This is a genomic window from Vibrio sp. THAF190c (genome assembly GCF_009363355.1).
GTDB lineage: Bacteria > Pseudomonadota > Gammaproteobacteria > Enterobacterales > Vibrionaceae > Vibrio > Vibrio fortis_A.
In genome coordinates, this window is the sequence record NZ_CP045338.1 from 1,037,201 (window position 1) to 1,152,543 (window position 115,343).

Consider the following 115,343-nt stretch of genomic DNA (forward strand, 5'->3'; position numbering starts at 1 on the left):
GTTGATTATGCAACTTGTTTAATTTTGATTGTAGGCTATGTTTTCTGAAACAGGTCAAATAAAGAGCAATCGCATGAATCCACAGAGTATTTTTCTCATTGTTGCCGCCCTCGGTCTCACACCCATTGCCCTCTCTTACGGTTACGCGCCGACTGTATCTCTTGATTATCTTTTCGCTATCGATGCGACTCCGGTGAACGTCTCTCATGTCTTTAGGGCTGTGATGGGACTGTATTTGGCGTTGGTGCTGTTTTGGCTCTCTGGCGCAATGATCCAAAAGTATCGTCTTCCTGCTCTCTATAGCTTAGTGATTTTTATGCTGGGGCTAGCTGCGGGTCGTGTATTGAGTTTGGTGGTTGATGGCATACCACATTGGTTGTTGATTGTGTATTTGGTGCTAGAGGTTGGCTTTGGCGTGGTGGGAATAAAAATGATTAGAAACGAACAGTCTAAAATGGCTTAAGGAAGGAACGATGAAAAGGATACTTCACTTGTTGGTGTTGGTCGTTATGGGAAGCTGGTCTTTGTCCGCTTTCTCGGCTCAAGATAAACCGAATATCTTTGTTATCTTTACCGACGACATTGGGATTTCAAACCTAAGTGCGTATCACAACGGGGTGATGAGCAGTGAAACACCGAATATTGATAGCATTGCCGAGAAGGGCATGTTGCTCACAGACTATTACGCTCAACCTTCATGTACAGCGGGGCGTTCAGCTTTCCTAACTGGACAATTGCCTGTTCGAACGGGCATGCATACAGTGGGCTTGCCGGGTGGACCTGTTGGGCTGCACGCGGACACACCAACGCTGCCAGAAATTCTCAAAACCATGGGCTATGTGACAGGCCAGTTTGGTAAAAACCACTTAGGTGACCGAGATGAATTTTTACCGACTATGCACGGTTTTGATGAGTATTGGGGTTGGTTGTATCACTTGAATGCAATGGAATACACAGAAGATCCTGATTGGCCAAAAGATGGTTCATTGGATGCATTTGCACCACGTAATGTGATATACGCTAAGTCGGACGGTAAAGGCGGTCAAACCATTGAGGATGATGGCGCGCTGACTATCGAGCGTATGCGCACATTAGATGATGAAGTAAATAAACACGCGATCAACTTCATCGAAAGGGCGGTTGAGGCGGATAAGCCATTCTTCACTTGGTATTGTCCATCACGCGGTCACGTTTGGACGCATCTTTCACCTGAATACGAAGCTATGCTTGGCCAAAATGGTTGGGGGCTTCAAGAAGTGGTGATGAAAGATCTTGATGATCATGTCGGTGAAATGATGGCGAAAATGGAAGAGCTGGGTATTGCCGATAACACTATCATCATTTTCACTGCGGATAATGGCCCTGAAATCATGACATGGCCAGACGGTGGCATGACACCATATCACGGTGAGAAAGGTACCACGTGGGAAGGCGGTGTACGTGCACCTGCTCTTGTGAGCTGGCCAGGTAAGATTCCTGCTGGCAGTATCGGCAACGGCATCTTCGATGGTATGGACTGGTTACCAACGCTTGTTGCAGCAGCTGGTGGTCCGGCGGATCTGAAAGAGAAAATGCTCAAAGGTTACGATGGCTTTAAAGCGCACCTCGATGGCTATAACCAAGTCGATATGCTGACTGAAAAAGGTGAATCGAATCGTAAAGAGATTTACTACTATGAAAGAGACAAGCTGCAAGCGGTTCGAGTTGGGGATTGGAAGGCACACTTTGTGGTTCAAAACCATGGTTGGAGTGGCCCTAAAGAAGAACTGAATGCACCATTACTGTTTAACTTACGACGCGACCCTTATGAGCGAGCGGCGGAAGAGTCGGGTATGTACCTTAAATGGATGGGACAGAAAATGTGGGCATTTGGTCCTGCACAGGCAGCGGTACAACAACACCTAGCGACCTTCAAAGAGTGGCCGCCTAAAACACCGGAAACTCAACCTGAAAACACTGGTGGTGTAGGAAACTAACCGCCTCAAAATGCAAAAATCCCGCTCTCGATGAGCGGGATTTTTTTTATAGGAATGTGTCTTTCAGTTTCGTTACTTGAGAGTCGTTTTTCTCTCAATAAACTTAACGGGAACCATCAATTTAACCAAGCTTGTCTCTTGGTCTTGAATTTGGTTAACAACAATTTTCACTGACTCGCGCGCAAGGCGTCGGAAATCTTGCTTGAAGGTACTTAGCTGATAATTCAACCACTGTGTTTGCGGGATATCATCAAAGCCAATCACCTGTAGATCCTCAGGGATTCTTAGGTTGAATTCCAAACGAGCCACATCCATGACCGCCATTGCGAGGTTGTCCGTCGCACAGAAGATGGCTTCTGGTTTAGAAGGTTCTGAAAACAGAGTTCTGATCGTTTCTAAGGCATCAAGGTAGTCATAATCGGCTTCAATAACGCGCGCTTGTTTACCCGTTAAATCTTCAAACTCAGCGCAAAAACCTGATTCGCGCTCGTCATTGGTGTACGTTGGAACATTACCGGTTAGATAAACTGCAGATGTAACGCCACTGCTGTGAAACTGCTGTGCTGCAAGCTGCCCGGCTGCATAGTTGTCGCTCACAACATGGCTGCTCTTCGTGCCTTCAACCACACGAGCGTATTGAACAATAGGGATATCGAACTCTTCACACTCTTCATACAGAGATTTGTTGAAGGTTGCAGATGCGGCAATTACACCATCGACTCGATATTGGAAAATATTAGGGATCGAGTGGTTGTCATTTGCATCCACCTGCCACGGAATAAGTACTGCTGAGTAACCCTGTTTTTGCAGCTCTGTTGAGATGAGTTGCAGGGTTTTCATGTGGATAGGGTAATCTGCATCTGGGAAGACCAATCCAATCAATTTAGATTCGTTGGTAGTCAGGCTTCGTGCAAAAGCATTAGGACGATAGTTGAGGGCTTTAGCGGCTTCGAATACTTTTTGCTTGGTCTTTTCCGATACCGAACTGCCCGGCACAAATACACGAGAAACGGTAGATTGAGAAACGCCAGCCAGTTTAGCGACATCTTTTGAAGTTACGGTTGCTTTCGGTACCGAGGAGTGTTTTGGAGAGTTCATAGACCATGCATTTTAAGCCGAATTAATGGCGTGTAGAGTATCATAAGTAGGTACGTATTCAAAAAGTCAATTAAATCAAATTCTATGAAAAATAAGGCTTAAGAGATTATATTGGGTTATAAGCTGGGTATAACCCAAAAAGCTCTGCTGAGTTAATGAGATAACATCGCAGAGCTTTGTTTAGAGCTTAGAAGATTCTACTCATATTAGAAGTAGTAACGAATACCGGCAGCAAACTGGTCGTCGCTGTTTTCGTACTTCACGCCATTGTATGAGTCTTTGCCATTATCGAACTGATATTCAGTCCAAACTAAGAACTTGTTCTTCTTAAAGTGGTACTCAAGGCCAGGGATAATCAACTGACGCTCGTAACCATTGGCATTGTCGTCCGTGTCCGTTAAGTAGTTAACGTTAAAGGTTGGGCGTAGGCCATTCTCAAAGTGGTAGTAAGTAAAGAATTCAGCACCACGGTGGTCATAGAACTCTGCTTGGCTGGTGGTTTCCCAGTTTGAGCCTTGGCTGTATGTGAAGCCAACAAACAATCCGTTATTGGTGTAGTTCACACCCAATAATCCGATGCGTTGAGTATCGCCATTTTTGATGTTCTGAACACCCGCCTCAACATCGTCAAACTCATTCTGATGGTAGGCTAAACCAATGGTTAGGCCATCCATAACTGTGTATAGCGTTGAAGCACCCATACCGTTTTTCAGTGTTGCTGTTTTACCATCAGCTAGGCCAACATCTTCACGAGTGGTTTGGTAGGTGAAGCCATATTTCCAGTTGTCGTTGATGTTGTTACGGTAGGTGATGGAGTTTTCCGCACGACCAGTGCCTGAAGCAATCCCCCAGTCAGATAGGTTGTAGTAACCAGAACCACGCGAGCCAAATACACGACCCATATCGGTAAACCAAGCCACATCATAAAAGGTAGACCACTGCTTAGTACCCGCTGCGATCTTGCCGTATTTATCGTGCTCTACACCCGCGTATAGAAGTCGGTCATAAATGTTGTCGCCGTTGGCACCGGAGTTGTAACCCCACTCAGCGTGGCCAAAGCCAGTCCAATCATTGTCTAGTCCCATTTTACCTTTCAGGCCAAAACGAGAGCTACCGCTGTTCCATTCACCGTTATGGTCGCCACCTTTGTCGTGGTAACGAACGTCAAAACGGCCGTCTAGGGTCAAGCTGTCACCAGCTTCATTTGTAAATGTGTGGGCTGCAAAAGCAGAGCTAGAAGTAAGCGCAGCGAAGACCACTGCAGAAATAATCGACTTTTTCATTGTTGTTTTCACTTTATTCAGGCCGTCGAAAGCCACCGTGCTTTCAAGCCCGTTAAATGTAATGGTTCAGAGGGTGCACCCATCCGTGAGGCACAGGTTGGTTATTTTGAGTGGAACAGGTTGCCGAGGGCGAGAAGGAGCCCTCGGCAGTCATGTCGACCTAGTGTAGGTATGGACTAGATAGACAATAGGACAGGGTTACAGCGTTGGGTTTAGGATTGAAGAAGTGCGTTCGAACACATCTAGACCTTGCTGTTTTAGCCAGAAAGGAAGATCAATCAGTACCCAGTTTTCAGATAGCTTGTCGCCGTCACGGTAGTAAACGTCAACCACTTGCATGTCTGCGCGAACTTCGCCACCAGTCATACCTAGGAAGCCACCTGTTGGTGTGTTTGATAGGTTTGGCCAACCGAAGAAACAAGAGAAGTTACCTTCAGCGAAGCGACAAACGTGACCATTAAACTTCTTGTCTTTCAAGTTATTACGGAAAGGAAGTTGGTGTTGCTTCTGGTAACGTGGGATTGTGTAAGATGCACCGATACCACAAGGGCCGTACCAGATCATATCTTTAGACCAGCTCTTCTCTAGCACTTCTGGTGGGCAACCCATTGCGCCGCTGTCGTTAAGTGCAGATAGGTCATCAACCATCTTGTTCACTAGAGCAAGCGTAGCTACGCCTTCTTCTGGTGCTGCATCTTCAAACAGTAGGCCATCGTGGTTACGTGGGCCAGGGTATACAAAGTGCTTACCTGTTGATGGTGGTAGTGGGTAGCAACCCGCTTGGTCCATCATGCCTAATAGGTCTAGGAATAGGCCTGTCTTAGTGATTTTGCCGTCAACAACACAGTTAAATTCTGCGTAGCGAACGTTCATGATTTTGCCTGTAGGGCGCATGCCTAGGTATTCAGCGTCGAACAGACCCATGAAGTGACCCATGCTCATTACCCAAATTTCATCTGGGTTGATTTCGTTGTTACCACCGATGAAGATATCTTGACGACGCTGCATGCGAGTCATTGATTTCATCATCGGAGCCCAGAATACGTCAGCTGCAGCTTGAGCGCCTTCTTGCTCACGGAATGGGTAAACACCGCGCCACAAGTAGTCTTCAGAAGTGTGTGCTTTTAGTACTTCAGCAACGTTCTCGTGAGTTGCATTTTCCATCGCATCAAAATATTCGCGAACAATGCGTTTAGCTTCTTGATATTTAGACATAATTCATTCTCTTTATGTTGTCGAGTCAACATTCGGAACAGGACTCGATTTGGATTTTGTTACCGGCTGACTGCTCAGCCGGGTCAATGTTTATTTCTTGTCTTGAGAGACTTTCAACTAAAGGGGATTAAGCTTTTGCCGCTTCCGCTTTTTTGCTCTTGTCGAAGATGCCGCCTTTCAATGTTTCTGGTAGAGATAGCCACAGTAGACCGGCCACAATCCATACGATTGGTGAGCCCCACATTGCTGTTGCAAGGTCGCTGCGCTCTTGGATGAATACCAGTACCATTGGTGCCCACATGCCGATGATACGACCACCGTGGAATAGGGCTGCGCCGAAGCTACGTAGGTGAGCAGGGAACAGTTCTGAGAAGTAACCACCCCATACTGCTGAAGCTGATAGGCCGAAGTTGTAGATAAGACCCAGGATAGCCAACATGTTCAGACTGCCGATCATCACGTCGCTTGGAGCAACGAAGAATACTGATGCCATGATGCCCGCTAGGATGAAACCGAATGCGTTAACCTTACGGCCGTATTTGTCTGCAATCGCACCCCATACCCAAGCACCGAATAGAGAACCGAATGCTGAGATAGAGAAGATGATGCCGATGGTCGCGCCGTCGAATTGACGAACTTCTTTTAGGTACGTTGTCACGAAGCCAGAGAAGAACTGGTAACCGTAGAAGTTAAGACCTGCTAGCAATAGACAAGTGATGGTTAGCTTGCGGTAAGGCGCGCTAAGCATTTCGCCCCAAGAACCTTTCTTCGCTGGTGCATTTGTTGTTTCCGCTTTCGCTTGATCTTCTTCACCGTAAGCGATCACTTTTTTGTCGCTCGGAAGGATAAAGATCATCACTACCGCAGCTGCTAGAGGAGGAATACCACCTACCCACATTAGACTCTGCCATGGTGCGTCAATGCTAGAGATAAACGCTGCGTAGGCACCCATTGCCATAAGCGCAACCGAGAACATAGAAGATGCGAACGCCGTTAACTTACCGCGAACCGTTGGCGTGAATAGGCCGATCATTAGGCTTACCGCTACTGTGAAGTAACCACCCAAAGAAATACCGATGATGAAACGCATGGCTGCCCACATAGCGTAGTCAGTAAACATCATGTTGATGATCGTTGCGCCGCCGTTCAGTGCAGTGATGACAATAAGAGTCGATTTCTTACCAAAGTTTGATGCCACCCATGCGCAGCTTAGAGCACCAATAAGTGCACCAACCGACTGCCATGTATAGAACTGAGCCGTATCTGCTAAGTTAATGCCGTCATATGCATCAACGATGTATGGGCGTACGTAGTCAATAATTACAAAGTTATAACAATAGAAAAAGTAGCCTACTAGAATTGCAAGATAAGCAGCTACCCTTTGAATCATAGGAACTTCGCTCATGTGTTTTTTCGTAGTCATGACCGATAAACCTTTATTTTATATAGGGTGTTATGAGTTTTGATTACAGTGTAGTAGGTATTGGTGTTTACTACGCTGTCTTCGTTTCGGGAGAGATAATAGAGTTTTTGTGGTTATTAGATCCGTGATCAAAGTCAATTTTAAAATGAGTGCGTACCCATTTTGTGTATTTTGGTGATCTTGATCGCATTTGATCACCATTTTTGCCGTTTTGGGACTTTTTGAGCGTTTAATCGTCAATCTTAGTGACAATACTCACACTTATTGGGGGTTTTTGAGGGAAAATATCCAATTTTAAGTAATATTGGCAGCGAATGATTTGCGAAATACAATAAACGGAATCTCAAAATGGTTACGTACTCAAGTTTTGTGGTGATTGCTCTTTATGTGTTAACCACACTATTTATCAGCTACTTAGTGAACAAGCGCTATAGCGTAGGTGGCGACTTTTCCACAGGCGGAAAGCAATTTGGTTGGTTTACTGCAGGGGTATCTATTCTTGCGACCTACATCAGTGCGATGACATTCGTAGGCATGCCGGGCTGGGTTTATAGCTCAGGTATGGAAGCGATGAGTGTTCACTTAAATTATCCGGTCGTCATCTTTTTCGCTGTCGTTTTCTTTGTTCCCGTGTTCTACAAGCTTGGCCTGACTTCGATCTATGAATACCTAGAACACCGCTTTGGCGTTGTTGCTCGTACTATCAACTCGATTGTGTTTATTGTCGTGCAGTGTATTTCGGCGGGGGTGATTTTGTATGCCGTTGCTTTGATTGTGGTGCAAGTGCTACCGATTGGTATTTCTGAAGCGATTATTTACATCAGTTTGTTCACCGCGCTTTATACCTATGCGGGCGGTATTTCTACCGTAATATGGACTGACATGCTGCAGTCTGCAGTACTCATTATCGGCAGTATTGCGATTTTTGGTTTGCTTCTAATGAAAATTGAAGCGGGCGAGATGCCGTCACCAGAACAACTTAACATCATCAATCTAGATTTTGACTTGGGCGTTGATACTACTTTATGGGCGGGCTTGGTCGCAGTGAGCTTTCTGCACCTTAGCGTGTACGGCACTAACCAGTTGATTATTCAAAGAACGCTGGCGACAAAAGATGTGAAAACAGCACAGCGATCTATGCTGCTGTGTGGTTACGGGGCGTTTTTCATCTACCTATTTTTTGCGGTAATGGGCGTACTGCTGAGTGTCTTTTATCAAGACAATAGCTTTGAAAACAGCAATGAAGTGATTCTCGACTTTGTGTTTAACCATACCAACCCAATTATTGTCGGTCTGGTGATTGCTGCGTTATCGGCAGCGGCTATGTCGACTCTGGACTCGACCTACAACTCAATGGCAACTGTCGCAACGTTCGACTTTTACAAGCGCTTTTTTCGCAAACAAGCATCAGACGCTCACTACGAATCTGTAGCTAGAAAAATGAGTCTTGTTGCCGCAGCATCGGTTGTTGTGCCCGCCTTGCTGGCTGTTTCTAACGAGTCTGTGCTTAAAACCATCGCTAGCCTAACTTCAATCTTTGTTGGTATTCGTCTTGGCTCTTTCATTCTTGGGCTGTTTTTCAAGAAAGCGAATGAGAAAGGTGTGATTGCGGGCAGCCTAGGCAGTGTTGTTGTGGTTTTTGTGGCTAAGTACAGCGGTGTTTCTTGGCCTTGGTTTGCACTGATTGGCACCGTGGTTTTCTTAGTATTGGGCGTTATCGTGAGCCGTTTCTTTGGTGAAGTTACTCAACAACAAAATGAATTTATTGCTAAGCAAAAGCACTTGTTTGCCAAGCCGACGACAAGTCATTACGGCTTATTGGTATTTGCCGTAGTCACCGTCGCTGCTTGTACCGTTATTCCTGATTGGCTTTATGCCGTTCTTTCTTAATTGACCGATTTTTACTGGTAGTTCTATGTTATCGATCTTTGATATCTACAAAATTGGTGTCGGGCCTTCGAGCTCGCACACCAACGGCCCAATGATTGCGGGTTTTCATTTCACTCAGTTAGTTGCCGATAAAATCACAGAGGTGGTTCGTGTTCAGGTCGATCTTTATGGTTCACTGTCACTCACTGGAATCGGACACCACACCGACAGAGCAACTATTTTGGGATTGCTCGGCAACAAACCAGACACCATCAAAATCACTAGTGCTAATGAAGCGATGCGTCGAGCAATTGATAGTGGTGAGATGCAGTTAAGTGGAAGCCACACTATCGGTTTCAACTATAAAACTGACATGCTATTTCATGAGGACAATCTACCACTTCATGAGAACGGTATGATGATTACCGCCTTTGACCAAGATGGAAATACTATTGTTGAGGAAACCTATTACTCGATTGGCGGTGGCTTCATTGCAACCGCTGATGAACTCCAGAATGGCACTCAAACTAAGTCTGTTGAGGTGACGTACCCTTTTAGCAATGCTGAAGAGATGCTTGAGCAGGCAGAAAAAAATGGCATGAGCCTAGGCGGCATGATCCTGAAAAATGAGTCCGCCTACCAAGATGCGGATGCGATTGCAGAAAAGGCAGACCAGATTTGGCGCGTGATGTCGCGTTGTATGGAGCGCGGCTTTGAAACTGAAGGCATTCTTGATGGCGGTTTGAATGTTACTCGCCGTGCTCCAAACTTACTGAAGAAGTTGGAAGCGAATGCAGCGGTTGAGAACGATCCAATGGAAATTATGGACTGGATTAACTTGTTTGCCTTTGCCGTCAGTGAAGAGAATGCGGCTGGCGGTCAGGTAGTTACATCTCCAACCAATGGTGCTGCTGGCGTTATTCCGGCTGTGTTGATGTATTACCATCGCTTCATCAAAGAGTTGGATACCAAGCAACTGAAAGACTTCTTAGCAGTATCGGGCGCGATCGGTATTTTGTACAAAACCAACGCCTCCATTTCAGGTGCCGAAGTCGGGTGCCAAGGAGAAGTTGGCGTATCATCTTCTATGGCGGCTGCGGGTTTAACTGCACTTCGTGGTGGTAGTAATGAGCAGATTTGTATTGCGGCGGAAATCGCGATGGAGCATTCGCTGGGTATGACCTGTGACCCAATTGGTGGCTTAGTACAAGTGCCGTGTATTGAGCGAAATGCAATGGGTGCGATGAAGGCGATTAACGCATCACGCATGGCTTTGAAGCGTAATAGTAAATCTTTGATCTCGCTTGATAAGGTAATTGCGACAATGTACCAAACAGGTAAAGACATGAATAAGAAATATCGTGAAACGTCATTGGGCGGCTTGGCGCTAATTCATCTTGCACATCCATGTGAGTAGGAGCTAACTCGGCTCAAGCCTTTGCGAGTCTGATACTCTTATAAGAACGACAACAAAAAGCCCAGTCGCATTAGCGCTGACTGGGCTTTTTAATTTTGAAATCAACTAATCTTGCAGTGGCAGTTGGTAGCTGTTCTTTAGCTCTTTCACTGAGATGTTAGACTGAATTGCGCTGACGCCTTTTACTCGTCGAATAGAGCTGATTCGCTCAAAATACTCTTCCAGATCTCTTGCCAGCACCTGAATCATATAGTCGGCTCCGCCTGCAATGCAGTGACACATGGTGATCCAGTCTGTTACTGCGACAAACTCTTCAAAAGGCTCGGTGTTTTCAACCTCGTGATTACCTAATGTCACTAAGGTGAAACCTGCCACATGAAGGCCCAGTTTTTTGCGGTTTAGTTGTGCGGTATAGCCATCAATATAGCCCGTCTCTTCCATACGCTTCCAACGACGCCAGCAAGGTGTTTCACTCAGGTTTACCTTCTCGGCGAGCTTGCTGTTACTCATGCGCCCATCTTTTTGAATATGTCCAAGAATGGCAATATCCGTATCATCTAGCACTTCGTTGGTGGATTCTTTCACTTTCATAATAAATTTGGAAAAAGTCTGCTCAAATTTGATTTAATACTAACGCATATAGCAATTTAATTCCTACTCGAATCGGTAAACTCTTCTCCCACTAACGTTTATCAACTAGGAGAGAAAGAATGAGCGCTCAATTAATGCTGGCGTTCTTGTTGTTTTCAATATCGATTGGAATTACACCGGGAGCAGGAAACATTGCATTGCTTGGGATATCAAGCCGATATGGATTTGCGGCAACATTGCCTTTTGTCTCTGGTAACGCTTTTGGCATCATCATCATACTGGCGGGTTCAAGCGCTGGATTGGTGAGCTTGTTTACCCTTTACCCAGAGATATACACGGTAATGAAATACCTTGGGGCGGCTTATTTACTGTTTATGGCGTGGTCTATTGCCAACATGGAGATTGAGCAAGAAGATTCTGTGAATCGCTCAGGATTTATGTCTGGTGTTTTGATTCAAGTACTAAACCCGAAAGGGTGGATTGCTTCGCTGACCGTATTTTCTCAGTTCATCACCACACAAACAGATTACCTGATTCAAGTGGTGACGATTACCACCATCATGGTGGGGACCGGTGTATTGTGTATGTTGGTTTGGGCGTATTGTGGCACCATGCTGCAGCGTCTATTGCAATCACCAAAACAGATGGTGATGGTTAACCGTTGTTTGGGGGGAAGCTTAGCGATGGTAGTGGCATTTATGTTGTATCAGCCCGCTTAAGTTACTCTACGCAATAGCGAGTTTTGGAGGATTGGTTGAGATGCCAATCCTTTTTTTGTGCTTGTAGATTGTCAGTTTAATAAACCAGTTTTCAATGCCTTGTTAAATTTAACCTTCCACAGATAAATTCTTTCGAAATGATGACGGAATTCACTGTCGATCGTGAAAATATGCCAAGCCCTAACAAATGGTGGCTTGGACTGGAAAGTCACTATACTCAGACAAACAACCAAATTAACGACATCGAAACAGTACCCAAAGTATGAAAAATTTACGTGTTCTCTTTACCGCTCTTACTCTCATTATTCTTGTTGGATGCACCTCTACGTCGGCAGTTGGCAGCTCGAAAACAAAGGAGTATGCCAAATCCCATACGTTAGTTGGCCAAGCTTCTTGGTACGGAAATAAATTTCATGGGAAGCTCACTGCCAGTGGTGAAACCTATGATATGAATGCTTACACAGCGGCTCATAAAACTCTGCCGTTTGGAACAATCGTTAGGGTGACAAATACAAGCACCAACAAATCGGTCGACGTTAAAATTAACGACCGAGGCCCTTTTGTTAAAGGCCGAGTTATCGACCTCTCTTACAAGTCATTTGCACAAATCGGCAATGTAAAGAAGGGCACGGTACCTGTCAAAATTGAAATTGTAGATGACAGTAAAACCTTTAGGTACAAGCACTAATTTGGTCCAATTTCTTCTCGATTTATGACTGGAGAGGAAAGCTCATTACGCTATGGTTTGGCTCGCTTTCGATGTCTACGATTGACCAATCTAGTGATTGGTACAGAGCGGGCACGTTGGTGTAAACATAAAGGTGACTTTGATGGGCGTTAGAGACTTGCTTGATGCCGCGATTGATTAGCTCGCTTGCAATGCCTTGGCCGCGCCATTCAGGTAAAACAAGCAGAGCATTCAGCCAGATAACGTCAGAGTCACCATGGGGTTCTTTGAAATGCGAGTAAGCAAGGCCACCAATCACTTGATTCCCTCGGATAGCCACCAAAACTGGCGGAAGGTTGGCATCGTGTTTGTAGCTATCTATAAAGAGAAAATCAGACCACTCGTTTTGAAAGAGCTTTTCTAACTCCAACCAATGTTGACTGTTTTCAATACAGTTTCTAAATACGACCTTATTCATGTGCGGTTATGTCCTCCAATGACTAAGCAACTTCTCATTCTAATACCATCCTTATAGCACCCCGATTTATCCATAAATCAATAACCTGTGATTAATAGTAGCAATAAAACAGCGCTTAATAAAAAGGCAAGCAAGCGACTATAAAGTTCGCTTGCTTGCCTGAGAGGTTTCATTACTTAGTGAGTATATTGAACACTAAAGCGTGTTTTTATACACCTTGCCGTCTTTCATGATCAGTTTTTGTGTCTCTGTGTTAGCCACACATGCTACGCCTTCTAGTGGGTTACCGTCGATGATCAGTAGGTCAGCGTAAGCGCCTTCAACCACTTGACCAAGTTTGCCTTCTTGGTACGGGTGTTGGTATGTCGACATTTCGAATAGTCGACCACAGTTTGACGTCGCCATGCGAAGTGCAGTGATGGTATCGAATACTTGCTCAATCGCACCAAGCTCATTCAGTTGGGTCGCATGCACATTGGTTTCGCCCACACAGTCAGTACCAAACGCGATGTTTTGGATGTCGTATTTCTTAATCAGTTCTGCCGACTTGAACATGGCTTTACCCACGCGCTCTGTCTTGCGATATGTCTCCTCGTTTGGCAGTGGGATCTTACGCTCTGCAATCAATGAAGAGGTAAAGTAAGACGGGATTACCCAGATACCTTTCTCTTTGATGATCTCTGCTATCTCGTCATCCATGATAGTAGCGTGTTCGAAAGACATGACGCCCGCTTCTGCTGCTCGACGCATCGCATCAGAGGTGTGGATGTGCGCGGCAACATACGTACCGTAATCTGAAGCGGCTTGTACTGCGGCTTCCATTTCGTCGGAAGTAAATTGCAATGTATCTAGCGGGTCGAAGGTTGATGATGCACCGCCACCGGCCATGATCTTGATTTGTGATGCGCCCATAAATAGTTGTTCACGCACTGCTTTCAATACTTCTGAACGGCCATCGGCTACTCGCATCGCACCTAGCTTCATCATTGGCGAGTCTTCGTGTCCATTCGCTAAACGTTCTTGAGCTTGGTTTTGGCGGTAATCTGAGTGACCGCTGGTTTGTGAAATTGCCGCCATTGAAGGAAGAATACGTGGGCCAGTCGCGTAGCCGTTATCGATACTTTTCTTAAGGCCAAGCGTGTTACCTGCTACATCGCGAATAGTGGTAAAGCCACGCATCAGCATCTCTTCTGAAATCTTCGCTGAGCGAATTGCGACTTCTTCACGTGTCATAGTATCAATCACATTGAAAGGTGCAGATAGCGTGATATGAACGTGGGCGTCAATCAGGCCAGGCATTACCGTGCCACCTTGAGCATCAATAATTTCATCGGCTAACGTAGCGTCAACCTCGCCAATTTGGGTGATCAAGTTGTCTTCGATAAGAATTGATACATTCTCGATTAGGTTGTTATCAACACCGTTAAATACGTTCGCGTTAGTGATTAGCTTTTTCATAGTCTGCACCTTTGTGTTGTTTGAACTTTTAGAGCGTGAGCTCGTTTGATGCAGCCATGATAGGGAGGGACGGTAATCAATAATGGCCATTTGACGACAGTGATACATGTCGCTTCTTTTTAGTCTCTCATTCGATAAAAATAGGAACTCATCTACTTTTGATATAGCAGTCTGTAAATTATTGGGCGCGAATTATGCATTTGGTGAGGTGTCATGAAATGGTAAGTTTTGAAGAATCTCTGACGCTAGACTGTACACAAATCGAAGTTATCCAAGAAAGAAGAGAGAGTACAGAATGAGTAAAGTAGAAAAGGTTTACGGCTTTAATACACCACAGCGACTATTTGTTGGTTATACCTTGGCGGTGCTGGTGGATTTGGTGGTGCTCAACTTCTTTGACGAGTATTGGGAGTACGTGAACATTGAGTCATTTACTATTTCGTTCATCGCGGCGATTCTACTTCAGTTGTTGCTTAAACTATCGATTGGCTTAGAACATAAAATTGCCGATTACTTTAAGAATAAGCCGGGTACGGCACCAAAGGTTTACCGAGGTATCTCGACTTACATCATCCTTGTGGGTTCGAAGTTCGTGATGTTGGAAGCGATTAATATCTTGTTTGGCGACAAGGTGAGTTTCACTGGCCCACTCAATGGTGTAGTAGCGTTCTTTGCGGTGGTGTTTGTTATCTTGATTTCAGAGATTGTGGTATCGAAGATTTACTTCGCACTGGATGACAGCAACCAGAAGCAAGCCGAACATTCACAAGCTTCATAACAGATGACTTAAAGTAGAAAGAGCCAGCATAGATGCTGGCTCTTTTGGTATGTGTGATTCAAAAAACTTATTCAGATTCGTAAACAACATCCCCACGAAGAACCGTCATCAGGACTTTGGTTTTGGCGATCTGTCTTGCTGTCAGCGTGGTGATATCTTTATCGAGAATGGCAAAGTCTGCTGATTTACCCACTTCGATTGTGCCAGTGATGTCATCAATACCGAGGCTTTTGGCTGGATAAAGCGTATAGGCATCGATAGTTGTATAGATATCAGTGAGCCCTGTTTTACCCATGATCAAACTGTTTGAAATCCCGACGAGGGGATTAATGTCGTGCACATTCCAATCGCTACTTAGAGTAATGTTGGCTTCGGTTCTGAGAATGGCATTGAGGTTCATCATAGCCTTCGCTCGTCTTGCTCCTAAGAATGCAATCGCCCACTCATGGTCATGTTGTGCAACGTAATCTGAGCCCACTTGAAAATCGGCTGAGACGCCTAGTTGGCGAAAACGTGGAATGTCTTGTTGGTCGATCAGCTCAACATGAGTCAGGGTGTATGGTTTGTCTGAGCCCAGTTTACGCACATGCTCTACCGCATCAAGGGACTCGCGCACTGCACCATCGCCAATGGCATGGATATGTGCACTAAAGCCGATCTTATTTAGCGCCACAAGCCAATCTTTCATCTGCTCTGGTGGAATGTAGTTAATGCCATAAGGTGAATCGGTTAGATAGGTGTCCAGATAAGGGGCGAGTGTTTTCGCTGTACCATTAATTACGATGCCATCACTGTACATTTTGACTTGGTCGACCAAAAGCAATCGAGACTTATCGCTGGAATACATCTTCTCGAATACCTCAAGCTGAGAAGGCATCGCCATGTCAGGATAAACCCAAGGTCGAAGGGAAACTCGCGCTGTCAAATCTTGGTTTTGTTCAGCTTCTTGCCAAACCTCATACCAACCGCGTTTCCAATACATGCGCCCATCACCAATCGTGGTAATACCGTGGGCTGCGGCTTCTTCCAATCCTGCCATCAAACCTTCATAGCTCTGTTCAAACAGTTCGTTCTGGCTGTTCCAAGCGATCTCCATGACTTGGTCTCCGGCATTGTCGAGCAAGATGCCATTCAGCTTTCCTGTCTGTTCATCTTTGAGGTAATAACCACCTTGAGGGTTGGGCGACTGTTCGCTGATACGAGCGATTTTCAATGCTTTAGAGTTGACCCACATAGAGTGCGAAGTTTGCTCCATGATCACGACCGGGCGATCGGGGAAGATAGAGTCGATTATTTCGAGTGGAGTGTAATCAGATGGGTGGTTCATGATCGCATCGAGTGAAAAACCGTAGCCCATAAGCCAGCCTTTGGAGTCATCATCGGCGCACACTTCAAGATAAGGTATCTGCTCTTCTAGCGTTGCTTCTGAGTCGAGTTCACACACGCCACCCATTTCAGATGCAGCTTCAAATACATGATTGTGGTTATCGATGAAGCCCGGCATAACAAAAGCTTGCTCCAGGTCGATTTCAGGAGCGTTAGAGCCTGCAAAAGACAGAGCCTTGTCTCGATTACCTATAAAGGTGATGACGCCACCTTCAGTAACTAAGGTGTCTGATTCGTAATGTCCATAAATGATGGCATTGGAGAACACTTGTAGATCGCTGGCTTTGCTCGGGATGGAAACCAACAGAGCGGAAAGCAGTAGGCCGAAACGAGGAATAACCGATGAAGATAGGCTCATAATGATTCGCTTATTTAATCCATTTTTCTAATTATAGAAACACCCTGAATGGGATGAGCGAGATTCTACGTTTTATAAAATAAAATGTGTGACTTCAATGAGATAATTGTTAGTTAACTCACTGATTAAATAGGTGAACGCTGAACCTTTTTCTATTATTAACGTATTAGTTGCTTGTAGTTGATGCATTTAAAAAGGATTAAGAATGAAAAGATTTTTGTTGCTGATGTCGGTGGTGTTTTTGGGAGGCTGTTTGGGTATGCCTCAGTCGGTGAAACCGGTGAATGAATTCCAATTAGATAGTTATCTAGGTACATGGTACGAGGTTGCTCGTTTGGATCATTCGTTTGAAAGAGGACTGAGCAATATCAGCGCTCAATACTCATTGCGTGACGATGGTGGCGTGAAAGTGATTAATCGTGGCTACTCAATAGAGAAGGGCGAGTGGAAAGAAGCGGAAGGCAAAGCGTATTTTGTGGAAGGGAGTGACCAAGGTTATCTGAAAGTATCGTTTTTTGGTCCGTTTTACGGCTCTTATGTGGTATTTGAGTTAGATAAACAGGGTTACCAATATGCGTTTGTTTCTGGTCCTGATACGGATTACTTATGGTTGCTGTCTAGAACGCCACAAGTCGCCCCCGAGGTACTAGAGAAGTTTAAGCAGATGTCGAAAGAGCGTGGTTTTAATACCGATGAGCTGATTTACGTCACGCACGACGCGATTAACTAACACGTAACTTGATAGAAAAAGGAGAGCGCAAAGTCTACGCTCTCCTTTTTAGTTTACGATTTTTGCAGCTGTAACTGTCGAATACTCAATATTGATAGGAAGCTGAAGAATGCAGGGTCACTCCAGCCAAAGCCCACAAAGATGCCTGTAAAAGCAGCACACAAGGTGATGATGGCACCAAGCATGTTGGTCACAACCAAGGCTTGGATAAGTTTTTTAGCGCTTATTCCTGACTCAATATCACGTAGCAACCAGGTTATTGCTGCGATGCCACCAAGGAAGATACTGGTGTGTTGAGACAGAAAATAAGCGTACTTATCATTGATCTCCACACCGTACATTGGCCACATAACGGTCGGTAGGAAGAACAGGGCGATGGCAAACCCTGCGTAAATGATGCCGTGTAGGCTTAGAAACGTTTTATTGTTCATGTCGTATCTCTTCTTCTGTCTTTCAATATCTACAATTCATTGCAATAGCGAATCGCTTAATTAGCTGTTAACTGGACCTTTGTTAATGGTCGTTAACGGCTGGTTGACATCAAAAATCACGCCACGCACTTCCGCTACACCCATCTCTTTTAAACGAGCACTGTGCATGGCTAGATAGGCTTCGGCACTCAATTGGTCTTCGAACAAGTAGACCCCGCCACCAAGCTTTTCTGCTTCGTTCTCAGTCCAAATTTTCCAGATCATGCCTGGCTCATTGTTGATGGATTTTGCTAGGTCAACGAGGGCGTTTGACATCTCTTCACCAAATGGGCCATTAAATTCAAAATCGACTTGTAGTAGTTTCATGGTTATCTCTCCAAATAGTTATTAAACATTGCGTTGAGGCGAGCTGCCATTTCGCAAAAATCTTGAAGGCTTGATTGCCCGTTGAGATAGATATTACCTATAAAAATTCGACAAAAAAGTTCATAATATTGTCATTAACTGTCAGGATTTTAGACCAATGAGATTGAAGACAACCTTAGACCAATGGCAAACACTGTTCGAGATTGATCGTGCGGGGAGCATTCAAGCTGCGGCGTTACAACTGAACAAGAGCCATACCACTTTGATCTATGCATTGAGGAAACTGGAAGACCAGCTTGGCGTCTCTTTGGTTCGGGTCGAAGGTCGTAAAGCGGTGTTGTCAGAAGATGGCAAGGCGCTACTTCGCAGGGCGAGCAGTATGTTAGAGCAAGCCCGAGAGCTCGAATTGATTAGTGATCAGTTAGCCAAGGGAGTCGAGTCTGAAATCGTGGTGGCGGTGGATCATCTATGTTGTCTTGAACGTCTTTATGGGCCGATGGCTACCTTTGTGGCCGAGAACAACACCACCTCGATTCAGGTGATAGAGACATCGTTATCTAAAACGACAGAAATGGTCACCCAAGAGCTAGCCGATGTTGCCATCATCAATTTGCCCGTGACTAACTACCCAGCGGAAGCTTTTGGTTTCACGGTGATGGAGCCTGTAGTTACTAGCTCGCATCCTCTAGCTAAGGAAGAACCTCTATCACTCAATCAACTATCGTCGTTGCCACAAATTGTGGTGAGAGATTTAGGTTCATTAGAGAAACTGGCAGATAAAAAAGACGTGGGTTGGCTTAAATCAAGTCAGCGCATTACGGTCGATAATTTCGACCATGCCTTTGGCGCGGTTGAGCAAGGAGTAGGATACTGCAGGCTGCCTAAACACATTGTTGATAGTCGAGGAAGTGATAAGCTTACCGTGCTTAATGTCGAAAACGGTCGTGGTTATCACGTCCCACTGCATCTCACGCTGCCAAAAGGCGTAAAGACAGGCCCTGCGGCAAAACGCTTCTATGAACTACTGTTAGAGTCTGTCTCTCGTTAGCGCTGAACTTCAATCTCAACCTAGTGGTTCTGATTTCCATTCAAGAATAGTGCAACACATTCGCGAGTGTAGTTTAGCCTCTCTTGATCGGATTCTCCGCTGTCGTGCCCGAAGAACGACCAATAAGCCGATTTGCCATGAAACATAAGCAGCAACTGACGTGCAGCAATGATTGGCGAGCTAGAGGTCGACAGCGTTAGATCTCCAGTGTCGATTTTCGCCTGTAGATAATCGGCCAGTAGCTTGGTCGTCTTTTGAGGCCCTGTTTCCAGATAGATAGAGGCGATCTCTGGGTGGGTACTGGATTGACTGACGGCATTCTGAAAGGTTTGTCGTGATTGCTCATCTAACAGCAAATCTTGAAATTTCACACCAAACTTTACCAATTCATCTTCCAACGTGGCATTCATATCAAAAGCATCAGGGCTAAGTTCTCGCTCGGCGCATTTGGTTTGCATGCATGTTTCAAAAAGCACGTCTTTGTTCTTGAAATGAGAGTAAACAGTCTGCTTCGATACATTAGCGGCTTTGGCTATTTGATCCATATTGATCTTGTAGCCGTACTCAGAGAAAAGTTCACTTGCTGCAGTTAAAATTTGCGATCTCTTCTGTTCACTTTTAATGATTTTAGTCACGTCTGTCGTCTCGTTGGTTCGATATTAGCCAGTCTTTGGCGTGCAAAATACGGCGTCATTTGTCACAGGGTAAGCATTATGCTTTTTGTGAAACTTTTATCAATCAATAACGATGAAACCTATTTTTAACACAATCAAACTAGACAGTCTAGTTTGGTTTGGTTAGTCTAAAAATAGGACAACTACATACTGCACAGGAACAGTATTATGTATAAATTGATGAAGAGCAGCGCAGTCGCTGTCGCGCTTTCTACTCTTCTTGTAGGGTGCGGTGAAACAACGCAAGCACAGCCAGCTGCTGAGCCAACCATTCTTACAGTTGAAACACTCGTCTTGGCGCAGTCGGACGCTTACGCGGTGCAGCGTGAATATGTCGGCGTGGTAAGAGCGGGTCAGCAAGCCAATCTCGGCTTCGAATTGGCGGGCAAGGTTGAAGAGATCATGGTTGATGTTGGTGACAGAGTCACGAAAGGCCAGCCTCTGATTCGTTTAGATACTCAGTTACTAGAAACAGAACTTAGCCAACTCAAGGCACAAGCTGAAGAAGTCAAAGCTCAGTTGAACTTAGTGGCAGCGAACCTAAAGCGTCAGCGTTCATTGAAAGCAAAGGGCTTTAGTGCGGAGGCCGAAATTGACTCGCTAACCAGTGAGCAGCGCGTTCTTCAAGCTAACCTATTGCGTATTGATGCTTCATTGAAAGCCAACGATCTGCGACTGATTAAGTCGACAATTCTCGCCCCGTACTCTGGAACCATTGCGACCCGTTTTGTTTCTCTGGGTGATGTGGTGAATGTAGGTAATCCGACGCTGACGTTACTCGCTTCTGAGGGCAAAGAAGCTTTTATTGGCATTCCTGCGCACCAAATGCAGAAAGTGACGTCATTGTCACAACCTCATATTCGTGTCGGTGGTGAGTCTTATGATGTGAGTCTCCTTAACCCGGGTGCGATGGTAGATACTCAATCTCGAAGCGTTGGGCTGCGTTATCTTTTTCCTGAACAAGCCTCGGTGCTAGAAGGTCAATTGGCTTATCTTCAATTTGAAGAGAGCATTGATGATCAAGGTTTTTGGATTCCATTGACTGGTTTGATTGATGGTCTGCGCGGAGTGTGGAATGTGTTTGTGATTGGTGAGGATAACCAAGTAGAGCGACGCAGCGTACAAGTGTTGTTTGCCAATAACCAACAAGCTTACGTAACGGGTGCCATTAGTGAGGGTGAACAGGTTATCGCAAGTGGTCTTCATCGTTTGGTTCCGGGACAAACCGTGAGTCCTCTTCAACTGGCGTCTAAGTAGGTTGCCCATGAAGATCATCGAGACGATTTCCAATACGCGACTGCTTATCTTAATGACGGCGTTGCTGATGGTGAGCGGTATCTCCGCTTTCATGACTCTGCCGCGTGCAGAAGATCCTGTCATCATCAACCGCTACGCTAACATTACCACGAGCTTCCCAGGGGCGAGTGCAGAGAGAGTCGAAACCTTAGTGACAGAGGTTATTGAGAATAAACTGCGTGAGCTCAGTGAGGTGAAGCTAGTCAGCTCAACCTCTCGCCCTAGTGTGTCGATTGTGACACTTGAGCTGGACGATACCATCACAGAGCCTGAACCAGTTTGGTCACAAGCGCGAGACAAGCTGTCCGACGTTGAACCGCTTCTTCCTGCTGGTGCACAATCTCCGGATTTGGATAGTGACCACACCTATGCGTTTACCACTATTACCGCGTTAACCTGGACAGGAGCAGGAGAGCCGGATCGCTTAACTCTAGGGCGCTATGCCAAAGAGCTTGCCAAACGTTTGAGAACCTTGTCGGGTACTGAGTTCGTTGATGAATACGGTATGCCACAAGAAGAGATTCAAATTAACTTGCGTACTGCCGATGCCGCCGCGCTCGGTCGTTCAAGTGCCAATATTGCTGAATCTCTAGAAGGGGCTGACGCTAAGAACTCAGCTGGAGAGTTAGTGAGTTCGTACTCTCGTTTTGGGTTGGAGATTGAGTCCGAGCTAGACTCTATTGAACGCATCAAGCAAGTGCCAATTGCAACCGACGCCAATGGTCATATCGTTCGTCTTGAAGATATTGCATCCGTATCTCGAGGTGAAAAAACGCCACAAGACCAGATCGCGATTATCGATGGTGAGCCGGGGGTGATTGTTGCTGCGCGCATGCACCCAGACTTACGTGTCGATAATTGGACTTCACGCGCCAATGCCGTGATAGAAAGATTTGAGCAAGAGCTACCAAGTAACGTACATGTGAATGTGCTCTTTAGCCAACAAGGTTACACAGAGACACGTCTAAACGATCTCGGCGAAAGCTTGTTGATCGGTTTTGTTCTCATCTTAATTGTACTGTTTGTCACCCTTGGTGTTCGTGCTGCAATCTTGGTGGCAATTTCGCTGCCTTTAACGTCTTTGCTCACGCTTTCCATCATGAAAATGACCAGTGTACCTATCAACCAGATGTCAGTGACGGGCTTGATTGTGGCACTCGGGATTATGGTAGATAACGCAGTAGTGATGGTGGATACCATTCAAGCGTATCGACTTAAAGGTCAACATCGAGCTGAAGCGACCATGAATGCATTGAAGCATTTATGGGTGCCGTTATTGGGTTCAACGCTAACCACAGTATTGGCATTCGCTCCGATCATTCTGATGCCAGGTGCTTCTGGTGAGTTTGTGGGTGGCATTGCGATTACCGTATCCTTCTCACTGATTGGGTCGTATGTGATTTCTCATACCTTGATTGCTGGCTTAGCAACTCGACTGTTGCCTAAACAGCTAAGTGATGTCGATAAGCAAGGAGAGCATCACTGGTACATGACGGGGCTTCGTATTCCTGCGTTAACTCGCTGGTTCTCGTCATCGGTGCGTTTTGGTGTTACCCATCCCATCATCACTATTGCCTTAGTTCTTTTGGTGCCATTTACGGGCTACTGGAGTATGTCGCAACTGACCGAGCAGTTTTTCCCACCTTCGGATCGCGACATGTTCGAGATTCAGGTGTACATGCCGCCACAAGCGAGTGTTTATGCGACCAAGCAAACCTCTGAGCGAATCGATGAAATCATCCATCGCTACTCTGAGGTAGAGCGTATTGATTGGCTGGTGGGTGCGAACTTCCCATCGTTCTATTACAACCTTCAAGCAAGGCAAAACAACGCGCCTTACTTCTCTCAAGCAATGGTGAAAACCGGAGATTTTGTCCAAGCTAACGCGTTGATTCCTGAGTTGCAAAAGGTGTTAGATAAAGAGGTGCCTGAAGCTCAAATTCTGGTGCGAAAACTGAATCAAGGTCCTCCGTTTACGGCTCCCGTAGAACTGCGTGTATACGGTGAGAACCTAGATACATTGAAAGCGATTGGTGAAGATGTTCGTTTGATTCTGTCGGGCATTCCACATGTCACCCATACTCGCGAGACTTTACAACCGGGTACGCCAAAAGTGTGGCTCAAGGTGGATGAAGATACTGCCAAGTTAAATGGTATTTCATTGAATCAGTTTGCTGTGCTACTGCAAACAACACTTACAGGCCGTGAGAGTGGTTCGGTGATTGAGGGAAGCGAATCTGTGCCAATCCGTGTTCGCGTGGCTGATGATGCACGTGAAGATTTGACGCACCTAAGCAATATCCGTTTGCCAATTAACTCGGAAATCTATTCGACGGGGATTAATGTCTCAACTTTGGCAGAGCTCGAGCTAACAACCAGTCGCGGTGCCATTACTCGTCGTAACGGTCAGCGAGTGAATACGATTGAGGGCTACATTGAGGCGGGTATTTTGCCACAAACTGTGCTTAATGAGTTCCAAGAACGTCTAAAAAGCTACGAAATTCCATCGGGTTACACCATTGATTTTGGTGGTGAATCTGCCGAGCGTGATCACTCAGTGAATAGCTTGATCTCTAATGTAGCAGTCGTTGTTGTATTGATGGTGTTGGTGGTCGTGATGTCTTTCAACTCGTTCAGGTTAAGTACCATTATCTTAATGGTAGCAGCCCTGGCTGGTGGACTCGGTTTACTGTCGGTTTGGATATTCGGCTATCCGTTTGGTTTCACAGTGATCATTGCAATGCTCGGTATCGCAGGCCTTGCCATTAATGCTGCAATCGTGATTCTGACGGAGCTTAAGTTAGATGAAGACGCATCGTCAGGCAGTGTGGATGCAGTGGTTAACGCAGTCATGTCGTGTACTCGTCATATCAGCTCAACGACAATTACCACAGTCGGTGGCTTTATGCCGCTGATCATCGCTGGTGGTGGTTTCTGGCCTCCGTTTGCGGTTGCGATTGTTGGCGGTACAGTACTGACTACTTTGATTTCATTCTATTTCGTGCCAGTGGTGTTCCACCTAATGACACGCAAGAAGGGGCTACACACCTCAGCAGCGCTAGCGCACTAGTTTCCCTAAATAGTTTAGAAAGCCGAGTAAAGAAAAGGTGAGGCCAAAAGAGCCTCACCTTTTTATTTAACTCGAAACTGCAGTAGGTTTACTTAGTAATCTAACCAATCAACTGGTTACCAAATAACTGATTACCAAGCACCTAGGTACGACTTGTACGATTGGAGGCGGACCGTTGCTGCACCGATCACATCGATGAAGCCCCAAAATGGGTGTGGCTTTTCTGCAGAGATCCAAGCTGCGCCTGTCGCACCGATTGGAATGTTGTAGCCTTCTGGCTCGATGATCTCTAGAACCACAGTACGACCTAAACCGTTGCCGTTACGAACTACGTGCTGACCGACGCTTTGTGGGCCTTGGAATGGCGAAATACCTGCTTCACCAGTACCTGCATTAAAGCTGTGTACCTTAGCGCGGAAGACGTGGCCTGGGTACGCATCAACGTAGAACTCTGCAAAATCACCTTCTTGAACGTAACCATAGGTTTGGTCAGAGACGCGCATCTCTAAGAACTTCTTGCTGGTGTTGTAGAGGTGCATGTTACCCATCACTGAACCTTCAGCGATATTAACGATAGAGACCTGACCATCAAACTCTGCGGTGATGGTCTTCTTCTCTTGCGCCCAATTCACTTTCTGTAGATCAGCTTTCAGGGAGGCTAGCTGTGAATTCATCACACGAAGATCCGAGTTGTATTTCTCAACATCACGCGCGTTGAAGATCTCTGGAGAGGTATCAGCGCGAGAGATATCGCGGGTCATCTGCTTAATCTGTTCTTCTTTCTGAACAATTGCGGCTTCGATTTTCGCTTTATCCGCTGCCGAGTTGATGTCAACTAGGGTGTAAAGCACATCGCCTTTTTTCACATGCTGGTTGTGATCGACCAAGATCTCATCGATCTGTTGGCCAAACACAGGTGACATCACCGCGTGAGGCGCTTTTACTGTGGTTGAGTTAGTAAGATCAACTGGAGCCCAAAGGCGCGAAATAACCGCTAATACCGCCAGAATAAGCACACCGCCGATCGCTGCCCACGTGTAGTTCTTAATGGTTTTCTTTAGTGCGCCAGTCGCGAATAGGGACCATACAATCAGAATGTATGGGATCATCATCTCTTTCATTATGCTGCCTCTTTTTCTGTGCGAGTGGTGGGCTCACTATGAAGTGGGCTAGGTGGTGTTGGTGAGGTTGGGGTTATACCGCGACGAATCACATCACTGATTGATTGACCAATATGTTTCCAGTTCGCTAATGCGATGACTAATGCAATCACCCAGAAAGTTTTGCTGATGAACAGGCCGCAAAGCGATAAGGCGAAGACAATCTGCACGTGTGCACTTTTATGTTCTTTCGCTTTATGGACACCTAATTCATGCACCTGCCAAAGGCCATAGATGACAGCCAAAGTCACCGCGATGGTCACTGCAAAAAGGTAGCCAGAGAAGTACTCTGACTGAAAGAAGTTCATCATCATCTCGTTGGGATGGTTGTTAAACTGAGAGAAGTCGATGTCTTTTGAATGGATTGTGCCTAGTGGTGCAAGCGCCCAAGCTCCTGCAAGCATCAGCGCCATAAACAGGCAGAACTTCACTAAGACCATCACAATGGCCCAGATCTTTTGGAAAATAGTTTTTAGAATATTCATATCTCAACCTACTTTTATAAGGAGAGAGAAAGCGACTCGATAACTTCTGTCGACATCCATAAAGGTTAATTGAAGGTGTAAATCACTGGAAATACACGATTCCTTCAAAATAGAATTAGTTAGGATGTTGAAAGTCCAAGCAACAGATTCTCAGCATAGAGGACTATAAATTTCCCCTTTAACTCATGAATATTCAATAAAACCAATAAGAGTAATAATATATTTTACAAACGCAATGTTGTAATCAAGCCATATTAAATAGTACCTGACATAGTGTCTTGTGCTAAAAATACGTAATTGGCAATTGATTAAAATTCTGTAAGTGTTATCGAATAATTCATTCGTTGCCGCGATAATAAGAACAGAAATTACTCGAATCTACCTAGTATTACGATTTTACAATATCGTAATTTTGATAGGTTAATATCGGTAGTTTGAGAGGGATCGGTAAAATTGCGTCGCTTCAAACTTGTTGTCGAAAGTTCGATAGCTTGCTTAGCTTAGATCAAAGAAAACTCGGATAAGTACAGCTGATAGGATTTATAGAAAAAGAGACAAATTTTGATGATTTGTCTCTTTGAAGTGTTTATTTAAACGGATTCAGAGTAACGGGAGCCACGAAGAACTTTAAGTTCCAATCTGGTGAGTAAGGAATGTATTCTGATGGGTTGGTTGTTCCAACATTTGCATCTGGTTTCATGACGTAATATTGAAGCTCCACACCCCAACGTACTGGCATAGGGCCTACTTTGAACATATCAATGTAACCAAGGCCGACTGGTACTGTGAATCGGTCTGATCCATCTTTCTCCCAATCAATCTGAATATTGGGTGTCATACCAATGAGTGCCGTGTTGCTCACTCGGTAATTTAAGAAGTATTGGATATCGGCTTGGTTAGTTGACTCTGTAATACTGTCACTACCACCCACATCCCACCATTGTTGCGCAAGAACACCCACGTTCCAGCTATCTATGTTCATTGGTTGTCCGGTTTCTTTACCTAACCTCGCAACTAGAGCAGCCGGGCCGACTTGCCATTTGTCTTGTGTTAAACCATCTGTTCCGGTTGGTGCTATAACGGTTGGGCCGACGCCCCATATGAACCCATCGTCTCGGTTAGGGGCTGCAAGAGATAGGAATACGGTATCGCCCATTCCGTTAGTACGACCTTCAAAGAAATCACCATCTTCACGATCGCCAGGAGCACTGTAGTGGTTAGCGACTATGCGGTTCACCAAGTTCCACTCGCCATCCATGATAGGGACGGGCATAACCGGTTGGAAGCTTAAACGGTTCTGCATTTCATGGTGACCGTCTTCTTTTTCCAAGAAGGTGTAGTCATTTTGTGTAATGAGCATCCAAACATCAGATACAGGGTTAGCTGATTTTTTAGCGGCTTCTTGTACAGAGAGTTGCTCACCTTCAGCATTCGCATAATTAGATAATGCAAGGCTGCTCAGTAGTAATGCGGGAACTATTTTTTTCATTATTATTGGCTCTTAATATTATTTAACTGAAAGTAGGCACAAGTCTAATATTAAAAAATAATATGTATATAAGCCTATCATTAACACAGTGTCATAATATTTGAGACAATGTGGTTCTATTAAAGTCATTTATTTCTGATTAAGTTTACACCCTCATATTTAAAGTTATTTTCAATATAACTTTGTTTTATATCTCTAGAAATTTATGTCTACGGGCTTAATTTAAATCGATGAAATACATGAATTATCTTTCTGGGGGGCATTAAAAATTAGCTTTTAGGCAATATCTAATTCGCCATATCATCCTATCGAAATTACGATATTATATAGATATCGAACACCTTGAGAGCGTGAGCTATGAGCAACGACATCCCCAATTTTAACCTTTTAGCGGTTTTTTCTGCCGTGATGGAGCAAGGTAGCCTCAGTAAAGCTGCAGTTCAACTGGGTACCAATCAGTCCACAATCAGTACTTCATTGAGCCGCCTAAAGAAAGAGGTGGGACAAGAGTTATTCGTCCGCAAAGGCCGTGGTGTGGTACCGACGTCGTATGCTCAGATGTTGCACCAGCAGGTTAAAGCACCAATTGAACAGCTTAATGGTGTGTTTAGCTCTATGGTGGATTTTGATCCCCAAAGCTCTCATCGCAAGTTTTCACTTTCGAGCCCTGAACATTTGCAGTGGATGCTGCTCAATCACTTTGGTTCATTGCCTCATCCGAACCTTCAACTTGCCGTTCATGACCAAGACGATGATGACGAAAGCATTTACGAAGATCTTCTGACCAATAAGTATGATGCAATGATCGACATCGTGGTTCCTGATCATCCAAGTATCGAAAGCGTACCATTACTTGAAAGCGACTTTGTCGTGGTTTGTAGGGAGGGCCACCCGAGGATTCAAGGTGAGATTACGCAAGAACAGTTCCTACAAGAGAAACATGCGGTGCTAGAGCGAAGGCGTCGTAAGGCTAGAAGCCTTGAGCACTATACCTCGCTCGACTTGTCGCAAAGGGAAATTGTGTTTCGTGGAAGGTCGCTATTCAGCAGTATGTTGTTGGTGAGTCAGTCGGATTACGTTACAGCGCTGCCAACATCGCTGGCATTGCAATTTCAAACGCAACTAAAGTTACAGCTCTTTAAGCCACCTTTCGAGTATCAACCTATTTCTCATTATCTAATCTGGCTTAAGCGTCAAACAGCAGACCCAGCTCATCGCTGGTTTAGAGAGCAAGTTTTAGGGTCGTCTCACAAGCTTTCAGACATAACCAACGACAAACCTTTGGTCTTTTAGTCGTCTCTCCCAACTCCTTTTTGGTTGTCCTCGGCTGGTTAGCTAATCGCCAACCCTGTCTGTCTTTCACTCTGTTCTATGATTTGTTGCTGATAACAAAAAATTATTAGATTGATAGCTAATGATAATTTCACGTCTCTAGGTTTATTTCGTAATATTCACCTCAAGAAATGGCGAGTGCCAATGATTTTTTCTGCGAGTACGCAGAGCCCAATAAGGTGAAACTATGAAATTCCTACATACTATGATTCGCGTTGCTGACCTAGATAAGTCGATTGAGTTCTACACAAAAGTGTTGGGTATGAAAGAGCTAGAGCGTCACGAAAATCAGGAATATCGCTACACACTTGTGTTTGTTGGTTATGAGCAGGGCGGAACAACCATCGAGCTGACTTACAACTGGGATACCAACGAGTACGAGATGGGCAATGCCTTTGGTCACCTAGCACTAGGCGTTGAAGATATCTACTCTGCATGTGCTGACATTAAAGCTCTGGGTGGCAATGTTTCTCGCGAGCCGGGACCAGTTCTTGGTGGCACAACGCATATCGCGTTTGTTAAAGATCCTGATGGCTACGCTATCGAACTTATTCAGCTAGAAAAATAATAAGGGCAGAAAAATGAAAGACGCACTATTTCAACCAATTCAATTAGGTTCATTGACTCTAGCAAACCGTATTGTAATGCCTCCGATGACTCGCTCTCGTGCAACACAGCCGGGTAACATTGCGAACGAGATGATGGCTGAATACTACGCACAGCGTGCTTCTGCTGGTCTTATTATTGCTGAAGGCACTCAAATCTCTCCAATGGGCCAAGGCTACGCTTGGACTCCAGGTATTTATACTCAAGAGCAAATCGCTGGCTGGAAAAAGGTGACTGATGCAGTACACCAGAAAGGCGGTAAGATTTTCGCACAGCTATGGCACGTAGGCCGTGTAACGCATCCAGACAACATTGGTGGCGAACAACCAATTTCATCATCTGCACTGAAAGCGGAAAACGTGAAAGTGTTTATTGATAATGGTACCGACGAGCCGGGCTTTGTTGATGTGGTTGAACCGCGTGAAATGACCAAAGATGACATCAAAATGGTGGTTGAACAGTACCGCCAAGCAGCTCTGAATGCGATTGAAGCTGGTTTTGATGGTATTGAACTTCATGCAGCGAACGGTTACTTAGTGAACCAGTTTATTGATTCTGAAGCGAATAACCGTACAGATGAATACGGTGGCTCTATTGAAAACCGTCTGCGTTTCCTAGGTGAAGTGGTTGAAGCTATGGTTGATGCTATTGGCGCTGACCGTGTTGGTGTTCGCCTTGCGCCATTCACATCATTGAATGGTACGGTTGATGCGACTCCTGTAGAGACTTACACAGCGGCTGCTGCGTTACTTAACCTATACAAGATCGTTTACCTACACATTGCTGAAGTTGATTGGGACGATGCCCCAGAAACGCCAAAAACATTCAAAACAGCGGTACGTGAAGCGTATCAAGGTGTATTGATTTGGGCTGGTCGTTACAACAGTGAACGTGGTGAAGAAGCGGTGGCAGAAGGTACTGCGGATATGATTGGTTTCGGTCGTCCATTTGTTGCGAACCCTGATTTACCAGCGCGTATTCAAAATGGTTACCCATTGGCTGCGCACGATCCTAACACTCTGTTTGGTGGTGCGGAAAAAGGTCTGACGGATTATCCAGAATATACTGCCTAATTAATAAAGACGGTTTATACTGTTTTACTTTGTAAATTAGCAACCTTGCTTACGTGGGGTTGCTTTTTTTGTTCTGGCTCAGTTGATCATTAATCTGAGCAAGCTTTAGGGTTAGGAATAATGAAACTAAAAGCACTAGGTGGTGAAGCTTATCTATTAGGCGCAACGCTATTGGCAGCAGTTGGATGGATTGCGTCAAAGCTGGTGGTACTGGAGATGCCAGGGCCGCTATTCATCGGTGTGCGTTTTTTCATTGCTAGCCTGATTCTTCTGCCATTCTGTTTTCGTTTGATTCGTCAATTGAGTTGGTCTCAACTGTTGGGGATAGCGGGCGTTGGTTTGATTCTATCCGGCTCACTGCAGGTGTGGGTATATGCTGTCTCGATTACTGACAGTCTCTCTGAAGGGGCATTCATTACCAGCCTGGCAATGATCATTGCGCCGTTTGTTTCTTGGCTTATTTTCCGTGTGAAGCCAAATCGTGCGTTCTGGTTGTCGTTTCCTATCTCAATTATCGGTATGTTACTGCTCACGCTCACTAACGGTTGGGCGTTTGAAGAGAGCCAAATCTATTTTCTACTCGCTTCAATCATGCTGTCGCTGCATTTTGTCATGAACAAACGAGTAACGAACAATGTTAAGCCTATAGCTTCGATCTGTATTCAGCTGTTTATGGTGGGCATTAGCGGGATGGTATTTGCTGCAATGACAGGACAGCCTGAATTTGAGATTACCGGTTCGTTGATATTCTGGTTTACGGTGTCTGCAGTGGTTGCGACAGCGATTCGTTACTTGTTACAAACGGTAGGACAACACTCAGTGAATATGGAGGTTGCCGCGCTTATTATGATCCTTGAACCTGTATGGACATTGATCTTAAGCGTGACCATGCTTGGTGAGACGGTTGAACTGCAAAAGCTTGCCGGCGGAGCGGTGATTATTGGCGCACTGTTTTGCTATATTCGCCTGTCGAGAAAGGGCTAATCCTCAACCGCTTGGCATAATCCAAGCGGGGGTATCATGGCTACCAGTTAGATATCGGCAACCATCTTTTTCAGTAGCTGAAGCATCTGTTGTTGCTCGGACTCATCCAAAGCACCGAGTAGTTCCTTGTTCAAGCGCATTGGAATTGGGATTAGGGTTTCTTCAAGCGCTTTTCCCTTTTCAGTTAGATAGATTCTAAATGAGCGACGGCTTTCAGGGTCGGCTCTACGTTCAACCAGCTCTAGCTTTTCGAGTTTGTCTAGAGTTCGAGTCGTTGTTGAATTCTCCACCTTTGACTTGATAGCAATGTCTTTTTGCGTGACACCTTCTTCTTCCCACAAGCACATCAAAGTCGGCCATAAAGCAATGGTGAGCCCATGCTTTTTCAGTTCATGATCGAACTCTTTCGAGGCTTTATTGGCGATCACATTGATCATCCAACCAAAACTATTTTGTCTATCAAACGTCTCAGACATTATCGAATACCTATCTAGAATAGTGATACTACAACTATTGTCATCGTAACTAATACCGCTGCAATTAGCACGACAAAAGCTTTTCTATTCGAGGCAAAGTACAAAACATCGCTAGCGTTTCCGTGTATATCCGTTGAATCCATTGTTTTTCGCCCACTGATCATCGCCCAAACTAAAGGCTTTGAGCGAATTTTGTAGATGATGATAGCGAGCAGGTGTAGGGCTACAAACGCGACCAAAGCACGTGCTGCAATGATGTGAAGTGTGACCATTGCGTTGAAGACTTCATCGGTTAGCCATTGTCCAATTACGTTATCCAATAGGCCAGCAATGACAATCCCACTTAAACATTGAATCGTTAGAACTGCGATCATCGCGACAACCATCCATGCACCAAGTGGGTTATGGCCTTGCTTGGTTGATTCTTTGCCAGATAGATATCGAATGATCTTGGCTGGTGACGAGATAAATTGAGCGAAACGGCTGGTGTCGCTACCCACTATGCCCCAAATGATTCTCCAAATCAGAAGCGAGAATAGAGCAAGTCCCAGATAAACATGCGGACCTTGGCCATTAAAGCCAGATGCGGCGAGTCCAACGAAGAGTGCAGCTTGAAGCCAGTGGTATAGGCGAGTCGGTAAGTCCCAAATCTTCATAATGTGATTCCTGATGTAAGTAGGTTTGAATTTAATTTACACAGCAACAGTTGCAATTGCAACTGTTGCTGTGTAAATTAATCTTCATTGAGTCTATCAACCACCCTAAAATTCGCCCAGAATAGAGAATCGATTATGAAAAAATTTAACGTGAAACCATTATCTTTAGCTGCCCTTGTTACTTTTATCGCTCTGTCACCACTTTCAGTTTCTAACGCTGCCGCTGAGCAAACGGTGGATGCGGTACAAGCTCGTCAAGACGCTTTTCAATCGATTGAAAAGTTGAGTAAGTCGGCAAATTCCGGGCTTAGAAAGAACAATGTGGATTGGTCTTCGCTGCAACAGACCAGTCAGCAGTTAACGGTGCACGGTGAAACCTTGTTGGTGAGTTTTGATAAGGGTAGTGAAGGCGGAAAAGCCAAAGCAGATGTTTGGAAAAAGCCAGAAAAGTTTGAGCGTCTGATGTTAGAGATGAACGAAGGTTACCAAGAGCTGCTGCAAGCAAGCTTGGAGCAGAATAGCTCAGCGGCAAAAAGTGGTTTCAAGGCCTGCCACCGTAGCTATCGTTCTCGTTGGTAAAGGGCAAACGAGAACGCTAGCTGTACTAATCGACGCAATAGTTGGAGTACTGACGTGTTAAACAGTGAGTGATGTATTGATTAGCGGTGCACAGCAAATGTTCGTGCTGTGCACCGACGATAGATATGTCGTAGTTGCTGAAGAGCATCTACTGGAAAGCATCAGTCTTATTGCTTGATCGTTACTTTTGAAATGACGATATCTTCACATGGTACATCTTCATGTCCCCAGCGTGTCGTTGTTGGCGCGACACCGATCTTCTCTACAACATCCATACCTGCAATCACTTTACCAAACACTGCGTAGCCCCAACCTGCATTGGTCGTCGCTGTGTGATCAAGAAAATCATTGTCATCTAGGTTGATAAAGAACTGAGCTGTCGCTGAGTGTGGGGCATCAGTACGCGCCATTGCAATTGAACCCACGACATTTTTTAGACCGCGGTTTGCTTCGTTGACGATAGGTGCGCGCGTTGGTTTTTCAGTCATATCAATGGTGTGGCCGCCACCTTGGATCATAAAACCTTCGATCACTCGGTGAAAAGTTGTCCCCTCATAAAAGCCGTCTTCACAGTACTTCAGAAAGTTCTTAGAAGTCACTGGCGCTTTATCAAAGTTCAGTTCGATTTCGATATCACCAGAGTTTGTCGTCAAAATGATCATAGAGTTACTCGTTGTATTGCTAGATAAATAATGAGTGGAAGTATACGTGAACGTTGTTGAACAGCCAGTAACTATACTGGCTTTCGTACAACCGTTTTCGGCATTAGCGTCGATACTGCTTTAGGAACATCTGCACGCTAGAGTCAATAATGTGGTTTCGTTGTGCCGTATCTGGAGAAGGTGCGTGACCGATGATCTGCGGCCAGAACGCGAATGACTTAAGCAGGGCGATAAATTGAGTTGAGGCGAAATGAGGGTCAAGTTCAATTAAGCGTTCGTCTGCTAGCGCTGCTTTAATCCAAATGGTCAAGCCACTCTCAGCTTGAGAGTATTTCTCCATTGCTTGATAAGCGAGTTCTTTGTTGTGGAAGTACTCAGAAAACAACACACGAGAAAGATTAATAAAGCCCTCAGATTCAAGTAAATCGAGTTCTTGATTGGCAATTGCAGTCAGTTGCTCAGCCAGTGACAGCTCCTGCTGATATGGGAAGTGAGTTGCGGCTAACGTTTTGATCCAGATGCTATCGAGAATCTCATCTAACAACAGCTCTTTGCTGGCAAAGTGGTTGTAGACAGTGCGCTTCGATACTTCTGCTCTCGCCGAAATCTTATCCATGCTGGTGGACTTGTATCCATTTTCGGTGAACTCGGCAATAGCAGCTTCAACGATGGCTTCACGTTTCTTCTGGCTCAGTGTTTTTTTAACGGTCATTAGAAATACAACTCAATCTCAAATTAGCACGGTATTCTATTATTTTACACTAAGTAGTTTACTTTTAGTATCAAGGATTGTGCCGTAGCGCTTTGCTTGATTGGCTAGGTAGCATAGAATCGAAACAGGTTTCTTATTTTTAGTTGTTAGAGAGAAGAGAATTAGACATCAATGAGTAGTATTTTAGAGTGTATTCGTACTGTTGGACGAGGAGAAAGAGGTCGCAAACCTCTGACGTTTGAACAGGCCTATCGCATCATGGATGAGTATTTGAGTGGTCAAGTTGGAGACGACCAGATGGCGATGCTACTGATGCTAATTCGCGTACAAAATGAAACGAACGAAGAGATTGCTGGTTTTGTTAAAGCATTCCAATCTCGAGTTCCAGATTTGGGCGCAGACATTGATTGGCCTTGTTATGCCGGTAAACGCAACGATTCAAGCAGCGGTAAACCATGGAACTTGCTGGCTGCGAGAATTTTAGCGGATAGTGGCTATAAGATTTTAATGCACGGTTATATGGACAAACCGAGTGGCCGGACGCATGTAGAAACGCATCTTCAAGATGTGAATGTGCAGCGTGCTGACAATCCTGAGCACGCGAAAGAGATCTTAGAGAAAGAAGGTATTGCCTACCTTCCTTTGGCAAACTTTGCTCCTGAAGCTCAAACCATGATTGGTTGGAAACACCGTTACGGTTTACGCACGCCAATTAATACCGTGGTTCGTGCCCTTAACCCTGGTGGTGGCCGATTAGGTGTTCGTGGCAGCTTTCACCCAGGTTTCCCTCAATTACACGCGGAAGTTGAGCATGTAATCGGTAATAAATCGCACTCGGTGATCTCCTTTAAGGGGCAGAATGGTGAATCGGAATATAACCCGAAGGTAAGCCAAACCGTTTGGTTGAGTTCTCCTGAGAAGGTCGAGTCTTTTTATTGGAAGGGCAGCATGCATGAAGGGCTATCGCTACCTGAAAGTTGCGTGTTCGGCACACCAGAAGACGAAATGGAGATGATGGCTAACAGCGTGGTCGATACGATGACGGCGGTATTGTTTGCTGAGACTCACGATAAACCAGAAGCGTATAAACGTGCTTCTGAGCTGTGGGAAGCGTATTGTCGCCGTTAGCTTTGAATGTCGATAGCTATTGAAAGTCGACGAATTAAGGTCAGCAGTGCTGGCCTTTTTTATGTGCGATTACTTTACTCTCATCAAGCGGTGCGAAATGTCGCCCAACTGCAATTCAATGATTTGAGAGATTCCCATCTTATCGACACGTTCAAGCATGTTCTCGCTATATCCGCGTTTTTTCATCCATTCTAAAGGTTCTTTGAAACCATCTTCATTGATGACGAAAGACTGATCGGTAATCGCTTCTTCTACGATATGGATAACCCAGATGCGGGATTGAAAGTCTAAGACTTCGTTGAAGAATGATTTAATCGAAGTAAGGAGTTTGGAAGCCATAATGCGCCGAGGTTGAATGGTCGAAATAGTCAGATGTGTCTGTATCTCCGCCTAAGATACGAGAACTTGCCCTTTGTTTCAATTTCTACTCTTATTTCAACTTCAACTCTGGCAAAGCCAAGAAGCTGACTGCTGATCAAGATTCTACGAAACGGCTAAAGTCAATTTCATGCTCTTTTTGATATTTGACGAGTCTGATTTTTAGTTCGCGTTTGGCTGCGATTTCGATGGCAGCGTAGGACATTTTGGTGATCTCTTCACTGCAGTTAGACATCAATGGGCGCTCTTTTTCATTGAAGTAACCAATGAGGGTTTTATCGATACCGTCTTTGTCTGCATAGACAAAAGCATAGAGAGCTTGGTGATATTGCATACGTCTTTTATCGGCTAAAAACTGGTGTGCAAGCAAGATTACAGGATCTCGAATCACAAGAAAGTATCGAAAAGTAATGGCTTGTAAGGATATGGCTGACGTTTATTACAACTCGCTTTATGTGCCTCAGCCCTTATGCCACCTCACGTTTCTTATAAATTAGGTTTTGCCTATCAATAAAATTGTTGAAATCCATTTAGTAAAATCAAGATTTTAGACAACAATTAACATATAGGTACGACATAAGACGTGGCTAAGAGTTTTTAGGGAGAAAGCGATGAATTCGATTAAAGTGAAAGATTACATGACGCTACAGGTTGTGACGTTCACTCCTGATATGCCGTTAAGTCTCGCGCTAGACAAAGTTATGCGCAGTCACCATATGGGTGGTCCCGTGATTGATGAAAGTGAGAAAGTGATTGGCTTCCTTTCGGAACAGGATTTGTTAGAAAAGTTGGTGAAGGTGAGCTATTTCTGCCAAGACACACACACTGTTGGTGACTGTATGTATCGAGAGGTGCTTTCAGTATCTCCAGACCTTTCGATTATTGAGCTGGCAGACTTAATGAAAGTCGGCAAACCAAAAGCATACCCAGTTATCGATAATGACAGACTGGTTGGCATCATCACTCGTACTGACGTTTTGAGAGCGATTGGTAAAAACTTAGATGATTGCTTCCAACATCCTGTATAATTCATTGTTCGAAATGATTATGTTTACTGATTAATCTTAATTGACAAAAGGCGCACTAGCGCCTTTTGTTATTTGTAGAATTCTCACTGCTTTCATGCTTTCAACCACGGAGACGATTCATGTCAAATCAAACGGCCAAGTTTGTCGAAGGTTCAACAATGCGCCACATTTTAGTGATGTCTGGTGCGGGCTCTGTTGGTTTGATGGCTCTGTTTGTGGTCGATCTCCTGGATATGCTGTTTATCAGTATGTTGGGTCAGGTTGAATTGGCCGCAGCTGTTGGTTTTGCAGGTACACTGACGTTTTTCTCTACCTCTGTTTCGATTGGTACTTCGATTGCCATGGGCGCACTGGTCTCCAAAGCGATAGGTGCTAAAGATAGAGATCACGCGAAACAGCTTAGTGTCAGTATCATGATGACGGCGTTTGCGATCAGTTCACTCGTAACGGCGGCAATGTATATTCATATTCCCGAACTGTTGGATGCTATTGGTGCACAAGGGCTTGCCGCAGAAAGAGCACAAGCCTATTTGCAGATTCTACTTCCGAGTGGTCCATTCTTAGCTTTGGCAATGGCGGCGGGTGCTGGACTGAGAGCTGCCGGTGATGCGAAGCGCTCTATGTGGGCGACACTGTCGGGGGGGATCGTGAATGCGATTCTCGATCCGCTGTTTATATTTGGATTTGGTTGGAATATTGAAGGGGCAGCATTGGCCTCAGTCATTGCTCGTTTTACCGTGTTGTATTTCTCTCTTTATCCTCTCATTCGTAGCCACGACTTAGTAGCGAAGCCATCAATCGCTCATTGGCGTTTCAACCTTCGTCCTATTCTTGCCATTGCTTTGCCAGCCATAATCACCAACACCGCAACGCCAATTGGTAACGCAATTGTGACAACGGGTATCGCGCAATATGGCGAAGACTTTGTTGCAGGGTTTGCGGTAATTGGCCGTTTAACGCCAGTCTGTTTTGCCGTAATTTTTGCGCTGTCTGGTGCTGTTGGTCCTATCATTGGTCAGAACTTCGGTGCTGAGCGTATGGATAGAGTGAAGGAAACGCTCAACAATTCCCTGCTTGTTACAACCGCTTATACCATTGCCGTTTGCATCTTGCTTTACTTCCTACAAGACTTCGTTATTTCGATGTTCAGCCTACAAGGCGATGCCTCGATCATTGTTGCGGCATTCTGTAGCTACGTTGCGATCACCTTTACCTTTAATGGTGCTCTGTTTGTTGCGAATACATCGTTCAACAATTTGGGCAAACCTCTCTATTCAACGGCGTTAAACCTAGGTAAAGCGACGCTCGGAACTCTGCCTTTCGTTTACCTTGGCTCTCAATGGTATGGTGCTCTTGGCGTTTTGTATGGTCAAGCGTTAGGTAATGTGTTGTTTGGTATATTGGGTGTCCTCGTTTTGCGCTTCCATATTGCAGAACTGATGAAAGGCGCTGAAGTTGAGACCGAGCAAGAGGATGTCTCTATTGTGAGTTTGAATACTCAACCTTTCTGTTCACATGACGCGGTATTAATTGATGACGTCTCTGCTAACCGAAAAGAGCTGAGCGACGCAAAACCTTAAGCAGTTTCTTACTATTTCTTCTTGACCTTGGAGATGACTCCAAGGTTTATACTTCAGGTGTACTGGAGGGGACTTTAGCCTATCTCAACTAGGAACCCTTTCAGCAGTCGAGTATTAAGGAGAATTTATTATGTGTGCAAAACATGCCGCGTGCCGCTCAACCAAAGCGGATATTCAAAACAAACCCGTAGCTTCAAGCTGCGGCAGCCCTAAAATCACTAGCATTACTGCTGCTTCTACCAGCACATCTTCGTGCTGTGCAACAGCTGAGCCCTCTGCTGGCGGCGAGAGTTGTTGTGGTTCAGACAGTGGAGAAGAAGACCGGCTGTCCTCAGTTGTCGAACTAAAAAGCAAGCTCACTAAAAGCTGGCTCGTTTCAGGTATGGACTGCCCAGCTTGTGCACGAAAAGTAGAAAAAGCCGTTTCTTCTATTCCTGGTGTTATTGAAGCCAAGGTTCTGTTTGCGACGGAAAAACTGGTCGTGAAATACGATCAAGTTGAACTCACAGAAACCATTGAAACCGCCGTTCAAAAAACGGGCTTCAGTTTGAGTGAAGTTGGCGCTAAGAAAAAGCAAGAGCCAGCGACCTTCTGGCAATCATACATTCAGCCAAATCTTCAAATCATTGCGATTGCCGCAGCGATGTTATTCGCGACCCTAATTAAAGATTTCAGCCCTGTTTTAAGTGAACGATTGTTTATTGTCACCTGTTTACTTGGACTTTACCCAGTCGCAAAACAAGCGGTGAAACTGGCTCGTTCTGGTACTCCTTTTGCCATTGAAACCTTGATGAGTGTTGCTGCTTTAGGCGCCTTGTATTTGGGGGAAACAGTAGAAGCAGCCATGGTTTTATTGTTGTTCTTAATCGGTGAACGTTTAGAGGCGTTTGCTTCATCCCGTGCACGCAGTGGTGTACAAGCATTGATGGCGTTGGTGCCTGAAAATGCCATTCAAATTGTCGATGGCGAACGTGTTGAAGTTGCAGTGACGGAACTTAAACCTGGTGACGTTATTGAAGTCTCTCCTGGTGCTCGACTGCCAGCAGACGGTCAATTGATCACTTACGCCGCTAGCTTCGATGAGAGCGCACTCACTGGTGAATCTGTCCCTGTTGAACATGTAAAAGGCAACGCCATCATGGCGGGTGCGGTTGTGGTTGATAAGGTTGTTCGTATCACGATCACTTCTAAACAAGGTGAGAATGCGATAGACCGAATTCTTCATTTGATTGAAGAAGCAGAATCACGCAAAGCACCACTAGAACGATTCCTGGATAAATTTAGCCGTTGGTATACGCCGCTAATGATGTTTGTGGCATTGATGGTGATTGTGATTCCGCCGAGCTTGTTTGCTCAACCTTGGGAAACTTGGGTCTATCGTGGACTCGCGCTACTGTTGATTGCATGTCCATGTGCGTTGGTTATCTCAACACCCGCTGCGATTACGTCTGGGTTGGCTGCGGCGGCAAAACGTGGTGCCTTGATTAAAGGCGGTGCTGCACTAGAGCAGTTAGGTAAGGTTGAAACCATTGCGTTTGATAAAACCGGGACACTGACCGAGGGCAAACCACAAGTTACTGATGTGACACCGTTGCAAGGTTGGAACGAGCAACAGTTATTGCGTGTGGTTGGTGCGATTGAAGTTGGCTCAAGTCATCCATTAGCACTGTCTCTCGTTAATAAAGTTAAAGAGATGGGGATTGATACCCCTGAATCAGAGAACAAACGTGCTCTTATCGGTAGTGGCGTTGAAGGTGACGTCGACGGGCATACTTATCAGGTGCTTTCACCATCGAAAGTGACATTTGCTCTTGATTCTTCAGTACAAGAACAGGTTGCTTCGCTTGAAATGCAAGGCAAGACGGTGGTAGTGGCAATAGAGCTTCCTCAAACCGTCATTGGTTTGATTGCGTGGCAAGATACTTTGCGCAGTGACGCCAAAACTGCAGTAGAGCGTTTAAGCCAGTTGGGCGTAGAGTCGATTATGTTGACTGGCGATAACCCTCGCAGTGCCGAGGCAATCAGCTCTGTGGTTGGCATGCAGTACAAAGCAAGCCTATTGCCTGCGGATAAAGTGAGTTACGTTGAAGAGCTGACTCGCCGTTCTCATGTCGCTATGGTGGGTGATGGTATTAATGACGCGCCAGCAATGAAAACTGCCAACGTAGGTATTGCTATGGGAGGCGGCACCGATGTCGCTTTAGAAACCGCAGACTCGGCACTGACTCACAATCGTCTAACTGAACTGCCAGCTATGATTGAGCTGTCACAGGCAACCATGAGAAACATTCGTCAGAACGTCGCTTTGGCGTTGGGGTTAAAAGGTGTCTTCTTGGTGACGAGCCTATTTGGTATTACTGGCTTATGGGTAGCCGTGCTTGCCGATAGTGGTGCAACCGCACTTGTGACACTTAATGCTTTAAGACTACTAAGGTTTAAGTCAAAAGCTGATTAGCGCATCTAATTCGTTACAGGACGCCTCTAGTTTATTAAGCGCATGTTGTTTGATTTGCGTTTTATGAACTAGAGGCGTTTTTTTCGTCATTATTATGCAACGAAGCTGGTCGATTACGGTAAAAGTGTGATGCCAATCGGTTTTTCGTGAAACTTGAGTGTATGTTGCGTGGAGAGGTGTGACGATTGTCACTTCATTTTGTGAATAGCTTGGTTAGAGTAAACACGTACCCCACAAACTTATAATGCGCTTAGATAAGAGTGATGAACACTCAATAAGCCACAAGGAGCAAACTATGTCTCAAGCTGTTTTCCACTTAGGTATTACTGAAGCTGATCTTCAAGGTGCGACACTAGCGATCATCCCGGGTGATCCAGCACGTGTACAAAAAATCGCTGACGAAATGGAAAACCCAGTATTTCTAGCAAGCCACCGTGAGTACACGCTGTACCGCGCTGAGCTAGACGGTAAGCCTGTGGTTGTTTGTTCTACTGGTATTGGTGGTCCATCTACATCTATCGCTGTAGAAGAGCTAGCACAACTAGGTGTACGCACTTTCCTACGTGTGGGTACAACTGGTGCAATCCAACCTCACGTAAACGTGGGTGACATGATTGTAACAACGGGTTCTGTTCGTCTAGACGGTGCAAGCCTACACTTTGCTCCAATGGAGTTCCCAGCAGTAGCTGACTTCGAAATCGCAACAGCAATGAAAGCTGCAGTAGAAGAGTCTGGCGCAACGGTTCACACTGGTGTTACAGCATCAAGCGATACGTTCTACCCAGGTCAAGAGCGTTACGACACGTTCTCTGGTCGCGTTGTTAAGCGTTTCCAAGGTTCTATGCAAGAGTGGCAAGACATGGGCGTTCTTAACTTCGAAATGGAATCTGCAACACTGCTAACTATGTGTGCAAGTTCTGGCCTGAAAGCAGGTTGTGTAGCGGGTGTTATTATCAACCGTACACAGAAAGAGATCCCAGATCACGATACTCTAAAAGAGACAGAAGCACGCTCAATCAAAGTGGTTGTAGAAGCTGCGCGTAAAATGCTTTAATCGCGTCGATACTGCTTAATTCAGTTATCATCCAAGATAGCCTGATTTAAATCCTCAAAAGCTGCACTTACGAGTGCGGCTTTTTTGTATTTGTCGATCAGTGTTGGAGTGAAAATTATGACAAATAAAAAAGGCGCATTATGCACCTTTAATGTGTGAGAAGTGAGCTTTTGACAGCTTAGTCGCTTACTTGCTTAGTACTCTAGGTCTTCGTGACCGCCTGCCGCCGCAAACCAAGACGTTAGATGTGTCTTAAGGTCTTTCAACTCATCAGGGCCAATCAAAGCTAACCCTAAATCCTCTGCACGAGTGATGTCGTTATGGCGTAGTGGACGGAAGCTGACCAGCATAGCTCGCGCTTGAAGGCCACCTAGTAGGTCACGCAGCGATTCCAGCTTGTACAAAGTGTCATCACCATCGTCACGCATACCCTTGGTCTTACATTCGATAATGTGCAGTTTATTGTTTACTACTGAAGCTACATCCAGCTCATTACGTACTTCGCGCTCACCAAGTTGGCGATAAACCTGAACGTTCAACGAGCGGTCTTGAATGGTTGGCATGTCATCTTGAATCTGTTTCACCGTGCTATGCACCAGTGTTTCTAGCCACTCACCGTTCGAAAAACGACGCGCATCTTCATTAGCAAAGGTCAAAATACCGTCTTGGTAGGTCGCGATTTTTGCTTCAACGAGGTCGGTAAGCAGCATATTCAGCTCACGATAGCCTTGTTGCTTCTCTGAAAGCTCAACGTCCAGTTTCTGCTCTTTACGACATGTCGTTGCTAGGTAGTTTAGCGTTGCTAGACCTGGTCCTAATTCAAGGGCATTACTCGCCCAGCGTTCACCTAGCTCGTAGAGTTTCTGATCTAGCTGTGGTGGTAGCTCGAAATCATTAAATTCACCACGAGCACCAAACACGGTTAGGTAATCATCAATGGTGATGCGGTCTTGTACTTGTGCGTCTTCTTTGCCATTTGGGTATAACCAACACAGTTTGTCGCTGTTTGGTTCAACCACGAAAATCGGCCAATGGTAAGTGCGGAATACTTCGTAAACAGAAAGCAGGCGGTGTCTTAGGCCACAGCTTGCGTTCAGCTTGACTTCTTGACCACGTGCCTTGAGATCTTCGGCTAAGTTTTGAATCGATTCTTTGATAACAGAGGTGTTGACGATGGTAGGAATTTCAAAGAACTCACTGGTAATGTCGCGCTTTTGGAGTACAGAGTGAAGGCGCAGATACATGCCTTCTTGAGTCTTGTCACCGATAAAAACAATGTGAGAACTGACGGTTCGATTATCCAATAACGGAGTAATCAACCTAATGGGGTCTTGATCAATAATGCCAACGTGAACAGCCATATAAATTCCTTAATATTGGCTCGCTCAAAATGGGATCGTAACGGAAAGCAGCAAGCCATAATACTCATATAATGACAAAGCCTTAAAAAAACAAGGGTAACCTTTGATAAAAGTTACCCTTGTTCAGTCAGTTAACGATTTGGTGCGAGCAAAGTCTTACCTTTATTCGCTTTAAAGTGGACCTAAAGTTTGAATTGGTGCACCAAATCTCCTTGTTGGTTAGCAAGAATAGTAAGGTTCTCACTCGCTTGAGCGATTGACGACATCGCTTGATAACTAGCATCTGCAATGTGGTTGATATCTTCAATGTTGCGTGCAATGTCGCTCGATGTCTCACTTTGTTCTGCTGCCGCCTGAGAAATATGTGTACTCATGTGGCTGATCTCGAGGATAAGCGCTTGAATCTCTTCCATCGCACTATTGGCATTGGAAGCCTGCTCAACCGACATCTCCATATCATTCATACAGCTCTCAATCACGTTACCTGCTGTCTTAGAGCTCGACTGCAGGTTGCTGATCATAGTTTCAATTTCAGAGGTTGATTGCGTGGTCTTCTGAGCGAGAACGCGAACTTCATCTGCTACTACAGCGAAGCCACGGCCTTGCTCACCGGCACGTGCAGCTTCGATAGCGGCATTGAGTGCAAGTAGGTTGGTTTGTTCTGCGATACCACGAATTACATCTAGGATTGATCCAATCTGGCTACTCATCTGTTGAAGTTCACCCACAGCGACAACCGACTCATTGAGGCGAGTCTCTAGCTGATTGATGGTGCTGATGTTGGTGTTCATGATTTGACGACCGGATTCAGATGCTGACTCAACCTGTTGAACCATGGTTAATGAGCTCTGCGCGCTGTTCGCCACCTCTTGCACCGAATGTGACATCTCTGTCATTGCGGTTGCCACATTCGCGGTCTGTTCGCGCTGATTGCTGAGCTGATCTTGCGTTGTAGAAGAGGTCTTCTGGTTGATGCTTGCGGTTTCAGTTAGCTCATCAGATGCTTCATTTAACTTAACTAGAATATTATGCAGATTATCGGCAAGAGTGTTGATATGACGACTCACGCGACTAAATTCGTTGTCGTAACGAATGTCGATACGCTTAGTCATATCACCCTGTGTTAGCCCTTCAAGTGCATGCAAAATGCGAGTCAAAGGTTCGCGCACACTATGTGCAATGTGATAGCCAATCGCCGCTGCGAATACCGTCACTACAACACCAATCGCGATAGCTTTCATTAGGCCTTGGTCGTAGACTTCGCCTGCATCTGCCAGTGAACTATTAAGCTGTTCACCCGCAGTGACGTTGAACGAGTCCAGAACAGCCATTGCCTGGTCAACGTCTACCGCTAGGTTAGCGATGTTGATGTAGAGTGCCTTCTTCGCTTGTAGGTAGTTATTGTGTTTATCAAGTACACCGCCTTTCTGACCAACGTCTTTGGTGAACTTTTGTACCGACTCATCGAACGCGCCTTTTAGTTCAGGCAGTTGAGTCGTTAAACCACGGTATGCGTAGTTAAGGTGGGTTACCGCTTTTTTGTTTTTGTTTACTGCGCTTTGAACTAACTCTACATCTGAGCTTGCTAGAGCATCAGAGGTGATCACCTCTGCGTCTTTCAGCTTAATAAAGTAGCTTTTCGCCATTACCTTCACAGAGATGCTTTTCTGATCGGCAACATATTCTTTCATCCCAACGGTTAATTCTGAGTGTAGGCGTTGGAATTCGCGCGATGCTTTTTGTACTTGCTCTTGTGCTTCAAACATCGCGACGTAGTTGTTCATCGCTTCTTCAGCTTCAGAGAAATAGCGCTCTTCGAGTTGTTTTAGCTGTTCAACACGCTCTACAAGTACAGGATTTGTCGCGCTAGCTACTTCAAGCTCTTTAAGTACAGAAGAAAACGCTTGTTGTGATTGAGTAAATTCACTGCGCATTGCTGTCATGCGCTCTTGATTCTGTGTAGTGAGGTAATCTTTAAAGGATTTGTCTGCAGAGAGTAGCTGCACACTGGTTTGATTAGAGAGAGTAACAAGAGGCAGCGAAGATTTTGAGACGCTTTCGAAATTACTGTGTATCTGATTCATGCTGCTCATCATGATTGTAATCGTAATTGCAAACATGATGATGATCAGTGCGAAGCCCGCATACATGCGTTTTATCACTGAGCCTTTCATGGCCATTCTCCCTAAAAATAAATACAGACCGAAAATCCGGTCCAAAACAAAGTAACAAAAGTGTCAGCATTCTATTGAGTTCCAGTAACACATTTTATGACGCACCCGTCAAAAATAGCTGTCAGCAATAGGCGACATAACATTCTTTTGCGCTTGATAGGGTTTTCTTTGATTTGAACACTGTTTTTTATTATGCTTTAGCTCAGGTTGATTGAGGTTTCTAGTGGCTTGACGCATACTCAAAGCTCTTAGAAGTAAATGTTTTATTGGAGAAAAACATGGCTGAAGAAACCATTTTTAGCAAAATAATTAATAAAGAGATTCCAGCAGACCTTCTTTACCAGGACGATCTAGTTACCGCGTTTCGTGACATTAATCCTCGTGCGCCAAGTCATATCCTGATTATTCCAAATAAGCTGATCCCAACAGCGAATGACGTTGAATCGGAAGATGAAGCGATGATGGGGCGTCTATTTACGGTTGCTCGTAAACTGGCGAAAGAAGAGGGTATTGCAGAAGATGGTTACCGACTGATTGTGAATTGTAACTCTCACGGTGGCCAAGAAGTTTATCATATTCATATGCACCTTGTAGGTGGTCGCCCTCTTGGCCCACTATTAATGAGCTAATAAAAAATGACTTTCTATACCAACTTTCTGCAAGAACTGTAGTCCAAAGCGTTGGTTGGTATAGATAGGCAGGAGTTAATCTTTGAAACAGTACGTTAAGTTCGTTTCAGTCGCGATGATGTCGGCATTGACCGTTGGGTGTGCAAGCATGTCTGCGGGCAACTTGTTTAGTCACTACAGCGCTCAAAACGAGAGTGTGTATCAAGCCTTAAGAGCGGGTGACTACTCTGAAGCGCAGCAAGAATTGCCTGATTATGCCGCAGGCGACATTTTGGATAACCTTGAAAAAGGCCGCGTATATTTACTAGACCAACAATACGCAGAGAGTAAGTCTTGGTTCGAACAAGCAGATCAAGCAGTAAGAGTTCAGCAAGATAAAGCCGTGGTATCGGTGACGGACAGCGCGGCGAGCGTTGGTGCGTTAGCAGTTAATGACAATATTACCGAATATACCCCAGCCGATTATGAGCTAGGCTTTCTTCATCTTTATCTTGGGCTGAACTATCTCAAACAGAATGATCTAGAGGGCGCATTGGTTGAGATGCGTCGCGCTAACCAAGTTCAAGAGCAAGCGAAGAAGCAACGTGAAGCGGAACTGCAGCAAGCAGCAAATGATGCCCGCTCCCAAGGCCTTTCGGCTAACGTTGGTAGCATTCTCTCGAACTACCCGGATGCAGGTAAAAAGCTGCAATCAGTGCAAAACGCCTATTTGATGTTCTTGTCTGGTCTGCTTTATGAAGCGTCCAATGACCTCAACAGTGCGTATGTTGATTATCGACGTGCTTTGGCGGTTATGCCTGACAACCAACAGGTTATTGAACGCACTATGCTGGTGGCTCAGCGCCTAGGTATGCGTGAAGATTTGGCGAAGTTGAAGAAACGCTACCCGATGCCCGAGTCTCTTAAATCTGGCGAAGGGCGAGTGATCGTCTTAGATGAGCAGAGCGTTGTACAAGCAATGGACAGCTGGCGTCTAGATTTACCGGTTTATGACAGTCGTGATCAAGGCGCCATATATTCTCTAGCTCTGCCATACTATTCAAAGCAGCCAAATGAAAGATTTACGTCGATTCGCATCAACGGTACCTCGCTCAATGGCAGTTTGTTGACCGATGTAGACGCAATGGCACAGAACGATTTATCTGAGCGTCTGCCGGGTATTGTTATTCGCCAAGCATTGCGAGTGGTCGCGAAAGACCGAATTCGTAAAGAAGCGACCAAAGGCGATGATGTCGGTAACTTGTTGTTCAATGTTTGGAATACGCTGACTGAACAACCTGATACTCGCAGTTGGCAGTCGCTACCTGCTCAAGTGAAGAGCAGTACCTATGTGGCGGCTTCTGGCAACTACACGTTAGAAGCGGGTGGTAAGTCGTATCAGTTTGATGTGCGAGATGGGCAAACCACATTAGTTTGGGTTTCTCGCCAAGGGAATAACGCCACCATGTGGCACAAGCAGCTAGGGAGGCTGTAATGAAAAAGTGGTTAGTGAGCTTAGCGGCTGTTGCAGCCTTGGCCGGTTGTGCGGAGAACACAGCAGGTGTACGTGTTGATGGCCTAACGCAAAACGTATTTTTTGGTGACAAGGTACTGGGTAGTCGACTGTTAGTTGATGACGTTAGAACCGACCAAGTTGACGGTCATACCCGAGGACTTGTGCGTCTGACGAGCGATTACAAGGGTGACCAAAACATCCTGTATCGATTCTACTGGTACGACGATGCGGGTCTTGAAGTGAACTTGAAGCAAGGGCCTTGGAAGCAAGCCATCGTCCGCGGTTTCGAGACCATCACCTTGTCAGAGATTTCAGTGAACCCGAAAGCGACACAATTCCGCGTGCAGTTTCGGGAACAGTAATATTTATCGGTTAAGCTGAGCACGACTGTTACTGGTCAGCTAAGCCAACCAAATTTATGAGTGGGGCGTTGTTCTGCTCGGATATGTGAGGAAATAAAATGAAAAAGAGTGTCATTGCGCTATTAGGATTGGCTGTAATTCTAGGCGGTTGTTCAAACAAAGTAAGTTATGGTGATGCGCAAGCTGTAGAGACCACAACCATCGATTTCGGTTCTACGGACCTTCAAACGATTGCTGGCGAAATGGTTGATAGCATGATGGCTTCTGGTTCGGTTTCTTACATCACTCGTGATCAGCGTCCGATCGTGTTTGTAGAGCGCATTAAGAACAAAACCAGCGAGCACATCGATACTGAATCTATCACAGATACGATCAGTACCAAGATGTTGAACTCAGGTAAGTTCCGTTTCGTTGATATGGACCGCGTTGAATCAGTTCGTGAACAACTGAACTTTCAGAACAACGACGAGCTTGTTAACCAAAGCTCAGCAATTCAGTTCGGTAAGATGGTTGGCGCTCAATACATGCTTTACGGCAACCTATCAAGCATCGTTAAGAACGACGGTAGTGACCAAGACGTTTACTACAAAATGACAATGCGTTTAATGGATCTTGAGTCTGGTCTAATCGAATGGGCAGATGAAACAGAAATCCGTAAGCAAAAATCTAAGAGCCTACTGGGTCTGTAATCAAGCAGTAGCCATATAGAGTGTTGCATTATGCACGGCTCTTTAGGCTACACTTGGGCTGAGTGAGAATAAAAGACACTGGCGGTAACGTTGGTGTCTTTTTTATAGGGAGAACAGAGAGTATGGCGATTTTTTGCTGGGATGAAGCCAAAAAGCTGGATGCGAGCCTAGGCTCACTTGATGACTACTTCGATTTCCCTCCTGTGAAAGCACAAACGTTAACCGGTGGCCTTACCAACCGTTGTTGGAAGATAGAAACTGGCGAGGGGAGAGCTTTTGTCTGGCGACCCGCTACTTCCATTACTGAAGCCTTCGGAATTTCTCGTCATGAAGAGTATCAAGTGCTCTCGGCGATAGAGCAGCTTCATATTGCGCCACAAGCTATGACCATCAATAAGCAAGGTTTGTTAGTAGAGTGGGTTGAAGGGGATACCATTCATGATGACCTCTCACTTCAACAGCTAATGAGAACCTTGGTGTCTGTGCATTTGGTTAACACTTCGCGACTCCCTTTGCATCCCTTCTGTTTTACCGCTCGAGTTGACCATTATTGGTTGCGACTTGATAAAGAGCATAGAGGTGAGGAGTTTGAAGCTATTTATCAACAATGGCGCTCGGCACCTAACCTACCTCCAATCGAAAATTCGCTCTGTCACTTTGATCTCGGTGGCTACAACCTTGTACGTCAGCATGGTGAGATTAAGATTATTGATTGGGAGTATGCAGCATTAGCGGATCCTCGACTCGATTTAACATTGACGATTTCGGTCGCTAACGTACCGGTAGAAGAGGCCGTTAAACAATACTGCCAGTTTCGAGGTATCCATGATACTCAAGCATGGATAGACGGCGTCGAGGCTTGGCAACCGCGCAGCAAAATGATGGCGATGCTTTGGTATTTGCTGGCTCATCAGTTGTGGGGGGATGAACAATATATGGATGAAGCGCGGGCACTCAGTTGCACTTTATGTAGCTAGGATCACGTTTAGGATGGGAAAAATGCAAATTCAGGTATCTGTACTTTAAAACCTTATTTTTCATGTTAGATTTATCAAAACGTACCAGCATTTTACCAGGGAGGTACAATGATTATTTACCTACACGGCTTTGACTCAACAAGCCCGGGCAACCACGAAAAAATACTGCAGTTGCAATTCATTGACGATGACGTTCGTTTCATTAACTACAGTACTCTTCACCCGAAACACGACATGCAGCACTTGCTTAAAGAAGTGCATAAAGTGATTGAACAGTCTGATGACCCACACCCGATAATTTGTGGTGTTGGCTTAGGTGGATATTGGTCAGAACGTATTGGCTTCTTATGTGGTATCAAGCAGGTGATCTTTAACCCGAACTTGAGACCTGAAAAGAACATGGTCGGCAGAATTGATCGCCCAGAAGAATACGAAGATATTGCAACAAAGTGTGTCAGCCAGTATCGCATGAAGAACAAAGATCGCTGCTTAGTTGTACTGTCTCGTGAAGATGAAATTCACGACAACAGCAAAACAGCGGCTGAACTTGAAGACTATTATCAAATCATTTGGGATGAGAAAGAGAGTCACAAGTTCAAGAAGATTTCCCAGCATTTACAAGCGATGAAAGCCTTCAAGAACGCTTAATTTCTTATAAAATTTGATAGCAAGAAGCAGTGCTTTTCAGAGCACTGCTTTTTTTATATTCAACGCATTCTCAACGTGAATGAAAATGACGCAAACGTTAACTATTTTTTCTACGAAACCTCATGGAAGGTAAGGATTTTAGTTGCGGTCACGTTTTTGCTCTATATAATGTTCGGTAATAAAATATTTTGATAAATATCAAAAAAAATTGAGAGCGAGTCATAAACTTGCCCATTTTTTGCGCTTCACCTCTCAGGTAAGCCTTTTTTATCCACGTGAACTTACTAAAGCAGATGACTTTAGTCTTAGCCCCTCTAAAAACTCGGTGATAGGAAGTGAATCGAACTTCCCACTGCGATAACGCAGGTTACTGAGTAGAAAACAGAATTTATCGGTTGGAGTAATCGAGCCGAACCCCATTTATTTATTTTGTAGAGGATTGTCATCGTGACAAAAATTATCGTAGTAGGCGGTGGTGCTGGTGGTTTAGAACTAGCAACCAAGCTAGGGCGCACCCTAGGCCGCAAAAAACGCGCAACGATTACACTGGTTGACCGCAAAGCGAGCCACCTTTGGAAACCGTTACTGCATGAAGTAGCAACCGGCTCTTTGGACGAAGGTGTCGACGCATTGAGCTACCGTGCACATGCAAAGAATCACTACTTTGATTTCCAGATGGGTAGCCTGAACGACATCGATCGCGAACGTAAGGTTATCGCCCTAAGCGAACTTCGTGATGAAAATGGCGAACTATTGATGCCGAGCCGTGAGTTGGAATACGACATTCTAGTTATGGCGATTGGATCAACGTCGAACGATTTCAATACCCCTGGTGTTCGTGACAACTGTATCTTCCTAGATAGCCCAGAACAGGCGCACCGTTTCCGTACCGAGATGAACAATGAGTTCCTGAAGCTGCATGCTAAGAACGGCCAAGGTACGGTAGACATCGCTATTGTTGGTGCAGGTGCAACAGGCGTAGAGCTGTCTGCTGAACTGCACAATGCGGTTAAAGAGCTGCGTACTTACGGTTTTGGCGACCTAGATTCAAGCAAGCTAAACGTAAACCTAATCGAAGCGGGTGAGCGCATTCTTCCTGCACTTCCACCACGTATTTCAAGTGCGGCACACTCTGAGCTGACTAAGCTTGGTGTGAACGTTCGTACGATGACTATGGTGACGCAAGCTGACGCTGATGGTCTAACGACTAAAGAGGGTGAGAAGATCCCTGCTCAGATTATGGTTTGGGCCGCAGGTATCAAAGCGCCTGATTTCATTAAAGATATCGGTGGTTTAGAAACAAACCGTATCAACCAATTAGTAGTGAAAGATACACTGCAAACGACACGTGATGACGATATTTTCGTTATTGGTGACCTAGCACAATGTACGCAAGCGGATGGCTCTTTTGTACCACCACGTGCTCAAGCTGCACACCAAATGGCTAGCTGCGCATTCAGTAACATCATTGCTAAGCTAAATGGTCGTGAGCAGAAGGCTTATATCTACAAAGATAAGGGCTCTTTGGTTTCTCTTAGCCGTTTCTCAACGGTTGGTAGCTTGATGGGTAACCTAACCAAAGGTTCAATGATGGTTGAAGGTCGTATCGCTCGCGTGGTTTACATCTCGTTGTATCGTATGCACCAAATGGCGCTACATGGCGTGATTAAGACTTCACTGATGATGTTGGTAGGCCGTATTAACCGCGTACTGCGTCCAAACCTTAAGCTTCACTAATTAGATTAAAGTTAGTTATGACTAAAAAGAGCTCCCGAGGGAGCTCTTTTTTATGCTTCGTTCAAATTGCTGCGCGGTTATCGTTTAGGTTGCGCATCAATGCATTGGCCGTGTACGTCGGTCACACTTGGGTTCATCAAGTGCAAGTACAGCGGCATAATGTCGAGTGGTGTCTTCAGCTTGTTTGCATCTTCGCCTGGGTAAGCTTTTGCACGCATGCGCGTTTGAGTCGCACCTGGGTTAATCGCATTGACACGCAGTGCTGTACCCTCTACTTCATCGGCTAGGATCTGCATCATGCCTTCAGTCGCAAATTTAGAGATCGCGTAAGAGCCCCAGAAAGCACGGCCAGAGTGACCAACTGTTGAAGAGGTGAATACGATACGACCCGCTTCTGCTTTCTTAAGTACCGGTAGAAGAGCTTGAGTCATTAAGAATTCAGCTTTTACGTTAATCTGCATCACATCATCAAACGTGTCTTCTTCGATTTGATCGAATGGACTCAGAGTACCAAGCACACCTGCGTTGTGTAGTAGTCCGTCTAGGCGACCGAATTGAGATTCGATCGTTTCAGCCATGTCGATGTAGTTCTGCTTTGTTGCACCCTTAAGGTCCAACGGGATGATCGCAGGTTGTGGGTAGCCTGCTTTCTCGATTTCATCGTAAATAAACTCTAGGTTTTTTACGTTACGGCCGAGCAGAATCACTGTCGCACCGTGTTGAGCAAAACTCAATGCAGCTTGGCGGCCAATACCGGCTCCAGCGCCTGTAACCAAAATTACTTTATCTTTGAGGGCATCTGTAGAGATTGGGTAATCCACTGTGCTTATCCTTCTATTTTTATGTTCGTCATTCCATTGATGTTTAATCACACAGATAACCGCAGGAATGATTAGAAATTCTTGGTAATCGTGACAAGATGGTTACAATACACTAATTCGTACATTAGGGGATATGACATTGGACTTTTTGTTGGACTACGGCTTGTTTTTAGCCAAGATTGCGACTGTTGTAATCGCCATTATTGCAATTTTAGTGATTGCGAAATCGGTAGGCGGCAAATCAAGCGCGATAAAAGGTGAGCTGGAAATCACTAACCTATCTGATCACCACAAACAGACTATTGAGCAGCTAGAGCATCATTTACATGATGATGCGTTCATCAAGGCTCGTGATAAGGCTGAAAAGAAAGCGGAAAAAGAGAAAACTAAGTCACGCGGCAAAGAAGTCAAAAAAGCAGCGAAAGAGGGTGAGCTAGACAGCAAGCGCGAACCGCACCTGTTTGTTCTGGAATTCAACGGCAGTATTGATGCAAAAGAGGTCGCTTCTCTTCGTGAAGAGGTAACTGCGGTATTAGCGGTGGCTCGTGAAGGCGATGAAGTATTGCTTAAGCTTGAGTCTGGCGGCGGCATGGTACATGGCTATGGTTTAGCGTCTTCTCAGCTTGATCGCATTAAAGCGGCGGGTCTTCCTCTGACTATCTCTGTCGACAAAGTCGCAGCGAGTGGCGGTTACATGATGGCATGTATTGCCGATAAGATTGTTTCAGCGCCTTTCGCTATTGTTGGCTCAATCGGTGTTATTGCTCAGCTACCTAACTTCAATAAACTACTGAAAAAGTACGACATTGAGTTTGAACAGCTGACCGCTGGTGAGTACAAACGCACCTTGACGATGTTTGGTGAAAACAATGATAAAGCGCGCGAGAAGTTCAAGCAGGAGCTAGAAGAGACTCACGGTTTATTCAAAGACTTTATTCGCGATCACCGCCCAGACTTAGACCTAGAAAAAGTAGCGACTGGTGAACACTGGTTTGGTACTCAAGCTCACGCTCTAGGTTTAGTTGACGAGATTCGCACTTCTGATGACATCGTTGTGGATGCGTGCAAAGAGAAAACAGTTCTTGCGATTCACTATGTTCAGAAGAAGAAGCTATCAGACAAACTTGCTGGAGTAGCGGGTAAGTCGGCAGATAATATTTTGCTGAAGCTGATTGAGCGTGGTCAAAAGCCAATCGTATAACTATCTGTTACTGCAGAAAAAAACAAAAGCGCATTGGTTTCGGCCAGTGCGCTTTTTTGTTTAGATTACTTGTTTTCTACATGATGCGGTTTGAAACCAAGTTAGATCTTCGAGCCATAATCGTTACGCTTTGGACACGTCGCAAGGATTTCTCTATGCCCAGTGTCTTTTAGCTCTTCCAATATCACGTCAAAGCCCCATAAGCGATAGAGGTGCTTCATTACCTCGTCGTAGCCTTTATCAAGCGGAATACGGTCGTGAGGCAAGTATTGCAGAGTCATTGAACGGTCACCGCGCACATCCACGTTGAATACTTGAATGTTTGGTTCTAGGTTGCTCAAGTTGTATTGCGCTGCGAGTTTTTCACGAATCATGCGGTAGCCCATTTCATCATGAATCGCACTCACCTCAATCACACTTTTGCGGTCATCATCGAGTATCGAGAACAGCTTAAAGTCGCGAATGATCTTCGGCGACAGATATTGGCTGATAAAGCTTTCATCTTTGAAGTTATGCATAGCAAAGTGAACGGCCTCGAGCCAATCGCTGCCAGCCAGTTCAGGGAACCACTCCTTGTCTTCATCTGTAGGATTCTCACAGATTCGACGTATATCTTGGAACATCGCAAAGCCGAGTGCGTAAGGGTTAATCCCGCTGAAGTAAGGGCTGTTATAAGCCGGTTGTGCGACAACACTGGTGTGGCTATGCAGGAACTCCAGGATGAATTTGTCACTGACCAAGCCTTCATCGTAAAGATGGTTCAAAATCGTATAGTGCCAAAAAGTCGCCCAGCCTTCGTTCATCACTTGAGTCTGTTTTTGTGGGTAGAAATATTGGCTGATTTTGCGCACGATACGAACACATTCGCGTTGCCATGGCTCGAGCAGCGGCGCATTTTTCTCAATGAAGTAGAGAATGTTCTCTTGTGGTTCACTGGGGAAACGAACTTTCTGTTCTTCCTCTTTATCGCGGTTTTTCGGTACAGTACGCCACAGTTCATTCACTTGAGACTGCAGGTACGCCTCTCGTTCTTGTTGACGTGCTGTCTCTTCGGCGATGGAAATTTTCTCTGGTCGTTTATAGCGGTCTACACCGTAATTCATCAAGGCGTGGCACGAATCGAGTAGCTGTTCGACTTCAGAGACGCCGTACTTTTCTTCGCAATCCGCAATGTACTTTTTCGCGAACAGCAGATAGTCGATGATAGAGCTCGCATCGGTCCATGTTTGGAATAGGTAGTTGCCTTTAAAGAAAGAGTTATGCCCGTAACATGCGTGCGCCATTACCAACGCCTGCATCGTCACCGTGTTCTCTTCCATTAGGTAGGCAATACATGGATTTGAGTTAATCACGATTTCATAAGCAAGCCCCATCTGACCGTGCTTGTAGTTTTGCTCGGTTTGGATGAACTTTTTACCAAATGACCAGTGGTTGTAATTGATGGGCATGCCGATGCTTGAGTAGGCGTCCATCATCTGCTCAGAGGTAATAACCTCAATTTGATTAGGGTAGGTGTCGAGTCGGTAGTGCTCAGCCACACGTTTGATCTCGACATGATATTGTTCTAAGAGGTTAAACGTCCAATCAGGACCATCTGGCAGCATCTTGCCTCTGTTTTTATCCGCAGGGCTATCTTTCTCTGCAACGCTTGATTTTGCTGTCATGAAAAGCCTCCTTACGCTGTCTCTTTCTGGAACAGTTCTCTGAATACCGGGAAAATATCGTCCACGGTTTTTATGTTTTTCATGGCGAAGTTATCGAAGCCTGCTTCTAACTTCTCATACTCATGCCACAACGTTTGGTGTGAACGACGAGTGATTTCTATGTAGGAGTAGTACTGACAGGTTGGCAGTAGTTTGTTCACAAGCAGTTCTTTACAGCGCGGGGAGTCGTCTGCCCAGTTATCGCCATCGGATGCTTGTGCCGCGTATATGTTCCACTCGTTTGATGGATAACGCTCAGCAACAATCTCGTCCATTAACTTGAGAGCGCTGGATACGATCGTTCCGCCTGTCTCTTGTGAGTAGAAGAATTCATGTTCATCGACTTCTTTCGCTTGTGTATGGTGGCGAATGAACACAACGTCGACGTTCTCATAGGTACGGTTCAAGAACAGGTATAGCAACACATAGAAGCGTTTTGCGATGTCTTTTGTTGCTTGATCCATTGAACCTGACACATCCATTAAGCAGAACATAACTGCTTGGCTAGACGGGATAGGGCGCTTCTCGTAGTTCTTGTAGCGCAGGTCAAACGTGTCAATGAATGGCACGCTTTCGATTTTCTTTCTTAGTTCGGCGATCTCTTCTTTAAGTCGCGTCTCTTCGAAAGGCTGAGCGGGCTCTGTCATTTGAACTTTGTCGAGTTGCTCCATCAATGAGTTCAATTCACGGCGTTTGCCTGCTGTCATCGCTGTTCTTCTTGCTAGCGACTGTTGTAGTGAGCGAACCACAGCGATGTTCGATGGAATACCCGCGGTTTGATAACCAGATCGGTGGGTCTTCCACTCGGTGATTTTGTTGATCTGATTTTTTTCTAGATTAGGCAGCTCGAGATCTTCAAACAGAATATCTAAATATTCGTCTTTAGAGATCTGAAAGATAAACTCGTCTTGCCCTTCACCATCTGGACTCGCTTCGCCTTGTCCTGAACCTCCACCTTGCCCGCCACCTTTTGGGCGCTCAATTTTGTCGCCAGTGATGAATTGGTCGTTACCTGGATGAACGCGCTCGCGCACGCCTCCTTGCCCTTGGTGGAAGCTTGGCTCTTTGATGTCTTTATGTGGAATAGAGACATCCTCACCCGTCTCGGTGTTGGTGATTGAGCGACGGTTAACAGCATCTGCTACCGACTCTTTGATTTGCTCTTTATGGCGTCGAATGAAGCGCTGCCTGTTCACTGCGCTCTTATTCTTACCATTGAGCCTCCGATCAATAAATTGTGCCATAAGAACTCCCTCTCAAATTTACGTCGTGAACCTACTTCTTGTGAGTAGTGGAGCTGCCTGCGTTAGGCAGCTCTGCACGTTTTGGCTTATGAGGACTTACGAACTCTTAGGTACCATTCAGAGAGCAGTCTTACTTGTTTCTCGGTGTAGCCTTTTTCCATCATACGAGCGACGAAGTCATCGTGCTTCTTCTGGTCTTCAGAAGATGTTTTCGCATTGAAAGAGATAACCGGTAGTAACTCTTCGGTGTTCGAGAACATTTTCTTCTCAATCACAGTGCGTAACTTCTCATAACTGGTCCAAACTGGGTTCTTACCATTGTTGTTCGCTTTCGCACGAAGCACGAAGTTCACAATTTCATTACGGAAGTCTTTAGGGTTACTGATACCCGCGGTTTTCTCAATTTTTTCGAGTTCACCATTCAGTGAAGCTCGGTCGAATAGCTGACCTGTTTCAGGATCACGGTACTCTTGGTCTTGAATCCAGAAGTCAGCATAGGTGACATAGCGGTCAAAGATGTTTTGGCCGTACTCAGAGTATGACTCTAAGTATGCGGTTTGAATCTCTTTGCCAATGAACTCCACGTAGCGAGGTACTAGGTAGCCTTTCAAGAACTCTAGGTACTTCTCGGCGGTCTCTTGAGGGAACTGCTCTCGCTCGATTTGTTGCTCAATGACGTAGAAAAGGTGTACTGGGTTCGCCGCGACTTCGGTTTGGTCGAAGTTAAACACTCTTGAAAGAATCTTAAAGGCGAAACGAGTCGATAGACCTGACATACCTTCATCTACACCTGCGTAGTCACGGTACTCTTGGTAGCTCTTCGCTTTTGGATCGGTATCTTTAAGTGTCTCACCATCGTAAACGCGCATTTTTGAGAATAGCGATGAGTTTTCAGGCTCTTTCAGACGAGACAAGATGCTGAACTGAGAGAGTAGCTCGAGTGTGCTCGGTGAACATGGTGCTTTTGACAGTTCACTGTGCTCAAGCAGTTTCTGATAGATTTTCACTTCTTCAGATACGCGTAGACAGTAAGGGACTTTTACAATGTACACACGGTCTAGGAAAGCTTCGTTGTTTTTGTTGTTACGGAATGTCTGCCACTCAGATTCATTTGAGTGCGCGAGAATCATGCCGTCGAATGGCAGTGCTGAAAGGCCTTCAGTACCGTTGAAGTTACCTTCTTGGGTTGCGGTTAGTAGAGGGTGTAGCACTTTAATTGGTGCTTTAAACATCTCTACAAATTCCATCAGGCCTTGGTTTGCCTTACACAATGCGCCTGAATAGCTGTATGCATCAGGATCATCTTGAGAGAAGTGCTCGAGTTTACGGATATCAACTTTACCAACCAGTGATGAAATGTCTTGGTTATTTTCATCACCCGGTTCGGTTTTGGCGATAGCAACCTGATCGAGGATTGAAGGGCGTACTTTCACTACTTTGAAGCGAGAAATGTCTCCACCAAATTCATGCAGACGCTTGGCAGCCCACGGAGACATAATTGAGCGTAGGTAACGCTTTTCAATGCCATACTCTTGCTTAAGCACGTCGCCGTCTTCGTTGACGTCGAATAGACAGAATGGGTGGTCGTTAACAGGGCTTCGCTCGCCGTCAGCACAAAGCACGTAAATTGGCACTTTTTGCATCAGTGATTTTAGTTTCTCAGCCAGAGAGGATTTACCACCACCCACTGGGCCAAGAAGGTACAGAATTTGTTTGCGTTCTTCTAATCCTTGCGCAGCATGTTTTAGATAAGAAACAATCTGTTCGATAGCGTCTTCCATGCCGTAGAAGTCTTCAAATTCACGATAACGAGAGATCACTCGGTTAGAGAAAATTCGGCTGAGCTGAGGGTCTTGTGCGGTGTCGATGACTTCTGGTTCACCGATCGCAAGTAGCAGGCGCTCAGCAGCGTTGGCATAAGCACTTTTATCGTCTTTACACAGCCCAAGGAACTCTTGCAGAGTCAGCTCTTCTTCCTTGGCTGCTTCATAGCGTGATTGATAGTGGTCGAAAATACTCATAGTCACATTCCCCTTGTTAACCTGTCAAAACTGACGAGCGATTGAAAATTACGAACTCCCCACAACTTAAGCCTAGACCCGCTTATACAATTTTGCTTAACAATTATGCATTTATTTACATTTTTGTCTGAATTGTGATGTCCGCGAATGTTGCGAACTGCGGGTTTATGCTTAAACAAATTACTTTTTATACGAAGCCTTTTTAAACAGAGTTTTAAATTTTCAGTTTTTATTATTTGATAGATAAAAATGTGTAATATCGGGTATTGATTCTGTGTATGGTTGATTTTTAGGTATTTCGTACCATATAATGGCTTTGGTTTTTATTTAGACGATGTGAATAAGGTTTTAGCAGTGAAGAGTAATTGGGTAAAAGCGTTAGTGGTGGGTACCACTTTATTGGCGACTTCTGGGGTGCAAGCAAAGATATCTCAATGGTCTTTAGGTGTTGCAGCTTCTTACTCTCCAGCTGTGTATAAAGAAACCCCTTCAAATAGAGCTGTGATTCCAATGGTTGGTTATGAGGGAGAACACTTCTTTATGCGTGGCTTTAGTGCCGGTTATCGTCTATTCCCAGTTGGCACACCTCAAAATATTGTGTTTAGAGCGGTGTACGACCCAAGAACGCTTAAACCTAATGATTCCGATAATGTCGACATTCAAAAGCTTGATGAGCGTGAAGCATCGATATTAGGCGGCGTAAGTTATCAAGTCATTACATTGGTTGGCATGTTCGAAGCGACGATTGGTTCAGACATCGGTTTTAAACATAATGGTGTGTATGGAGAGGCGGCTTGGCGACTACCGATTCGACGCAAAGGTTGGGCGATTACCCCTTCGATTGGTTACGCTTACAACAGCGAACGTATTAACAATCATCTTTATGGTGTGAGCTCGGATGAAGCTAACAGAACAAACTTAGATGAATTTGATGCAGATTGGGACGGTCAATACTTTGTTGGGTTAGGTGGTTATATGCACATTACACCAAATATTCGCGTAACGGGTGGTGTCCGCTACACCAATCTAGAAGGCGATATAGAGAAGAGCCCAATTATCGAGAGTGGTGTCAATACTACGGCAAACGTCGGCATAGCTTACGTCTTCTAATTGTTGATTTTCTCTCTTTAAAATAATCGAACGAAAAAGGGTTGCTCACCAGCAACCCTTTATTATTTTTGTCTATCTACTATGCGTTGAAGATTTGAGATAGCTCTGTCGCACATAGGTGGTATTGGCGAGGGCAGTTGCGCCATGTCGTCAGCATGCGGCGGTACTTATCAAGCATCGGCATTTGGCTGTTGAAGTGGTGATCCGCTTTATCAAACTGCGGGTAAAGGCCTTCTGAGTCAGTCAGGAAGCGCACGTAATGTACGATCTGTGCTTCAGATGCAATGTCAAATCCTAGGAACTGTAAACGACGTTGGTCCACTTCTTTACGCTCATCATCTGCAAGCATCTTGTTCGATTCTTGCATCGCATGGTACATCTCCATGATGTCGATAATTTCGCGACACTCTGCTTCTGTTAGGCAACCAAACTCTTTGTTCAGTTCACGCATTTGTAGTTCGTAACCACGTTCTACAATCGTTTGGAGACGCTGGTATTTAGCTGAGTTCTCAGGATCCATTTGAGACATTAGGTAGTATTGATTTGATAGAATTAGACGCTGAGCATTGGTCATTTCCATGGGAGGAACCTCACTAAAAAACTAAATGTTGTAATTTGTTTGTTGAAGTAAGAGTAACAGCAATTCTACTTACCGAAACATGATCTCAACACGGATTTAATACGTTTTTTTGAAATGATCAACAGAAGTTGTAACGAAAAATGAGAGGAGATGAATAGAAACCGTGAATGAGTGGCGAGGTAGAGCGCCAAAAAAAAGCGCCTCATCAAATGAAGCGCTCCTAAAGAATTGGTGGATCAGTACTTAACGTTGGAGTGATACTCACTCAGTATTGATACGATCTCATCCATAGTCTCTTTGCTTGGTGGATTCACACCTTCTAGAGGGTACTCAATGCCTAGAGCTTCCCATTTGTGAGCACCAAGTTTGTGGTATGGCAGTAGCTCAACTTTTTCGATGTTGTCCATGTCTTTAATGAATTCACCTAACAGGCGAGCATCTTCAGGGTTGTCCGTGTAACCAGGCACTACAACATAACGAATCCAAGTTGTCTTACCAATTTTGTGTAAGTAGCGCGCGAAGTCTAGAGTACGTTTATTAGAGACACCGATGAAATCTTGGTGGATTTCATCACGCATATGCTTGAGATCCAGCATAACCAAATCTGCAGCGTCGAGAACTTCATCAACCACTTCGGTGTGTTTACGAATATAGCCATTAGTGTCTAGACAAGTATGGATACCTTCGGCTTTTGCTGCTAGGAAGAAGTCGCGTACAAACTCAGGTTGAAGCATGGCTTCGCCGCCTGAACATGTCACACCACCACCTGAGGCTTTCATAAAATGACGATACGATTTTGCTTCGTTGATGATCTCCTCAACGGTAACTTCTTTGCCGTCATGAGTGTCCCAAGTGTCACGGTTATGACAATACATACAGCGCATTAAACAGCCCTGTAGAAACACAATAAAGCGGATTCCTGGGCCGTCGACGGTACCACAAGATTCGAATGAGTGAATGCGACCAGTTGTAGACATGAGCTGCTCTCGTATTAGTATTTATGTTGGTTATTTTATTACAAAAACGGTACATAAAATAGGGTCAATCCCCTTTGGACGCCCAAAAATAAAGGCAATCAACACCGAAGTTAATTGCCTTTATCTCTATGTTTAGCAAATGAATACTTTCGTTACTTTTCGTCTAAAAGAACGCAAAGAAAGTCACACCACCTGTTGTATAAATTGACTCTTTAGCTTCTTCGTAATCCGGGGTTTTCATGGTCAATGAGAACGCAGCGCCTACATGTTGATTGTACCAAGCTACTCCAGCTACAGCAGTTGCTTGAATGTTCTCTAAAGTCACATCATAGATGGCTGGGTTTTCGCCATTTTCTAGCGCATATTTCTCGACACCAGAGCGGTCACCCTCAATCGTAATATCATTGAAGCGGTAGCGGCCTTCGATACCAGCATAAGTAAACCAGCCTCTGTTTGACGCACCAATCATGCCTGGGCGGAACGGATTTTCTGAGGTGATGGTTGCTGCACCAAAGTTACCACCGAGGTCAGTACCCCAGCGAAGCATAAAGCCTGTTGAAATGTCACTTCTAAAGTTACCAGCGTTGACTTCTGATACGTTAGATATTTCGAAATCGGTATTTGCTACAGAGCGAGAACGCATTAGGTTGAAATGGCTAAGGTAACCGACACTACCGACGAACTCATCATCGACCTGGAATTCCCAACCATTTGGTTCATCAGATTTGGTAATCGAGTGCACGAGTTTTTGCGCTTGTTCAGAAAGGGCGCTTTCACCAGTTGTACCCAAAGTCAGATTGAATCGTTGAGCCTGTTGTGGGTGAAGGCTGATGTAATTAAATTCCAAATGGAGAAAACCAGCATACGGACGATCATTGGCTAAAGGTTCAGTCACTTCAATATCGGATGGGGTATACATTTTATGACCGACGGTGATTTCCCATTTATCAAGTGAGCTAGCGCCCCAAGCTGAAAGGCTTAATGGTTTGGCCCAGCTGTAGGGAGTGATTCCTGATGATGTGTAGCTTAAAAACAAGCCGTTCGTATAGTCTTGGTCAACGCCAAAAATGCCGTCGTTATCGAGAGCGAAAGTAACGGTAGAACGCTCCGAGGCAACCGATGAAAAAGACAATAGAAGTAGAGGTAAAAAACGGACAAGCTTCATTAAAAAGTACTCTTTGGTAACGAACCAAAATAGTACCCCAAATTAGTGATTGGTGTGGAAAAAAAGTGAATGTAACAGAACATTTTTGCGCAACTTAACATTTCATTTTGTCGAGAGAACGCACGAAATATCTTTGCAGATATAAAAAAGCCCCGCACATTGGCGAGGCTAATATTTTTACTGTGTTAGTCAGCTATAAGATTATAGAGACTCAGTAAATGTACGTGCGATTACGTCAGCTTGTTGCTCTGCAGTTAGAGAGTTGAAGCGAACAGCGTAACCAGATACACGGATTGTTAGCTGAGGGTATTTCTCAGGGTGCTTAACTGCGTCTTCTAGAGTGTCACGGTTAAGAACGTTCACGTTAAGGTGTTGACCACCTTCGATGCCAGCTTCGTGGTGGAAGTAACCATCCATTAGGCCTGCAAGGTTCGCTTTCTGACCTTCAACGTCTTTACCAAGAGCGTTAGGTACGATAGAGAACGTGTAAGAGATACCATCTTGTGCATCAGCAAACGGTAGTTTACCTACAGACGTTAGTGACGCTACAGCACCTTTCTCATCACGACCGTGCATTGGGTTAGCACCAGGAGCGAAAGGAGCACCAGCACGACGACCGTCTGGAGTGTTACCAGTTTTCTTACCGTATACAACGTTAGACGTGATAGTAAGAACTGACTGTGTAGGGATAGAGTTACGGTAAGTCTTAAGCTTACGGATCTTGTTCATGAACGTAGAAACTAGTTCACAAGCGATATCATCTACACGAGAGTCGTTGTTACCGTATTTAGGGTAATCGCCTTCGATTTCGAAATCGATAGCAATGCCGTCTTCGTCACGGATTGGCTTAACTGTAGCAAACTTAATTGCAGATAGAGAGTCAGCCGCAACAGATAGACCAGCGATACCACAAGCCATAGTACGACGAACGTCACGGTCGTGAAGAGCCATTAGAGACGCTTCGTAGCTGTACTTGTCGTGCATGTAGTGGATGCTGTTTAGTGCAGTCACGTACTGCTTAGCTAGCCAGTCCATGAATGTGTCTAGGCGACCCATTACGTCATCGTAGTTAAGAACTTCGTCAGTGATCTTGTCAGCAACAGGACCTACTTGAAGTTTAAGCTTCTCATCTACACCACCGTTGATTGCGTAAAGCATTGTTTTCGCAAGGTTAGCACGAGCACCGAAGAACTGCATTTGCTTACCAACGATCATTGGAGATACACAACAAGCGATAGCGTAATCATCAGACTCTAGGTCAGGACGCATTAGGTCATCATTTTCGTACTGGATAGAAGAAGTATCGATAGATACCTTCGCACAGAAACGCTTAAAGCCGTCAGGTAGTTGCTCAGACCAAAGAACAGTGATGTTTGGCTCTGGAGAGGGACCCATTGTGTATAGAGAGTTTAGGAAACGGAAGTTAGTACGTGTAACTAGTGTACGACCGTCAATACCCATACCACCCATAGACTCAGTAGCCCAGATTGGGTCACCAGAGAATAGCTCATCGTACTCAGGAGTACGTAGGAAACGAACCATACGTAGCTTCATTACGAAGTGGTCGATCATTTCTTGAGCTTCAACTTCAGTGATCTTGCCTGCAGCGATATCACGCTCGATGAAGATGTCTAGGAAAGTCGAAGTACGACCTAGAGACATTGCAGCACCGTTTTGAGACTTAACAGCTGCTAGGTAGCCGAAGTAAGTCCACTGGATAGCTTCTTGAGCAGTTTGAGCTGGCTCAGAGATATCGAAGCCGTATTTAGCAGCCATCTCTTTGATTTGACCTAGAGCGCGGTGTTGCTCAGAGATCTCTTCGCGAAGTTGCATTGTTTCTGCAAGGTTTTCGCCGCTTTCGAATTGCTCTTGAAGAGAAGCAAATTGAGCTTGCTTGTCTTTCATTAGGAAGTCGATACCGTATAGAGCTACACGACGGTAGTCACCGATGATACGACCACGACCGTATGCATCTGGAAGACCAGTTAGAACACCAGACTTACGACATTTTAGGATGTCAGGCGTGTAGATATCGAAAACACCCGCGTTGTGTGTTTTACGGTATTCAGAGTAGATTTTTGAAACAGCTGGATCAAGAGTCTCACCGTATGCTTTACAAGAACCCTCAACCATGCGGATACCACCGTTAGGGATGATAGCACGCTTAAGTGGCTTCTCAGTTTGAAGACCAACGATTGTTTCTAGGTCTTTCTCAATGTAACCAGCATCGTGAGAAGTGATGGTAGAGATAACAGAAGTATCGAATTCTACAGGTGCTTTAGTTGCGTTTTCCTGTTTGATACCTTCCATTACCGAAGCCCAAAGCTTGTTAGTAGCCTCAGTACCTTCAGAAACTAGGAAAGATTCGTCGCCTTCATACGGCGCGTAGTTCTTTTGAATGAAATCACGAACGTTTACTTCATTTTGCCACTCACCTGCAGCAAAACCTTCCCAAGCTTTAGCAAATTGCTCTGCCATGACATACCTACCTTTTTAGTAGAAAAAACACGTACTTTAACGCTGTTGAGCCAGCGCCCCAGTATAGGGTAGTACACTCTTATTAATAACAATATGTATTATCACATCGGATTCATATGATTATATATATTGTCATTACTTTTTAAATGGTGTCTCACTTCGATGTATTCAAGACTACGCTAAAAAAATCCTGCAAACCTTAAACTAAATCAATAAATGCTAAAAAAAGTTGAGAAAAAAGGGGTGGTGACTTTCACCACCCAAACTTTTTTTGAATTTACTCTGTTTATTTGAGTCTAGCTGTGATGGCTAGATACGTTTGGTCAGAGTATTCAGACCAACTTACAGCCAAGCTTTAATGCCGTATTGGCCTTCAAGCATACCTACTGCAAGCATTGCAACAAGACAGATAACAAGTACACCTACTGGGATAACAATCTTGTCTACAAAAGATAGACGCTTAGGACGCTCTTTGTCACCGATCAGACCGTTGTTATCTAGAAGCATCGTTAGAGCCCAAGCTAGAACTGGGTTAACAACCGCAGAGCCGAAGATACAGATACCCGCTGCTTGTGAGTCTTTGCTGTCTTTAACCATCTGCATACCTGCTTCAAGTAGAGGAAGAGATACACCAACTAGAAGAGCAACACGCATCACTGGTGGCCATACCGCAACGTCCATTGGGAAGCCAAGAATCGCAACGATGATACATAGAGAGCCAAGTAGGATTGCACCGCCCGGGATAGGACGTTTAGCGATCGCTGCTGGGATCATGTAAGTACCCCAAGATGAAGTGATGTTACCGCCACCTACAGCTGTACCAACCATTTGACGCACAGAACACATAGTCATTGTGTCATCTACGTCCATCAGTACTTTTTCAGATTTTTTAGGGTAGTTCAGCTCTTGGAAGATACGGTGACCTAGGAAATCTGGTGACCACATTGCTACCGCAAGGATTGCAAATGGTAGAGATGCAATGAAGTGCTCCATGTTTGGAAGACCTAGCATCCAACCTTCTTCAGTAGAACCCCACCAGTAAACTGGGTTTAGGTTTGGAAGACCTGTTTCTGTTACGAATTTAATGTCGAAACCTGCACCAAGAACCAGTGCAATCGCTAGACCAGTGAAAGCACAAACAGGAATTGCTAGCCAACGCTTGTTCACTTTAGCAAGGAAAGCGTAAAGGCCAATGGTAACAGCAAGTACGATAAGGCCAATGTAACCCATGCTACCCGCAGCAACTGTGTCAGATTCTAGTCCAACAGCCCAAGCTTGGATCGAGTTGATCTGGCTCATCGTACCCGTTAGACCTAAGAAAATAAGCAAGCCACCGGCAGTACCTTCGGAAGTGAGGTTAACCAGTTTAGAGCCACCTTTGAGTAGACTCAGGATCAAACCAAACACACCGATAAGGATAGCCAATGCAAGAGGGTGAGCACCTGCAAGAGCGATGGTACCGATAAGTGGGATCATTGGGCCGTGGTTACCGGCAAGGTTTGCTTTCGGGTTGAAGAAACCAGAAGCAAGGATACAGAAGAGTAGTGCAGGAATAAGCATTTCTACACGAGCGACTTCGATAGCGAAGTCTTTACCTAGGTTCACGTGATCCCAAGCTTGCGTCAGACCTTCAGCCCAAGACATCATAACCGCAGAGTACATCGCGATGATGCCGATAGTACCAGCAAGCGCCGGAACAAGGTCTTCAAGTTCAAAACGGAAGTCACGACCAGGAAGGTTAAGGCCGAAGCGGCGAGGCTTCATGATTTGCAGCTCGTGATCTAGATAGTCGGAGCGGCTTTCGAATTCAGAAGCAGGGCGGTGTAGCTCTTGATAGCTCTTTTCTTCTACTTCAGAGTTCGCATTGTTGACAACGTCTGACATAGATTCCTCATATTTTTATTTGGTAGTAATTCTAAAAATGAATTCTATAAATGCGCAAAACTGCGTCATCTCTTTTGTTTATAACTCATTAACACAATGTTGCACGATTTTTGCGTGCCTTATGCCGCTAAGTTAAAAGAAACATTTGGCATTTTTATATGCCTTATTGTGTGTCGAGGAGTCTAACAAGCTTACCCTTTAGGGTGATTGATCTTGATCACTTTATGAGTTTATGTGAAAGAAAGCTACAAAATGACAATGCTCAATAAGTAATCTTTAAAAAAACGTGTAATTTGTTTTCACAACTTGACGTTTATCTCATCCCGTCACATTTCTATTAGAAAAACAAGTAAGCCTTTTAATGCTTGGCTTGTTTTTTGCTATATCATCCGTAGAGACTAAATTTTGGCGCGCTGTTGCCACAAACAGGACGGAAATAGATGAAAAAGACACAAATGTTGCCACTAGCGGCAATTATCTCAGGACTACTTGTTGGCTGTGGCGGCGGAGGCGGCGGTGGCGGTGGCGGTGGCGGTGCACCTGCAACCCCAAAATATACGTGGCAAATGCTTAGCTTAAATTCCATCGAAAGAAGTGCGGTAGCTAGTGGCTGTTCTATCATTGGTCAGGATGAGTCTGACGTAAATGGAACGAAGGTTATTGCGGCATATGAAGCTACCGCTAACTATAACATTCTATTCCATGACGAAAACGGTGCTATCACTGCGACGAATCAAGCAGACAGCGATGGTCGTTTCGTGATTGATAGTGGCGATGTTCCTGACGGAGGTTATGTATCTCTTGAAGAAATTGATGGTTCTATTCAAGGAACTCAAGATGTGTACATGTTTACTGTATCGAAAGCGCTACTTTCAGACATGACAGTAAATGTCCGTCAACACTCTTCTACTTACTCTTGCTATCAGGGCGAACAATCACAAAAAGTAAATGTTGATGCAAATGCAGCGGTAAAAGTTGACCAAGTCGATGTTAATACGAGCTATTATCAAAGTAGTTATATTGATAACTCTGTTAACGGCAACACAATCGCAAGTGGTATAAAAGTCAATTCAGATGTTCCAGCATCACATAACGTGTTAGTTACTTTGTTTGATACTCATAGCAGCGGTGAAAGTAGAGATCTGAGTCACTACGCTGTTATGGATGCTAGTTATGTCTATGATTCTTCTCAGGGTAGCGGTAGCCAAAGTGGCTTGCCAACGGATGAAAATATTGTCAAACCAGTATTTACTGCCACTGGATTGACGTTGAATAACGCAAGTAAAATCGATGTTGAAATAGATAATGAGATCCACACTTGGCAGCCCATCTACGAATCTGGACAGGTCTATGGTGTGATTGATGGTTCTTCTGTAATCGACAATTGGTCGTTTGACATTGAGGCAAGTACTGATGTGGCTTCTGGTAGCTGGAATGCAAAAATCTATGACTCTGTAGATTCCGCAGGGACGACTGTCGCTTTACCTACTTTGAACGCGTTGACTGCATCTATTACTAATACAGGGTGTACTGATTATTGTTTAAGTGCTGATGGCTATGTGGTATCAGATTATCAAATTCAGAGAACGCACTTAAGATCCTCGAATAATAACAATAGAAACTTCTATCAAACTATTTTTGCCGCGCCGAACAAAGGTCAGGTGTTGATGAATAGTACCGATGAAGTGCTAAACATCGACAACAACAATGACCGCTTAGAAGTGTCTTTGGCTCAGTTAGACACGGAAAGTGAGGCGCAGGTGAAGCAGTTCTTTGCACACAACATTGATCCTCAAGTCCTAATTTCATCCGCTATTCCAAATTACAATGATGTGAACGGTCTACTCTCGATGGCATCAGACGACAAGTTGAGAAGAATCGAGATCATGGGAAGTGAAGTTCAGTTTTATCAGCAAGGCGTAAACTAACGAGCAATAGCAATGTTCAAACAAATGAACTTCACATTTTGTTAACTAAAAAGCCCCGTTAATCGGGGCTTTTTTATAACTACTATTCATTGAATTGAGAGGAAAACGCTACCTAGTGCATAATAAGTCAGAGTGAAGTGCTATTTATTCCTAAATGATAGGTTGATAATTTGTTGCATGTTACTGCGTTGGGTGCTAGTTTGTATCGCATGAAAAGGTCGGAGTACCTTGCATTTACACAAACTTGGGAGAGAAAGCGCATGAAAGATGTACCAGCGCTGGATATAAAGGACTTACACAAAACGTTTGGTCAAAATGAAGTTTTAAAAGGAATTTCGCTTTCTGCACATAAAGGGGACGTGGTTTCAATCATCGGTTCCTCTGGCTCTGGCAAGAGTACCTTTCTTCGCTGTATCAACCTTCTAGAAACGCCAACTGCCGGTGAGATTTGGGTAAACGGAGAACTTATCCAAATGAAAAACAACCGCCTTGGTGAATCAGTTCCTGCCAATGAAAAACAAGTTCAGCGAATCCGTTCTCGCTTGGCGATGGTTTTTCAAGGCTTCAACCTATGGTCTCACCTAACTGTTCTTGAGAATGTTATTGAGGCACCTGTCCATGTACTGGGTGTTCCTAAAGCACAAGCGATTGAAAACGCAGAGATGCTTCTCAAAAAAGTGGGGCTGTACGAGCGTAAAGATTATTACCCTGGTCACCTTTCTGGTGGTCAACAACAGCGTGCCGCTATCGCGCGTGCATTGGCTGTTGACCCTGAAGTAATGCTGTTTGATGAACCAACATCGGCGCTTGACCCTGAACTTGTGGGTGAAGTACTGGGTGTTATGCGTGATTTGGCTGAGGAAGGTCGAACCATGCTGGTGGTAACGCACGAAATGGCGTTTGCACGTGATGTTTCTAATCATGTGATGTTCCTACACCAAGGTCTAGTGGAAGAGCAGGGCGATCCAGCTAAACTCTTTACTAACCCTGAGTCTGAACGTCTACAACAGTTTATTTCATCGATTTATTAACGTATTGCGAGTATCGCTATCAAGGTATGAGGCGGTGCTGTGTAATAAACACAACAACCAAACTATAAACACAACATTAAAAAATATCTAAATCACAGGAGTAGGGATATGAAAAAGTGGTTACTGGTAGCAGCACTTGCTGCAACTGCTGCAACTGGCGTAGCTCAAGCAAAAGAGTGGAAAACAGTTCGTTTTGGTATTGAAGGTGCTTACCCTCCATTTAGCTGGACAGAAGCTGACGGCTCTCTAAAAGGCTTCGATGTGGATATGGCAAATGCGCTTTGTACTGAGATGCAAGTGAAATGTAAGATCGTTGCTCAAGACTGGGATGGTATTATTCCTTCTCTACTAGCTCGTAAATATGATGCGATCATTGCGGCAATGTCTATCACTGAAGAGCGTAAGAAGAAGATCGACTTCACAGGTAAGTACGCACTTATTCCAAACAAATTCATCGCGAAAAAAGGCGCTGGTCTTAATTTTGACGACCTAAGCGGCCAAAAAATTGCGGTACAACGTGCAACGACGCACGACAAATACCTAACAGACAACTACGGTGAAACTGTAGACATCGTTCGTTACGGTTCTTTCGACGAAGCTTACCTTGACCTAGCAAACGGCCGTGTTGCAGCGGTACTAGGTGATGCATCAGCACTTGAAGAAGGTGTTCTAAACAAAGCGGGCGGTGAAGCGTACGAGTTTGTTGGTCCATCTCTAACAGATCCAAAATGGTTCGGTGAAGGCTTTGGTATCGCGGTACGTAAGCAAGACAAAGATCTAACTAAGAAACTAGACGAAGCGATCATCTCGCTACGTGAAAAGGGTATCTACCAAGATATCGCGGCTAAATACTTCAACTACGACGTATACGGTCAGTAATATCCTGAGAAGACTCTAGGGAGAGAGCACATCTCTCCCTATCTCTCCCAACTTTTTCGCTGTTCTGTTGGAATTCATTATGTTTGATTTACAAGGGTATGAAGCTTCGATACTTAATGGAGCTGTACTCACAATTCAAGTTGCGTTGCTTTCGCTATTTCTAGCTATGGTGCTAGGGATGTTAGGCGCATTAGCAAAATTAGCACCTTATCGATGGGCAAGAGCCATTGCCACACTTTACACCACCATTATTCGCGGCATTCCAGACCTCGTATTGATGATGTTGATCTTCTTTGGTGGACAGATCCTTTTAAACAACAGTTTGTATTCCATCAATGAGTGGCTTAACGAGTGGTTCACTTCAAGCGATCCGAACCATGAATGGACTTCATACCTACCTGACTATATCGATGTTAGCCCATTTGTAGCGGGTGTATTGACCATTGGATTCATTTTCGGTGCGTACATGGCAGAAACGTTCCGTGGTGCGATCATGGCCGTTGACGCGGGTGAAATGGAAGCTGCAAAAGCTTACGGTATGAGTCCTGTGAAGGCATTTCACCGTATATTGCTTCCCCAAATGATTCGCCATGCATTGCCTGGTTTTGGTAACAACTGGCTAGTACTGCTTAAAACGACCGCTTTGGTCTCGATTATCGGCCTAGAAGATATGGTGCGAGTCAGCGCGCTAGCGGCAGGTTCAACTAAGATGCCATTTACTTTCTACATGGCAGTTGCACTGATTTTCTTATTCTTTACGAGTGTTTCAACCGGCCTGTTAAAGCTCGTTGAACGTAAATTTAGTATTCACGCGAGGTAACTATGGACTTTTCATTGATTGTTGAAAGTTTTCCAATTTACCTGAGTGGTCTTTGGACAACGGCGTGGATGGTAACAGTAGCTCTAATTATCGGTCTTTTTGTGGCTATCCCATTGGCGATAGCACGTAACAGCCATAACATGCTGATTAATGGTCCTGCGTGGTCATTTATCTACTTTTTCCGTGGCACACCACTACTGGTTCAGCTTTACCTGATTTACTACGGTATGGATCAATTTTTCCCAGTAAAAGATACGCTGTGGGAAAACGCATGGTTTTGTGCTTTGATAGCATTTATCTTAAACACCTCGGCTTACACAGCAGAGATCATTCGTGGTGCGATTAACGGCCTACCAAAAGGTGAAGTTGAAGCCGCGAAAGCATACGGCATGAGTACACCGAAGACATACCGTCGCATCATTCTACCAAGTGCTCTACGTCGTGCGCTGCCGGCTTACAGTAACGAAGTTATCTTCATGCTTCACGGTTCAGCTGTTGCAGGTATCGTAACGATTATGGACTTAACCGGCGCAGCGCGTTTGGTTAACTCACGTTACTACGCGCCATTTGAGTCGTTTTTGACAGCCGGCCTGTTCTACATGGCGCTAACGTTTCTCATCATCGCGATATTTAAGTATGCTGAGACACGATTCTTGGCTTACCTAAGACCACTTAGTTAATGAAACGGCGCTTTTTAGCGCCGTTTTTTATTCCAACCTTCGCTCGTCTTCCGGTTCATACCAATCACAGTAAGTAAGTGTTCAGAAATAGCGCAGAAAAAAGGCTTGAGAACAAGGCTGCATTTTTTGATAAGTAGTTATTCTACAATCAAAAATTCTAACGCAGTTATCGAGCATTTTAGCAAGCTAGGGTGAGTAGTTATTTACTACGATTGGTATAAATTACGACTTATCTAAAATCGTTAACTTGGTTCAGATCTCACATTGGTATTGAGTGTATAAATTGATTTAGAAAGAATGATAGATACACTCAGTTCAATTTTATTAGAGTGTCGTACAGTAATGAAAAAAAGCACACTATTTTTATGCATGGCAATGCCTTCATTGTTACTCACCGCTTGTGGTGGAGGTAGCGGTTCTGATGGTTCAACTCAGCCAAAAACGGCAGTACAGAAAGCACTTGAGAGCGGCGACGCTTCTTTGGTTTCCGACCCTAGTGAGTTTATCGCTGCAAGCGAATCTTTAGTTTCTGACCTTAATCGTCAATACAATCAGATCAAGAATCACCTAATGCAAGGGGAGGGGGGAGAAACCCTTAATCAGTTGTTCTGGGACCCTACTCATGACACTGCCATTATCTCTCCTACTTATGGTTTTAACGACACCATCCTTAAAACCAACAAAGCAATGAATGACAATTACGCCGACCAAGAGCTGGTTATCGGCGTTGCTGGTTACACGTCTTCGCAAACTCGCTATGCAGCACTCGCGAGTAATCCATTCCGTACTCAGCAACGCTTTCCTGATTCGGTCAATGAGCAGATGGAGACATGGCTGAAAAACCTGCTTAGTTGGACGGTAGGATCGGGTAAGCCAACAAAGATCGTAATGGCTCAGTTGGATCAGTCTTACTACTTTCCCGATGATGGCGCGACGCGCAATTGGATCGAAAAAAATATCAACTCGGAAGTGTCGATCAATGATGACGACGCTTGTGATGCTGGAAAACTAAAGGCGTGTCTTGAGGATAGGCCTGATCTCTTGATTATTTCCCAGAAGCTGAATGACGGTGACAACTTAAGCGATGTAGTCGAAGGCTTAAACTACGCATTTGAACATCAGATCCCTGTGTTGTATTTGCATTTAGACGGTGGAATGACGGAGCTTGGTCGTGCTCTGTTTGCCGAAATGCGCATTCAATATGTGGGTGACAATTATTGGCGTAAATTAGGCTTATCAGATTGGGACCCAAAGCAACTCGTTGACCAGATCCTAGACTCTATTGTCGCGGAACAAGCCCTATTAAAACGTCTGAAAGACGATAGTTTTAATGTCGACCTGAAGCTATGTGATGACAAGTCCTGTTCTGACGAATCTTTGATGGATTCTGAGTTTTACCAAGCGGCGAATACCATCCGTACTCACTTGAACAACCTAGATAAACAGAAAGTCGATCTGTTTGCTAACGATGATTATCAATATGAAAAATTGATACTGCTGCTAGCTGATAGCTATCGACAAGGTGTTACTTATCCAATGGACAAGAATAACACTGAGCGAATTGATTTTCTCAGGTCCTATTTCAGTGATTACGCACAGTATCAAAGTCGAACCCTGAATGCTGGTCAGCCAAGCTTGGGTAACTTCAGCACCAAAACCTTTGAAGATGTTCCGTTGATTACCAAAACGGTGACGCTAGAATCAAAACGCAATTTCCGCTCGGCGGGTTTGTATGCGCTACCGGGTCAGACAATCAAAGTGACACGTGTCGATAGTAACGATGTGAGCACTTCCATTGCATTTAACTCACTTCGTAGTGGTGCAACTCATGAGTTTTCAAAAGACGGCGGCTATGCGAGGCCTAAGTTCCTAACATCGGTTACTTATCCTGTGGAACCTGGAGAAACCATTACTCTGACCTCTGCATACGGCGGAACATTGCAGGTTCATTTTGACAAAAATGATATCAACGTTGACTTGAAGTTCGAGAATGTTGCTCAGCATCCGGTGTGGAGAAGCGAAGAAGACAATGAACGCTTTGTTGCGGAACTCGAAGAGGCGAAATTTGATTGGGCAGAGCTGATTACTCCAGGTTTTGAGGTGCATTCAAAGTTAGACAAGATGCAAACATCAATTGGTTCAAGTGACTGGAATCAGCCACATGATATGGCGTTGGCGACTGAGCGATACATGCACAACTTCCCACACGCGTTAGCTGGTTTTAGAGGCCCTGGGATTGATGAAATAGCGGAAGTTCATGGTTATGGAGACAGCAAAGGTTGGCAAGTAGAGACGATAGATATCGTTAAGCATATGAACGCCGACCAAGCGACGTGTGGCTATGGTTGCTCAGGAAACCCTTACGATGCTTATTGGGCTTTCCATCCACTTGGTCATGGTGACCTGCATGAATTAGGACATGGTTTAGAAAAAGGTCGATTCCGTTTTGGCGGCTGGGATGGACATGCCACGACAAACTATTACTCGTACTATAGTAAGTCTCGATACTATCAAGATACAGGCAAAGTATCCGACTGTCAGAGTCTAGACTTTAAAGGGCAATATGAGTTGCTTCAACAGAGTCGAACGCAACCTGATCCAAATGCGTTTATGGCGCAGCAAAACCAAACCAGTTGGAGTTGGGGCGCGCGTGTTTTCATTCAAATGATGATGCTGGCACAAGAGCAGGGCGTATTGGACTACGGCTGGCATATGCTAGGTCGACTTCACTTGATTGAACGTGAGTTTAACCGCCTTAAGTCGAGTGATGAACTATGGAATGCGAATAAGCAAAACATCGGCTTTGATAGCTACTCTCGCGATGAAGCAAACCAGATCTCTAATGATGATTGGTTGTTGATCGCACTAAGCTACGTTAATGAACGTGATATGAGAAGCTACTTAGATATGTGGGGCTTTAGTTTTAGCGATAAAGCGAAACAACAAGTAGTCACTCTGAGCCTAGCGCCAATGCCGTTGACTTACTTTGCAAGTTCGAGCAAAGGATATTGTGTTGATGAGTTTGCTAAGACGCCAATCAGTGTGGATGGAGTATCTGCTTGGCCTCTGAATTGAATTTTCAGCTCTAGTCGAAACCAATACAAATAAAAAAGAGGCCTTATCACGAGGCCTCTTTGGTTTCAGTTCGCTATAAAGCTAAACCATAGGGTCGAAGTTCTCATTTAGAAGAGCATCTGTATAAATAACTACTTCCTTGTCTCCTTTAGTAAAGCTATAAGCAGTGATAACTTCTGTTCCATCAAGACCTAGTTTGTCTCGCATTTCTTCTTCAAGAGTTACAGTACCTGACGACATAAAGCTAAATCCCTGAAAATCTTGTATGTCTATTTCCTCAATACCTAAAGCAAAAAACTCAGCTACATGGTTGGTTCCAGAGGCGATCTCGAAATCTGGTGATGAGTCGATATAAGTATCGCTATCCCCGTTTTTCGATCTGTTTCCATCCAGATCAAAGTTCTGATTAAAGGTTTTGCCCAACGATAGGGTAACTTTATCGCTGACATCATCACTACCAATCACCGCTTCGAAACCGTTGATTGATTCGCCTTTGGACATGTCTATATCAACTGGGCCTTGATTATCTGCCTTTAAGACATCAAACCCTTTGCCACCATGGATGACAGAGTCAGCCGCATCATAGACAACAGTGTCGTTGCCTTTACCTGCTTTGATGACATCACTGCCTTCGCCGCCGTCTAGAACATCATCACCTTTACCGCCTTTCAGCACATCATCACCAGAACCACCATTTAAGTGATCGTCGCCATGACCACCGTTAAGTGTGTCGTCTCCGCTACCGCCAAGGACAATATCATCCCCTTTGCCGCCACGGAGCATGTCATCGCCGCTGCCACCGATGACGCTATCATCGCCCTTACCGCCTTGGATGAGGTCGTTGTCAGCACCGCCATCCAGCCAGTCGTCGCCTTTACCGCCGCGTAGGGTCTCTTTATCAGCTTCTAGACCGACAGTGGTTACAACGTCATCGAAGTCACTATCGCCACTATTTGGATTGTCATTGAAATGCTGATTACCTTCACCTGGGTTTCCGCTGTATTGATTTGGGGCGTCATCTAATGAATCAAACACAACAGACAATAAGTTATTGCCGGCAACAACGGTTATATTTGCGTTGGTATCAGAGGTAGTGTTGACTGAAGAGTTGCTCTCAAGATCTGCGATATTGAAATTTAGCTCACTGTCATTGGTTACGCCCTTATCTCCACCATCGGGAATAATGAAGAAGCCAAGGGTTTCTATACAGTGACCGATGGATAGGTCAAAGCTAGGCTTGCCGTCTTCGGCATTGTCCAAGGCGTCATGCACATTACCCCATACGACATCAATTGATACCTCACCTTTGTCATCTATGGTGTAGTAGCCATAAGAGTTATTAAAGCCGGCTTCTGAGCTCTCTAGGGTAATCGACAAGGTGCCTGAAAAGTTAGACAGAGAGTATGTCCCGTTGTCATTCAGGGTAGGGGTGCTGTTACTGTTGTGACCGCCAAGGATGACATCATTCCCGTGCCCACCGACTAGGTAATCAGTACCTTCTCCAGAGAGTTCAAGCGAGTCAACAGAGGTCACATAGAAGTCACTAGAATCGTCGGCGACTTGGTTGCCGTTTTTGTCAAACACTTCACCAATTGCGGTAAATTGCAGTTCGTCAAAGGCTTTGAAGCCGGTATCAATGGGTGAAATAATCAAGTAGCCGTTATTATTGGATGTACTAGAAGTTACACCATCATCTTGAACTAAATCGTTAGCGGTAAAATCTCCTTCTGCAACCAACAACCCTTCGCGATAAGCCGCCCAATGGCCGGTTTCGTGAATGCCGCTACCACCTTCATTGAGATAGAGGTTAGATATTCCGACTTTAGCGGCCATGGTGTGCTCGTCTAAAGATACGGAGAGCATTTCAGAACCGATAACATCGCCGTTATCATCATAAGAGAGGCCGATTTGAGCATTAACACCACTTTCGGGCACGCCAGTTACTCCATACCCAGTTCCCCCCGCTTTGACATTACCGCCCGTGGTGACAGATACAATCGCAGGTTCTCCATCAGGCCCGTAACCTGAGAGATTGTCCGTTGAGCTCAGAGTTACTGAATTGTCTTCTTCGTCGCTGTAGGTATTGTCGAAGTCGAGGAAGAATGCACTTTGGTCTTCATCGTAATAGAGTGGGTTAAAGCTATCACCAATAATGATGTCGTCGCCTTTGCCACCACGAATCAAATCATCACCAGCCTCTGAGTGTTGATCCCAGTTACCATCGGTATCTCTTGGTGTACCATCACCAACTAGGAAGTCATTGGCTTCGTATTGATACAACTCGACGTTGGCAATCAAAGCACCGTAGGTATCCTCGGTTTGCTCATTGTCAATGGCTCTAAACGATAGCGTGTGTTCACCGGCTTCTAAGTCTAGATTGAGTTTGGCGTCGTACCATTTATGATCGAGGCCTGTACCGTCGTTTTGATATTCTGCGACCACTTCGCCATCAATCAGAACTTGGAATGGACTGGTATTGGTTTCCTCACCTCGGTGACGGTTGGCATAATCGAAAGTGAGTTGGAAAGTGCCGCCACGGCCAAGTGCGTCAGGAGAAACGGTAAAGCTGGTGGAAGCGGTGGTGTTGGTTTGGTCACTGCCGATACCGGCATGATTGTGTGAATCAAGTTCCAGTACGTTACTAGGTGTTGATTCCCCTTCGCTATCACCGTCATCAGTTGGATGTTCGCCTGTAGGAGCCCCCCCGACACGCACAAATTGGATTTCCATCAAGCCTTCTGGAGAATCGTCGACACCGTTATTATCGTTGTCAGCTTCCCAACCTTCTATGGTAGCGTAAGTCCCCCAGCTACCATCTAAACCGGGTCCCCCAGCTTTAGCGTCAGTCTCTGTGACATTGAATGTACCATTAGTAATCAGGTTTTCACCGAAGGTGTGTCCGCCGCGGTCACCGTAGATGGCGTCATTGTTACCACCGCCTTCTACGTAGTCATTGCCTGCCCCAGCAATGATGACATCATCAACGCAATCTATGATCCCTACATCTTTAGTTCTCATTGCTTCCGGCAGACTGAGTTCACCGGCCTCATCTTTGGCATTTATGGAGTGGTTCCAAGATTCAACCACATCATTGCCGTCTCCGGCATAGACGACATCAGAGCCTCGACCTGAGGCAATAAAGTCGTCACCACCAAAGCCAGCGACGATGTCATTACCTTTACCTGCACGTATGGCGTCTAAACCATCGCTACCTAAAATTATGGGCTCTTGAACATCATTTTGTGATTGGTCTCGGTTAGGGACCGCTACCTTGTTGGTATTTGTTTCTTCTGCAGACGTCCCTGTCACATTGTTCGTTAATTGAATAGCCATTGCTATTGTCCTCTAATATATCGTGTAGATATAAGAGGCAGCACAGCCATCTCATAAAGAGATCTGTTGCTTTCCGTCCCCACCTCGCAGTAGGTTTGGCTTTATCTTCTTTCTTGGGTTTAAATTTCTCTCATTGCTTTATAGGCACTCACTGATAATGGGTTGAGCAGGTACTCAAGAGGTGTTTGCTGTTCCAAAAGGATCATCACCTCGGCGGGCATGCCCGGGTACAACGAGATACTTTCTAACGCTTTTAACTCGGCCTTGTTTAATGAGACACGAGCTAAATAGGCGGAAGAACCGGTCGCTTGATCGCTAATGCGGTCAGCGGAAATATGAATGAGTTTGCCATTGATTGGTGGCGTTTTTCGAAAACTGTAGGCAGTGAGCCTGACTTGGGTGTCTAACCCAACTCGCAGCGCTTCGATGTCCTCAGGTTTTACCAAAGCTTCGACGATAAGTTCATCTTCCTGAGGGACAAGCTCCATCAGCGTTTCGCCGGGTGGTACAATGGCATTCTCAGAGACGATATTAAGCCCAACCACCACGCCGCTTTGTGGGGCGACAATCTCGACGCGAGTTAAGACGTCTTGCGCATTTACCATGGCTTCACGAGTTTCATTGAGTTTACGTTCTAAGTCTTGGATCTCTTCGCCCAAGGTTTTCGCGTAAGTGTAATCAGCATTTATCAACTCAAGTTTTGCTTCGGCGATTGTGCGCTTTGAATGCCCAATTTTTGCTTTTAAATCGGCAACATCGCCTTGCAGTTGTGATCGTTCTCGTTGCAGATCAAGCAAACGCGATTTGGAGGTGTTACCCGAAAGCAGTAGCTTTTGATGCATCTGCACTTGTTCTTCTAAATACTTCAGGCTGCGAGTACCGGCATAATAACGCTGTTGAAAACCTTGCAGGTCGAGCTTTGATTGTTCAACTTTCTGTTCTAAGACTTCCGATTCGCCGGATTTTAAGGACTGTCTTTTTGCGAATAAGTTGTTTTGCGTTTTGAGTAAGCTGGCGACATTTGGGTCAGAACCGAGCGAGAGCAAGCGCATGTCGAATTGGATTTCAGGGTGATTGGCAAGCTCGGATTGCAGACGATTAAGGCGTGCTAAGTCGCTTTGCCATTGTGCGCGTAGTCTTAATAAAGAAGCTTGAGCCTTAGTTGGGCTCAACGTGATAAGCGGTTGACCCTTGATGACCAAGTCACCATCTGAAACGTGAACCTGCTGAACGATTCCCCCTTCTAAATGTTGTATCGGCTTACGTTTTGATTCAACAATAATGACTCCAGGGGCAATGGCTGCTGATGAGAGTGGAGCGAGATAAGCCCATGCGCCAAAGCCGCCTAAACTGACGATGAGAACTGTCCAAATGAAGAGCTGCGTTTTTAGTGTGGAGAACATGACTTTTCTCCCGTCGTCAAAATGAAGGCCCTTATTATTATAATTGAGATTAGCCATTAGAAACCTCCTTAGAGGCGACATTAAATAGTGAGCGAATAACCTTATCTGCTTGACCTGCTCGTGTAATCTGTCCGTTTTTGATTTCAACAACCCAATCCACATGACGTAGTAGGCTTGGATTATGAGTCACCATCACAACCGACATGGTTTGTTTTTTTGCTAACTCTAGCAATGAGATGAGGTACTCTTCGCCCTCTTGGTCTAGGTAGGAGTCGGGCTCGTCCAGTACGAGCAGTTTGGGTGATAGCACAATGGATCTTGCTAATGCCAGTTTCTGTGCCTGGCCGCCTGAGAGTTGGTGACCAAAGCTGCCGATCGGTGTTTCGTAACCATTGGGGAGGGCAGTAATGGCATCATGAATCCCAGCTCTAATCGCCGCTCGTACAATTTGACTGTCTGTTACATGGTCGTCAAATCGGGCGATATTTTGTTTTACTGTCCCGTTTAAGAATTGAATGTGCTGCGGTAGGTAACCGACGGTATGTTTAAACTGAGTGGAATTCCAGTGTTCTACGTTTAGCCCATCGAGGGTAACGCCCCCTTTGGTTGGCAAAACCATTTTAGTTATCATTTTACACAAGGTTGATTTGCCTGAACCGCTTGGGCCGATAAGAGCGACTCTGTTGCCTTGTTCTAACGTGAACTTAATGTTTTGCAAGGTTGGAGATGTGCTTTGTTCAGTGGCAAACCAAGTGACGTTATTAATTTTAAGGTCGCCTTTTATCTCTTCGAGCTCAGTGCGTTCTTGCTGCTTCTTATGGGAAACAAACTCCTTTTTAAGCCTTTGGTTTGCATCCAACCCTGTTCTCCAAGCTTGAATCCCACCTGATAGCATTTCAATGGGTTGGAGTGCTCTAGCCATAAGAATTGACCCGGCAATCATCCCCCCTGCGGACATCGCATTCTGGATCACTAAACTCGCACCCACGGCCATAATCACGAGCTGCAATACCATTCTTAAGTAACGGGAAAAAGCGCTGAGCGAACAGGTTGATTGGTCTAAGTTATGTCTAGCCCAAGCTTTTTCTGCGACAACGTCTTGATAGGCGCTAGCCAAGCCTTGTTGTTGGTGTTGACTGAAAATAGTGTCGTGCTTTTGAAAACACTCATCATTCTTTCTTTGTGTTGCTAGCTGACTTAAATAGGTGGCATTGAAATGTTTCGACTTAATCCAGTGTGAGACTAGAGTTGTCAGCAAGATGAATATAACAGCGGCCATACCGACAAAGCCGATACTCGGGTGAATTGCAAACATTATGATGAGAAAGATAGGTGTGAAGGGGAGATCAAACATAACAAAGTACGAGGGTGAAGCTAGCAAGCTCTTTACTTCGTTAATGTCGTTGAACAGGTTCTTCTCTTTCATGGTAGGAGATAGAGTGCACTGTTCGAATAATTGTTTTGAGGCGAAGAACTCAAACTGCACCGCTTTTTTTTGGGCGTACTTGGCTCTTGAGGCATCAAGCAGAGCTTGAGTCGTGAGAAGGAAAACGGCAATGCCGGCAAGAAGTAATAGTGTGTCTAAACTTTGGCTGGAAAGTACTCGGTCAAAGACCTGTAAACTGAAGAGAGGAACAACAAGCATCAGCACGCTGATTGCGCCGCTGACAATCGTCATCGGTAACAAGTTTTTTAAACTTATAGGGTTGATGCTACTCCAAGGCTTCACATCCATTTTCAACGCTCCTTGTTTATGGTTAGTCGCGATTACAACGGTTGTGCCAATAAACGAGGTTGATTTAGATGTTTTTAATTATCACCCAAGTAAAGTACAAAAATCCGCATAAGCCAAATAAAACTTATGCGGATTTATAGGATTATCTTACTTAAATGTTGACCAAATAGGCGCGTGATCAGACGGCTTTTCGATACCACGCAGTTCGTAATCGATACCTGCTTCAGTACACTTCTCAGCAAGTTTCGGGGTTGCTAGAACCACATCAATTCGCAGGCCGCGGTTGTCTACAAAACCTTTTGAGCGGTAATCAAACCACGAATATTGGTCAGTCACATCAGGGTGAAGCTGGCGGAAAGTATCAACAAATCCCCAATCTAATAATGTTTTCAACCATTGACGCTCTTCTGGTTGGAATGAACATTTACCTGTTTTTAGCCAACGTTTAGCGTTTGGCTCACCGATACCAATATCTGCATCAATTGGGCTGATGTTGATATCACCCATAACAACAATCTGTTCGTCATTGCTGTGGTGATCGTTTAGGTAAGTCATTAGGTCTTTGTAGAACTGGCGTTTGTATGGGAACTTAGTCTCGTGATTAATGTTGTCCCCTTGTGGGAAGTAACCATTAAGTACGGTTGTCTTTTCGCCATTCTCATCTTCAAACGTCGCCATGATCATACGTTTTTGATGTTCTTCATTGTCTGTTGGGAAACCCTTCTGTACAGAGATAGGCTCTTGCTTACACAGCATCGCAACACCGTAGTGTGCTTTTTGGCCGTGGAAGTAAACCTTATAGCCCATAGCTTCAACGTCAGCGAGAGGAAATGCTTCGTCATGAACTTTGATCTCTTGTAGGCCAATAACATCAGGTTGGTGCTTATCGATAACCGCTTGTAGTTGATGAAGGCGGGCTCTTAGGCCATTGATGTTGAAGCTAATTACTTTCATTTATTTTTATACCTCTCGTAAACCTTTACCTATAGTGCAGCAAAGACTATTTGATTTGGTGAGTTTCATAGTTAATCGTATTTAACCATGCTTAATAATGTATGTCGCCATTTGTAGAGACAAAATGGCGACATAAAATGACGTGACGACTTACGTTTACGTTGAATCTATTGAGTCTTGAGTAAATCTAAAAAGAACGCGTATTCCAGCGCGTCTTCTTTCAATCGTTTAAATCGCCCTGATGCACCACCGTGACCTGCTTCCATGTCGGTTTTGAACACAAGTACGTTGTTGTCTGTTTTCATCTCGCGCAGCTTCGCTACCCATTTCATAGGTTCAAAGTACTGTACTTGTGAGTCATGCAAGCCTGTCGTCACCAGCATATTCGGGTAGTTCTGAGCCTTCACGTTGTCGTATGGCGAGTAACTCAACATGTAATCGTAGTAGGTTTTATTGTTAGGGTTTCCCCATTCGTCGTACTCGTTGGTCGTTAGAGGAATCGACTCATCAAGCATGGTCGTTACTACATCAACAAATGGAACATGAGCGCCGATGCCTCGATACAACTCCGGCGCTTGGTTGATGATTGCTCCCATCAACAGGCCGCCAGCCGAACCGCCTACTGCGAACACTTTATCTTTCGCGCCATAACCTTCTTCAACTAGGCCTTTGGTGACATCGATGAAGTCATTGAACGTGTTTTGTTTAGTCAGTTTTTTACCATCTTCATACCACGGGCGTCCCAACATCTCTGAACCACGAATATGTGCGATGGCATAAACGAAGCCTCGATCAAGCAGGCTGAGGCGAACTGAACTGAAGGTCGGTTCTATGGTTGAGCCATAAGAACCATAGCCGTATTGGTAAATTGGGTTAGTGCCGTCTTTCTTGAATAGATCTTTGCGATAAACCAAAGAGACAGGTACTTGCTTACCATCGCGAGCCGTTATCATGATTCGCTCTGATTGGTAATTATCTGCGTCGAAATCACCTAATACCGGCGTTTGTTTCATGATTTCGGCCTCACCTGTATTGAGGTCGAAATCATAGTAAGTGCCTGGAGTCGTTAGGCTGCTGTAATAGATTCGAACTTTTGAGTTATCTAACTCATAGTTACTTGTTAGGTACGCAGCAAAAGCGGTGTCGTTGAACTCAAGTGGAAACTCTTTCCCTGTAGAGAGTTGACGAACCTTCACTGTAGACAATCCATTTGAACGCTGTTCGTAAACCAGATGATCATTAAACAGCTCAAAATCGACAAGCTGTACGTTGTCGTCAGCTGGAATGACATCAACCCATTTTGAACGGTCATGTATGCCTTCGGACGTGGCTTTCATCAAGCGGAAGTTGACCGCTTGGTAGTTGGTGTAGATGTAATACCAATCCTCTAGCTTGGCAATGCTGTACTCAATGCCAGTTTCTCTTGGGTAGAAAGCTTCGGCTTTTGCATTTGGATTGTTGGCATCAATAATTGAAACACCACTGGTTTCAGTACTGGAGTGCCAAATGTATACCTGATCGCCATCTTTACTTTTACTGATGCTGGTGTAGTAAGCGCTGTCTTCTTCTTCGTAGATCAGCTCATCGCTTGTTTGAGGTGTACCCAATACGTGGCGGTAAACTTGATAACCAAGTAGAGTTTGTGGATCTTTCTTGATGTAGTAGAAGGCTTGGTTGTCGTTTTGCCACGCAATAGCGCTCGAAGCCCCTTCAATTTCATCGTTTAGGTACTCACCTGTCGTGAGGTCTTTAACCTTAATGGTGTAAATACGACGGCTCAGTGTATCTTCGCCATAGGCCAGCATATTTTCGTTCGGGCTGACTGATAGGCCACCAATGCTGAAGAATTCATGCTCTTTGGCGAGTTCGTTAACGTCTAAGATGACTTGTTTGTCTATTCCTAAAAAGTGTTTTTCGCGTAAATGAACTGGGTATTCGTTGTTACCTGTGACTTTATTTGAGTAGTAATAGCTACCTTTACGAACCGGTACCGAATTGTCGTCTTTCGCGATTCGGCTTTTGATCTCTTCAAATAATTGTTCTTGAGATGCTTCTGTGTGTTTCAGCACAGTCTCGGCATACTGGTTCTCTTGCTCGAGGTGCTGCAAGATCTCTGGGTCTTGGCGTTCGTCATCACGCATCCAATAGTAATCATCAATTCGTGTGTCACCATGAGTCGTCATTGAATGAGGGACTTTCTTAGCAACGGGAGCTTGGGTTTGGTGAGCGACGAGTTGCGATGGAGAGTGGTGGTTCATGGTTGTTATTCCTTGATTGCTGCATCCGGCGACAAGCACCGCCGATACGGCTAATGTGGTTAAAGCGAAACGCATCTGTATATCCTTTTTGTGCACCTGACTCGTTGTAATGCCAGTATCCATTTCTAATCGGGGTTATCGGTAAGATGTTGTTCTTTCGATAATAATATTTTGCAATTGGATTCTTGATATACACTTTGAACGTAAGTGTCTGTTATTGTTTTTAAAAAATCAAAGTAATGTTTGATTAAATTGATGGAAGACATCAGGCGAGGGTAAACGGGTAACAAAAAAGGGACACGCCTTTCGGCATGTCCCTCTATTTGTGAGGCAAAATTTGCGTTTTACTTTAGATAGCCAATGGCATTTCGTTTGAGTGATCAGGCTTACGATTAACCCAACGCAAACCAAGCATGGCGATAAGTGACATGGTAATCATCAAGACGCCAAGTGGTAGTTGATCTTGAGCCGGGAAGAACGATGCCAATAGCGTTGCAATACCGGCACCTAGGTTCTGCATACCACCTAAGATCGCGCCACCCGTACCAGCGTGGTATGGGAATGGCGAAAGTGCTCCCGTTGTTGCTGCCGGGAATAAGATACCCGCGCCCAAGAAGTAAATGGTTGCACCGCCAATTAAGGTTAATGCGGTTGTTTGACCAAAAAGACCTGGGATAAGCACCACAGCTGAGCCAACCAAGATCGATACTAAGCCAACATTCAACGCGCGGCGTTCAGAACGACGTTGCGCGATGTAACTTGATAGGCCTGCACCCACTAGGTAACCTGGAATCGGCAATACAAATAGCAAACTCACGGTGGTTGCAGGCAAGCCAAGTACACCGCCAAGTAATACACCAGCTGCTGCCTCGAACACTGCTACGCCCGCAAATGTTGCCACCAGTACTAGTAAGAAACCTTGGAAGCGTTTGTCAGACAGAACGAATTTGTAGCTGTTGACTACCGATTCATGTTTGCGTCGCTCTTTTGGCAATGTCTCCATCATGCTCGTCATCATGGTGATCACCACAGCGATACCAAACAGCGCTAAAAACAAGTAGCTAGAACGCCAGCCGAAAGCTTCCGTTAGGTAACCACCGAGTACAGGTGCCATCAATGGGGAGAAAATTACACACATGCTGATTAAGCTGTTCGCACGGTGCAACTCAGCGCCCTCAAAACAGTCGCGAGTCAATGTACGAGACATCGCACCTCCACAACCAATGCCCAGTCCTTGAATAAAGCTACCCGCCAAGAACCATTCGTATTCATGAGCGAATAAGGCTACCAAGGTACCTAGGATGTAGATGACTAAGCCAGCAACGATGATAGGCTTACGACCGAGGCGATCTGAAAGCGGACCGTAAACAAATTGCGACAAACCATAAGGGATCAGGTAACACGCCATCACTGCTTGAAGTGAAGACGCAGAAACCAAGAACTCACCTGCCATATGACCAATAGAAGGCACGTACATCGTTTGAGTCATTTGACCTACGGCTGTCAGAATAGCGATTAAAAAGGTAAGTTTCGCTAATGGAAACGAGGCGGACATTTGCGTATCTCTCCAAAAATTAAAAACGTAAAAAGCCTTAGCGCTCCATGAAGGAGAACCAACTGAATAAAGTATTTAGGGAATCTAGGCGCGAGATATTAGAGTTTGACTGCCGAATTAGCAATCAAAAAATGTGAACTTGATCAAGATAAAAATCTATAATATAGATTAGAAAATATAATCCGAAACTGCTGGGTTTTAGGATGTGAAATATGGAAGTGGGCTTCATTAAACTATCTCTTTGACAAAGCAAGACTCTTATTAATAGTGTGAGTTCAATCATTTATCTAAGTGATGAACATCGTTAGTTGAGTGCTCTAAATTCAATTAATTGACTAAGCATGACAAGACAAAAGCGACTGGAAATCAGTATTTAAAAATGGAAAGATACGATTTATTAACATTTATATAAACTTTCGTTTTATATGTGACCGATTTGTGCTGTAATTGTCGGCTAAGCTATTCGTCTAACAGACATAAGTAGAATTGCATTTTTGCTATCGGTATGTTTTTAGGTCCACGGAAGTCTTTTGGCTTAAATAAGGATATTCAATGCGCTCACTTTCAGTACAGTGGAAAATCACCCTCTTGGCAGGGTGTTGTTTACTTATCACTTCACTCTCTCTTATTGGTTTCTCGATCTACAACGCTTCAAGCAATCAGCAGGTGATCAAGTCTCAAAGTTCAGATTCTGTTATTAACAAAACAGAGCAGTTATTGGCATCGGTTTCGCAGTTAAATGCACAGGAAACCCAACGCTATGTAGATGAAGCCATCTATCGAGCTGAAATGCTAGCCGCGAGTGCTAAATTCCTAAAGACTAATGCTGAAGAGAACTTCACGCCAAGCGAAGAGCTACGCACTGCATTAGATGAGATGATTCGTCGTTCAGTCTTAGACTTTGACTCAATCCTTGGTGCTTACTTGGTATTTCGCCCTGAAATGCTTGATGGTGAAGACGGAAACTATGTAGATGCAGATTACGTAGGTTCTAACGAAGTGGGGCGTTTTGCACCCTATTGGAAAGTGGCAGACAATGGAGAGAACGTGCTGTCAAATGTTCTTTCCGAGCAGATTCTCAACGACAACTCAAACAGCGAACGCTTCTATTGTCCGCTATCGAGTGGTCAAACATGTATTAGTACACCTAAGGTTGTGACTAGCGGTGGCCAGTCGCTGTTAACTTCGTCGATTTCTGTACCAATTCTGATTGATGATACGCCAATTGGCTTTTTAGGTATCGATCTTCGACTTGACGCTCTAACTCATATTGTTGCTGAGTCAGATGCAGAGTTGTTTGATGGCAATGGTGCTATCTATGTCGTGAGCTTAGATGGCTCTGTGATTGCCGCAGATGACACGTCAATTCCTACTGGCTCTCAGTTCGCAAGTAAGCATACAAGCAATGACCAACTCACTGATTTTATGTTTGGTGGCGAGACGATGACACAGTGGAGCGAAAACGGTGAGTGGTTACTTGCTTTTGCACCAGTTGTTGCAGCGAATCAAACTTGGGGTGTGTTGTTAGAGATCCCTCGCGACAGTGTCGTGGCGGATGCAAATCTGCTTGATGCGATTATTAGTGACAAGCTAAGTGAAGGCATTAAAACTGAACTCATTGCTGGTGGTCTGTTCATTGTTATTGGCTTAGCGATCATTGCGTTTGCTTCACTTTCTATTGTGAAGCCGATTCGTCAAGTGGTTGAAAGGTTAGACGATATCGCATCTGGTGAAGGTGATTTAACCCAAAGGCTTGATGTTAAGTCACAAGACGAAGTTGGGCAGTTAGCACAAGGCTTTAACCGATTCCTAGATAAGCTACAGCCAACGATCAAAGAAGTGATTGCGACGTCGGAGCAAGTCGCGAATACCACAAGCGCTGCGAAGGCTTCGGCTTCTAGCACCCGCCAAAGCAGTGAATCGCAGTTTAAAGAAGTCGATTTAGTGGCAACAGCAGCAGAAGAGATGACGCAGACTGCAAGTCTAGTTGTTCAGAATGCGGAGGTCGCGGTAGGTGCGGCAAGTGAGGCTAACTCTTCTGCTAAGCAAGGGCAGCAGGTGATTGAGCTGTCAGCTGGAGAAATGAGGAAGCTGGTGGAGCGTATGTCGAGCGCAGTACCTATTGTTGAAGAGCTTGCCAAGAACAACGCTAACATCACTGATATTTTGGGAGTGATTGAAGGTATCTCAGAACAAACAAACTTGTTGGCTCTAAACGCGGCGATTGAAGCGGCTCGTGCCGGTGAACAGGGTAGAGGCTTTGCCGTGGTTGCGGATGAAGTTCGTAATCTCGCAAGTCGCACTCAAGCGTCTGTCGGCGAAATTCGTCAAGTTATTGATAAGGTTCAAGCTGGAACGCAGGATGTCGTTGAAGCGATTCAAGAGGGTAACATCCTAGCGAATGATACGGCTCTACACGTTCAGAATGCGGTTGAGGACTTAGGCTCAATCTTTACTTCGATTGAGGCCATTAGCGATATGAATAACCAGATTGTAAGAGCAGCAGAAGAGCAACAATCGGTTTCTGGCGAAGTGAACCAAAGCGTGGTGAATATTCGTGATCTAAGCGCACAAATTCTTGAACAGGCTTCGAAATCAGAAGAGCAAGGGAATCAGATTGATACCTTATCTCAGCAGCAACAAGCACTAGTGAATCAATTCAAGGTTTAAGCTTTTATCGCTTTAGAACAACAAAGGGACACGTATTTGCGTGTCCCTTTTCTTTTGTTATGAGTTCTTCAAACTACTCTTCGATAAACCAATAGCCTTTATTTACTAGGTCTGTAATAAGAGCAATAGCTGATGGGCTGAATGTTTGCTCTGGAGAGATGATGGATTCATTGCACATTGACGTTAATAGTGCACTATCACCTTCTTCAACTTTAATTACTTCACCATTGATATACGCCACATTAGTCTCTGTCTCATGGTAAAGCGCTTTAAGTCCTGAAACTTTGTAAATCTCACCTTGTGCTGCAAGATGATTAGATACCTCTTCCGCTTTCCACAATGGCTCTGGCGCCACAATATCAAGCTGGTGGCGTGACTGGCTCAGTAGGCATCCCATAAAGTCACTTACTGTATTCGGTTGCTCTAGCGCTGAATGTAGCATTTTTGTCAGGCTTGCAAGGTCTGACTGACGTATCTGACCGAAGTTGTTTTGCGTTTTGAACTCAGGATCATGAAGATGTGTATCACCCATATCATGCGCAAGCACGAAGTCAGCAAAATTACTGATAAGCTCTTGCTCTTTGGGTGAGCGGTAACCAATTGAGTAACTCATTGAAGGCTCCAAAGTGGTACCTTCGTGAGGGAAGCCCGGTGGGATGTAGAGAATGTCACCCGGCTCTAATACTTGGTCGATGATAGGATTAAAGCCTTCAATTTGGCGAAGTGCAGATGCTTGAATGCTCTCTTTATATTGTCCTTTATCTTTAGCGCCCACTTTCCACTGACGCTTACCGTGACCTTGAACGATAAAAACATCATATTGATCAATGTGAGGACCAACGCCACCATGCTCAGCCGAGTAGCAGATCATTAGATCGTCAAACAACCAGTTTGGCAGCTGTTTAAATGACTCCGCCAGTTGAGCCGCACCCTGATGCCAATGGTTTGCTGCTTGAACGATAAGCTGCCAGTGGCTTTGTGGGAGTTGACCAAACTTATCTTCGCTAAATGGACCGTGTTCCGCTGACCACTTATTATCTTGGTTAGAGATAAAGCGTGAGTCGACTTCTTCTTCCATTGATAACCCTGCCAGCTCTTCTGGGCTGATTGGGTCAACGAAATCTTTGAAACCGCCTTTGATGATGGTTGGTTGTTTATGCCAGTATTGTTCAACAAACTCGGCCATAGAGAAGTTAAGTTGGTACATGTGTATCCTGTAATATTCGTTCTAAGTGCTAGGTTCTAATTTAGCTTGAAGGTCTTTTTCGACGATCTTGATCGCCTCTAAAGCAACCTTAGGGTCGATCTCGTTGCTTTCAAAAAGGTAGATAAGATCGACAGCTAGTTTGATCTCATCTGGTGCGCTATCAAGTGGTGATGGGGCTTGTTCAGTGCTCATCTCTATTTGGAACCTCTAAATCTATTTGCCTGTGTATTTTCTTCATTGACTCTTCGCAACGCTCTAGCCGTTCACTTGCTAGTTGCCAGGCTTTTTCTGCCTGCTCTTTTTGATAGGCAGGGCACGTATCAAGTACAGCCTTTTTTTGCTGAACAAGAGCGGTTAAACGTCGCTGCCAATCTTGGTGTTGAGCAAGGTCATTATAGAGTTGATTGGTGGAATGTGGTTTATGCAGGTTACGATCGTCACGTAGGTCGTAGTTTGCGAGTTCCCTTTGGAGAGCGGCAACTTGGTTAGTTAACTTTTCAGTTAGGTGAGCCGCTCTTGCTGCCGTTAATTGGTTTTTGGCTTGTTCTGAGAGAATTCGTTGATAGTTGGATTGTGTTTCTAATGCGTAAGGCATCAGTACCTTGGCTCTAGATTTAAAGAGGGTACTATCGAATAGCGGTTGATGGTATGTGCCACGAGCGCTATCTACTTGTTTACAATGCCCGATCAACGTGTCGAGAATTTTGCCGAGTTGCTTAAAGTGAGACATTCTACATCTAAACTTTTTACAGGTTTACAAACCAAGCTTCATAAGCCAGTTTGATAGCGAGCACACTCACTACGGTAACAAATACCGGGCGGATAAACTTGGCGCCAAAGTGTATAGCAGAGTGAGCACCAACAAACGCGCCAACCATCAAACAAACGCCCATCGTCAATCCGAGAACCCAATCGATATGACCTAGAATTGCAAAAGTAACCAGGGAGGTGAAGTTACTGGTGAAATTCATTGCTTTCGATAAACCAGACGCGAGCAAAATGTTCAAGCGATATAGCGCCATTGAACTCACTGTCCAAAATGCACCAGTTCCAGGGCCGGCAACACCATCATAGAAACCTAGAGTAAAACCCTGAGCAATCTGTTTCTTCTTGAGAACAGGGCAGGGCTTGGGAGATACATTCTGATTGGCATTCGGCGTTTTATGGAAAATCGTATAAATCGCGGCTGCTAATATTACTAGCGGCAAGACTTTTTCTAACCACTGGGTACTGATGGCGTCAACCACTAATGTACCTACAGTTGCGCCAATTAAAGTTGCAATAAATGCGTTGATCCAACATTGAGGCTTGAACAGTTTCTTCTTGTAGTAAGTAAAAGCCGCTGTTGACGATGCAAAGGTTGCAGCGAGCTTATTGGTCCCTAGCGCAATGTGCGGTGGTAACCCCAAAGACAGCAGAGCAGGCACCGTGAGCATACCGCCGCCGCCGGCAACGGCATCGATAAAACCGGCAGCAAAGGCAACCAGTGCAAGTATGACCAACATGGTTGGTTCAATCATTTCCATAGATAGCTATTATTCTCGTTATACGCTGTATCAGCAGCGTTGCTTTTCAATTTGCTGGGAGCAAACTGAAGCAAAATTTAGCAGGAGCGCGCAACAACCCTACTCGTTAGTATTTTATCGTACGTTTAAAAGGCGGTAGGGAGTCTAATAAGGACTTGCCATAGCGCTTTGTGACTATGCGTCGATCAAGGATCGTGACTTTACCAGAATCTCGTTCTTTACGCAGCAGTCGGCCGACAGATTGGATCAGTTTTTTACTCGCCTCAGGTACGGTAATTTGCATAAAAGGATTACCGCCTTTGGACTCAATGTATTCTGAGTGAGCTTGCTCTACCGGTGAGGTTGGAACACCAAATGGAATTTTGGTGATGATTAGGTTTTCTAACAGTTCACCGGGCAAATCAAGGCCTTCAGAAAAGCTACCTGTACCGAAAAGCACACTGGTTTTTCCTTTTTCCACCAGGGCTTTATGTTTTTTTAGAATTTCTGAGCGGGAAGTATCACCTTGTACTTGTAAGGCCCAGCCTTTTTTAACGAAATCTGTAGATAAACCTTCAGCAACCTGATTCATTTGCCAGTACGAAGAGAATAAAACGAGGTTAGCTTTGTTGTCTTCAATTACGTTAGGCAAAATTTCGATAAGATATTCTGTAAACTGCGGATCCTGAGGTTCGTACTTCATTGCGGGTACGACTAGCTCTGCTTGATTTTGATAATCAAACGGCGAGGCTAACGCTAGAAATTGCACTCCATCCTCAGGCTTTTGACTGATACCTGCTTGATGACAGAAAAAGCTGAATGAGTTTAGCGCCCGCATGGTAGCTGAAACTAATACTGCACCGACACAGCGGCTCCAGATCTGTTGGTCTAGCTGCCAACCGACCTCTAAAGGCGAAACATTAACAATGAAATCGTCTTCATTCTCTTTATTTAGCTCTAACCAACGTGCCAATGGCGCACCTTTATCGCGTTTAGGCTCTGCCATTAAGCGCCAGACTTGTGCGAGGTTTTCCGTTCTCTGTATATAGAAACCGATTTCTGCTAGCGCGGGTTCTGCAAGTTTGGCTGAGAGCTCGCCATCTTTTACTCTTTCTGCAATAAGGTCAGCAATCTTTGCCACGGCTTGGCTGGCTTTCTGACTCAACTGCTTTAGATCTTTTGATTCACTTTCAAGCCATTCTGGAAGGTCACCGTGTTCAAAGCGATATAAGCCGTCTTCAAATTGGGTAGCATCGAAGCGCTTACTCAGTTGAGAAAGGGTTGGAATAAGCTGCTGAACAGAATCTTGCAGCTCATTTCTGAACCGATAGACTCGTTTCTCTTCTGCTAGGCCTGAAAGCTTGCTGATTGATTGATTTAAGCGCTCTAACCATGACGCCGCACCTTTTAAGCTTGCAGCTGCGGAAGAGTGGTCTCGTGCTACATGAGGCAGATGGTGTGCTTCGTCGAACACATAAATGCTATTTTCTGGCTCAGGTAGAATGACGCCACCACCTAGGTCTGCGTCTGCCATCACTAAGCTGTGGTTAGCGATAATGACATCTGCTTTGTCGAGTTCAGAGCGTGCTTTTTGGAACGGACAATCTCGGTGTGCGGGCATACTGTTGTTACAACTGTGTTTGTCACTCACGATCATCTGCCAAATCATATCGTCAATCGGCTTAGGCCATGAGTCGCGGTCTCCATCCCATTTACCCTGAGCCAGGCTTCGATACATGGTTTCCAGCTGCTCAATGTCTTTCTTCTTTGGCTTTGATTCAAACATAGCCATCTGACCGCCGTCAGCACCACATGCCACAGCCAGTTTTTCGGCACAGCAATACCTTTGTCGTCCTTTAGCCAATATAAAGGAAAACTCTCTATCGGTAAGTCGTCTATATAGAGGGAGGTCTTTATTGACCAGTTGTTCTTGTAGAGCAACGGTAGCTGTAGAGATCACAATTTTTCGATTGTTTAAAACAGCCACAGGTATGGTTGCCATTAAATAAGAGAGGGATTTTCCGATTCCGGTACCCGCTTCAGCCACAATCATGCGATTACTTTTATGGTATTGGCCACAAAGTGTCTTTGCTATTTCAGCAACAAGGTAGTTTTGTGCACGTCTAGGTACAAAGTTTTCCAACTGTGATTGAAGGTTTTGATAACTGGTGCGAATAGAGTTTTGAATTTTAGTGGTTAGCATACTGTGACCCAAGTAACGAAGCCGCGATAGTAGCACATTTCACTAGCCTGTTCATTTTCGACGAAATAGGTTGCTTTTGAATCAAAGGTAGATCTTGTTCACAAAAAAAAACTGAACCTTCATGAAGTTAGCGATTTTATTTATTGTGCGAAATATAAATATCAAAAAAAATACCACTTTAAGTGTTTAGTTCTGGTGTTTGCTCTTTTGGTATGCTTTTTTTAGTGTTTTTGTCTGTGTTGGTTGTTTTTAGGTCTATTATATTTTTGCTCAAACTGCTCGAGAAGTGTCTCGTAAAATGATGAAAAAAATTGTAAGTGATTGAATTTGTTTGATTTGTGTTTTTTTTAGGTTTGTTTTTAGTTTATTTGACACGCAGGATAATCTTTTGCAATCTAGACCTCGAAATTTAGTGACGGTGATTAACCAACAAAGAGTGGTAATGACCATCACAAAAAATAAAAAGGGAACCGGGCAAGGATCTCCCATTCTTAGAAAAGGCAGTGGATTTATTATGAAAAAGACTCTATTAGCTCTAGTAGTAGCAGCAGCTTCTACTTCTGCATTCGCAAACGTTGATACTCAAAACTCTAAGCCAGAGTTCGAATTCGACCCAATGCACAAAGACCAGTTCTCAGTTTCTGGTGCTATCGGTGTAGGTGGTTACTACGATACTAAGAGCAAAGCTCTATACGATGACTGGGCAACAGCTGTAACAGTTGCAACTATCTACCAAAACAACCGTCTACGTGGTTACCTAGAAATCGATCTAGAGATGAACTACAGCACTGACGAGTCTAAGCAACCAATCCAATCTGGTCCAGCTACTGACGTAGATAAAGCATGGCTAGGTTACGAGACTGATTTCGGTCTTGTATCTTTCGGTTGGGAAAACGATACTGCTCTTGATAAAGTTGATGGCGCTGGTGACACAACTTACGAGTTTGGTTCTTCTGCAGGCGACACTTCTGACGCATTCAACGTAATCAAGTTTGAAGGTAAAGCTTCTGCATTTGCATACGGTGTTTCTACTTTCGAAACTGACGATGACCGTGAAAAAGCTGAAACTGGTTACAACGGCTACTTCGGTGTTGAGCAAGAAACTTTCAACGTATACGCTGGTTACGAAACTCGTGAAAACGGTAAAGAAGACGAAGAAATCGTTTCTCTATCTGGTAACGTAAATCTAGGTGCTGCAACTCTAGGTGCGAACTTCTGGGTTAACGATCTAGAAACTTCTACAAACACTGGTAAAACAGAAACTGGTTACTACCTATCTGGTTCTTACCCAGTAACTGAGCAACTAACTCTAGCTGCTGGTTACAACGCTGTTTCTACTGATTCACAAGTTGCTGGTACTGCTGACGTAGACATGTCTCGCGTAAACATCGCTGCTATGTACACTCTTAACGACCGTGTAGACATGGGTATCGATATCCTACAAGACGTAGACACTGGCGATTCTTCTAAAGACGAAGAGACTTACGTATTCGCTGCTGCATTCTACAGCTTCTAATCATTGCTTAATTAGCAATACTTAGAAATGATAAAAGCCAGTCTTATGACTGGCTTTTTTACGTCTGTGCGCAGTGAATCGTTGTAAATTTATATAAAAATAGCCGTAATGTGCGGCTGTTTTTTCTTTTTGGTTAATGGATAACCTAGATGACTATTACTCTAAACCTCTTTCCACTCTCCAGGTTGTAAATCACCTAAGGTCATTCCACCCATCGAGTAACGAATCAGGCGAAGAGTAGGGAAGCCGATGTTAGCCGTCATGCGACGTACCTGACGATTTCGACCTTCGATGATCGTAATAGCAAGCCATGTAGTCGGAATCGCTGCGCGAAATCGCACTGGCGGATTACGCTCCCAAACGCTCGGTTCGGGCATAATTTCAACTTTGGCCGGTAGCGTCATACCATCTTTGAGCTCTACACCCTTTCTCAATTTATCTAAATCGTTCTCTGTTGGAGCTCCTTCGACTTGTACCCAATAGGTTTTTGGCGATTTAGAGTTAGGTTGAGTCAGTTTAGCTTGGTAGATACCATCATTAGTTAGCACCATCAATCCTTCGCTATCGCGATCCAAACGACCAGCTGCATACACATCTTTCACAGGTATAAAGTCTGCTAAGGTTTTGCGACCTTCACCATCCGTAAACTGACTCAGCGTATCGAATGGTTTATTGAATAGAATCACTTTTCGCTCTTCAAGAGCGACTTTTGGTTTATCCGTGTTTGGTTTACGTTTATAGCGCTGCTTACTAGATGAATTACTCTTGCTTGTAGCAGAAGAACGGCGCTCATTCCCTTTGTTATTCGAACGCGATGTGGTTTTGCTGCCTTGTTTAAATTGGCCGCCTTTTCGAGAGGAGCCATTAGAGCGCGAAGTGCTACGAGAGCGAGTAGACATGTTAACTACCTTGCAAAAATGTAAACGAAGTGTGCTGAAAAGTTTTCACTGAAACGGAATTGAGCTATCATTTGCGCGCCTAAAAGACACAAAATAGAACAAGTTAATGGACTATAAAGCCCAATTTGTTTAATTATACCAACGTGTTTTATTATAACAACGCACTCACGGATTTGGTTCATGCCGTCATAAAACGGTATGAAAAATAAGATAGAGTACGACTATCGAGTAGACCTTCGTTGCTCTCAAGCACTGTCTACTGGTCAATTTAAACATTCTCACAATGAGTGAGCTTGTCAGAACTATAGGGAAATTTCATGCCTACTGAAAAACCAACCATCATCTATACCATTACAGACGAAGCACCAGCACTAGCGACATACTCTCTACTGCCTATCATTCAGTCATTCACTGCTTCTTCTGGTATCAACGTTGATACTCGTGATATCTCACTTGCAGGGCGTATTATTGCTAACTTCCCTGACTACTTAACTGAAGAGCAACGTATTGGTGATGCACTTGCTGAACTTGGCGAGTTGGCAAAAACACCGGAAGCAAACATCATTAAGCTTCCAAACATTTCAGCGTCTATCCCACAACTTCAAGCAACTATCAAAGAGCTTCAAGCAAAAGGCTACGCACTTCCTAACTACCCAGAAGAAGCAAGCACAGACGAAGAGAAAGCGATCAAAGCAACTTACGATAAGATTAAAGGTAGTGCTGTAAACCCTGTATTACGTGAAGGTAACTCTGACCGTCGTGCACCGCTTTCTGTAAAAAATTACGCGAAGAAAAACCCACACTCAATGGGTGCATGGGCTGCAGACTCTAAGTCTCATGTCGCGAGTATGGACGGCAAAGACTTCTTCGGTAGCGAAAAATCGACCACTATCGACGGCGCAACAGAAGTAAGCATTGAGTTTGTTGGTCAGGATGGCGCTAAGAAGACACTGAAGCCAGCTTTTGCTTTGCAAGACAAAGAGATCATCGATACTTCAGTGATGAACAAGGCTGCGCTTGTTGCGTTCTTTGAAAAAGAGATTGCTTCAGCAAAAGAGCAGGGTGTACTGCTTTCTCTGCACATGAAAGCAACAATGATGAAGGTTTCTGATCCAGTGATCTTTGGCCATGCGGTTAAGGTTTACTACAAAGATGTATTCGCGAAATACGGTCAACTATTTGAAGAGTTGGGCGTTGACGTGAACAACGGTATTGGTGACGTATACGCTAAGATCGCATCACTGCCACAAGAGCAGAAAGAAGCTATCGAAGCTGACCTACAAGCGGTATACGAGACTCAACCACCTCTAGCTATGGTTGATTCAGATCGTGGTATCACAAACCTACACGTACCAAGTGACATCATTGTTGATGCGTCAATGCCAGCGATGCTACGTTCTTCTGGTCAAATGTGGGGGCCAGATGGTAAGCAGAAAGATACTAAAGCGATGATCCCAGATCGTAGCTACGCAAGCATCTACCAAGCTGTTATCGATTTCTGTAAAGAGAATGGTGCATTTGATCCAACAACAATGGGTAGCGTGCCAAACGTTGGCCTAATGGCTCAAAAAGCAGAAGAGTACGGTTCTCATGATAAGACGTTCATCCTAGATGCTGCTGGTACAGTTCAAGTTGTTGATGCAAATGGTGCTGTACTTCTTGAGCAAGCTGTTGAAGAAGGCGACATCTTCCGCATGTGTCAAGTTAAAGACGCACCAATTCAAGATTGGGTTAAGCTTGCAGTAACACGTGCTCGTGCATCAGCGACTCCAGCAGTATTCTGGCTAGACGAATCTCGTGCACACGATGCAGAGCTGATTAAGAAAGTCAATGCTTACCTACCTGAGCATGATACAGATGGTCTGGAACTGAAGATTCTTTCTCCACTTGAAGCGACTAAGTTCTCTCTAGTTCGTATCAAAGAAGGTCTAGATACAATCTCAGTAACGGGTAACGTTCTACGTGATTACCTAACGGATTTATTCCCAATTCTAGAGCTTGGTACATCGGCGAAAATGCTGTCTATCGTTCCACTAATGAACGGTGGTGGTCTGTTTGAAACTGGTGCTGGCGGTTCTGCTCCTAAGCACGTTCAACAGGTAGAAAAAGAGAACCACCTACGTTGGGACTCTCTAGGTGAATTCCTCGCACTTGCGGCTTCACTTGAGCACCTAAGCACAGTAACAGGTAATGCTAAAGCTCAAGTTTTAGCTGATGCATTAGATAAAGCGACAGGTGAGTTCCTAGACATGAACAAGTCACCATCTCGTAAAGTTGGTGAGCTAGATAACCGTGGTAGCCACTACTACCTTGCAGCATACTGGGCAAAAGCTCTAGCAGAGCAAACGACTGATGCTGAACTAGCGCAAGAGTTTGCAAGTGTAGCGGCTAAGCTATCTGAAAGTGAAGAAGCGATCGTTGGTGAATTAAACAGTGCACAAGGTGTTAAAGGCGAACTAGGTGGTTACTACCTATTTGATGATGCACTGACTTCAGCTCTAATGCGTCCAAGCGCAACACTAAATGCAGTGATTAATGCATAGTTATTATTTAGAGTAATCTAAATCTTGTTTTAAAACGCTCCGTCAGGAGCGTTTTTTATTGCACATACAAAAACGCCCTGTTTTAAACAGGGCGTTTTAGATAAGAGCAGTAAATGAATAGCGACTACTTCGTTTGGCTAGTTTCTACCGGTACTACGGAGCTTGCGTGTGAGCCTTTCGGGCCGCTTTCAACTTCGTAATCGACTTGTTGCCCCGCCTTGAGTGTACGGTAACCCTCCATCTGTATCGTTGAATAGTGAGCGAAAATGTCACCTTCTTCACCTTCTGGACAAATGAAACCAAACCCTTTGGCATTGTTAAACCATTTTACTGTACCTGTAGCCATGCTATACATCCCTCATGCATTTTGTTACTGATGTTGTTTATATCAACTTTAAAAAGTGTCATTGATACGATTCTGAAACGACGAAAATTATCGTCATTGTTCTGAACTTCTACATTGCTGACATGAAATATCGCTGCCTTGCGTAATTATTCCGTGTTGTTAAATTTTAATGTAAAAAAACCTTTTAGCTCCAATGTAGCTAATGATTGAGCACAGTCAATAGCAAATTGGTAGAAAATTGATCATTTTTAATAACAAATCACACCTGAGAATCTGAACTATTTATTAACTTATTTGTAACTTAAGGGCGCAAATATTTGTTTTGCGTATGTTTATGCTGCCTTTTTAATCAATCACATATGTTAATCGACGCAATAGGCATCTTTTATTTGCAGCAAGGTAAATGGTGGATTAGGCTCAATGTATAGGTTTGATTTTTGGTCTCGTTTTCTAACACCGTTTCTTAGTACACCCTAAACGGTGAATGTGGTAGATTTAAGTATCGCACATGTCCGATTTCCAAAAATAACCTTAGCAAAGCTAACATGAGTAGAAACTTTGAATGGGCGGCTCCAGGCTCTGATTTACTGGAGAAAGAAAAAACGAAAGTTAAGCCACCGGCAATGTATAACGTCGTACTTAATAACGATGACTACACGCCAATGGACTTTGTAATCGAGATCCTAGAGCGATTCTTCTCACTAGATATCGAGAAAGCAACGGAAATTATGCTCAAGGTTCATTATGAAGGTAAAGCTATCTGTGGGACTTACAGCGCAGAGATAGCGGAAACAAAAGTAGCGCAAGTGACGATGTATTCAAAGGAAAATGAGCATCCGCTACTATGTACAATGGAGCAAGCTTAAAGACTTGTTCGAACAACACTGTTGTTCCCTTAGGAGGTACTTATGCTGAATAAAGAATTAGAATCAAGCTTGAACGGCGCTTTTGCTCGAGCGCGAGAAAAGCGACATGAGTTTATGACTGTCGAGCACCTCCTACTTGCATTATTAGAAAATGATGCGGCTAAGGAAGCGTTATTGGCATGCCAAGCCGACCTTGACGCCTTGCGTAACGAACTCGATGTTTTCATCGATCAAACCACTCCTCTTATCCCAGAAAGCGACGAAACGCGAGAAACTCAACCAACACTTAGTTTCCAACGCGTACTGCAACGTGCTGTTTTCCATGTTCAATCATCGGGTCGTAGCGAAGTAACCGGTGCCAACGTTCTGGTTGCTATCTTTAGCGAGCAAGAGTCTCACGCAGCTTACCTGTTGAAGAAGAACGATATCAGTCGCTTAGATATTGTTAACTTTATTTCTCACGGTATCACCAAAGCAAGCAATGAAGGCGATAGTGCTTCATCGTCTGACTCGTTTGGTGCTGAAAACGCAGAAGAGGCGAGTTCAGAAGACAGACTTGAAAATTTTGCAACCAACCTTAATGAAGTGGCGAAGAAAGGTAACATCGATCCACTGATTGGTCGTGATAAAGAGCTAGAACGCACAATCCAAGTCCTATGCCGCCGTCGTAAAAATAACCCTCTACTTGTTGGTGAAGCTGGCGTAGGTAAAACCGCGATTGCTGAAGGTCTTGCGTGGAGAATTGTAGAAGGCCAGGTGCCGGAAGTGATTCAAAGCAGCGTTATCTACTCATTGGATATTGGTTCTCTACTTGCGGGTACTAAATACCGTGGTGACTTTGAGAAGCGTTTTAAAGCGATTCTGAAACAGCTAGAGAAAGAAGAAGACGCAATCCTATTCATCGATGAGATCCACACCATTATCGGTGCAGGTGCAGCATCGGGCGGTCAAGTAGATGCAGCAAACTTAATTAAACCTCTACTGAGTAGCGGTAAGTTACGTTGCATTGGTTCAACGACTTATCAAGAGTACAGTAGTATTTTTGAGAAAGAGCGTGCATTGTCTCGCCGCTTCCAAAAAATTGATATTGTTGAACCATCACTTGATGACACAACTAAGATCCTTATTGGTCTTAAGCCTAAGTACGAAGCGCATCATGAAGTTCGCTACACCAATAAAGCCCTTCGAGCTGCAGTAGAGTTATCGGCTAAGTACATTAATGAGCGTCACCTACCTGATAAGGCGATTGACGTTATTGATGAAGCGGGTGCTCGCAGTCGTCTAGCTCCCGCAAGCCGTCGTAAGAAAACGGTTAGTGTTGCTGATATTGAGTCTATGGTCGCTAAGATGGCTCGTATCCCTGAGAAGTCAGTCTCTTCTTCGGACAAAGACATTCTGCAAAACCTAGACGACCGTATGAAAATGTTGGTGTTTGGCCAAGATACAGCAATCGATGCATTGAGTGAGGCGATTAAGCTTACACGTGCAGGTCTAGGTGCAGATAACAAACCAGTAGGTTCATTCCTGTTCGCTGGCCCAACAGGCGTAGGTAAAACGGAAGTGACAGTACAACTATCGAAACTGATGGGTATTGAGCTACTGCGTTTTGATATGTCTGAATACGGTGAGCGTCACTCGGTGAGCCGTTTGATTGGTGCGCCTCCTGGTTATGTTGGTTACGATCAAGGCGGTCTATTAACAGATGCAGTCATTAAAAACCCACACTCTGTTGTACTGCTAGACGAGATCGAGAAAGCGCATCCTGATATCTTTAACTTACTACTGCAGGTAATGGATAACGGTACTCTAACGGATAACAACGGACGTAAAGCGGATTTCCGTAACGTGATCCTAGTGATGACAACTAACGCGGGTGTGGCTGAAACAGAGAAGAAATCGATCGGCTTGATCCAGCAAGATCACGCGCCAGATGCGATGGGTGCTATCAAGAAAGTGTTCACTCCAGAGTTCCGCAACCGTCTTGATAATATCATCTGGTTTAACAGCTTAGATCCGACTGTGATTAGCCAAGTGGTTGATAAGTTCATTGTGGAGCTACAAGTTCAACTAGATGCTCGTGGCGTATCTCTGGAAGTGTCAGAAGATGCTCGTCATTGGTTAGCTGAAAAAGGCTATGACAAAGCGATGGGCGCTCGTCCAATGGGTCGTGTGATTCAAGAGCAGCTCAAGAAGCCTCTGGCAAACGAACTGCTGTTTGGTAGTTTAGTTGACGGTGGTACTGTGAAAGTAACGCTGAAGAAAGATGAGCTTCAATTTAGCTACGTTGGTGCGAAAGAAGAAGTGATGCACTAGTCATTCTCTTTTATAAACATCAATCTAAAACGTACGGCTTCGGTCGTGCGTTTTTTTATGTTTTGAAGATACGAGATACGAGATACGAGATACGAGATACGAGATACGAGATACGAGATACGAGATACGAAGAGAGACGGAGAAAGATAGATAAAAGCGGTTAAGGCAAAGCGCCAAATGTCAGGCAATAAAAAACGGAGCACTAGGCTCCGCTTCTTATCGTATTCACTAATGAGACATTAACGAGCACGGAAGACGATGCGGCCTTTAGAAAGGTCGTATGGAGTCATCTCAACAGTTACTTTGTCACCAGTAAGAATACGGATGTAGTTCTTACGCATTTTACCAGAGATGTGTGCTGTCACTACGTGACCGTTTTCAAGCTCAACACGGAACATTGTGTTTGGTAGAGTATCAAGGACAGTGCCTTGCATCTCGATTACGTCTTCTTTAGCCATCTAATCCTCTTTCGACATTTGGCGGTTTTCAACGGCGATGATTGTGCCGTCAAAATCAAATTATGTAAAGTTGTGGCGTATTCTACCCTTGCCACACTTGATTTACTAGCCTTTGATGACGTTGAAATCGCACTTTATAGTTCATAGCGGGGCATTCGTCGATTTGATAACCCAAATACAGCCACTGTTTTTGGAGTTGTTGAGCATGTTGAATTTGAAACAAAACTCCCAGTGTACCTAGCGATAAATCGATGTCAGGGTCGAAAAAGGTATAAAACGCACTGGTGCTTTGACTCATCACATCAGTGACGGCAATCGCCACCAATTTTTCATCTTGGTAGATGTGTAAATATTGAGTATTTAGCCAATCGTTTTTAGAAAACTGCAAAAATTCATCTTTCTTCGGTGGATACATAGTTCCCGAGCGATGACGAGCCGTAATATAACGGCTATACAGTTCAAACCACGCCTCATCCATTTGCGGTTGCATGACCCACTTAAATGACTTGGCTTTATTTAGAAGACGCTTCTGGCTTTTCGAAAGCTGTATCTCTGGAATGGATAACCTCAATGCGTGACACGAAGAACAATTATCGCAATGAGGTTTGTATATGGTTGCGCCACTGCGACGGAAACCGTTGGCCAATAGAACTTCATAGTTATCAGGTGTGTGCATGTGTTCGTCGAGAGTAACAGCCACACGCTCTTGCCGCTCTGGTAGGTAGCTACAACTATGATTATCGGTTAATCCGATTCTGATCTGATGTAAGCCTGAACTCATTCCGAATAATCCTCGAGCCATTGTGGTTGAAAGCACTCTGCTGCAATAGAACGCTCTTTTAATAATGACAGAGATTCTAGAAAAGTCTCTCTTTCGATCTCCATTGCACCGAGCGACTCCAAATGAGGGTTCATTACTTGGCAATCAATCAGTTGTCCGCCATATTGTGAGAAGTGACGGCAAAAATACCATAGGGCGATCTTCGAGGCGTTGGTCTGAGTACTAAACATCGACTCACCACAAAAAAGCTCACCACGAAGGATGCCATACAAACCTCCGACCAACTCGTCTTCGTTCCATACTTCAACGGAGTGACAATGTCCCATTTTCGCTAGTTCGATGTAAGAGCGCTGCATATCTTGGTTTAACCATGTCTCTTCAGCGGGGCGTAATGATGAGCAAAGGCCAATCACTGTGTCGGTCGCTTGGTTGATGCTTACACGGTAGTTGTGTTTACGCTGAAATTTTTTGAGACTTTTAGCTGGTTGAAATGTCTTAGGATTAAATACGGCTCGCGGAGCTGGGCTCCACCAAAGGATAGGTTCGCCAGGCCCGTACCATGGAAAAATGCCATGACTATATGCATTGAGAATACGCGCAGGAGAAAGATCGCCACCAAAAGCCAGTAATCCGTTTGGATCATCAAGCGCTTCAAATGGTGAAGGGAATTCTATACTAGTAGTATCCAACTCTGTTAAGTATATAGTCATTGCTATCGCTTATAGATTTACATAGACCAAAGGTCGTTAGGAGTGTTGTCATGAAGAAATTGCTTTGGATTTTACTGTTTTTGCCTCTTATAGCAAATGCAGCCTATAACAGGAATCAAGCTCGACCGGTCAATGAGGTTGTGTATGGTGAGATTGATACCGTGCGTTATATCACTCAACAGGAGATTGTGGAGTCAAAAGCCAATGGTTGGGAAACCCTACTTGGCGCGGCTATTGGTGGTTTGATTGGTAATCAGTTTGGTGGCGGTACGGGTAAAGAAGTCGCGACAGCCGTTGGTGCAGTGGCGGGCGCAGGTATCGCAAGAAACAGAGCCAATACTCAATATCGAGTCGAGTACAAGCTTGTCGAGTTATTGGTAAAAACCGACGACAATAAGCTGATCAATATCATTCAAGATGTCGACAGCTCGATGCTTTTCTCTCGCGGTGATGACGTAAGAATTCTGTACTTCTCAGACGGTGTTCGCGTTGATCTAGCGTACTAGTTTGAAGTTACACTTGGTTTGGTGACTGATTGAGGTTTTTCTGGTCGATTTGCTCTGGAGTTCATCGAAAAAGTTCGTTAGTCTGCAATTACGAAGAATTATTCATCGCCTGAAAATAAATCGAAGACGGTCAGTCAGGTGATACAAGGATTAAATAGATTTAATGGAAAGCCTTACGTTACAACCAATACAAAAAGTGAGTGGGGAAGTTAACCTACCTGGCTCAAAAAGTGTTTCTAACCGAGCGTTGCTACTTGCAGCACTTTCGAGTGGCAAAACACGCCTAACTAACCTTCTGGATAGTGACGATATTCGTCATATGCTGAATGCTTTAACTAAGCTAGGTGTTAGTTACCAACTGTCAGATGACAAAACGGTTTGTGAAGTTGAAGGTCTTGGTGGTGCATTTGCAAGCCAAGAAGCGTTAGAACTGTTTCTTGGTAACGCCGGCACTGCGATGCGTCCACTTGCCGCAGCACTGTGTTTAGGTTCTGGTGAGTACGTATTAACAGGTGAGCCGCGCATGAAAGAGCGCCCAATTGGCCACTTAGTCACGGCACTTCGAGAAGCTGGCGCTGACGTTGAATATCTAGAAAACGAAAACTACCCGCCATTAAAAATCAAAGGCACGGGCTTGAAGAGCGGTACCGTATCAATTGACGGTTCGATCTCTAGCCAATTCCTAACAGCTTTTCTAATGGCTGCACCTTTAGCTGAAGGTGAAATCACCATCAAGATCGAAGGTGAGCTGGTATCTAAGCCTTACATCGACATTACCCTGCATATCATGAAACAGTTCGGTGTTGATGTGATTAACAACGACTATCAAGAGTTCGTTATCCCAACTGGCCAGCAATACGTTGCGCCGGGAGATTTCCTTGTAGAAGGTGATGCCTCATCAGCATCTTACTTCCTAGCAGCAGCTGCGATTAAAGGCGGTGAGATCAAGGTAACGGGTATTGGTAAAAACAGTATCCAAGGTGATATTCAGTTTGCAGACGCACTCGAAAAAATGGGTGCTGAGATTGAGTGGGGCGACGATTACGTTATCTCCCGTGTTGGTCAGTTGAAAGGTATTGATATGGATTACAACCATATCCCTGATGCCGCGATGACGATTGCAACGACAGCCCTGTTTGCTGAAGGCACAACGGCGATTCGCAATGTATACAACTGGCGCGTAAAGGAGACCGATCGTCTTGCTGCAATGGCGACAGAACTACGTAAAGTAGGTGCAGAAGTGGAAGAGGGTGAGGACTACATCATTGTTCAGCCTGTTTCTGAGCTTAAACATGCGGCAATCGATACGTACGACGATCACCGCATGGCAATGTGTTTCTCTTTGGTTGCGCTGAGCGATACTCCAGTGACGATTAACGATCCTGGTTGTACGTCGAAGACTTTCCCAGACTACTTTGACAAGCTGAAAATGCTTAGCCAGTAGTACATTGGAAATCAAAAAAGCTTGCTCAAGGGCAAGCTTTTTATTTGGTAGTGTGGCTCTGTCTATGTCGATCTAATTGAAGCCACTTTTGTTAGAGCTCTATTTTTCTATTGGAGCGCTATTGTTGTAGTGTGAACTCTTTAGACAGGTGGTGCGCTAGGTACTTGAACATGTTGAACACTGCGGTGGTATTTTCGGTTGGTAGGCCATTGCTGTCTAAGAAGTATTCGCCTTTGAATACCAATACATCATCTTTCTCTGTAACGCTATCTGCGCGCATTCCCTCTATATAGTCAGCGTGAGATTGAATGACTTGGTTTGCGATAAGCAGAAGGTCGAACTCTGTGATTACTTGTTTACTCATTGAGATTCTCTCATAACGATGGATAGATGGAGTTTAGAGCGACAGAGTAGAAATTCAATGACCTGACCCCAAGTCGAATAGGAGTTTTCGATTTTATGTTCGATATTTTGTGATTTATGACAAAAATAATTGAACAGGGCTCGCCATTGAAACATAGACGAGATTAGTATGACCCCGTTTATATAAGAAGCTTGAAAAACAGGCGTTTTGAAGTACGGTTTGATTGTACTTTAGTCTCAAATCCTATTGTGCCCCTTTTCTCAACTGAGTCGCTGAATTGTCGAGCGATCAGATCCAATTTTGAAAAAAGCGGTTGATCTTCTTTTAATCTCGCACAATAGTAAAAAAAGAAGCAATGAATTTAGAATATCATGCGTAAAAGCCCACAGTTGATTTGTTGGTGCTGAAGCATCGTGATTAAGGACGTTAGTGTCAATATGGGTAAATCGCTCGTTATAGTGGAGTCGCCAGCCAAGGCAAAAACTATCAATAAATATCTTGGCAAAGACTTTGTCGTTAAGTCGAGTGTAGGTCACGTGCGTGACTTACCAACGGCGGGACAAAGCACAGGCAAGAAGGCGGCTGCTGTTTCAACAAAGGGTATGAGCCCAGAAGAGAAAGCTCGTATCAAGAAAGAAAAAGATCGCAAAGCACTCATCAAGAAGATGGGTATCAACCCATATAAAGATTGGGAAGCGAACTATCAGGTTCTGCCAGGCAAAGAAAAAGTCGTGGCTGAACTCCAAAAGCTAGCTGAGAATGCTGACCATGTATATCTCGCAACCGATTTGGACCGCGAGGGAGAAGCTATCGCATGGCACCTTCGTGAGATCATCGGTGGCGATGAAGCGAGATATAAACGAGTAGTATTTAACGAGATCACCAAGAACGCGATTCAGCAAGCGTTCGAAACTCCGGGTGAGCTCAATATTGATGGCGTGAACGCTCAACAAGCGCGTCGATTCATGGACCGTGTTGTAGGTTTCATGGTTTCGCCACTACTTTGGAAAAAAGTAGCACGTGGTCTTTCTGCAGGCCGTGTACAGTCGGTAGCCGTTAAGCTGTTGGTAGAGCGTGAGCGTGAGATCAATGCGTTCATTCCAGAAGAGTTCTGGGATATCCATGCTGATACGCAAACAGGCGACAAAACCGATTTCCGTCTTCAGGTCGCTCAAAAAGCAGGTGTTGCTTTCAAGCCTGAGAACGAAGAACAGACAAAAGCTGCGCTGAGTATTCTAGAAAAAGCAGAATACGAAGTGTGCAAGCGTGAAGACCGCCCAACTAAGAGCAAACCTTCAGCACCTTATATTACGTCGACGCTACAACAAGCCGCGAGTACTCGCTTGGGTTATGGCGTTAAGAAGACGATGATGTTGGCTCAGCGACTCTATGAAGCGGGTTACATCACGTATATGCGTACTGACTCGACGAACTTGAGCTCAGAAGCTGTAGATATGGCGCGTGAGTACATTAACTCTGAGTTTGGCGATAAGTATTTACCAGCTAAACCACTTGTTTACGGCAGCAAAGAGGGCGCACAAGAGGCGCACGAAGCGATCCGTCCATCAAGTGTTGATGTTAAGTCTGAAGACCTAAAAGGCGTCGATGCTGATGCTCACAAACTGTACTCATTGATCTGGAATCAATTCGTCGCGTGTCAAATGACTCCGGCACAATACGATTCAACAACAATCAGTGTAAAAGCAGACGAGTACACTCTGAAAGCTAAAGGGCGTATCCTTAAGTTTGATGGTTGGACTCGTGTACAACGCCCTATGGGTAAGAACGATGACACTATCCTGCCATCAGTTGAGCTAGGCGATAAGCTTAAACTTGTGACGCTTGATCCTAAGCAGCACTTTACTAAGCCACCTGCACGTTACACTGAAGCAGCTTTGGTTAAAGAGCTTGAAAAACGTGGTATCGGTCGTCCATCGACTTACGCATCAATCATCTCAACGATCCAAGATCGTGGTTACGTGAAGGTTGAGCAGCGTCGTTTTTACGCTGAAAAGATGGGTGAGATTGTTACTGACCGTCTCGACCAGAGCTTTAACGACCTGATGAACTATGACTTTACTGCTCGTATGGAGCAGAAGTTAGACCAAATTGCGGAGGGTGAAGCGAACTGGAAAGGCGTTCTAGACAACTTCTTTACAGACTTCACCGGTGATCTCGAAAAAGCAGACCTTGACGAAGCTGCGGGCGGCATGAAGCCAAACCACATCGTAGAGACTGATATTGAGTGTCCGACGTGTGGTCGCAACATGGGTATCCGTACTGCTTCTACTGGTGTATTCCTTGGCTGTTCAGGTTATGCATTGCCACCAAAAGAGCGTTGTAAGACAACGATTAACCTTGGCGATGAAGAAGGCATTATCAATGTTCTTGAGGAAGACGTTGAAACTGCTGCACTGCGGGCTAAGAAGCGTTGCCCTATCTGTGAAACAGCGATGGACGCTTACCTGATCGATGACAAGCGTAAGATGCACGTTTGTGGTAACAACCCGAACTGTGATGGTTACGTTGTAGAGCACGGCGAGTTCAAAGTTAAAGGCTACGATGGTCCTGTTGTTGAATGCGACAAGTGTGGTTCAGATATGGTTCTGAAAAACGGTCGCTTCGGTAAATACATGGACTGTACCAACGACGATTGTAAGAACACACGTAAGATTCTGAAAAACGGTGAGGTTGCGCCACCGAAAGAAGACCCTGTTCACTTCCCTGAGCTTCCATGTGAAAACTCAGATGCGTACTTTGTACTGCGTGACGGTGCTTCTGGTCTATTTATGGCGGCAAGCAACTTCCCTAAATCACGTGAAACGCGTGCACCATTAGTGGAAGAGCTGGTTCGCTTTAAAGATCGAATCTCGCCGAAATTCCAATACCTGACGACAGCTCCTGTTGCTGACCCAGACGGTAAGCCGACAGTGGTTCGCTTTAGTCGTAAGACCAAAGAGAACTACGTACGAACCGAGGTCGACGGCAAACCTTCTGGTTGGACAGCGCTGTTTATTGACGGAAAATGGGAAGTCACAGATAAGCGCAAAAAGCCAAAAGAAAAATAGTGAGTAAAAAAGCAGCCTAGTTTGGCTGCTTTTTTTTGTGTTGAATATGAGTTTTTATGCAACACAATGCAATAGTTGTCTCAAGGCTGAAAAATAATTCTTTTGACGTATGAAATAATTTAGAAAAGAAAGTATGATTTCTTTGCGAGCGTTAACATTAATGTAACTAAATTAAAATATTGTAATTAGCAGATCAGTATTTTGATGTAGAAGGCATGTGTTTTCATTGTTAATGTAATGTTTCTGAAAGTCTGTGTAATGTGAGCTGCTTTGAGACTTAGAAAAGCAATCGTTTCACATACCACAGAATGGCATATTAAAAATTGAAATCGACTGAAAAGTCGATAACGTATATAAAACCAAGTGCAAAGCATAGTGCACATATAACAACGTTTGGCTTAGTATTTTGTCACTGAATATGAATGGATATGTACTAAGTGCCTAAAATAAGAGTTGGTGCTTACCCCCATAGGCTTACCCCTAAACTAAGTACCAACATCGACAAGCTATAAATATATGGAGAATAAAATGGCTGGTGTATTGGGAATGATTCTTGCTGGCGGTGAAGGCTCTCGTTTAAGACCTTTAACTGAATCTCGCAGCAAACCCTCGGTTCCATTCGGCGGAAGCTACCGCTTAATTGATTTTGCTTTAAACAATTTCGTAAATGCAGATCTAATGAAGATCTACGTTTTGACACAGTTTAAGTCGCAGTCACTATTCCACCACATGAAAAAAGGTTGGAATATCAGTGGGATAACAGATAGATTCATCGACCCAATTCCTGCGCAGATGCGTACGGGTAAGCGTTGGTATGAAGGTACGGCGGATGCGATTTATCAAAACCTTCGCTTCATGCAACTAGAAGAACCAGATCAAGTTTGTATCTTTGGTTCTGACCACATCTACAAAATGGACATTAAGCAAATGCTTGATTTCCATAAAGAGAAGAAAGCGGCGCTGACGGTTTCTGCTCTACGTATGCCTTTGGCTGAAGCATCAGAGTTCGGCGTTATCGAAGTTGATGCGGAAGGGCGTATGATCGGCTTTGAAGAGAAGCCTGCAAATCCTAAGTCAATCCCTGGCGACCCTGATTCGGCACTCGTTTCAATGGGTAACTATGTATTTGAAGCGAACGAACTGTTTGCTGAACTGGTAGAAGATGCAGATCGCGAAGGCTCATCTCATGACTTTGGCAAAGACATTATTCCAAACATGTTCCCACGTGGTGACGTGTTTGTTTATGACTTCAGCACAAACCGTATTACTGGTGAGAAAGAGGAAGTTTACTGGCGCGATGTGGGTACGATTGACGCTTACTGGCAGGCACACATGGACTTGCTAGAAAAAGATGCGCCATTCTCTCTATACAACCGTAAATGGCCTCTTCACACTTACTACCCGCCACTACCGCCGGCAACCTTTACAGATTCTGCAAACGGGCGAGTACAGATCATCGATAGCTTAGTATGTAACGGTAGTTACGTACGCGGCTCTCGAATCGAGAAGTGTGTACTTGGTTTCCGCAGTAATATTGCATCTGCTTGTGATATCAGCGAAAGTATCTTACTTGGTGACGTTAAAGTAGGTGAGGGCTGTGTTCTTCGCCGTGTTATCGTCGATAAAGATGCAGATATCGCACCGGGCACGCAAATCGGCGTGAATCTGAAAGAAGATAAAAAGCACTACCATGTTTCAGAAGATGGTGTTGTAGTAATCCCTAAAGGAGCACGAGTTGGTTACTAAGACTCTCTCGGTACTTTTTGTAGCGTCTGAAGTTGAAGGTTTAATTAAAAGTGGTGGCTTGGCTGATGTAGCCAAGGCACTGCCTAAAGCGTTACAAACACTCGAACAGGACGTTCGAGTGACCATCCCCGCATATAGCAAAATCCCGAATATCGAATCAGCTGAAGTTATCCTATCGACTGAGCTCGATCACTGGCCTCATACGGCTTATCAAGTTAAAAAGTTAAGCGTTGAAGGCGTTCATGTCTTTGGTATTGAATGTCCACAATACTTTGATCGCCCAGAGATGTACGCTGAGAACAACCAAGCTTACGCTGACAATGGTGAAAGGTTCGCGTTTTTTAGCGCAGCTTGTTTAGACATGTTGCCAAAGCTTGGTTTCCAGCCTGATATTGTGCATGCCAACGATTGGCACACTGGCTTTGTTCCATACCTGTTGAAGTCTCGCTATCAAGAGCACGATTTCTTCAAAGAGATGCGCAGTGTTATTTCGATACACAATGCCGTCTTTAAGGGCGTGTTCTCTTATGATGAACTGCAGAACTTACCAGAAATGCACGGTCGATATGTGCCTGAAGCTGCAGTAAGCGACACCCATGTCACCATGCTAAAGGCTGGTGTGATGTGTGCGGATAAGATCAATGCCGTTAGCCCGACGTACGCTGAAGAGCTAAAAACAGAGCTTGGAAGCCACGGTATGGCGCGAGAGTTCCAACAACGCTCTGATGACCTGTTTGGTATTCTAAACGGCTGTGATTACGGTTCATGGAACCCAGAGACGGATGTCTATCTACCGCGAAAATACAAAGCAACGAAGCACAGTATGGCTCGAGGTAAATCCGCTTGTAAGCAAAAGCTGCAGCAAGAAGTTGGTTTACCTGAGTCTGATTGCGCCGTGTATGGCATGGTATGCCGCCTGACTAACCAGAAGGGTGTTCACTATTTAATACCGATCATTGAAGAGTTCCTCAAGAATGAACTGCAAATCGTGATTGTGGGTACAGGTGACCCCGTATTAGCAAGCCAGCTTAAAGAGCTTTCCGCGCTGCATTCAGAGAAGTTTTCGTTTATTGAAGCTTACAACAACGAGTTGGCTCACTTGGTTGAAGCCGGTTCAGACTTCTTCTTAATGCCATCTGAATTTGAGCCTTGTGGCTTGAATCAGATTTATAGTATGGCTTATGGCACTCTACCTATCGTTCGCTCAGTAGGCGGTTTAAAAGACAGCGTTAATCATTACGATGACAACCCTGAACTGGCCACAGGCTTTGCTTTTAGCGAGCCAACCTCTCAGGCTTTACTCTCGGTATTGCATCGTTCTCTACTGCTTTATGCACAAAAACCTGCAGAAGTTCGCCGCGTTCAGCTCTATGCAATGCAACAGAATTTTAGCTGGGAAGATGCTGCTAAATCCTATTTAGAGATGTATCACACCGTGTTGTAACTTGTGTATTTGAAAAGTAAGGTGTTCCATTGTGAACACCTTTTTTTGTTTTTAAAGTGTCACTGTTAGCGTCTAAGTTAACTGTTGAGCTACCGTTAGTTTCATATAACGCTTTGGGAGTAATTGTGGTTGAGCTATTCAGAACGCTGATAAGATGATTGACACTACTATCACTTAATCGGTTTAATAGCGTGCTATCATTACCAAGCATCTAGCAATGGTGCTCAAGCAAATAAGTAGAATTAAAGCGAAAGGTATGTCTGAGAGTTTATTATTCCATAAAACATTCAATCACCCGACCAGTGATGAGTGGGTCGTTTTCGTCCACGGTGCTGGTGGGAGTTCGTCCATTTGGTTTAAGCAGATCAAAGCTTATAAACAGCACTTTAATTTGCTACTGATTGACTTGAGAGGTCACGGCAAATCCGACAATTTATTAAAAGAGCTGATCAGTAACCGTTACACATTCAAAGCGGTAACGCTCGATATTCTTAAAGTGCTCGATCACCTAAAAATTCGTTCAGCGCACTTTGTTGGAATGTCCTTAGGAACCATTATTGTTCGAAATGTCGCTGAGTTGGCCGCAGAGCGTGTTCGCTCAATGGTACTCGGTGGTGCTGTAACGCGCTTGAATACGCGCTCTCAAGTCTTGGTCAAATTAGGTAACTTAAGTAAACATATTATCCCTTATATGTGGCTTTACAGCCTGTTTGCTTACATTGTTATGCCACAAAAGAGTCAGCGAGAGTCTAGACACCTTTTCATCCGCGAAGCGAAAAAGCTGTGTCAAAAGGAGTTTAAGCGCTGGTTTATTCTTACCGCTGACGTTAACCCGTTGATGCGTTACTTCAAAGAGCGAGAGCTACCTATTCCAACTTTGTATCTGATGGGAGAGCGTGACTACATGTTCATCAAGCCCGTTAAAGAGATGGTGGCGGCACATAAATCGAGTGAGCTGGTGGAAATTGCCAACTGTGGTCACGTTTGTAACGTGGAGCAACCCGAAGAGTTTAACCAGCGCTCTATTGAGTTTATTCAGAAGCAAATCAAATAATATGAGTGTGGCGAGCATCGTTCACTTGATCTAATGAGATACAAAAAAACAGGAAGCGATTGCGCTTCCTGTTTTTTTTAGGGACTCATTTTTACAAAACTTATGTTTCGGGGCAAGGTGAGCCACACTGCCAACAAGAGCCAAACTGGGCTTCGTTGACCTCGTGACACTGACTACAACGCCACTCTTCATAGATGATGGAATCTTGTTGCTTCTTATAAGCATTGATGAGATTTAGTGCTGCTGTTGCATCAGAAGGCTCGTAGAGCCACACATATGGGTCTGTTTCTTCAGAGAAAGGGATTTCCCCCTTTAAACCAAACAATCCTTCCCCACGTACTTCACAGGCAATTTTTTCACTTTCTAGAAGCCCACATATTATGTGAGCCTCTGTTGGGTTTGCAGCACTGAATATCTTCATCAATTTTCCTTATCTATTCCGCGACTGGCGCCGAACGAAACTTACCCATAATCCATTTTGCAGCGATTGGGAATACGCCAAGCAGTGCGAAAGAAAGCAGTACAGAAGGGGATACGATGCCTGATAGCGAATCGATCTCTGCCAACTGAGTACCTGCGTTTAAGTAAACTGCAGTGCCAGGAAGCATTCCTAATTGGCTAGTCA

Annotated in this window: 97 protein-coding genes and 1 riboswitch (1 of these 98 cut by a window edge); of the genes, 47 read left to right on the top strand and 50 right to left on the bottom strand. The window is 44.7% G+C overall.

All coding sequences use genetic code 11. The features are described 5' to 3' along the window. Positions 1-73 precede the first annotated feature (73 nt). Together FIV04_RS04790 and FIV04_RS04795 are read left to right on the top strand one after the other, a co-directional pair. Entirely contained in the window at positions 74-463 is a 390-nt protein-coding gene (locus FIV04_RS04790; RefSeq protein WP_152468395.1) for a DUF4345 domain-containing protein, read from the top strand. A gap of 10 nt (positions 464-473) precedes the next feature. Continuing rightward, positions 474-1,976, top strand: coding sequence for an arylsulfatase (locus FIV04_RS04795; RefSeq protein ID WP_152468396.1), 1,503 nt, complete (start codon positions 474-476; stop codon positions 1,974-1,976). A 72-nt stretch (positions 1,977-2,048) separates the two neighbouring features. Here FIV04_RS04795 and FIV04_RS04800 read toward each other — a convergent pair whose 3' ends face one another. The 4 genes from FIV04_RS04800 to FIV04_RS04815 all read right to left on the bottom strand — a co-directional run bounded on the left by FIV04_RS04800 (position 2,049) and on the right by FIV04_RS04815 (position 6,995). Beyond that, positions 2,049-3,074, bottom strand: a complete 1,026-nt coding sequence (locus FIV04_RS04800) for a LacI family DNA-binding transcriptional regulator (protein ID WP_152468397.1) — start codon at positions 3,072-3,074, stop codon at positions 2,049-2,051. Positions 3,075-3,280: 206 nt separating this feature from the next. Further along, positions 3,281-4,357 carry a porin gene (locus FIV04_RS04805; protein ID WP_152468398.1) on the bottom strand — a complete coding sequence of 359 codons (1,077 nt, stop codon included), beginning with the start codon at positions 4,355-4,357 and terminating at the stop codon, positions 3,281-3,283. A gap of 198 nt (positions 4,358-4,555) precedes the next feature. Beyond that, complete coding sequence (locus FIV04_RS04810; RefSeq protein ID WP_152468399.1) at positions 4,556-5,572, bottom strand: nuclear transport factor 2 family protein; 1,017 nt, start codon at positions 5,570-5,572, stop codon at positions 4,556-4,558. Positions 5,573-5,699: 127 nt separating this feature from the next. Then, entirely contained in the window at positions 5,700-6,995 is a 1,296-nt protein-coding gene (locus tag FIV04_RS04815) for an MFS transporter (RefSeq protein ID WP_152468400.1), read from the bottom strand. A 348-nt stretch (positions 6,996-7,343) separates the two neighbouring features. Here FIV04_RS04815 and FIV04_RS04820 point away from each other — a divergent pair, with 348 nt between their 5' ends. Next, the gene (locus tag FIV04_RS04820) at positions 7,344-8,885 is read left to right on the top strand and encodes a sodium/solute symporter (protein ID WP_152468401.1); all 1,542 of its coding nucleotides are present in this window, start codon (positions 7,344-7,346) and stop codon (positions 8,883-8,885) included. A gap of 25 nt (positions 8,886-8,910) precedes the next feature. After that, the gene (locus FIV04_RS04825) at positions 8,911-10,281 is read left to right on the top strand and encodes an L-serine ammonia-lyase (protein ID WP_152468402.1); all 1,371 of its coding nucleotides are present in this window, start codon (positions 8,911-8,913) and stop codon (positions 10,279-10,281) included. 105 nt (positions 10,282-10,386) lie between these two features. Here FIV04_RS04825 and FIV04_RS04830 read toward each other — a convergent pair whose 3' ends face one another. Next, the gene (locus tag FIV04_RS04830; protein WP_004739989.1) at positions 10,387-10,872 is read right to left on the bottom strand and encodes an Lrp/AsnC family transcriptional regulator; all 486 of its coding nucleotides are present in this window, start codon (positions 10,870-10,872) and stop codon (positions 10,387-10,389) included. Positions 10,873-10,991: 119 nt separating this feature from the next. On the opposite strand from FIV04_RS04830, the gene FIV04_RS04835 reads away from it, so the two are divergent. Both FIV04_RS04835 and FIV04_RS04840 read left to right on the top strand, forming a co-directional pair. Beyond that, positions 10,992-11,591, top strand: coding sequence for a LysE family translocator (locus FIV04_RS04835; protein ID WP_152468403.1), 600 nt, complete (start codon positions 10,992-10,994; stop codon positions 11,589-11,591). Positions 11,592-11,853: 262 nt separating this feature from the next. Beyond that, complete coding sequence (locus tag FIV04_RS04840) at positions 11,854-12,279, top strand: septal ring lytic transglycosylase RlpA family protein (RefSeq protein WP_152468404.1); 426 nt, start codon at positions 11,854-11,856, stop codon at positions 12,277-12,279. A 22-nt stretch (positions 12,280-12,301) separates the two neighbouring features. Here FIV04_RS04840 and FIV04_RS04845 read toward each other — a convergent pair whose 3' ends face one another. After that, on the bottom strand, positions 12,302-12,736 hold the full coding sequence (locus tag FIV04_RS04845; RefSeq protein ID WP_152468405.1) for a GNAT family N-acetyltransferase: 435 nt from the start codon (positions 12,734-12,736) through the stop codon (positions 12,302-12,304). A gap of 195 nt (positions 12,737-12,931) precedes the next feature. Then, on the bottom strand, positions 12,932-14,194 hold the full coding sequence (locus FIV04_RS04850; protein WP_061031831.1) for an amidohydrolase family protein: 1,263 nt from the start codon (positions 14,192-14,194) through the stop codon (positions 12,932-12,934). Positions 14,195-14,489: 295 nt separating this feature from the next. Here FIV04_RS04850 and FIV04_RS04855 point away from each other — a divergent pair, with 295 nt between their 5' ends. After that, positions 14,490-14,972 (top strand): hypothetical protein, encoded by a 483-nt coding sequence (locus tag FIV04_RS04855; protein ID WP_152468406.1) that lies wholly within the window; start codon positions 14,490-14,492, stop codon positions 14,970-14,972. A gap of 67 nt (positions 14,973-15,039) precedes the next feature. Here the strand turns inward: FIV04_RS04855 and FIV04_RS04860 are convergent, their stop codons facing one another. After that, positions 15,040-16,716, bottom strand: coding sequence for an amidohydrolase (locus tag FIV04_RS04860; protein ID WP_152468407.1), 1,677 nt, complete (start codon positions 16,714-16,716; stop codon positions 15,040-15,042). Between the two features lie 205 nt (positions 16,717-16,921). On the opposite strand from FIV04_RS04860, the gene FIV04_RS04865 reads away from it, so the two are divergent. Beyond that, positions 16,922-17,446: a lipocalin family protein gene (locus FIV04_RS04865; protein ID WP_032549531.1), complete on the top strand. Its 525-nt coding sequence runs from the start codon at positions 16,922-16,924 to the stop codon at positions 17,444-17,446. Between the two features lie 53 nt (positions 17,447-17,499). Here the strand turns inward: FIV04_RS04865 and FIV04_RS04870 are convergent, their stop codons facing one another. Continuing rightward, positions 17,500-17,877 (bottom strand): hypothetical protein, encoded by a 378-nt coding sequence (locus tag FIV04_RS04870; protein WP_152468408.1) that lies wholly within the window; start codon positions 17,875-17,877, stop codon positions 17,500-17,502. Between the two features lie 60 nt (positions 17,878-17,937). Next, positions 17,938-18,243, bottom strand: a complete 306-nt coding sequence (locus FIV04_RS04875; RefSeq protein WP_152468409.1) for a monooxygenase — start codon at positions 18,241-18,243, stop codon at positions 17,938-17,940. 157 nt (positions 18,244-18,400) lie between these two features. Between FIV04_RS04875 and FIV04_RS04880 the strand changes: the two genes are divergently transcribed. After that, complete coding sequence (locus tag FIV04_RS04880; RefSeq protein WP_152468410.1) at positions 18,401-19,291, top strand: LysR family transcriptional regulator; 891 nt, start codon at positions 18,401-18,403, stop codon at positions 19,289-19,291. A gap of 20 nt (positions 19,292-19,311) precedes the next feature. On the opposite strand, the gene FIV04_RS04885 is transcribed toward FIV04_RS04880, so the two are convergent. Beyond that, the gene (locus FIV04_RS04885; protein WP_152468411.1) at positions 19,312-19,926 is read right to left on the bottom strand and encodes a TetR/AcrR family transcriptional regulator; all 615 of its coding nucleotides are present in this window, start codon (positions 19,924-19,926) and stop codon (positions 19,312-19,314) included. A 207-nt stretch (positions 19,927-20,133) separates the two neighbouring features. Between FIV04_RS04885 and FIV04_RS04890 the strand changes: the two genes are divergently transcribed. After that, positions 20,134-21,222: an efflux RND transporter periplasmic adaptor subunit gene (locus tag FIV04_RS04890; protein WP_152468412.1), complete on the top strand. Its 1,089-nt coding sequence runs from the start codon at positions 20,134-20,136 to the stop codon at positions 21,220-21,222. Between the two features lie 7 nt (positions 21,223-21,229). After that, entirely contained in the window at positions 21,230-24,331 is a 3,102-nt protein-coding gene (locus FIV04_RS04895) for an efflux RND transporter permease subunit (RefSeq protein ID WP_152468413.1), read from the top strand. A 131-nt stretch (positions 24,332-24,462) separates the two neighbouring features. Here the strand turns inward: FIV04_RS04895 and FIV04_RS04900 are convergent, their stop codons facing one another. The 3 genes from FIV04_RS04900 to FIV04_RS04910 form a co-directional block, all read right to left on the bottom strand. Continuing rightward, on the bottom strand, positions 24,463-25,452 hold the full coding sequence (locus FIV04_RS04900) for an HlyD family secretion protein (RefSeq protein WP_152468414.1): 990 nt from the start codon (positions 25,450-25,452) through the stop codon (positions 24,463-24,465). After that, the gene (locus FIV04_RS04905) at positions 25,452-25,976 is read right to left on the bottom strand and encodes a magnesium transporter (protein ID WP_152468415.1); all 525 of its coding nucleotides are present in this window, start codon (positions 25,974-25,976) and stop codon (positions 25,452-25,454) included. The genes FIV04_RS04900 and FIV04_RS04905 overlap by 1 nt, the downstream gene beginning before the upstream one ends. Before the next feature lie 586 nt (positions 25,977-26,562). Continuing rightward, positions 26,563-27,465, bottom strand: a complete 903-nt coding sequence (locus FIV04_RS04910; RefSeq protein ID WP_152468416.1) for a hypothetical protein — start codon at positions 27,463-27,465, stop codon at positions 26,563-26,565. A 357-nt stretch (positions 27,466-27,822) separates the two neighbouring features. On the opposite strand from FIV04_RS04910, the gene FIV04_RS04915 reads away from it, so the two are divergent. The 4 genes from FIV04_RS04915 to FIV04_RS04930 all read left to right on the top strand — a co-directional run bounded on the left by FIV04_RS04915 (position 27,823) and on the right by FIV04_RS04930 (position 31,460). Beyond that, positions 27,823-28,758 carry a LysR family transcriptional regulator gene (locus FIV04_RS04915; protein ID WP_152468417.1) on the top strand — a complete coding sequence of 312 codons (936 nt, stop codon included), beginning with the start codon at positions 27,823-27,825 and terminating at the stop codon, positions 28,756-28,758. A gap of 226 nt (positions 28,759-28,984) precedes the next feature. Next, a complete protein-coding gene (gene gloA / locus FIV04_RS04920; protein ID WP_032549520.1) occupies positions 28,985-29,365 on the top strand; it encodes a lactoylglutathione lyase in 381 nt (126 codons plus the stop codon). A gap of 13 nt (positions 29,366-29,378) precedes the next feature. Beyond that, entirely contained in the window at positions 29,379-30,476 is a 1,098-nt protein-coding gene (locus tag FIV04_RS04925; protein WP_152468418.1) for an alkene reductase, read from the top strand. 117 nt (positions 30,477-30,593) lie between these two features. Then, the gene (locus FIV04_RS04930; RefSeq protein WP_152468419.1) at positions 30,594-31,460 is read left to right on the top strand and encodes a DMT family transporter; all 867 of its coding nucleotides are present in this window, start codon (positions 30,594-30,596) and stop codon (positions 31,458-31,460) included. A 47-nt stretch (positions 31,461-31,507) separates the two neighbouring features. Here FIV04_RS04930 and FIV04_RS04935 read toward each other — a convergent pair whose 3' ends face one another. Beyond that, positions 31,508-31,936 carry a MarR family winged helix-turn-helix transcriptional regulator gene (locus tag FIV04_RS04935; RefSeq protein WP_150895265.1) on the bottom strand — a complete coding sequence of 143 codons (429 nt, stop codon included), beginning with the start codon at positions 31,934-31,936 and terminating at the stop codon, positions 31,508-31,510. Between the two features lie 14 nt (positions 31,937-31,950). Further along, positions 31,951-32,592 (bottom strand): cytochrome b/b6 domain-containing protein, encoded by a 642-nt coding sequence (locus FIV04_RS04940; RefSeq protein ID WP_152468420.1) that lies wholly within the window; start codon positions 32,590-32,592, stop codon positions 31,951-31,953. Between the two features lie 135 nt (positions 32,593-32,727). Between FIV04_RS04940 and FIV04_RS04945 the strand changes: the two genes are divergently transcribed. Then, a complete protein-coding gene (locus FIV04_RS04945; protein ID WP_152468421.1) occupies positions 32,728-33,171 on the top strand; it encodes a cytochrome c in 444 nt (147 codons plus the stop codon). 167 nt (positions 33,172-33,338) lie between these two features. Here FIV04_RS04945 and FIV04_RS04950 read toward each other — a convergent pair whose 3' ends face one another. Beyond that, entirely contained in the window at positions 33,339-33,833 is a 495-nt protein-coding gene (locus FIV04_RS04950; protein WP_152468422.1) for a peptidylprolyl isomerase, read from the bottom strand. 103 nt (positions 33,834-33,936) lie between these two features. Continuing rightward, positions 33,937-34,545, bottom strand: coding sequence for a TetR/AcrR family transcriptional regulator (locus FIV04_RS04955; RefSeq protein WP_152468423.1), 609 nt, complete (start codon positions 34,543-34,545; stop codon positions 33,937-33,939). Between the two features lie 171 nt (positions 34,546-34,716). On the opposite strand from FIV04_RS04955, the gene FIV04_RS04960 reads away from it, so the two are divergent. After that, positions 34,717-35,673, top strand: coding sequence for a glycosyl transferase family protein (locus FIV04_RS04960; RefSeq protein ID WP_152468424.1), 957 nt, complete (start codon positions 34,717-34,719; stop codon positions 35,671-35,673). Between the two features lie 69 nt (positions 35,674-35,742). Here the strand turns inward: FIV04_RS04960 and FIV04_RS04965 are convergent, their stop codons facing one another. After that, the gene (locus tag FIV04_RS04965) at positions 35,743-36,012 is read right to left on the bottom strand and encodes a hypothetical protein (protein WP_152468425.1); all 270 of its coding nucleotides are present in this window, start codon (positions 36,010-36,012) and stop codon (positions 35,743-35,745) included. 136 nt (positions 36,013-36,148) lie between these two features. Further along, the gene (locus FIV04_RS04970) at positions 36,149-36,385 is read right to left on the bottom strand and encodes a hypothetical protein (protein WP_152468426.1); all 237 of its coding nucleotides are present in this window, start codon (positions 36,383-36,385) and stop codon (positions 36,149-36,151) included. A gap of 277 nt (positions 36,386-36,662) precedes the next feature. Between FIV04_RS04970 and FIV04_RS04975 the strand changes: the two genes are divergently transcribed. From FIV04_RS04975 to udp, 4 genes are all read left to right on the top strand, one after another. Further along, positions 36,663-37,079: a CBS domain-containing protein gene (locus FIV04_RS04975; protein WP_152468427.1), complete on the top strand. Its 417-nt coding sequence runs from the start codon at positions 36,663-36,665 to the stop codon at positions 37,077-37,079. 119 nt (positions 37,080-37,198) lie between these two features. Further along, positions 37,199-38,659: an MATE family efflux transporter gene (locus FIV04_RS04980; protein WP_152468428.1), complete on the top strand. Its 1,461-nt coding sequence runs from the start codon at positions 37,199-37,201 to the stop codon at positions 38,657-38,659. Positions 38,660-38,789: 130 nt separating this feature from the next. After that, positions 38,790-41,114 (top strand): zinc/cadmium/mercury/lead-transporting ATPase, encoded by a 2,325-nt coding sequence (locus FIV04_RS04985; protein ID WP_152468429.1) that lies wholly within the window; start codon positions 38,790-38,792, stop codon positions 41,112-41,114. A 295-nt stretch (positions 41,115-41,409) separates the two neighbouring features. Continuing rightward, positions 41,410-42,168 carry a uridine phosphorylase gene (udp, locus tag FIV04_RS04990; RefSeq protein WP_032549508.1) on the top strand — a complete coding sequence of 253 codons (759 nt, stop codon included), beginning with the start codon at positions 41,410-41,412 and terminating at the stop codon, positions 42,166-42,168. A gap of 194 nt (positions 42,169-42,362) precedes the next feature. Here the strand turns inward: udp and FIV04_RS04995 are convergent, their stop codons facing one another. Beyond that, on the bottom strand, positions 42,363-43,529 hold the full coding sequence (locus tag FIV04_RS04995; RefSeq protein ID WP_032549507.1) for a DUF1887 family protein: 1,167 nt from the start codon (positions 43,527-43,529) through the stop codon (positions 42,363-42,365). A gap of 182 nt (positions 43,530-43,711) precedes the next feature. Next, entirely contained in the window at positions 43,712-45,703 is a 1,992-nt protein-coding gene (locus FIV04_RS05000; protein ID WP_152468430.1) for a methyl-accepting chemotaxis protein, read from the bottom strand. A 278-nt stretch (positions 45,704-45,981) separates the two neighbouring features. Between FIV04_RS05000 and hinT the strand changes: the two genes are divergently transcribed. From hinT to FIV04_RS05035, 7 genes are all read left to right on the top strand, one after another. Continuing rightward, positions 45,982-46,332 carry a purine nucleoside phosphoramidase gene (gene hinT, locus FIV04_RS05005; RefSeq protein ID WP_152468431.1) on the top strand — a complete coding sequence of 117 codons (351 nt, stop codon included), beginning with the start codon at positions 45,982-45,984 and terminating at the stop codon, positions 46,330-46,332. A gap of 82 nt (positions 46,333-46,414) precedes the next feature. Then, positions 46,415-47,806, top strand: a complete 1,392-nt coding sequence (locus FIV04_RS05010) for a COG3014 family protein (RefSeq protein ID WP_152468432.1) — start codon at positions 46,415-46,417, stop codon at positions 47,804-47,806. Continuing rightward, positions 47,806-48,189 carry a YcfL family protein gene (locus FIV04_RS05015; protein WP_150871742.1) on the top strand — a complete coding sequence of 128 codons (384 nt, stop codon included), beginning with the start codon at positions 47,806-47,808 and terminating at the stop codon, positions 48,187-48,189. Before FIV04_RS05010 ends, FIV04_RS05015 begins: the two co-directional genes overlap by 1 nt. 98 nt (positions 48,190-48,287) lie before the next feature. After that, the gene (lpoB, locus tag FIV04_RS05020) at positions 48,288-48,878 is read left to right on the top strand and encodes a penicillin-binding protein activator LpoB (RefSeq protein ID WP_032549502.1); all 591 of its coding nucleotides are present in this window, start codon (positions 48,288-48,290) and stop codon (positions 48,876-48,878) included. A gap of 122 nt (positions 48,879-49,000) precedes the next feature. After that, positions 49,001-49,855, top strand: coding sequence for a phosphotransferase (locus FIV04_RS05025; protein WP_152468433.1), 855 nt, complete (start codon positions 49,001-49,003; stop codon positions 49,853-49,855). A gap of 108 nt (positions 49,856-49,963) precedes the next feature. Continuing rightward, positions 49,964-50,503 (top strand): alpha/beta hydrolase YcfP, encoded by a 540-nt coding sequence (gene ycfP, locus FIV04_RS05030; RefSeq protein ID WP_032549500.1) that lies wholly within the window; start codon positions 49,964-49,966, stop codon positions 50,501-50,503. Between the two features lie 447 nt (positions 50,504-50,950). Further along, the gene (locus tag FIV04_RS05035) at positions 50,951-52,240 is read left to right on the top strand and encodes an NAD(P)/FAD-dependent oxidoreductase (protein WP_150895228.1); all 1,290 of its coding nucleotides are present in this window, start codon (positions 50,951-50,953) and stop codon (positions 52,238-52,240) included. Between the two features lie 77 nt (positions 52,241-52,317). Here FIV04_RS05035 and FIV04_RS05040 read toward each other — a convergent pair whose 3' ends face one another. After that, positions 52,318-53,061, bottom strand: a complete 744-nt coding sequence (locus FIV04_RS05040; RefSeq protein WP_032549496.1) for a YciK family oxidoreductase — start codon at positions 53,059-53,061, stop codon at positions 52,318-52,320. Positions 53,062-53,194: 133 nt separating this feature from the next. Between FIV04_RS05040 and sohB the strand changes: the two genes are divergently transcribed. Next, positions 53,195-54,262, top strand: a complete 1,068-nt coding sequence (sohB, locus tag FIV04_RS05045) for a protease SohB (RefSeq protein WP_172974223.1) — start codon at positions 53,195-53,197, stop codon at positions 54,260-54,262. 101 nt (positions 54,263-54,363) lie between these two features. Here the strand turns inward: sohB and FIV04_RS05050 are convergent, their stop codons facing one another. The 3 genes from FIV04_RS05050 to FIV04_RS05060 form a co-directional block, all read right to left on the bottom strand. Further along, positions 54,364-55,926, bottom strand: coding sequence for a SpoVR family protein (locus FIV04_RS05050; RefSeq protein ID WP_152468434.1), 1,563 nt, complete (start codon positions 55,924-55,926; stop codon positions 54,364-54,366). An 11-nt stretch (positions 55,927-55,937) separates the two neighbouring features. Then, positions 55,938-57,209, bottom strand: a complete 1,272-nt coding sequence (locus FIV04_RS05055) for a YeaH/YhbH family protein (protein ID WP_152468435.1) — start codon at positions 57,207-57,209, stop codon at positions 55,938-55,940. An 86-nt stretch (positions 57,210-57,295) separates the two neighbouring features. After that, the gene (locus FIV04_RS05060; RefSeq protein WP_150895222.1) at positions 57,296-59,230 is read right to left on the bottom strand and encodes a PrkA family serine protein kinase; all 1,935 of its coding nucleotides are present in this window, start codon (positions 59,228-59,230) and stop codon (positions 57,296-57,298) included. A 354-nt stretch (positions 59,231-59,584) separates the two neighbouring features. On the opposite strand from FIV04_RS05060, the gene FIV04_RS05065 reads away from it, so the two are divergent. Continuing rightward, a complete protein-coding gene (locus tag FIV04_RS05065) occupies positions 59,585-60,340 on the top strand; it encodes a MipA/OmpV family protein (protein ID WP_152468436.1) in 756 nt (251 codons plus the stop codon). A gap of 79 nt (positions 60,341-60,419) precedes the next feature. Here FIV04_RS05065 and FIV04_RS05070 read toward each other — a convergent pair whose 3' ends face one another. From FIV04_RS05070 to FIV04_RS05090, 5 genes are all read right to left on the bottom strand, one after another. Beyond that, positions 60,420-60,920, bottom strand: coding sequence for a YfbU family protein (locus tag FIV04_RS05070; protein WP_152468437.1), 501 nt, complete (start codon positions 60,918-60,920; stop codon positions 60,420-60,422). Between the two features lie 236 nt (positions 60,921-61,156). After that, positions 61,157-61,897: a pyruvate formate lyase 1-activating protein gene (gene pflA, locus FIV04_RS05075; protein WP_032549483.1), complete on the bottom strand. Its 741-nt coding sequence runs from the start codon at positions 61,895-61,897 to the stop codon at positions 61,157-61,159. Positions 61,898-62,060: 163 nt separating this feature from the next. Beyond that, positions 62,061-63,062, bottom strand: coding sequence for a lipid A deacylase LpxR family protein (locus FIV04_RS05080; protein ID WP_152468438.1), 1,002 nt, complete (start codon positions 63,060-63,062; stop codon positions 62,061-62,063). Between the two features lie 201 nt (positions 63,063-63,263). Continuing rightward, positions 63,264-65,540, bottom strand: a complete 2,277-nt coding sequence (pflB, locus tag FIV04_RS05085) for a formate C-acetyltransferase (RefSeq protein ID WP_150895212.1) — start codon at positions 65,538-65,540, stop codon at positions 63,264-63,266. Positions 65,541-65,882: 342 nt separating this feature from the next. After that, positions 65,883-67,424, bottom strand: coding sequence for a DUF3360 family protein (locus FIV04_RS05090; protein ID WP_032549480.1), 1,542 nt, complete (start codon positions 67,422-67,424; stop codon positions 65,883-65,885). 440 nt (positions 67,425-67,864) lie between these two features. On the opposite strand from FIV04_RS05090, the gene FIV04_RS05095 reads away from it, so the two are divergent. From FIV04_RS05095 to FIV04_RS05120, 6 genes are all read left to right on the top strand, one after another. Next, positions 67,865-69,352: a flagellar sheath protein A gene (locus tag FIV04_RS05095; RefSeq protein WP_152468439.1), complete on the top strand. Its 1,488-nt coding sequence runs from the start codon at positions 67,865-67,867 to the stop codon at positions 69,350-69,352. A gap of 260 nt (positions 69,353-69,612) precedes the next feature. Beyond that, positions 69,613-70,383, top strand: a complete 771-nt coding sequence (locus FIV04_RS05100) for an ABC transporter ATP-binding protein (RefSeq protein ID WP_032549478.1) — start codon at positions 69,613-69,615, stop codon at positions 70,381-70,383. Positions 70,384-70,491: 108 nt separating this feature from the next. Then, positions 70,492-71,262 (top strand): ABC transporter substrate-binding protein, encoded by a 771-nt coding sequence (locus FIV04_RS05105; protein ID WP_152468440.1) that lies wholly within the window; start codon positions 70,492-70,494, stop codon positions 71,260-71,262. 79 nt (positions 71,263-71,341) lie between these two features. Further along, positions 71,342-72,082, top strand: a complete 741-nt coding sequence (locus FIV04_RS05110; RefSeq protein ID WP_032549475.1) for an ABC transporter permease — start codon at positions 71,342-71,344, stop codon at positions 72,080-72,082. Positions 72,083-72,084: 2 nt separating this feature from the next. Then, positions 72,085-72,762 (top strand): ABC transporter permease, encoded by a 678-nt coding sequence (locus FIV04_RS05115; protein WP_152468441.1) that lies wholly within the window; start codon positions 72,085-72,087, stop codon positions 72,760-72,762. A 342-nt stretch (positions 72,763-73,104) separates the two neighbouring features. Beyond that, positions 73,105-75,837: an ImpA family metalloprotease gene (locus FIV04_RS05120; protein ID WP_152468442.1), complete on the top strand. Its 2,733-nt coding sequence runs from the start codon at positions 73,105-73,107 to the stop codon at positions 75,835-75,837. An 81-nt stretch (positions 75,838-75,918) separates the two neighbouring features. On the opposite strand, the gene FIV04_RS05125 is transcribed toward FIV04_RS05120, so the two are convergent. The 6 genes from FIV04_RS05125 to emrD form a co-directional block, all read right to left on the bottom strand. Continuing rightward, positions 75,919-79,170 carry a calcium-binding protein gene (locus FIV04_RS05125; protein WP_152468443.1) on the bottom strand — a complete coding sequence of 1,084 codons (3,252 nt, stop codon included), beginning with the start codon at positions 79,168-79,170 and terminating at the stop codon, positions 75,919-75,921. A 33-nt stretch (positions 79,171-79,203) separates the two neighbouring features. Then, a riboswitch (cyclic di-GMP riboswitch) is annotated at positions 79,204-79,280 on the bottom strand. Positions 79,281-79,289: 9 nt separating this feature from the next. Beyond that, positions 79,290-80,630, bottom strand: coding sequence for an HlyD family type I secretion periplasmic adaptor subunit (locus FIV04_RS05130; protein WP_152468444.1), 1,341 nt, complete (start codon positions 80,628-80,630; stop codon positions 79,290-79,292). Further along, complete coding sequence (locus FIV04_RS05135; protein WP_152468445.1) at positions 80,623-82,308, bottom strand: type I secretion system permease/ATPase; 1,686 nt, start codon at positions 82,306-82,308, stop codon at positions 80,623-80,625. Before FIV04_RS05135 ends, FIV04_RS05130 begins: the two co-directional genes overlap by 8 nt. 147 nt (positions 82,309-82,455) lie before the next feature. Next, positions 82,456-83,262 (bottom strand): exodeoxyribonuclease III, encoded by an 807-nt coding sequence (gene xthA, locus FIV04_RS05140; RefSeq protein WP_152468446.1) that lies wholly within the window; start codon positions 83,260-83,262, stop codon positions 82,456-82,458. Positions 83,263-83,429: 167 nt separating this feature from the next. Continuing rightward, complete coding sequence (locus FIV04_RS05145) at positions 83,430-85,520, bottom strand: S9 family peptidase (protein WP_172974263.1); 2,091 nt, start codon at positions 85,518-85,520, stop codon at positions 83,430-83,432. A 349-nt stretch (positions 85,521-85,869) separates the two neighbouring features. Continuing rightward, positions 85,870-87,150 (bottom strand): multidrug efflux MFS transporter EmrD, encoded by a 1,281-nt coding sequence (gene emrD / locus FIV04_RS05150; RefSeq protein ID WP_152468448.1) that lies wholly within the window; start codon positions 87,148-87,150, stop codon positions 85,870-85,872. Between the two features lie 477 nt (positions 87,151-87,627). Between emrD and FIV04_RS05155 the strand changes: the two genes are divergently transcribed. Continuing rightward, the gene (locus FIV04_RS05155) at positions 87,628-89,745 is read left to right on the top strand and encodes a methyl-accepting chemotaxis protein (protein WP_152468449.1); all 2,118 of its coding nucleotides are present in this window, start codon (positions 87,628-87,630) and stop codon (positions 89,743-89,745) included. A 73-nt stretch (positions 89,746-89,818) separates the two neighbouring features. Here the strand turns inward: FIV04_RS05155 and FIV04_RS05160 are convergent, their stop codons facing one another. From FIV04_RS05160 to dinG, 5 genes are all read right to left on the bottom strand, one after another. Next, positions 89,819-90,952, bottom strand: coding sequence for a cupin domain-containing protein (locus FIV04_RS05160; protein WP_152468450.1), 1,134 nt, complete (start codon positions 90,950-90,952; stop codon positions 89,819-89,821). A 21-nt stretch (positions 90,953-90,973) separates the two neighbouring features. Further along, on the bottom strand, positions 90,974-91,144 hold the full coding sequence (gene rsmS, locus FIV04_RS05165) for a pleiotropic regulatory protein RsmS (RefSeq protein WP_032549465.1): 171 nt from the start codon (positions 91,142-91,144) through the stop codon (positions 90,974-90,976). Then, entirely contained in the window at positions 91,134-91,682 is a 549-nt protein-coding gene (locus FIV04_RS05170; RefSeq protein WP_152468451.1) for a primosomal replication protein, read from the bottom strand. The genes rsmS and FIV04_RS05170 overlap by 11 nt, the downstream gene beginning before the upstream one ends. A gap of 16 nt (positions 91,683-91,698) precedes the next feature. Next, the gene (locus tag FIV04_RS05175) at positions 91,699-92,478 is read right to left on the bottom strand and encodes a TSUP family transporter (RefSeq protein ID WP_152468452.1); all 780 of its coding nucleotides are present in this window, start codon (positions 92,476-92,478) and stop codon (positions 91,699-91,701) included. A gap of 106 nt (positions 92,479-92,584) precedes the next feature. Beyond that, positions 92,585-94,660 (bottom strand): ATP-dependent DNA helicase DinG, encoded by a 2,076-nt coding sequence (gene dinG, locus FIV04_RS05180; RefSeq protein WP_152468453.1) that lies wholly within the window; start codon positions 94,658-94,660, stop codon positions 92,585-92,587. 514 nt (positions 94,661-95,174) lie between these two features. Here dinG and FIV04_RS05185 point away from each other — a divergent pair. Next, positions 95,175-96,176: a porin gene (locus FIV04_RS05185; RefSeq protein WP_152468454.1), complete on the top strand. Its 1,002-nt coding sequence runs from the start codon at positions 95,175-95,177 to the stop codon at positions 96,174-96,176. A gap of 161 nt (positions 96,177-96,337) precedes the next feature. Here FIV04_RS05185 and FIV04_RS05190 read toward each other — a convergent pair whose 3' ends face one another. Further along, a complete protein-coding gene (locus FIV04_RS05190) occupies positions 96,338-97,075 on the bottom strand; it encodes a pseudouridine synthase (RefSeq protein WP_152468455.1) in 738 nt (245 codons plus the stop codon). Between the two features lie 317 nt (positions 97,076-97,392). Here FIV04_RS05190 and FIV04_RS05195 point away from each other — a divergent pair, with 317 nt between their 5' ends. Then, on the top strand, positions 97,393-99,618 hold the full coding sequence (locus FIV04_RS05195; protein ID WP_152468456.1) for an NADP-dependent isocitrate dehydrogenase: 2,226 nt from the start codon (positions 97,393-97,395) through the stop codon (positions 99,616-99,618). A gap of 124 nt (positions 99,619-99,742) precedes the next feature. On the opposite strand, the gene cspD is transcribed toward FIV04_RS05195, so the two are convergent. After that, complete coding sequence (gene cspD, locus FIV04_RS05200) at positions 99,743-99,964, bottom strand: cold shock domain-containing protein CspD (protein ID WP_032549456.1); 222 nt, start codon at positions 99,962-99,964, stop codon at positions 99,743-99,745. Between the two features lie 545 nt (positions 99,965-100,509). On the opposite strand from cspD, the gene clpS reads away from it, so the two are divergent. Together clpS and clpA are read left to right on the top strand one after the other, a co-directional pair. Further along, complete coding sequence (gene clpS / locus FIV04_RS05205) at positions 100,510-100,830, top strand: ATP-dependent Clp protease adapter ClpS (protein ID WP_032549455.1); 321 nt, start codon at positions 100,510-100,512, stop codon at positions 100,828-100,830. Positions 100,831-100,872: 42 nt separating this feature from the next. Then, positions 100,873-103,143 carry an ATP-dependent Clp protease ATP-binding subunit ClpA gene (clpA, locus tag FIV04_RS05210; RefSeq protein WP_152468457.1) on the top strand — a complete coding sequence of 757 codons (2,271 nt, stop codon included), beginning with the start codon at positions 100,873-100,875 and terminating at the stop codon, positions 103,141-103,143. 239 nt (positions 103,144-103,382) lie between these two features. On the opposite strand, the gene infA is transcribed toward clpA, so the two are convergent. The 3 genes from infA to aat all read right to left on the bottom strand — a co-directional run bounded on the left by infA (position 103,383) and on the right by aat (position 105,092). Continuing rightward, the gene (gene infA / locus FIV04_RS05215) at positions 103,383-103,601 is read right to left on the bottom strand and encodes a translation initiation factor IF-1 (protein ID WP_001040192.1); all 219 of its coding nucleotides are present in this window, start codon (positions 103,599-103,601) and stop codon (positions 103,383-103,385) included. An 82-nt stretch (positions 103,602-103,683) separates the two neighbouring features. Next, on the bottom strand, positions 103,684-104,382 hold the full coding sequence (locus FIV04_RS05220) for an arginyltransferase (RefSeq protein WP_152468458.1): 699 nt from the start codon (positions 104,380-104,382) through the stop codon (positions 103,684-103,686). Then, the gene (gene aat / locus FIV04_RS05225; protein WP_152468459.1) at positions 104,379-105,092 is read right to left on the bottom strand and encodes a leucyl/phenylalanyl-tRNA--protein transferase; all 714 of its coding nucleotides are present in this window, start codon (positions 105,090-105,092) and stop codon (positions 104,379-104,381) included. The genes FIV04_RS05220 and aat overlap by 4 nt, the downstream gene beginning before the upstream one ends. 50 nt (positions 105,093-105,142) lie before the next feature. Here aat and FIV04_RS05230 point away from each other — a divergent pair, with 50 nt between their 5' ends. After that, on the top strand, positions 105,143-105,598 hold the full coding sequence (locus FIV04_RS05230) for a glycine zipper 2TM domain-containing protein (protein ID WP_032549448.1): 456 nt from the start codon (positions 105,143-105,145) through the stop codon (positions 105,596-105,598). A 163-nt stretch (positions 105,599-105,761) separates the two neighbouring features. Continuing rightward, positions 105,762-107,042 (top strand): 3-phosphoshikimate 1-carboxyvinyltransferase, encoded by a 1,281-nt coding sequence (gene aroA, locus FIV04_RS05235; RefSeq protein ID WP_032549447.1) that lies wholly within the window; start codon positions 105,762-105,764, stop codon positions 107,040-107,042. Positions 107,043-107,160: 118 nt separating this feature from the next. On the opposite strand, the gene FIV04_RS05240 is transcribed toward aroA, so the two are convergent. Continuing rightward, positions 107,161-107,406 carry a YciN family protein gene (locus tag FIV04_RS05240; RefSeq protein WP_150871813.1) on the bottom strand — a complete coding sequence of 82 codons (246 nt, stop codon included), beginning with the start codon at positions 107,404-107,406 and terminating at the stop codon, positions 107,161-107,163. A gap of 437 nt (positions 107,407-107,843) precedes the next feature. On the opposite strand from FIV04_RS05240, the gene topA reads away from it, so the two are divergent. From topA to FIV04_RS05260, 4 genes are all read left to right on the top strand, one after another. Then, the gene (gene topA, locus FIV04_RS05245; protein ID WP_152468460.1) at positions 107,844-110,474 is read left to right on the top strand and encodes a type I DNA topoisomerase; all 2,631 of its coding nucleotides are present in this window, start codon (positions 107,844-107,846) and stop codon (positions 110,472-110,474) included. 528 nt (positions 110,475-111,002) lie between these two features. Then, positions 111,003-112,220, top strand: coding sequence for a glucose-1-phosphate adenylyltransferase (glgC, locus tag FIV04_RS05250; RefSeq protein WP_032549443.1), 1,218 nt, complete (start codon positions 111,003-111,005; stop codon positions 112,218-112,220). Continuing rightward, positions 112,210-113,664 (top strand): glycogen synthase GlgA, encoded by a 1,455-nt coding sequence (gene glgA, locus FIV04_RS05255; RefSeq protein WP_152468461.1) that lies wholly within the window; start codon positions 112,210-112,212, stop codon positions 113,662-113,664. Before glgC ends, glgA begins: the two co-directional genes overlap by 11 nt. Before the next feature lie 256 nt (positions 113,665-113,920). Continuing rightward, entirely contained in the window at positions 113,921-114,718 is a 798-nt protein-coding gene (locus FIV04_RS05260) for an alpha/beta fold hydrolase (RefSeq protein WP_032549440.1), read from the top strand. Positions 114,719-114,818: 100 nt separating this feature from the next. Here the strand turns inward: FIV04_RS05260 and FIV04_RS05265 are convergent, their stop codons facing one another. Both FIV04_RS05265 and FIV04_RS05270 read right to left on the bottom strand, forming a co-directional pair. Further along, positions 114,819-115,139 (bottom strand): DUF2007 domain-containing protein, encoded by a 321-nt coding sequence (locus FIV04_RS05265; protein ID WP_032549439.1) that lies wholly within the window; start codon positions 115,137-115,139, stop codon positions 114,819-114,821. Between the two features lie 13 nt (positions 115,140-115,152). Next, a protein-coding gene (locus FIV04_RS05270; RefSeq protein WP_152468462.1) for a TVP38/TMEM64 family protein crosses the window boundary here: on the bottom strand, positions 115,153-115,343 show its final stretch. The gene runs 490 nt beyond the window's last position; only the last 191 of its 681 coding nucleotides appear in the window; the start codon falls outside the window, past its right edge — the gene reads right to left on this strand; the stop codon is at positions 115,153-115,155.

Excerpts from the sequence above, each read along its gene's own strand:
- FIV04_RS04790 (WP_152468395.1), top strand. The coding sequence starts at position 74 with ATGAATCCACAGAGTATTTTTCTCATTGTTGCCGCCCTCGGTCTCACA.
- FIV04_RS04795 (WP_152468396.1), top strand. The coding sequence starts at position 474 with ATGAAAAGGATACTTCACTTGTTGGTGTTGGTCGTTATGGGAAGCTGG.
- FIV04_RS04800 (WP_152468397.1), bottom strand. The coding sequence starts at position 3,074 with ATGAACTCTCCAAAACACTCCTCGGTACCGAAAGCAACCGTAACTTCA.
- FIV04_RS04805 (WP_152468398.1), bottom strand. The coding sequence starts at position 4,357 with ATGAAAAAGTCGATTATTTCTGCAGTGGTCTTCGCTGCGCTTACTTCT.
- FIV04_RS04810 (WP_152468399.1), bottom strand. The coding sequence starts at position 5,572 with ATGTCTAAATATCAAGAAGCTAAACGCATTGTTCGCGAATATTTTGAT.
- FIV04_RS04815 (WP_152468400.1), bottom strand. The coding sequence starts at position 6,995 with ATGACTACGAAAAAACACATGAGCGAAGTTCCTATGATTCAAAGGGTA.
- FIV04_RS04820 (WP_152468401.1), top strand. The coding sequence starts at position 7,344 with ATGGTTACGTACTCAAGTTTTGTGGTGATTGCTCTTTATGTGTTAACC.
- FIV04_RS04825 (WP_152468402.1), top strand. The coding sequence starts at position 8,911 with ATGTTATCGATCTTTGATATCTACAAAATTGGTGTCGGGCCTTCGAGC.
- FIV04_RS04830 (WP_004739989.1), bottom strand. The coding sequence starts at position 10,872 with ATGAAAGTGAAAGAATCCACCAACGAAGTGCTAGATGATACGGATATT.
- FIV04_RS04835 (WP_152468403.1), top strand. The coding sequence starts at position 10,992 with ATGAGCGCTCAATTAATGCTGGCGTTCTTGTTGTTTTCAATATCGATT.
- FIV04_RS04840 (WP_152468404.1), top strand. The coding sequence starts at position 11,854 with ATGAAAAATTTACGTGTTCTCTTTACCGCTCTTACTCTCATTATTCTT.
- FIV04_RS04845 (WP_152468405.1), bottom strand. The coding sequence starts at position 12,736 with ATGAATAAGGTCGTATTTAGAAACTGTATTGAAAACAGTCAACATTGG.
- FIV04_RS04850 (WP_061031831.1), bottom strand. The coding sequence starts at position 14,194 with ATGAAAAAGCTAATCACTAACGCGAACGTATTTAACGGTGTTGATAAC.
- FIV04_RS04855 (WP_152468406.1), top strand. The coding sequence starts at position 14,490 with ATGAGTAAAGTAGAAAAGGTTTACGGCTTTAATACACCACAGCGACTA.
- FIV04_RS04860 (WP_152468407.1), bottom strand. The coding sequence starts at position 16,716 with ATGAGCCTATCTTCATCGGTTATTCCTCGTTTCGGCCTACTGCTTTCC.
- FIV04_RS04865 (WP_032549531.1), top strand. The coding sequence starts at position 16,922 with ATGAAAAGATTTTTGTTGCTGATGTCGGTGGTGTTTTTGGGAGGCTGT.
- FIV04_RS04870 (WP_152468408.1), bottom strand. The coding sequence starts at position 17,877 with ATGAACAATAAAACGTTTCTAAGCCTACACGGCATCATTTACGCAGGG.
- FIV04_RS04875 (WP_152468409.1), bottom strand. The coding sequence starts at position 18,243 with ATGAAACTACTACAAGTCGATTTTGAATTTAATGGCCCATTTGGTGAA.
- FIV04_RS04880 (WP_152468410.1), top strand. The coding sequence starts at position 18,401 with ATGAGATTGAAGACAACCTTAGACCAATGGCAAACACTGTTCGAGATT.
- FIV04_RS04890 (WP_152468412.1), top strand. The coding sequence starts at position 20,134 with ATGTATAAATTGATGAAGAGCAGCGCAGTCGCTGTCGCGCTTTCTACT.
- FIV04_RS04895 (WP_152468413.1), top strand. The coding sequence starts at position 21,230 with ATGAAGATCATCGAGACGATTTCCAATACGCGACTGCTTATCTTAATG.
- FIV04_RS04900 (WP_152468414.1), bottom strand. The coding sequence starts at position 25,452 with ATGAAAGAGATGATGATCCCATACATTCTGATTGTATGGTCCCTATTC.
- FIV04_RS04905 (WP_152468415.1), bottom strand. The coding sequence starts at position 25,976 with ATGAATATTCTAAAAACTATTTTCCAAAAGATCTGGGCCATTGTGATG.
- FIV04_RS04910 (WP_152468416.1), bottom strand. The coding sequence starts at position 27,465 with ATGAAAAAAATAGTTCCCGCATTACTACTGAGCAGCCTTGCATTATCT.
- FIV04_RS04915 (WP_152468417.1), top strand. The coding sequence starts at position 27,823 with ATGAGCAACGACATCCCCAATTTTAACCTTTTAGCGGTTTTTTCTGCC.
- gloA (WP_032549520.1), top strand. The coding sequence starts at position 28,985 with ATGAAATTCCTACATACTATGATTCGCGTTGCTGACCTAGATAAGTCG.
- FIV04_RS04925 (WP_152468418.1), top strand. The coding sequence starts at position 29,379 with ATGAAAGACGCACTATTTCAACCAATTCAATTAGGTTCATTGACTCTA.
- FIV04_RS04935 (WP_150895265.1), bottom strand. The coding sequence starts at position 31,936 with ATGTCTGAGACGTTTGATAGACAAAATAGTTTTGGTTGGATGATCAAT.
- FIV04_RS04940 (WP_152468420.1), bottom strand. The coding sequence starts at position 32,592 with ATGAAGATTTGGGACTTACCGACTCGCCTATACCACTGGCTTCAAGCT.
- FIV04_RS04945 (WP_152468421.1), top strand. The coding sequence starts at position 32,728 with ATGAAAAAATTTAACGTGAAACCATTATCTTTAGCTGCCCTTGTTACT.
- FIV04_RS04950 (WP_152468422.1), bottom strand. The coding sequence starts at position 33,833 with ATGATCATTTTGACGACAAACTCTGGTGATATCGAAATCGAACTGAAC.
- FIV04_RS04955 (WP_152468423.1), bottom strand. The coding sequence starts at position 34,545 with ATGACCGTTAAAAAAACACTGAGCCAGAAGAAACGTGAAGCCATCGTT.
- FIV04_RS04960 (WP_152468424.1), top strand. The coding sequence starts at position 34,717 with ATGAGTAGTATTTTAGAGTGTATTCGTACTGTTGGACGAGGAGAAAGA.
- FIV04_RS04965 (WP_152468425.1), bottom strand. The coding sequence starts at position 36,012 with ATGGCTTCCAAACTCCTTACTTCGATTAAATCATTCTTCAACGAAGTC.
- FIV04_RS04970 (WP_152468426.1), bottom strand. The coding sequence starts at position 36,385 with ATGCAATATCACCAAGCTCTCTATGCTTTTGTCTATGCAGACAAAGAC.
- FIV04_RS04975 (WP_152468427.1), top strand. The coding sequence starts at position 36,663 with ATGAATTCGATTAAAGTGAAAGATTACATGACGCTACAGGTTGTGACG.
- FIV04_RS04980 (WP_152468428.1), top strand. The coding sequence starts at position 37,199 with ATGTCAAATCAAACGGCCAAGTTTGTCGAAGGTTCAACAATGCGCCAC.
- FIV04_RS04985 (WP_152468429.1), top strand. The coding sequence starts at position 38,790 with ATGTGTGCAAAACATGCCGCGTGCCGCTCAACCAAAGCGGATATTCAA.
- udp (WP_032549508.1), top strand. The coding sequence starts at position 41,410 with ATGTCTCAAGCTGTTTTCCACTTAGGTATTACTGAAGCTGATCTTCAA.
- FIV04_RS04995 (WP_032549507.1), bottom strand. The coding sequence starts at position 43,529 with ATGGCTGTTCACGTTGGCATTATTGATCAAGACCCCATTAGGTTGATT.
- FIV04_RS05000 (WP_152468430.1), bottom strand. The coding sequence starts at position 45,703 with ATGAAAGGCTCAGTGATAAAACGCATGTATGCGGGCTTCGCACTGATC.
- hinT (WP_152468431.1), top strand. The coding sequence starts at position 45,982 with ATGGCTGAAGAAACCATTTTTAGCAAAATAATTAATAAAGAGATTCCA.
- FIV04_RS05015 (WP_150871742.1), top strand. The coding sequence starts at position 47,806 with ATGAAAAAGTGGTTAGTGAGCTTAGCGGCTGTTGCAGCCTTGGCCGGT.
- lpoB (WP_032549502.1), top strand. The coding sequence starts at position 48,288 with ATGAAAAAGAGTGTCATTGCGCTATTAGGATTGGCTGTAATTCTAGGC.
- FIV04_RS05025 (WP_152468433.1), top strand. The coding sequence starts at position 49,001 with ATGGCGATTTTTTGCTGGGATGAAGCCAAAAAGCTGGATGCGAGCCTA.
- ycfP (WP_032549500.1), top strand. The coding sequence starts at position 49,964 with ATGATTATTTACCTACACGGCTTTGACTCAACAAGCCCGGGCAACCAC.
- sohB (WP_172974223.1), top strand. The coding sequence starts at position 53,195 with ATGACATTGGACTTTTTGTTGGACTACGGCTTGTTTTTAGCCAAGATT.
- FIV04_RS05050 (WP_152468434.1), bottom strand. The coding sequence starts at position 55,926 with ATGACAGCAAAATCAAGCGTTGCAGAGAAAGATAGCCCTGCGGATAAA.
- FIV04_RS05055 (WP_152468435.1), bottom strand. The coding sequence starts at position 57,209 with ATGGCACAATTTATTGATCGGAGGCTCAATGGTAAGAATAAGAGCGCA.
- FIV04_RS05060 (WP_150895222.1), bottom strand. The coding sequence starts at position 59,230 with ATGAGTATTTTCGACCACTATCAATCACGCTATGAAGCAGCCAAGGAA.
- FIV04_RS05070 (WP_152468437.1), bottom strand. The coding sequence starts at position 60,920 with ATGGAAATGACCAATGCTCAGCGTCTAATTCTATCAAATCAATACTAC.
- pflA (WP_032549483.1), bottom strand. The coding sequence starts at position 61,897 with ATGTCTACAACTGGTCGCATTCACTCATTCGAATCTTGTGGTACCGTC.
- FIV04_RS05080 (WP_152468438.1), bottom strand. The coding sequence starts at position 63,062 with ATGAAGCTTGTCCGTTTTTTACCTCTACTTCTATTGTCTTTTTCATCG.
- pflB (WP_150895212.1), bottom strand. The coding sequence starts at position 65,540 with ATGGCAGAGCAATTTGCTAAAGCTTGGGAAGGTTTTGCTGCAGGTGAG.
- FIV04_RS05090 (WP_032549480.1), bottom strand. The coding sequence starts at position 67,424 with ATGTCAGACGTTGTCAACAATGCGAACTCTGAAGTAGAAGAAAAGAGC.
- FIV04_RS05095 (WP_152468439.1), top strand. The coding sequence starts at position 67,865 with ATGAAAAAGACACAAATGTTGCCACTAGCGGCAATTATCTCAGGACTA.
- FIV04_RS05100 (WP_032549478.1), top strand. The coding sequence starts at position 69,613 with ATGAAAGATGTACCAGCGCTGGATATAAAGGACTTACACAAAACGTTT.
- FIV04_RS05105 (WP_152468440.1), top strand. The coding sequence starts at position 70,492 with ATGAAAAAGTGGTTACTGGTAGCAGCACTTGCTGCAACTGCTGCAACT.
- FIV04_RS05110 (WP_032549475.1), top strand. The coding sequence starts at position 71,342 with ATGTTTGATTTACAAGGGTATGAAGCTTCGATACTTAATGGAGCTGTA.
- FIV04_RS05115 (WP_152468441.1), top strand. The coding sequence starts at position 72,085 with ATGGACTTTTCATTGATTGTTGAAAGTTTTCCAATTTACCTGAGTGGT.
- FIV04_RS05120 (WP_152468442.1), top strand. The coding sequence starts at position 73,105 with ATGAAAAAAAGCACACTATTTTTATGCATGGCAATGCCTTCATTGTTA.
- FIV04_RS05125 (WP_152468443.1), bottom strand. The coding sequence starts at position 79,170 with ATGGCTATTCAATTAACGAACAATGTGACAGGGACGTCTGCAGAAGAA.
- FIV04_RS05130 (WP_152468444.1), bottom strand. The coding sequence starts at position 80,630 with ATGGCTAATCTCAATTATAATAATAAGGGCCTTCATTTTGACGACGGG.
- FIV04_RS05135 (WP_152468445.1), bottom strand. The coding sequence starts at position 82,308 with ATGGATGTGAAGCCTTGGAGTAGCATCAACCCTATAAGTTTAAAAAAC.
- xthA (WP_152468446.1), bottom strand. The coding sequence starts at position 83,262 with ATGAAAGTAATTAGCTTCAACATCAATGGCCTAAGAGCCCGCCTTCAT.
- FIV04_RS05145 (WP_172974263.1), bottom strand. The coding sequence starts at position 85,520 with ATGAACCACCACTCTCCATCGCAACTCGTCGCTCACCAAACCCAAGCT.
- FIV04_RS05155 (WP_152468449.1), top strand. The coding sequence starts at position 87,628 with ATGCGCTCACTTTCAGTACAGTGGAAAATCACCCTCTTGGCAGGGTGT.
- FIV04_RS05160 (WP_152468450.1), bottom strand. The coding sequence starts at position 90,952 with ATGTACCAACTTAACTTCTCTATGGCCGAGTTTGTTGAACAATACTGG.
- rsmS (WP_032549465.1), bottom strand. The coding sequence starts at position 91,144 with ATGAGCACTGAACAAGCCCCATCACCACTTGATAGCGCACCAGATGAG.
- FIV04_RS05170 (WP_152468451.1), bottom strand. The coding sequence starts at position 91,682 with ATGTCTCACTTTAAGCAACTCGGCAAAATTCTCGACACGTTGATCGGG.
- FIV04_RS05175 (WP_152468452.1), bottom strand. The coding sequence starts at position 92,478 with ATGGAAATGATTGAACCAACCATGTTGGTCATACTTGCACTGGTTGCC.
- dinG (WP_152468453.1), bottom strand. The coding sequence starts at position 94,660 with ATGCTAACCACTAAAATTCAAAACTCTATTCGCACCAGTTATCAAAAC.
- FIV04_RS05185 (WP_152468454.1), top strand. The coding sequence starts at position 95,175 with ATGAAAAAGACTCTATTAGCTCTAGTAGTAGCAGCAGCTTCTACTTCT.
- FIV04_RS05190 (WP_152468455.1), bottom strand. The coding sequence starts at position 97,075 with ATGTCTACTCGCTCTCGTAGCACTTCGCGCTCTAATGGCTCCTCTCGA.
- FIV04_RS05195 (WP_152468456.1), top strand. The coding sequence starts at position 97,393 with ATGCCTACTGAAAAACCAACCATCATCTATACCATTACAGACGAAGCA.
- cspD (WP_032549456.1), bottom strand. The coding sequence starts at position 99,964 with ATGGCTACAGGTACAGTAAAATGGTTTAACAATGCCAAAGGGTTTGGT.
- clpS (WP_032549455.1), top strand. The coding sequence starts at position 100,510 with ATGAGTAGAAACTTTGAATGGGCGGCTCCAGGCTCTGATTTACTGGAG.
- clpA (WP_152468457.1), top strand. The coding sequence starts at position 100,873 with ATGCTGAATAAAGAATTAGAATCAAGCTTGAACGGCGCTTTTGCTCGA.
- infA (WP_001040192.1), bottom strand. The coding sequence starts at position 103,601 with ATGGCTAAAGAAGACGTAATCGAGATGCAAGGCACTGTCCTTGATACT.
- FIV04_RS05220 (WP_152468458.1), bottom strand. The coding sequence starts at position 104,382 with ATGAGTTCAGGCTTACATCAGATCAGAATCGGATTAACCGATAATCAT.
- aat (WP_152468459.1), bottom strand. The coding sequence starts at position 105,092 with ATGACTATATACTTAACAGAGTTGGATACTACTAGTATAGAATTCCCT.
- FIV04_RS05230 (WP_032549448.1), top strand. The coding sequence starts at position 105,143 with ATGAAGAAATTGCTTTGGATTTTACTGTTTTTGCCTCTTATAGCAAAT.
- aroA (WP_032549447.1), top strand. The coding sequence starts at position 105,762 with ATGGAAAGCCTTACGTTACAACCAATACAAAAAGTGAGTGGGGAAGTT.
- FIV04_RS05240 (WP_150871813.1), bottom strand. The coding sequence starts at position 107,406 with ATGAGTAAACAAGTAATCACAGAGTTCGACCTTCTGCTTATCGCAAAC.
- topA (WP_152468460.1), top strand. The coding sequence starts at position 107,844 with ATGGGTAAATCGCTCGTTATAGTGGAGTCGCCAGCCAAGGCAAAAACT.
- glgC (WP_032549443.1), top strand. The coding sequence starts at position 111,003 with ATGGCTGGTGTATTGGGAATGATTCTTGCTGGCGGTGAAGGCTCTCGT.
- FIV04_RS05260 (WP_032549440.1), top strand. The coding sequence starts at position 113,921 with ATGTCTGAGAGTTTATTATTCCATAAAACATTCAATCACCCGACCAGT.
- FIV04_RS05265 (WP_032549439.1), bottom strand. The coding sequence starts at position 115,139 with ATGAAGATATTCAGTGCTGCAAACCCAACAGAGGCTCACATAATATGT.